This window comes from Desulfovibrio sp. 6_1_46AFAA (assembly GCF_000224635.1).
Lineage (GTDB): Bacteria > Desulfobacterota > Desulfovibrionia > Desulfovibrionales > Desulfovibrionaceae > Desulfovibrio > Desulfovibrio fairfieldensis.
Genome location: NZ_JH114304.1, coordinates 54,112 through 166,100, shown reverse-complemented (window position 1 = coordinate 166,100; position 111,989 = coordinate 54,112). Strand labels below are relative to the sequence as shown.

The 111,989-nt window shown below is 60.9% G+C and carries 106 protein-coding genes, 1 tRNA gene and 3 pseudogenes (1 of these 110 running past the window's edge); 44 read left to right on the top strand and 66 right to left on the bottom strand.

The window, feature by feature from the left end; genetic code table 11:
* On the top strand, positions 1–396 hold the end of the coding sequence (locus HMPREF1022_RS13445; protein WP_009303522.1) for a glycosyltransferase. The gene continues 654 nt to the left of window position 1, outside the view; 396 of the gene's 1,050 nt are visible here — the last part of the coding sequence; its start codon lies off the left edge, out of view; it ends in the stop codon at positions 394–396.
* 37 nt (positions 397–433) lie between these two features.
* Here the strand turns inward: HMPREF1022_RS13445 and HMPREF1022_RS13440 are convergent, their stop codons facing one another.
* Positions 434–799, bottom strand: a complete 366-nt coding sequence (locus tag HMPREF1022_RS13440) for a hypothetical protein (protein ID WP_008685250.1) — start codon at positions 797–799, stop codon at positions 434–436.
* A gap of 107 nt (positions 800–906) precedes the next feature.
* On the opposite strand from HMPREF1022_RS13440, the gene HMPREF1022_RS13435 reads away from it, so the two are divergent.
* The 3 genes and pseudogenes from HMPREF1022_RS13435 to HMPREF1022_RS19195 all read left to right on the top strand — a co-directional run bounded on the left by HMPREF1022_RS13435 (position 907) and on the right by HMPREF1022_RS19195 (position 3,048).
* The gene (locus HMPREF1022_RS13435) at positions 907–2,307 is read left to right on the top strand and encodes a radical SAM protein (protein ID WP_008685249.1); all 1,401 of its coding nucleotides are present in this window, start codon (positions 907–909) and stop codon (positions 2,305–2,307) included.
* A gap of 185 nt (positions 2,308–2,492) precedes the next feature.
* A pseudogene (locus HMPREF1022_RS19200) lies at positions 2,493–2,861 on the top strand (AraC family transcriptional regulator); the annotation flags it as partial.
* A gap of 13 nt (positions 2,862–2,874) precedes the next feature.
* Positions 2,875–3,048 carry a helix-turn-helix domain-containing protein gene (locus HMPREF1022_RS19195; protein ID WP_083823316.1) on the top strand — a complete coding sequence of 58 codons (174 nt, stop codon included), beginning with the start codon at positions 2,875–2,877 and terminating at the stop codon, positions 3,046–3,048.
* Here HMPREF1022_RS19195 and HMPREF1022_RS13425 read toward each other — a convergent pair.
* On the bottom strand, positions 3,032–3,421 hold the full coding sequence (locus HMPREF1022_RS13425; protein ID WP_009303520.1) for a cupin domain-containing protein: 390 nt from the start codon (positions 3,419–3,421) through the stop codon (positions 3,032–3,034). The two genes, HMPREF1022_RS19195 and HMPREF1022_RS13425, sit on opposite strands and share 17 nt — an antisense overlap.
* 210 nt (positions 3,422–3,631) lie before the next feature.
* Between HMPREF1022_RS13425 and HMPREF1022_RS13420 the strand changes: the two genes are divergently transcribed.
* Positions 3,632–4,078 carry a flavodoxin gene (locus tag HMPREF1022_RS13420; RefSeq protein WP_009303519.1) on the top strand — a complete coding sequence of 149 codons (447 nt, stop codon included), beginning with the start codon at positions 3,632–3,634 and terminating at the stop codon, positions 4,076–4,078.
* Positions 4,079–5,216: 1,138 nt separating this feature from the next.
* Positions 5,217–7,163, top strand: coding sequence for a methyl-accepting chemotaxis protein (locus HMPREF1022_RS13410; RefSeq protein WP_009303518.1), 1,947 nt, complete (start codon positions 5,217–5,219; stop codon positions 7,161–7,163).
* An 84-nt stretch (positions 7,164–7,247) separates the two neighbouring features.
* Here the strand turns inward: HMPREF1022_RS13410 and HMPREF1022_RS13405 are convergent, their stop codons facing one another.
* The 5 genes from HMPREF1022_RS13405 to HMPREF1022_RS13385 all read right to left on the bottom strand — a co-directional run bounded on the left by HMPREF1022_RS13405 (position 7,248) and on the right by HMPREF1022_RS13385 (position 11,988).
* Positions 7,248–7,958: an ABC transporter ATP-binding protein gene (locus tag HMPREF1022_RS13405; protein ID WP_008685241.1), complete on the bottom strand. Its 711-nt coding sequence runs from the start codon at positions 7,956–7,958 to the stop codon at positions 7,248–7,250.
* 2 nt (positions 7,959–7,960) lie between these two features.
* Complete coding sequence (locus HMPREF1022_RS13400) at positions 7,961–8,731, bottom strand: ABC transporter ATP-binding protein (RefSeq protein ID WP_008685239.1); 771 nt, start codon at positions 8,729–8,731, stop codon at positions 7,961–7,963.
* Complete coding sequence (locus HMPREF1022_RS13395) at positions 8,728–9,759, bottom strand: branched-chain amino acid ABC transporter permease (protein WP_008685237.1); 1,032 nt, start codon at positions 9,757–9,759, stop codon at positions 8,728–8,730. The genes HMPREF1022_RS13400 and HMPREF1022_RS13395 overlap by 4 nt, the downstream gene beginning before the upstream one ends.
* Positions 9,756–10,661, bottom strand: a complete 906-nt coding sequence (locus tag HMPREF1022_RS13390) for a branched-chain amino acid ABC transporter permease (RefSeq protein WP_008685235.1) — start codon at positions 10,659–10,661, stop codon at positions 9,756–9,758. Before HMPREF1022_RS13390 ends, HMPREF1022_RS13395 begins: the two co-directional genes overlap by 4 nt.
* A 205-nt stretch (positions 10,662–10,866) precedes the next feature.
* Positions 10,867–11,988 (bottom strand): branched-chain amino acid ABC transporter substrate-binding protein, encoded by a 1,122-nt coding sequence (locus HMPREF1022_RS13385; RefSeq protein ID WP_008685232.1) that lies wholly within the window; start codon positions 11,986–11,988, stop codon positions 10,867–10,869.
* Positions 11,989–12,412: 424 nt separating this feature from the next.
* Here HMPREF1022_RS13385 and HMPREF1022_RS13380 point away from each other — a divergent pair, with 424 nt between their 5' ends.
* The 4 genes from HMPREF1022_RS13380 (at position 12,413) to glgP (ending at position 21,717) form a co-directional block, all read left to right on the top strand.
* Positions 12,413–14,533 carry an amylo-alpha-1,6-glucosidase gene (locus tag HMPREF1022_RS13380; RefSeq protein ID WP_008685231.1) on the top strand — a complete coding sequence of 707 codons (2,121 nt, stop codon included), beginning with the start codon at positions 12,413–12,415 and terminating at the stop codon, positions 14,531–14,533.
* A 184-nt stretch (positions 14,534–14,717) separates the two neighbouring features.
* A complete protein-coding gene (locus tag HMPREF1022_RS13375) occupies positions 14,718–16,037 on the top strand; it encodes a glycosyltransferase family 4 protein (protein WP_009303517.1) in 1,320 nt (439 codons plus the stop codon).
* Positions 16,037–17,347: a glycoside hydrolase family 57 protein gene (locus HMPREF1022_RS13370; protein WP_009303516.1), complete on the top strand. Its 1,311-nt coding sequence runs from the start codon at positions 16,037–16,039 to the stop codon at positions 17,345–17,347. The genes HMPREF1022_RS13375 and HMPREF1022_RS13370 overlap by 1 nt, the downstream gene beginning before the upstream one ends.
* A 110-nt stretch (positions 17,348–17,457) precedes the next feature.
* Positions 17,458–21,717: an alpha-glucan family phosphorylase gene (gene glgP, locus HMPREF1022_RS13365; RefSeq protein WP_009303515.1), complete on the top strand. Its 4,260-nt coding sequence runs from the start codon at positions 17,458–17,460 to the stop codon at positions 21,715–21,717.
* Between the two features lie 119 nt (positions 21,718–21,836).
* Here glgP and tnpA (HMPREF1022_RS13360) read toward each other — a convergent pair whose 3' ends face one another.
* The 3 genes from tnpA (HMPREF1022_RS13360) to HMPREF1022_RS13350 all read right to left on the bottom strand — a co-directional run bounded on the left by tnpA (HMPREF1022_RS13360) (position 21,837) and on the right by HMPREF1022_RS13350 (position 24,142).
* Positions 21,837–22,289: an IS200/IS605 family transposase gene (gene tnpA / locus HMPREF1022_RS13360; protein WP_009303514.1), complete on the bottom strand. Its 453-nt coding sequence runs from the start codon at positions 22,287–22,289 to the stop codon at positions 21,837–21,839.
* A gap of 189 nt (positions 22,290–22,478) precedes the next feature.
* Positions 22,479–23,129 carry a hypothetical protein gene (locus HMPREF1022_RS13355; protein ID WP_009303512.1) on the bottom strand — a complete coding sequence of 217 codons (651 nt, stop codon included), beginning with the start codon at positions 23,127–23,129 and terminating at the stop codon, positions 22,479–22,481.
* Positions 23,130–23,344: 215 nt separating this feature from the next.
* Entirely contained in the window at positions 23,345–24,142 is a 798-nt protein-coding gene (locus HMPREF1022_RS13350) for an MBL fold metallo-hydrolase (protein ID WP_009303511.1), read from the bottom strand.
* Between the two features lie 134 nt (positions 24,143–24,276).
* Between HMPREF1022_RS13350 and HMPREF1022_RS13345 the strand changes: the two genes are divergently transcribed.
* Complete coding sequence (locus tag HMPREF1022_RS13345; RefSeq protein WP_009303510.1) at positions 24,277–24,681, top strand: winged helix-turn-helix transcriptional regulator; 405 nt, start codon at positions 24,277–24,279, stop codon at positions 24,679–24,681.
* A 104-nt stretch (positions 24,682–24,785) separates the two neighbouring features.
* On the opposite strand, the gene HMPREF1022_RS13340 is transcribed toward HMPREF1022_RS13345, so the two are convergent.
* Together HMPREF1022_RS13340 and rfaD are read right to left on the bottom strand one after the other, a co-directional pair.
* A complete protein-coding gene (locus HMPREF1022_RS13340; protein WP_009303509.1) occupies positions 24,786–26,876 on the bottom strand; it encodes a methyl-accepting chemotaxis protein in 2,091 nt (696 codons plus the stop codon).
* A 412-nt stretch (positions 26,877–27,288) separates the two neighbouring features.
* Positions 27,289–28,260 (bottom strand): ADP-glyceromanno-heptose 6-epimerase, encoded by a 972-nt coding sequence (gene rfaD / locus HMPREF1022_RS13335; RefSeq protein WP_009303508.1) that lies wholly within the window; start codon positions 28,258–28,260, stop codon positions 27,289–27,291.
* Positions 28,261–28,868: 608 nt separating this feature from the next.
* Between rfaD and HMPREF1022_RS13330 the strand changes: the two genes are divergently transcribed.
* The 5 genes from HMPREF1022_RS13330 to HMPREF1022_RS13310 all read left to right on the top strand — a co-directional run bounded on the left by HMPREF1022_RS13330 (position 28,869) and on the right by HMPREF1022_RS13310 (position 32,658).
* Entirely contained in the window at positions 28,869–29,195 is a 327-nt protein-coding gene (locus HMPREF1022_RS13330) for a hypothetical protein (protein WP_008685213.1), read from the top strand.
* Positions 29,188–29,982, top strand: coding sequence for an ABC transporter ATP-binding protein (locus HMPREF1022_RS13325; RefSeq protein WP_008685211.1), 795 nt, complete (start codon positions 29,188–29,190; stop codon positions 29,980–29,982). The genes HMPREF1022_RS13330 and HMPREF1022_RS13325 overlap by 8 nt, the downstream gene beginning before the upstream one ends.
* A complete protein-coding gene (locus tag HMPREF1022_RS13320) occupies positions 29,979–31,142 on the top strand; it encodes a SufB/SufD family protein (protein ID WP_008685208.1) in 1,164 nt (387 codons plus the stop codon). The genes HMPREF1022_RS13325 and HMPREF1022_RS13320 overlap by 4 nt, the downstream gene beginning before the upstream one ends.
* 79 nt (positions 31,143–31,221) lie before the next feature.
* Positions 31,222–31,297 (top strand) — tRNA-Ile (locus HMPREF1022_RS13315).
* Positions 31,298–31,470: 173 nt separating this feature from the next.
* The gene (locus HMPREF1022_RS13310) at positions 31,471–32,658 is read left to right on the top strand and encodes a tyrosine-type recombinase/integrase (protein ID WP_009303507.1); all 1,188 of its coding nucleotides are present in this window, start codon (positions 31,471–31,473) and stop codon (positions 32,656–32,658) included.
* A 69-nt stretch (positions 32,659–32,727) separates the two neighbouring features.
* Here the strand turns inward: HMPREF1022_RS13310 and HMPREF1022_RS13305 are convergent, their stop codons facing one another.
* Both HMPREF1022_RS13305 and HMPREF1022_RS19130 read right to left on the bottom strand, forming a co-directional pair.
* A complete protein-coding gene (locus HMPREF1022_RS13305) occupies positions 32,728–33,171 on the bottom strand; it encodes a hypothetical protein (protein WP_035061813.1) in 444 nt (147 codons plus the stop codon).
* A gap of 61 nt (positions 33,172–33,232) precedes the next feature.
* Positions 33,233–33,496 (bottom strand): Rha family transcriptional regulator, encoded by a 264-nt coding sequence (locus HMPREF1022_RS19130; protein WP_442852270.1) that lies wholly within the window; start codon positions 33,494–33,496, stop codon positions 33,233–33,235.
* Here HMPREF1022_RS19130 and HMPREF1022_RS13300 point away from each other — a divergent pair.
* The 4 genes and pseudogenes from HMPREF1022_RS13300 to HMPREF1022_RS13290 all read left to right on the top strand — a co-directional run.
* Positions 33,463–33,705, top strand: a pseudogene (locus HMPREF1022_RS13300) (BRO-N domain-containing protein); the annotation flags it as partial. The gene HMPREF1022_RS19130 and the pseudogene HMPREF1022_RS13300 overlap by 34 nt on opposite strands.
* A gap of 57 nt (positions 33,706–33,762) precedes the next feature.
* Positions 33,763–33,864, top strand: a pseudogene (locus tag HMPREF1022_RS19190) (BRO family protein); the annotation flags it as partial.
* 348 nt (positions 33,865–34,212) lie between these two features.
* Positions 34,213–36,318 carry a hypothetical protein gene (locus HMPREF1022_RS13295; protein ID WP_009303504.1) on the top strand — a complete coding sequence of 702 codons (2,106 nt, stop codon included), beginning with the start codon at positions 34,213–34,215 and terminating at the stop codon, positions 36,316–36,318.
* Between the two features lie 125 nt (positions 36,319–36,443).
* Entirely contained in the window at positions 36,444–37,088 is a 645-nt protein-coding gene (locus HMPREF1022_RS13290; RefSeq protein WP_009303502.1) for a hypothetical protein, read from the top strand.
* Between the two features lie 432 nt (positions 37,089–37,520).
* On the opposite strand, the gene HMPREF1022_RS18270 is transcribed toward HMPREF1022_RS13290, so the two are convergent.
* Complete coding sequence (locus HMPREF1022_RS18270; RefSeq protein WP_009303501.1) at positions 37,521–37,754, bottom strand: hypothetical protein; 234 nt, start codon at positions 37,752–37,754, stop codon at positions 37,521–37,523.
* A gap of 323 nt (positions 37,755–38,077) precedes the next feature.
* Here HMPREF1022_RS18270 and HMPREF1022_RS16710 point away from each other — a divergent pair, with 323 nt between their 5' ends.
* Positions 38,078–38,932 carry a BRO-N domain-containing protein gene (locus HMPREF1022_RS16710; protein ID WP_009303500.1) on the top strand — a complete coding sequence of 285 codons (855 nt, stop codon included), beginning with the start codon at positions 38,078–38,080 and terminating at the stop codon, positions 38,930–38,932.
* Positions 38,933–38,974: 42 nt separating this feature from the next.
* Here the strand turns inward: HMPREF1022_RS16710 and HMPREF1022_RS13275 are convergent, their stop codons facing one another.
* The 33 genes from HMPREF1022_RS13275 to HMPREF1022_RS18260 form a co-directional block, all read right to left on the bottom strand.
* Entirely contained in the window at positions 38,975–41,599 is a 2,625-nt protein-coding gene (locus HMPREF1022_RS13275; RefSeq protein ID WP_009303499.1) for a hypothetical protein, read from the bottom strand.
* On the bottom strand, positions 41,599–44,850 hold the full coding sequence (locus HMPREF1022_RS13270) for a hypothetical protein (protein WP_009303498.1): 3,252 nt from the start codon (positions 44,848–44,850) through the stop codon (positions 41,599–41,601). The genes HMPREF1022_RS13275 and HMPREF1022_RS13270 overlap by 1 nt, the downstream gene beginning before the upstream one ends.
* Complete coding sequence (locus tag HMPREF1022_RS13265; RefSeq protein WP_009303497.1) at positions 44,850–47,603, bottom strand: aromatic ring-opening dioxygenase LigA; 2,754 nt, start codon at positions 47,601–47,603, stop codon at positions 44,850–44,852. Before HMPREF1022_RS13265 ends, HMPREF1022_RS13270 begins: the two co-directional genes overlap by 1 nt.
* A gap of 3 nt (positions 47,604–47,606) precedes the next feature.
* Positions 47,607–48,257 carry a virion core protein, T7 gp14 family gene (locus HMPREF1022_RS13260; RefSeq protein ID WP_009303496.1) on the bottom strand — a complete coding sequence of 217 codons (651 nt, stop codon included), beginning with the start codon at positions 48,255–48,257 and terminating at the stop codon, positions 47,607–47,609.
* 1 nt (position 48,258) lies between these two features.
* A complete protein-coding gene (locus HMPREF1022_RS13255) occupies positions 48,259–50,349 on the bottom strand; it encodes a hypothetical protein (protein WP_009303495.1) in 2,091 nt (696 codons plus the stop codon).
* Complete coding sequence (locus tag HMPREF1022_RS16705) at positions 50,349–50,921, bottom strand: hypothetical protein (protein ID WP_009303494.1); 573 nt, start codon at positions 50,919–50,921, stop codon at positions 50,349–50,351. Before HMPREF1022_RS16705 ends, HMPREF1022_RS13255 begins: the two co-directional genes overlap by 1 nt.
* An 8-nt stretch (positions 50,922–50,929) precedes the next feature.
* A complete protein-coding gene (locus HMPREF1022_RS13245) occupies positions 50,930–51,166 on the bottom strand; it encodes a tRNA pseudouridine synthase D (RefSeq protein WP_009303493.1) in 237 nt (78 codons plus the stop codon).
* On the bottom strand, positions 51,166–51,885 hold the full coding sequence (locus tag HMPREF1022_RS18955) for a hypothetical protein (protein WP_009303492.1): 720 nt from the start codon (positions 51,883–51,885) through the stop codon (positions 51,166–51,168). Before HMPREF1022_RS18955 ends, HMPREF1022_RS13245 begins: the two co-directional genes overlap by 1 nt.
* A gap of 10 nt (positions 51,886–51,895) precedes the next feature.
* Positions 51,896–53,053: a hypothetical protein gene (locus HMPREF1022_RS16695; RefSeq protein WP_009303491.1), complete on the bottom strand. Its 1,158-nt coding sequence runs from the start codon at positions 53,051–53,053 to the stop codon at positions 51,896–51,898.
* Between the two features lie 10 nt (positions 53,054–53,063).
* Positions 53,064–53,483: a hypothetical protein gene (locus HMPREF1022_RS13225; RefSeq protein WP_009303490.1), complete on the bottom strand. Its 420-nt coding sequence runs from the start codon at positions 53,481–53,483 to the stop codon at positions 53,064–53,066.
* Positions 53,484–53,507: 24 nt separating this feature from the next.
* Positions 53,508–54,425 carry a major capsid protein gene (locus HMPREF1022_RS13220; protein WP_009303489.1) on the bottom strand — a complete coding sequence of 306 codons (918 nt, stop codon included), beginning with the start codon at positions 54,423–54,425 and terminating at the stop codon, positions 53,508–53,510.
* Positions 54,426–54,436: 11 nt separating this feature from the next.
* On the bottom strand, positions 54,437–55,156 hold the full coding sequence (locus tag HMPREF1022_RS13215; protein ID WP_009303488.1) for a hypothetical protein: 720 nt from the start codon (positions 55,154–55,156) through the stop codon (positions 54,437–54,439).
* Positions 55,149–55,457, bottom strand: coding sequence for a hypothetical protein (locus tag HMPREF1022_RS13210; RefSeq protein WP_009303487.1), 309 nt, complete (start codon positions 55,455–55,457; stop codon positions 55,149–55,151). Before HMPREF1022_RS13210 ends, HMPREF1022_RS13215 begins: the two co-directional genes overlap by 8 nt.
* On the bottom strand, positions 55,454–57,103 hold the full coding sequence (locus tag HMPREF1022_RS13205; RefSeq protein ID WP_009303486.1) for a portal protein: 1,650 nt from the start codon (positions 57,101–57,103) through the stop codon (positions 55,454–55,456). The genes HMPREF1022_RS13210 and HMPREF1022_RS13205 overlap by 4 nt, the downstream gene beginning before the upstream one ends.
* 10 nt (positions 57,104–57,113) lie before the next feature.
* Complete coding sequence (locus HMPREF1022_RS13200) at positions 57,114–57,368, bottom strand: hypothetical protein (RefSeq protein WP_009303485.1); 255 nt, start codon at positions 57,366–57,368, stop codon at positions 57,114–57,116.
* Positions 57,369–57,370: 2 nt separating this feature from the next.
* Complete coding sequence (locus tag HMPREF1022_RS13195; RefSeq protein ID WP_009303484.1) at positions 57,371–57,886, bottom strand: hypothetical protein; 516 nt, start codon at positions 57,884–57,886, stop codon at positions 57,371–57,373.
* A complete protein-coding gene (locus HMPREF1022_RS13190) occupies positions 57,883–59,424 on the bottom strand; it encodes a hypothetical protein (protein WP_009303483.1) in 1,542 nt (513 codons plus the stop codon). The genes HMPREF1022_RS13195 and HMPREF1022_RS13190 overlap by 4 nt, the downstream gene beginning before the upstream one ends.
* A complete protein-coding gene (locus HMPREF1022_RS13185) occupies positions 59,421–59,969 on the bottom strand; it encodes a terminase small subunit (RefSeq protein WP_009303482.1) in 549 nt (182 codons plus the stop codon). Before HMPREF1022_RS13185 ends, HMPREF1022_RS13190 begins: the two co-directional genes overlap by 4 nt.
* On the bottom strand, positions 59,969–60,199 hold the full coding sequence (locus tag HMPREF1022_RS13180) for a hypothetical protein (RefSeq protein ID WP_009303481.1): 231 nt from the start codon (positions 60,197–60,199) through the stop codon (positions 59,969–59,971). The genes HMPREF1022_RS13185 and HMPREF1022_RS13180 overlap by 1 nt, the downstream gene beginning before the upstream one ends.
* Before the next feature lies 1 nt (position 60,200).
* Positions 60,201–60,455: a hypothetical protein gene (locus HMPREF1022_RS13175; RefSeq protein WP_009303480.1), complete on the bottom strand. Its 255-nt coding sequence runs from the start codon at positions 60,453–60,455 to the stop codon at positions 60,201–60,203.
* Positions 60,455–61,087, bottom strand: a complete 633-nt coding sequence (locus HMPREF1022_RS16690; RefSeq protein WP_009303479.1) for a pesticin C-terminus-like muramidase — start codon at positions 61,085–61,087, stop codon at positions 60,455–60,457. Before HMPREF1022_RS16690 ends, HMPREF1022_RS13175 begins: the two co-directional genes overlap by 1 nt.
* Positions 61,088–61,189: 102 nt before the next feature.
* Complete coding sequence (locus tag HMPREF1022_RS13165) at positions 61,190–61,411, bottom strand: MerR family transcriptional regulator (RefSeq protein ID WP_009303478.1); 222 nt, start codon at positions 61,409–61,411, stop codon at positions 61,190–61,192.
* Positions 61,398–61,553, bottom strand: coding sequence for a hypothetical protein (locus HMPREF1022_RS18650; RefSeq protein WP_009303477.1), 156 nt, complete (start codon positions 61,551–61,553; stop codon positions 61,398–61,400). Before HMPREF1022_RS18650 ends, HMPREF1022_RS13165 begins: the two co-directional genes overlap by 14 nt.
* A gap of 294 nt (positions 61,554–61,847) precedes the next feature.
* A complete protein-coding gene (locus HMPREF1022_RS16685; RefSeq protein ID WP_009303476.1) occupies positions 61,848–64,040 on the bottom strand; it encodes an AAA family ATPase in 2,193 nt (730 codons plus the stop codon).
* Between the two features lie 17 nt (positions 64,041–64,057).
* Positions 64,058–65,068 carry an HNH endonuclease gene (locus HMPREF1022_RS13145; protein WP_009303475.1) on the bottom strand — a complete coding sequence of 337 codons (1,011 nt, stop codon included), beginning with the start codon at positions 65,066–65,068 and terminating at the stop codon, positions 64,058–64,060.
* A gap of 6 nt (positions 65,069–65,074) precedes the next feature.
* Positions 65,075–65,341 (bottom strand): hypothetical protein, encoded by a 267-nt coding sequence (locus HMPREF1022_RS13135; RefSeq protein WP_009303474.1) that lies wholly within the window; start codon positions 65,339–65,341, stop codon positions 65,075–65,077.
* A complete protein-coding gene (locus HMPREF1022_RS13130; RefSeq protein WP_009303473.1) occupies positions 65,334–67,007 on the bottom strand; it encodes a DEAD/DEAH box helicase in 1,674 nt (557 codons plus the stop codon). The genes HMPREF1022_RS13135 and HMPREF1022_RS13130 overlap by 8 nt, the downstream gene beginning before the upstream one ends.
* Entirely contained in the window at positions 67,004–67,825 is an 822-nt protein-coding gene (locus tag HMPREF1022_RS13125; RefSeq protein WP_009303472.1) for a hypothetical protein, read from the bottom strand. Before HMPREF1022_RS13125 ends, HMPREF1022_RS13130 begins: the two co-directional genes overlap by 4 nt.
* 84 nt (positions 67,826–67,909) lie before the next feature.
* Positions 67,910–68,596 (bottom strand): hypothetical protein, encoded by a 687-nt coding sequence (locus HMPREF1022_RS13120; RefSeq protein WP_009303471.1) that lies wholly within the window; start codon positions 68,594–68,596, stop codon positions 67,910–67,912.
* 14 nt (positions 68,597–68,610) lie between these two features.
* Positions 68,611–69,453 (bottom strand): ATP-binding protein, encoded by an 843-nt coding sequence (locus tag HMPREF1022_RS13115; protein WP_009303470.1) that lies wholly within the window; start codon positions 69,451–69,453, stop codon positions 68,611–68,613.
* Complete coding sequence (locus HMPREF1022_RS13110; protein WP_009303469.1) at positions 69,450–69,854, bottom strand: hypothetical protein; 405 nt, start codon at positions 69,852–69,854, stop codon at positions 69,450–69,452. Before HMPREF1022_RS13110 ends, HMPREF1022_RS13115 begins: the two co-directional genes overlap by 4 nt.
* A 57-nt stretch (positions 69,855–69,911) precedes the next feature.
* A complete protein-coding gene (locus HMPREF1022_RS13105; protein ID WP_332248528.1) occupies positions 69,912–70,217 on the bottom strand; it encodes a helix-turn-helix transcriptional regulator in 306 nt (101 codons plus the stop codon).
* Between the two features lie 90 nt (positions 70,218–70,307).
* Positions 70,308–70,580 carry a hypothetical protein gene (locus HMPREF1022_RS18260; protein ID WP_232221610.1) on the bottom strand — a complete coding sequence of 91 codons (273 nt, stop codon included), beginning with the start codon at positions 70,578–70,580 and terminating at the stop codon, positions 70,308–70,310.
* A gap of 55 nt (positions 70,581–70,635) precedes the next feature.
* Here HMPREF1022_RS18260 and HMPREF1022_RS13100 point away from each other — a divergent pair, with 55 nt between their 5' ends.
* Positions 70,636–71,370: a LexA family transcriptional regulator gene (locus HMPREF1022_RS13100; protein ID WP_009303466.1), complete on the top strand. Its 735-nt coding sequence runs from the start codon at positions 70,636–70,638 to the stop codon at positions 71,368–71,370.
* A gap of 45 nt (positions 71,371–71,415) precedes the next feature.
* On the top strand, positions 71,416–71,667 hold the full coding sequence (locus tag HMPREF1022_RS13095) for a hypothetical protein (RefSeq protein ID WP_009303465.1): 252 nt from the start codon (positions 71,416–71,418) through the stop codon (positions 71,665–71,667).
* Here HMPREF1022_RS13095 and HMPREF1022_RS18255 read toward each other — a convergent pair.
* A complete protein-coding gene (locus tag HMPREF1022_RS18255; RefSeq protein ID WP_035061803.1) occupies positions 71,658–71,888 on the bottom strand; it encodes a hypothetical protein in 231 nt (76 codons plus the stop codon). The genes HMPREF1022_RS13095 and HMPREF1022_RS18255 overlap by 10 nt on opposite strands.
* Before the next feature lie 410 nt (positions 71,889–72,298).
* Here HMPREF1022_RS18255 and HMPREF1022_RS13085 point away from each other — a divergent pair, with 410 nt between their 5' ends.
* The 7 genes from HMPREF1022_RS13085 to HMPREF1022_RS18950 all read left to right on the top strand — a co-directional run bounded on the left by HMPREF1022_RS13085 (position 72,299) and on the right by HMPREF1022_RS18950 (position 78,276).
* Complete coding sequence (locus HMPREF1022_RS13085) at positions 72,299–72,667, top strand: hypothetical protein (protein WP_009303463.1); 369 nt, start codon at positions 72,299–72,301, stop codon at positions 72,665–72,667.
* Between the two features lie 335 nt (positions 72,668–73,002).
* Positions 73,003–73,767 (top strand): antA/AntB antirepressor family protein, encoded by a 765-nt coding sequence (locus HMPREF1022_RS16680; RefSeq protein ID WP_009303462.1) that lies wholly within the window; start codon positions 73,003–73,005, stop codon positions 73,765–73,767.
* Complete coding sequence (locus HMPREF1022_RS13075) at positions 73,767–74,186, top strand: hypothetical protein (RefSeq protein ID WP_009303461.1); 420 nt, start codon at positions 73,767–73,769, stop codon at positions 74,184–74,186. The genes HMPREF1022_RS16680 and HMPREF1022_RS13075 overlap by 1 nt, the downstream gene beginning before the upstream one ends.
* The gene (locus HMPREF1022_RS13070; RefSeq protein ID WP_009303460.1) at positions 74,183–74,563 is read left to right on the top strand and encodes a hypothetical protein; all 381 of its coding nucleotides are present in this window, start codon (positions 74,183–74,185) and stop codon (positions 74,561–74,563) included. Before HMPREF1022_RS13075 ends, HMPREF1022_RS13070 begins: the two co-directional genes overlap by 4 nt.
* 730 nt (positions 74,564–75,293) lie before the next feature.
* A complete protein-coding gene (locus HMPREF1022_RS13065; RefSeq protein WP_009303459.1) occupies positions 75,294–76,193 on the top strand; it encodes a DMT family transporter in 900 nt (299 codons plus the stop codon).
* A 205-nt stretch (positions 76,194–76,398) separates the two neighbouring features.
* Complete coding sequence (gene ggt, locus HMPREF1022_RS13060) at positions 76,399–78,060, top strand: gamma-glutamyltransferase (protein ID WP_008686269.1); 1,662 nt, start codon at positions 76,399–76,401, stop codon at positions 78,058–78,060.
* A gap of 72 nt (positions 78,061–78,132) precedes the next feature.
* A complete protein-coding gene (locus HMPREF1022_RS18950; protein WP_156802990.1) occupies positions 78,133–78,276 on the top strand; it encodes a hypothetical protein in 144 nt (47 codons plus the stop codon).
* 122 nt (positions 78,277–78,398) lie between these two features.
* Here HMPREF1022_RS18950 and HMPREF1022_RS13055 read toward each other — a convergent pair whose 3' ends face one another.
* The 3 genes from HMPREF1022_RS13055 to HMPREF1022_RS13045 form a co-directional block, all read right to left on the bottom strand.
* Positions 78,399–78,848: a GlcG/HbpS family heme-binding protein gene (locus HMPREF1022_RS13055; protein ID WP_009303458.1), complete on the bottom strand. Its 450-nt coding sequence runs from the start codon at positions 78,846–78,848 to the stop codon at positions 78,399–78,401.
* Positions 78,849–79,060: 212 nt separating this feature from the next.
* The gene (locus HMPREF1022_RS13050) at positions 79,061–80,983 is read right to left on the bottom strand and encodes a TRAP transporter large permease (RefSeq protein ID WP_009303457.1); all 1,923 of its coding nucleotides are present in this window, start codon (positions 80,981–80,983) and stop codon (positions 79,061–79,063) included.
* A gap of 184 nt (positions 80,984–81,167) precedes the next feature.
* Positions 81,168–82,193, bottom strand: a complete 1,026-nt coding sequence (locus HMPREF1022_RS13045) for a TRAP transporter substrate-binding protein (protein ID WP_009303456.1) — start codon at positions 82,191–82,193, stop codon at positions 81,168–81,170.
* 865 nt (positions 82,194–83,058) lie between these two features.
* On the opposite strand from HMPREF1022_RS13045, the gene HMPREF1022_RS13040 reads away from it, so the two are divergent.
* Positions 83,059–84,972, top strand: a complete 1,914-nt coding sequence (locus HMPREF1022_RS13040; protein ID WP_009303455.1) for a sensor domain-containing diguanylate cyclase — start codon at positions 83,059–83,061, stop codon at positions 84,970–84,972.
* A gap of 89 nt (positions 84,973–85,061) precedes the next feature.
* The gene (locus tag HMPREF1022_RS13035; RefSeq protein ID WP_009303454.1) at positions 85,062–86,615 is read left to right on the top strand and encodes a helix-turn-helix transcriptional regulator; all 1,554 of its coding nucleotides are present in this window, start codon (positions 85,062–85,064) and stop codon (positions 86,613–86,615) included.
* Between the two features lie 177 nt (positions 86,616–86,792).
* On the opposite strand, the gene HMPREF1022_RS13030 is transcribed toward HMPREF1022_RS13035, so the two are convergent.
* The 5 genes from HMPREF1022_RS13030 to HMPREF1022_RS13010 all read right to left on the bottom strand — a co-directional run bounded on the left by HMPREF1022_RS13030 (position 86,793) and on the right by HMPREF1022_RS13010 (position 90,660).
* Positions 86,793–87,077 carry a hypothetical protein gene (locus HMPREF1022_RS13030; protein WP_008686281.1) on the bottom strand — a complete coding sequence of 95 codons (285 nt, stop codon included), beginning with the start codon at positions 87,075–87,077 and terminating at the stop codon, positions 86,793–86,795.
* Positions 87,078–87,493: 416 nt separating this feature from the next.
* Positions 87,494–87,727: a hypothetical protein gene (locus tag HMPREF1022_RS13025; protein WP_008686285.1), complete on the bottom strand. Its 234-nt coding sequence runs from the start codon at positions 87,725–87,727 to the stop codon at positions 87,494–87,496.
* 90 nt (positions 87,728–87,817) lie between these two features.
* Entirely contained in the window at positions 87,818–89,350 is a 1,533-nt protein-coding gene (locus HMPREF1022_RS13020; protein ID WP_009303453.1) for a fused MFS/spermidine synthase, read from the bottom strand.
* 138 nt (positions 89,351–89,488) lie between these two features.
* Positions 89,489–89,980 (bottom strand): tRNA adenosine(34) deaminase TadA, encoded by a 492-nt coding sequence (tadA, locus tag HMPREF1022_RS13015; protein ID WP_009303452.1) that lies wholly within the window; start codon positions 89,978–89,980, stop codon positions 89,489–89,491.
* An 11-nt stretch (positions 89,981–89,991) separates the two neighbouring features.
* Entirely contained in the window at positions 89,992–90,660 is a 669-nt protein-coding gene (locus tag HMPREF1022_RS13010) for a TIGR00730 family Rossman fold protein (protein WP_008686290.1), read from the bottom strand.
* Positions 90,661–90,908: 248 nt separating this feature from the next.
* Here HMPREF1022_RS13010 and HMPREF1022_RS13005 point away from each other — a divergent pair, with 248 nt between their 5' ends.
* The 6 genes from HMPREF1022_RS13005 to HMPREF1022_RS12980 are packed head-to-tail and all read left to right on the top strand — an operon-like array spanning position 90,909 to position 95,818.
* Positions 90,909–92,519 (top strand): MBL fold metallo-hydrolase RNA specificity domain-containing protein, encoded by a 1,611-nt coding sequence (locus HMPREF1022_RS13005; RefSeq protein ID WP_008686291.1) that lies wholly within the window; start codon positions 90,909–90,911, stop codon positions 92,517–92,519.
* A gap of 7 nt (positions 92,520–92,526) precedes the next feature.
* The gene (gene rsmD / locus HMPREF1022_RS13000) at positions 92,527–93,078 is read left to right on the top strand and encodes a 16S rRNA (guanine(966)-N(2))-methyltransferase RsmD (RefSeq protein ID WP_008686292.1); all 552 of its coding nucleotides are present in this window, start codon (positions 92,527–92,529) and stop codon (positions 93,076–93,078) included.
* The gene (coaD, locus tag HMPREF1022_RS12995) at positions 93,075–93,614 is read left to right on the top strand and encodes a pantetheine-phosphate adenylyltransferase (RefSeq protein WP_008686293.1); all 540 of its coding nucleotides are present in this window, start codon (positions 93,075–93,077) and stop codon (positions 93,612–93,614) included. Before rsmD ends, coaD begins: the two co-directional genes overlap by 4 nt.
* The gene (miaA, locus tag HMPREF1022_RS12990; protein ID WP_009303451.1) at positions 93,614–94,573 is read left to right on the top strand and encodes a tRNA (adenosine(37)-N6)-dimethylallyltransferase MiaA; all 960 of its coding nucleotides are present in this window, start codon (positions 93,614–93,616) and stop codon (positions 94,571–94,573) included. Before coaD ends, miaA begins: the two co-directional genes overlap by 1 nt.
* 4 nt (positions 94,574–94,577) lie before the next feature.
* Positions 94,578–95,150 carry a GNAT family N-acetyltransferase gene (locus tag HMPREF1022_RS12985; RefSeq protein WP_008686295.1) on the top strand — a complete coding sequence of 191 codons (573 nt, stop codon included), beginning with the start codon at positions 94,578–94,580 and terminating at the stop codon, positions 95,148–95,150.
* Positions 95,147–95,818, top strand: coding sequence for a B3/B4 domain-containing protein (locus tag HMPREF1022_RS12980; protein ID WP_008686296.1), 672 nt, complete (start codon positions 95,147–95,149; stop codon positions 95,816–95,818). Before HMPREF1022_RS12985 ends, HMPREF1022_RS12980 begins: the two co-directional genes overlap by 4 nt.
* 47 nt (positions 95,819–95,865) lie before the next feature.
* Here HMPREF1022_RS12980 and HMPREF1022_RS12975 read toward each other — a convergent pair whose 3' ends face one another.
* From HMPREF1022_RS12975 to HMPREF1022_RS12955, 5 genes are all read right to left on the bottom strand, one after another.
* Positions 95,866–96,915: an ABC transporter substrate-binding protein gene (locus tag HMPREF1022_RS12975; protein WP_009303450.1), complete on the bottom strand. Its 1,050-nt coding sequence runs from the start codon at positions 96,913–96,915 to the stop codon at positions 95,866–95,868.
* 383 nt (positions 96,916–97,298) lie between these two features.
* Positions 97,299–99,683, bottom strand: coding sequence for a glycyl radical protein (locus HMPREF1022_RS12970; protein ID WP_009303449.1), 2,385 nt, complete (start codon positions 99,681–99,683; stop codon positions 97,299–97,301).
* A gap of 249 nt (positions 99,684–99,932) precedes the next feature.
* Positions 99,933–100,853, bottom strand: a complete 921-nt coding sequence (locus HMPREF1022_RS12965; protein WP_009303448.1) for a glycyl-radical enzyme activating protein — start codon at positions 100,851–100,853, stop codon at positions 99,933–99,935.
* Positions 100,854–100,861: 8 nt separating this feature from the next.
* Positions 100,862–101,665, bottom strand: coding sequence for an SDR family oxidoreductase (locus HMPREF1022_RS12960; RefSeq protein ID WP_008686300.1), 804 nt, complete (start codon positions 101,663–101,665; stop codon positions 100,862–100,864).
* Between the two features lie 71 nt (positions 101,666–101,736).
* Positions 101,737–102,096: a cupin domain-containing protein gene (locus HMPREF1022_RS12955; protein WP_008686301.1), complete on the bottom strand. Its 360-nt coding sequence runs from the start codon at positions 102,094–102,096 to the stop codon at positions 101,737–101,739.
* Positions 102,097–102,305: 209 nt separating this feature from the next.
* On the opposite strand from HMPREF1022_RS12955, the gene HMPREF1022_RS12950 reads away from it, so the two are divergent.
* Positions 102,306–103,082 (top strand): IclR family transcriptional regulator, encoded by a 777-nt coding sequence (locus HMPREF1022_RS12950; RefSeq protein WP_008686302.1) that lies wholly within the window; start codon positions 102,306–102,308, stop codon positions 103,080–103,082.
* A 99-nt stretch (positions 103,083–103,181) separates the two neighbouring features.
* On the opposite strand, the gene HMPREF1022_RS12945 is transcribed toward HMPREF1022_RS12950, so the two are convergent.
* The 4 genes from HMPREF1022_RS12945 to HMPREF1022_RS12930 form a co-directional block, all read right to left on the bottom strand.
* Positions 103,182–104,348, bottom strand: coding sequence for a hypothetical protein (locus HMPREF1022_RS12945; RefSeq protein ID WP_009303447.1), 1,167 nt, complete (start codon positions 104,346–104,348; stop codon positions 103,182–103,184).
* A gap of 60 nt (positions 104,349–104,408) precedes the next feature.
* The gene (locus HMPREF1022_RS12940) at positions 104,409–105,692 is read right to left on the bottom strand and encodes a TRAP transporter large permease (protein WP_009303446.1); all 1,284 of its coding nucleotides are present in this window, start codon (positions 105,690–105,692) and stop codon (positions 104,409–104,411) included.
* Between the two features lie 261 nt (positions 105,693–105,953).
* Positions 105,954–106,466 carry a TRAP transporter small permease gene (locus HMPREF1022_RS12935; protein ID WP_009303445.1) on the bottom strand — a complete coding sequence of 171 codons (513 nt, stop codon included), beginning with the start codon at positions 106,464–106,466 and terminating at the stop codon, positions 105,954–105,956.
* A gap of 90 nt (positions 106,467–106,556) precedes the next feature.
* A complete protein-coding gene (locus tag HMPREF1022_RS12930; protein WP_009303444.1) occupies positions 106,557–107,585 on the bottom strand; it encodes a TRAP transporter substrate-binding protein in 1,029 nt (342 codons plus the stop codon).
* Between the two features lie 459 nt (positions 107,586–108,044).
* Here HMPREF1022_RS12930 and HMPREF1022_RS12925 point away from each other — a divergent pair, with 459 nt between their 5' ends.
* From HMPREF1022_RS12925 to tnpA (HMPREF1022_RS17575), 5 genes are all read left to right on the top strand, one after another.
* A complete protein-coding gene (locus HMPREF1022_RS12925; protein WP_008686307.1) occupies positions 108,045–109,028 on the top strand; it encodes a nine-heme cytochrome c in 984 nt (327 codons plus the stop codon).
* A 15-nt stretch (positions 109,029–109,043) separates the two neighbouring features.
* On the top strand, positions 109,044–110,147 hold the full coding sequence (gene hmcB, locus HMPREF1022_RS12920; RefSeq protein WP_008686308.1) for a sulfate respiration complex iron-sulfur protein HmcB: 1,104 nt from the start codon (positions 109,044–109,046) through the stop codon (positions 110,145–110,147).
* Positions 110,148–111,362 (top strand): sulfate respiration complex protein HmcC, encoded by a 1,215-nt coding sequence (gene hmcC / locus HMPREF1022_RS12915; RefSeq protein WP_008686309.1) that lies wholly within the window; start codon positions 110,148–110,150, stop codon positions 111,360–111,362. It begins immediately after the preceding gene.
* 16 nt (positions 111,363–111,378) lie between these two features.
* Positions 111,379–111,525 carry a sulfate respiration complex protein HmcD gene (gene hmcD, locus HMPREF1022_RS18645; protein WP_009303442.1) on the top strand — a complete coding sequence of 49 codons (147 nt, stop codon included), beginning with the start codon at positions 111,379–111,381 and terminating at the stop codon, positions 111,523–111,525.
* 197 nt (positions 111,526–111,722) lie between these two features.
* Positions 111,723–111,989, top strand: a 267-nt coding sequence (tnpA, locus tag HMPREF1022_RS17575) for an IS200/IS605 family transposase (protein WP_156803009.1), incomplete at its 3' end; no start/stop codon positions are given.

Below are 111,989 nucleotides of genomic sequence, written 5' to 3'. Positions count from 1 at the left end.
TTCGTGGACGGCGAACACTTGGTGGGCTACACGCCGGACGATGCGGGAGACGCGCTGTTCCGCATCGAACTTCTGCTCAAGAATCCCGAGCTGGTGACCTATATCGGGGAAACCGCCCTGGCCGAGACTGACGCCAGGCACCGGGCCAGGCACCGGGCACAGGCCTTCACGGACCATCTCTGCGATCTCTGGATGCAGGATGCCGCCGCGCTGATCGCCGCGCGCCAAGCCAGAGCCGAGGCCATCCGCGAGGAATGCCTGAAAATGCCCTATCTGCTCTGGGCCGAGGAGCTGGCGGAACCGGATCTCAAGGCCGCCTATCTGGCCGCGGCCAGAGGAAATTACGGGCTGGCGGGATCAGAGCATTTTCACAATAAGCGAAAATCTCAAGCGTAATTTGTTCTGGCGGATCACAGACATCCGGCGAAACGATTCAGCGGCGGCCCGCAGGGTCGGCGCCCGCGTCCGCAAGCGGATCAAAATGCAGGTCCAGGGCCGGATCAGGGGCGGGATTGTCCTCACGGCCGAACCGATCAGTCCGGGCGGACGGGGCCGGGTCCTCAAAGCTCAGATGCAGCAGGGGATCGCGGGCCGGAAGGGTTTCGGTGGGCCGGGGTTCGGAACCGGCGCTGCCGTCCAAAGCGTCTAGGCGCGATTCCATGGCCCGTAACAGGACGCGCATCTGGGCGTGTTCGTCACGCAGAACCTGGCAGAGGCGTTCCTGGCTGCGCAGCATATAGAACAGCACGGCCAGCATGCCCAGAAAGCAGAGAAAGATAAACAACATGATGGAAAACATGGCGGGCCTCACAAAAGCGCTGTGCGCGCCGGGCGGGCCGGAAAAGCCCGTCCGCGTCGCGCCTTCCCGCTTATATACGTTAGCCCCGGCTTGGGCAAGGAGGATTTATGGCCGCTCCGCGTCTTGAGCCGCATCTGGTCATGGCCGACCAGAGCGGCAACATCTATGACGATCCGCAATTGCTGATGGTCTGTCGCCGGGGTGCCCAGTGGGGCCTGCCGCGTCCCGACGAACTCATGCCCCTGCCCGAGGAAAGCGAGCTTTTTCTTCTGCCGGGCCGCCGGGCCGTGGGCCTGAATCCGGAAAGCGGCGAAACCGAGGTTCTGGACCAGCTGGCAGTGGCCGCCTTTGCCGCGCCCGCGCACACCCTTTCGGCCCACCCGGCCTATGAAAGCGAAACCGGCGCGCCCCTGCTGCCCCTTTTCGCCTACGGCGCGGTGGGCTTCGCGCACGGCCGCTTTTACGTCTGCGCCCGCAAGGTGGACCAGGACCCGCGCCAGCGGTTCCAGCGCATCCCGCGCGTCCGCATTGAGCAGAACGTGCGGCGCCTGTTGCGCGAGCACCCGGACAACCGCTTGGTCCGCCATATTCTGGACAATTGCGTGCTGCGCTACGACTGTCCGGCGGCGCGCAACTTCGCTCTGGGCCGCTATGAAGCGCCGCTGCCCACCTCGCGCGCCTGCAACGCGCGTTGCGTGGGCTGCATTTCGGCCCAGGACAAGGATTCGCCCGTGGCCGTGACGCCCCAGTGCCGTCTGGCCTTCACTCCCGAAGCCGCCGAAATCGTGGAAGTCATGCGCCTGCACCAGAGCCGGGAAACGGCCACGCCCATCTATTCCTTCGGCCAGGGCTGTGAGGGCGACCCCCTGACCAATGCGGACCTGCTGGTGGAAAGCGTGCGCCTGTTCCGCACCGGCGGCGGCCGGGGCACGGTCAACTGCAATACCAATGCCTCCAATCCCGAGGCTGTGGCCCGTCTGGCCGAGGCCGGGCTGACCAGTATGCGGGTGAGCTGCAACAGCGCCCGCGAGGCGCTCTACCGGCGTTACTACCGGCCCGCCGATTACAGCTTCGCCGACGTGCGCGCTTCCATCCGCGAGGCGCGGCAACGCGGCATCTTCGTCTCGCTCAACCTGCTGTTCTTCCCCGGCGTCACGGATACCGAAGAGGAACTGGAGGCCCTGGCCCGCCTGGTGGGCGAAAACGGCGTGAGCATGATCCAGTGGCGCAATCTGAACATCGACCCGGAATGGTATTTCCGGCTGATGAGCGGCCGGGAGGGAAGCACCTCCCCCGCGGTTCCGGACGCCGCGCTGGACACGGCGCCGAGCATGGGCCTGACCGTGTTCATGAAGCGGCTCAAAAAGCTCTGTCCCTGGCTGCGCTACGGCTACTTCAATCCCTATCTGGGCGACAGAGCGGAAATCACGGCCCCCCTGCCCGGCGCGTGGCGCATGCCCGAGCCCGAGGCCAGGAGCGCCCTCGGCGCCGCGGGGGCCGAGGAATAGGCGCTCCGGCAGGGAAGCATGGTCTCTATCACATACCGACATACGGCTTCCGGCAAGGTTGAATTTGTGGCTTCCCGGAATGCCGCGCAAAGGTATCCCTGGCATCTGCATGCGGCGCATTGGGTAAGCGGCGTCGTGCTGTCCGGCGGCCTTGTGCTGGAAACCCGCGCCGAGGCGCGTTACCTGTGGACCGGCGGCTATTTCAGGATTCCCCGGCGTGTGCCCACAGGCTGTTTCTTGAACCCGGAACAACCCTGCTGGCGGCCTGCCTGCCGACGAATTCCTCCATCCTCCCGTATGACGCCCGGCTTGCCGGGCTGGTACGCGAAGCCTGCGTGCCTCTCGCTCTGGGCGCGCGAGCAGAGCACCTGGGCCGATATCTCCTCCACGCGCAACCGCCGGAAGAAAGCACTGCGGAACCACCAATACAAAGCGTGTGCCGCCTGCTGCTGGACGACCCCGCCACGCCCTGGCCCCTCAAGCGACTGGCCGCCCTGGCGGGTTACAGCCCCTGGCATTTTCTCCGTCGTTTCCGCCGGGAGACCGGCCTGACGCCCCACGCCTTTTATCTGCTCTGCCGCCTGCGCCTGGCGCGCCCTGTTGCGGGCGGATACGGCAGCGGCCGAGGCCGCCGTATCCGCCGGTTTTACGGACCAGAGCCATCTGCACAAGCTGTTCAGGCGACAGCACGGCATGACGTCGGAGCAGTTCCGGCGGGCAAGCCTCAGGCTGGAAGCGTGATGAATTTGGCGAACAACCAGAGGCCGTTTTCGCCCGCGCGGACTTCATGCGGCGTCTTGGCGGGCAGGATCGCCATGCTGCCCGGCAGATAGGCGATCTCTCCCTCCGGCGTCAGGCACACGCCTCTTCCCCCGACAACTTCATGCAGTTCCAGGCTCGTGCCGTGGGCGTGCCTGCCGATCCCGCGCCGGGCTTCAATCCTGACCAGGTGGCAGCTCAGCAAGCCCTCCGTCAGCTCAGGCATGACCAGATTTTTCAGAAACACGCCGGGAAAATCCTTATGCTCCTTCCAGGGTTCCACCGCGAGCACCGGTAGCTGACCGGCAACAGTCAAACGCCCCTTGGCAAAGCAGTCAAACAGCTCCTTCTGCATCTCATCCTCCTTGATTGGCTTTGCCCCTTCCATAGGACGAAACGCGGGCCTTTTATTGTAAAAATTTGCCGTACTCCGTGCTGCCGCCCCCGGCAAGAGATGCGCAATTTCCACTTGACGAAACAGGGCTGGGTGGCTATTTCCTTTTTGAACGAATTGAAAAAGAATTTCAATTTTATTCCAATACGTCCGAGCCAGAAGGAGAAGGCCATGAGCAAGATTTTAATCGTTTACGGTTCCAGCACCGGCAATACCGAGAGCATCGCCCACAAGCTGGAGCAACAGCTGGCCGCAGCCGGGCATGAAGTGAAGGTGCTCAACGCCGCCGATGCCTCGGCCGAACACCTGGCCGATGGTTATGACGCCGTATTGTTCGGCGCTTCGGCCTGGGGCGTGGACGACCTGGAACTGCAGGATGATTTTGCGCCGCTGTTCGAAGAATTCGACGTCATGGACCTCAAGGGGCGCAAGCTGGCCGCCTTTGCCTCGGGCGACCGGGATTACGAACACTTCTGCGGCGCCGTGGACGTTATCGAGGCCCGCAGCAAGGAGCTGGGCGCCGAGATCATGACCGACGGCCTGCGCCTGGAAGGCGACGGCGGCTCCGCGCCCGATGAAATCGAATCTTTTGTCCAGGCCGTACTGAAGAAGCTGTAATCCTCCTCATACAGCCCTCCTGAACGCGAACGCCGGTCAGAAACCGGCCAAGCAGCTGCCATGAGAAAGGCCCGGAACCATCGGGGTTCCGGGCCGCTTGCTTGTCAGGGCGTGGGCGCTTCTCCCATATTGCGGGGCCAAGCCGAGCCGTTTCAGCAGCGCCGGAAGAATTTCCGATCCGGTTTGCCCACGGCGACGGCTGTCGGAAATGGCGGCTTGGCGGGCTCCCATCCCCCGGGCCGGTTCCGCTTGTCCCGCGCAGCCGGTGACGTTCAGGATTCGGACACAAGCATCAGAAAAGGCGGCGTCCATTGTCGCTCTCCTTGCTAAAGCAATGGGAGAGGGACGTTCGCCTGTTTTGAACCAAAACTAAAAAACCTCTTGAGGCTGGAGCCTCAAGAGGTTTTTCTGTTGCCGTTCCGGAGCTGTTTGGGGAGTGCCCGGGAACATGCCTGCCTGTGGGGAGGCATATAAACCGAATCATCCACAGATCGTAAGCACGATCGACGGAGACTTCGGGTGGAGAGAGGCAGCCATTCTTCCGAAAGACAGGTTGGAAAGTATGTTTTTGCATGAGCGGCGGGAGGGAAAAAGACATTTAAAAACCTAAAGCAAATTGAGTTCATGCCGATATGGGCGGTAACTGGCGTTAACCTGTCACTTTTGTTCCAGTGGATGACAGCAGTAAGCATACAAAAACTTACGGAAGGATGTATTGCAATAATATTCCGTAATAATAAAAATTAAATAAGCCTATATTTTATTTTATAAAGGTATTATTCTTCATATTTTACATTCTAAATTATGTTTTTATAACCAAATACACATATCATTATAAAAAGAGGGCAACTGCTTTTATAAATTCCTGAGGAGAAAAAAATGAAACACAACTTATGAATATGGTATGTGCCTGTTTCAAACGGCACCGGGAGGCTTCAGGTCAAGGCCACAATCTTTTCTGGAACTCTTCCTCAATTTCATGTGAAACAAATGGCATCATGGAGAAGAATGTCAGAAACTACTGTCAAAGGTTGCTAGGTGAATTATGAAATTGCAGACAAAATTGATTCTTGGCTTTTCATTAGTTCTTTTTATGACTCTGGCGCTGGGATGAGCCTCTTATTACCTGACGGATGAGATGAGCCGGTTTTCCGGCCAGGCAGCGCATATCGAGAACAGTAAAACAGCCCTGCTGAACACACAGGCCGCCTATCTGCGTTATATCGTTTATGGGAGCGACAGCTTTGCCCAGCGTGCCCGGGAACAACTGGCGGAAGCCAAAAAGCAGTTCGAATTGTGTCTCCCCATGGTTGCGAGCCCCGAAAACAGGCAGAAAATGTCGGGTTGCATCAAGCAATTGGAGGCCATTCTGCCGGTTTTACAGAAATGTATTGACGACCAGAAAAAAAGCATACGTCTGCTGGCTCAGGCCGATGAAGCCCGCGTGGGTCTGACAAAGGCCTTTGATGCCATGGAGGCCATGATTCGCGAGGTAATGCTCACTCAGGGCGTTGACGCGACCAGCATCGACAACCAGACAAAGGTGTTGGAACTGCGCATCGAATTCAACCGATTGCGGACCGAGCTTCGCAGCCTCTCCCTCAGGTCCACGCAAGAGGAGCTTAACTCCGTTTCGACCGCCCTGAAAAACATGCGGGATGCCATGGTCGAACAGGCGAACCGGTTTCGGACGCCCAGCAATAAGGCAGCGATGGCGGCCATCATAAGGGAGATGGACAAATACCTTCCCAGCGCGCAGGCCTCTATAGAGTTCATGCACCAGATGGGAGTGGACTTGCGCTCCCTGGCCGGGCTGTTCCGCAACGTTGACCAAAGCGCGACGGAGCTGTCCACCTTCGGCGTTTCGCAGGTGCAGGAAAGCAATAGCGACGCCAATTTCGTCATCCTCGGCTTCTGCGGGGCGGCATTGCTCTGCGGCATCTTCATCACCGTCTTCCTCACCCGTAACGTGAACGCGCAACTGGGCAAAGACCCCGGCCAACTGAGCGTCATTGCCCACCGCGTGGTGGGCGGCGACTACAATGTGGACGACGGCGGCAAAAAGCAGGGCGTGTACGGGGCCATTGTGGAGATGGTGGGCGCTCTGGAAAGGAACATCAAGAAGGCCGAGCTTGAATCCCAAAACGCCCAGGAAGCCACGGTCAAAGCCGAGGAAGCCATGAAAAAGGCTGAAGCGGCCGGCCAGGAGGCCAAAGCCAAGGCTGAAGCCCTGCTGAACGTCGCGGGCAGGCTGGAAGAAGTGGGCAGTGTGGTTTCTTCGGCGTCCACGCAGCTTTCCGCCCAGATCGAACAGTCCGACCGGGGCGCGGGCGAAGCGGCCCAGCGTCTTTCCGAGGCCGCCACGGCCATGAACGAAATGAACGCTACCGTGCAGGAAGTGGCCAGAAACGCCTCAGCCGCTTCAGCCGCTTCCGCCGACACCAAGGACAAAGCCACCGCCGGCGCGCAGGTGGTGGAACGCTCCTTGCGACGCATAGAGTCCGTGCATCAGGTTTCGCTGGAACTCAAGGACGACATGACCCAGCTCAATGAGCACGCCCGTTCCATTGACCAGATCATGGGGGTGATCTCGGACATCGCGGACCAGACCAACCTGCTGGCCCTGAACGCCGCCATTGAGGCCGCCCGCGCGGGCGAGGCCGGACGCGGCTTTGCCGTGGTGGCCGACGAAGTGCGCAAACTGGCCGAAAAGACCATGGCCTCCACCAACGACGTGGGCAATGCCATCAAGGCCATTCAGGAAAGCACGGCCAAGAGCACGGCTTCGGTGGACAATGCCGTGGCCCAGATCGAGGAAGCCACGGACCTGGCCAATGAATCAGGCCGCGCGCTGGAAGAAATCGTGACCACAGCGGAAACCACGGCCGATCAGGTCAACGCCATTGCCACGGCCAGCGAGGAACAATCCGCCGCCAGCGAGGAGATCAACCACTCCATTCTCCTGTGCAACGACATGAGCAGACAGATCGCCGACGCCATGGCCGAGGCTGCCAAGGCCGTGTCCGGTCTGGCCCGGGAGGCTCAGGAGCTTTCGGAACTGATTCATGAAATGAAAGAGGGGTAACCCAACAAGATTGTTACAGCGCTGTTACAGCCGGATCTGGTCATCATCCCTCTGTGCCCATCCGGTTGTGACAGATGCGTCCCGCTATCCGCCCAGATACGCCTCGCGCACGCTGGCGTCGGCCAGCAGGTTTTCCGCGCGGTCTTCCATGACCACTTTGCCCACTTCCAGCACGTAGCCGCGCGCGGCCAGCTTCAGGGCGGCGCGGGCGTTCTGCTCTACCAGCAACACGGTGACGCCGCGCTCGTTGATGGTCCGCACGGTTTCGAAAATGGAGCGTACCAGCAGCGGAGCCAGCCCCAGAGACGGCTCGTCCAGCAGAAGCAGGCGCGGTTCGGCCATCAGGGCCCGGCCGATGGCCAGCATCTGCTGCTCGCCGCCGGAAAGCGTGCCCGCCAGTTGCTCCTTGCGCTCCAGCAGGCGCGGGAAAAGATCAAAAATCCATTCCAGGGTGCGTTCGCTACGGGCCTTGTCCCGGATGCAGAATGCGCCCAGGCGCAGATTTTCCAGCACGCTCATGGCCCCGAAGACCCGGCGGCCCTCCGGGGACTGGGCTATGCCCAAGCCCACCACCTCATGACTGGGCAGGCGCAGCAGGGGCTTGCCCTCAAAGAGAATCTCGCCTTCACAGGGACGCACCAGACCGCTGATGGACAGCAGTGTGGTGCTTTTGCCCGCGCCGTTGGCCCCGAGGATGGTGACGATCTCGCCCTCCTCCACGCGCAGATTGATGCCGTGCAGCACTTCCACGCTGCCGTAGCGCACCCGGATGTCTGAAAGGGTCAGCAGAGACATATTCACCACTTCTCGTCGTCGGCGCCCAGATAGGCTTCAATCACCGCCGGATGGCGGCGCATGGCCTCGGGCGCGCCCTCGGCGATCAAGGTGCCGTGCTCCAGCACCACCAGTTTTTCGCAGATCCGCATGACCAGGCGCATGTCGTGCTCAATAAGCAGCACGGTGATCCCCCGCTCCCGGATGGCGCCGATGATGTCCACCAGAGCCGCGGTTTCCTGGTCGTTCATGCCCCCGGCGGGTTCGTCCAGGACCAGCAGGCGCGGGTCCGAAGCCAGAGCGCGCGCGATTTCCAGCAGCCGTTGATTGCCGTAGGACAGGCCTCCGGCGGCTTCCGCGCGGCGGTCGGCCAGGCCCACGAAGCGCAATTCCTCCATGCAGCGGGCCACGGCGGCCTTTTCCTCGCGGCGCTGGCCCGGCGTGTGCAGCATGCAGGCGAACAGACCGGCCCTCATCCGGCAATGCCGTCCGGCCAGCACGTTTTCCAGCACGGGCAGCTTTCCGAACAGGCGGATGCTCTGAAAGGTACGCGCAATGCCCAGTTCCACCACCCGGTGGGGCTTCAGGCCGGTAATGGGCTCGCCGTCAAAAAAGATCCGGCCCCGCTCCGGCGTGTAATTGCCGGTAATGCAGTTGAAAACCGTGGTCTTGCCCGCGCCGTTGGGCCCGATCAGGCCCACAATGCTGCCCGCATCCACCGAAAAGGAAAGATCGTTGACCGCAATGAGCCCGCCGAAAATCTTGGTCACTTCCTGCAGGGAAAGCAGCTTCATGCGGGCCTCCCCTGTGCCGGGGCGGGCTCAGGCCCGCGCGCGGCATCCTCCGGGAGGCGCGGCGGAAGGCCCGGCGGCACATCCGGCGGCAGGACTGGAATGTCCGGGGGCACGGCGTAGCGGCGCGGACCGGGCGGCAGCAGGCCCTGCGGCCGCCAGATCATCATCACCATCATGGCCAGACCGAAGATCAGCATGCGCGCGGCGGAAAACTCGCGCAGCACTTCCGGCAGGCCGATGAACAGAAAAGCGCTGACCAGCACGCCCAATTGGCTGCCGCCGGAAAGGATGACCACCGCGAAAATGATTACCGATTCCATGAAGTTGAAGGATTCCGGCGCGATGGTGACCATTTTCGCGGCGTAGACCGTGCCCGCCATGCCCGCCCAGAAGGCCCCCAGCACAAAGGCCAGCAGCTTGTAACGGGTGACGTTGACTCCGCAGCCCTCGGCCGCGACGTCGTCTTCCTTGATGTAATTCAGCGCCCGGCCGAAACGCGAGCGCCAGAGCCCGTAAAAGAGCAGCAGGCTCACGCCCACCATGCCCCAGACCAAATAATAGAACTGCACGCTTTTGACGATCTTGTAGCCGAAGAAACGCGGGCGGCTGATGCCGAAAATGCCGTTGGAGCCGCCGGTCAGGCCGAAGACGTCGTTGATCAGGGCGATGCGCACAATCTCCACAATGCCGATGGTCACGATCAGCAGATAGTCGCCGCGCAGATGGATGATGGGCCGGGCCACCAGCAGGGCGAAAAGAGCCGCGGCCGCGCCCGCCAGGGGCATGGTCCAGAAGATGGGCCAGTGGCAGAGGGTGTTCAGGATGGCCGTCACATACGCGCCCACGGCGTAAAAGGCCGCGTGCCCCATGTGAAAGATGCCCGCCTGGCCCAGAATCACGTTCAGCGAAAGGGCCAGCAGGGCGTAGAGGCCGATCATCACGCAGACGTCCAGCCAGTAGGGATTGCAGACCAGGGGCAGCCCGCAGAGCAACGCGCCCATCAGGATGTACAGGGGCACGCGCTTCATAGCTTGTCCGCCGTGCGTTCGCCCAAGATGCCCGTGGGCCGGATGATCAGAATCAGGATCAGCACCAGAAAGGCGATGGCGTCCTTCCAGGCGATGGCAATGTACCCGGCGGCCAGGGCCTCGATGACGCCCAGCAGCAGGCCGCCGATCATGGCGCCGGGAATGTTGCCGATGCCGCCCAGGATGGCGGCGGTAAAGGCCTTGAGCCCGTAGGACCAGCCCATGGTGAAGTCGATCTGGCCGTAGTAGATGCCGACCATCAGACCGGCCGCGCCGCCCAGGCCCGGCCCGATCAGAAAGACCAGGGAAATGATCCTGTCCACGTTGATGCCCATGAGCCGGGCCGCGCCCGGATCAATGGCCACGGCGCGGATGGCCGCGCCCGTGCGGGTGCGCTGGATGAAGGCCGAAAGCCCGAGCATCAGCAGCACGCTGGCCGCGATGACCAGCAGGCGCACGCCCGACACGGCGACGCCGAAGAGATGCACCGTGAAGTCCGGGCGCAGAAAATCAGGATAGACGTAAACGCGCGCGCCGTAGATCAGCATAACCGCGTTCTGGAAAAAGATGGACGCGCCCAAGGCCGAAACCACGGCCGAGAGACGACCGGCATTGCGCAGGGGGCGGTAGGCCGCGCGCTCCAGCAGAAAGCCGAGCAGCGCCACCAGCAGGCCCACCATGATGAAGACCGCCAGCACGGCCAGGGGCAGAGGCAGCATGCCGGAGAGATTACAGCTCACCAGAAGGGTCAGGCCCAGATAGGCGCCGATGGTGAACAGATCGCCGTGCGCGAAGTTGATGAGCTTGAGCACGCCGTAGACCATGGTGTAGCCCAAGGCCACCAGCGCGTAAATGCCGCCCACGGCAAGGCCGTTCAGAAGCTGTTGAAAAAATTGTTCCATATTTCCCGGCGCTCAGAGCAAATCAAGCCGCTGGCGGAGCATGCTGAAAACGCCCCGGAAACTTGCGGCTAAAAAGATGGATTTTGTTCCCTGGCAAGGAAAAAACCGGACGCGGGCCAGGGGTAGTACTCTTTACGTACAGCCCTGGGCCGCGTCCGATTTTTTGACGCGGCCCAGGGGGCAAAAGACGCTTTTTAGCCGCAACTTACTTGGATTGCAGAACAAAAGCCCCTTTCCCATCAACAACATAGGTGCGGTAGAACTCGCCCACGCGGTCGCCCTTGGCGTCAAAGCCCAGGGCCCCGGACAGGCCGGGCATGTCCTTGAGCTGCTTGAGCCAGGCGGCCATCTGCTCGGGTTCGGTCTTGCCCGCGGCCAGCGCGGCCTCAATGACCTTGAAGGCGTCCCCGGCCAGCACGGCCCAGACCGACACGGGCACGCTGTTGTACTTGGCCTTGTAGGCGGTCAGGAAATTGCGGGCTTCCGGCATGTCCATATCCTGGGGCAGGGGCGGGCTGATGAAGAAGTAGCCGGCCGCGGCCTCGGGACCGGCGATCTTGACCAGATCCTGATGGTTGGCAGCGTCGCCGCCCATCATGGGCACGTTCCAGCCCATTTCCTTTTTCTGGCGCAGCAGCATGCCGGTTTCAGGATAATACCCGGTGAAAAAGACCAGATCCGGACCGGCGGCCTTGAGTTTGGTCAGAATGGCGGTGTAGTCCCGCTCGCCGGGAGTCAGGGCGTCGTAGAAGAGCACCTTCACACCGGCTTTTTCCAGGGCGGTGCGGGTTTCCTCGGCCAGACCCTTGGCGTAGGAAGAATTGTCGTGCAGCAGGGCCACGGCCTTGTAGCCGCCCTTGACTATGGCCGCGGCGGCGGATTTGCCCTGGGCGTCGTCACGCGGGCAGGTGCGGAAAAAGAGAGGCAGGCCCTTTTCGGTCAGGCGCACGCTGGTGGAACCCGTGCCGATCTGCACCAGCCCGGCTTCGTCCAGAATATTCTGGCTGGCCTCGGTCACGGCCGAGCCGTAGGTGCCGATGACCGCCACAACTCCGGCCGAGGCCAGCTTCTGCGCGGCCAAGGCCGCCGTGCGGGGATCCCCGGCGTCGTCTTCCACCACCAGTTTGATTTTCTGACCGTTGACGCCGCCCTTGCTGTTGGCTTCATCCACCAGCAGGCTGACGATGTTTTTCATGTCCTGGCCTTCAGAAGCCCATTTCCCCGTGAGCGGGCACATCAGCCCCACCTTGAGGTCGGCGGCCAGGGCCGCCGCGGGCAGAAGCAGAGCAAGAGCCAGCGCGCCCAGCCAAAGATGCAGTCCTTTCATGAAATACCCCCATCCCGGTATGCGAAGTTTCAGCGAGCAAATAGCTTACTCCAAAATGCGAGAAAGCAAAAGCCCCCGCGCGAACCTTTGCGGCGCGGGGCCGGAAGCGGCCCGCCGGCCGGCGATGCGCGCCGCCCGAACAGGCGTTGTTTTGCAAAAGTCATACAATTCTTTCCACTGTAACACAGCCGTAAAACTCGACAGCTAAAAAAATTTCCTATAGAATGTAATATATAAAGCCAGCGGAACAAGAAAGGGGGCAACAGGTTTTCTGCAAACGCGTTTTTCCCGCTTTTGTTCCGCCGCCGGCCGGATCTGTCCGAACCGAATCCACGGGTCTCGCGCTGCCTTTCGCACCTAACCTCTCTGATCTCCAGCAGCACCGCCCGGCCATCATTCTAACCCTATACGCCAAGGAGGCCGTATGAGGTTCAGTTTTGACAAGGCCGCCTGCCAGAACACCCGCAGAGCATTGCGCAAGGAATGGCTGCTGACCAACGGGCTGGGCGACTATGCCGGCAGCAGCATCCTGTGTTGCAATACGCGCAAATACCACGGGTTGCTCACGGTCAACACGCCGCTGGGAAGGCATGTGCTGCTCTCCGCCCTGGAGGAATCGGTCATGGGCGGGGGCAAGGAGTTCTTTCTCTCCACCCGCCAGCATCCCAGGACCCTCTACCCGCACGGGCACGAATATCTGGAAAGTTTCCGCCTGGACCAGTGGCCCGAATTCACCTACCGGGTGGGCGACGTGCGCCTGCGCCGGGAAATGTTTCTGATCCACGGAACAAGCCGCCTGCTGCTGCGCTGGTCCATCCAGGGCCTTTCCAAGCTGCCCCCGCTGACCCTGCGGATCAAGCCCCTGCTGGCCTACAGGCACTTCCATGCCCTGACCAGAGCCAATTCCCATCTGCACGTGCGCACCCAAGACGTGCTGCGGGGCTTCAGCATCACGCCCTATGAAGGCCTGCCCACGCTGTATATGCAGGTGCGCGGCCCCTTCACCTTCCTGCCCTCGCCGGACTGGTTCCACAATGTGGAATACATGCAGGAACGCGAACGCGGCTTCCCCGACAGCGAGGACCTGTTCCAGCCCGGCATTCTGGATATTCCCCTGCCGCCCCTGCCCGAAGGGGGCAGCGTCTACATGGCTGTGGGCACCGAGCCGGTCGCGGAAGACGGGGAGGATCTGGAGGCAATCTGGGAAGCCGAAAGCCGGGCCAGGACCAAAGCCCACCACAACGGCGGCGGCCTCATCGGCCACCTGGCCCAGATGGGGCGGCAGTTCTGCATTGAAACGCCCTCAGGCCGTCCGGCGGTGCTGGCCGGGTACCACTGGTTCGACGCTTGGGGCCGCGACACCCTGATTTCCCTGCCCGGTCTGGCTTTTTACGGCGACCGCACGGAATTCGGCCTGCGCGTACTGAAGCAAGTGGCCGGCAGCCTGAAAAACGGCCTTACGCCCAACTGCTTTGCCGAGGACGGCAACCACGCCTACAACTCGGCGGACGCCTCCCTCTGGTACGCCTTTGCCGTGCAGTGCTACCTCCAGGAAAATCCCGAGGGCCTGAACTGGGTGCGCGAGCATGCCTGGCCCGCGCTCAAGGCCATTGTGAGCGGCTACCGCCAGGGTCCGGGCATGGATATCTTTGTGGACGAGAACGGCCTGCTGCACGCGGGCAACGCCCACACCCAGCTGACCTGGATGGACGCCCAGGCCGACGGCCGCCCGGTGACCCCGCGCCACGGCTGCCCGGTGGAGCTGAACGCCCTCTGGTACAACACCCTGGCCTTTGTGGATTATCTGGCGGGCGTCTTCCGCGAGCCCAAATGGGAGGACGCCAAGGGCCTGCGCGCATTGCGCACAAGCTTTTTCGAGCACTTCTGGGTCACGCGCGGCGGCGGCTATCTGGGCGACGTCTGGCGCGACGGCATGTTGGACCAGAGCGTGCGGCCCAACCAGATTTTGGCCGTCTCCCTGCCCTATCCCGTGCTGGAAGAGCAGCACCAGCCCCAGGTGGTGGAATGCGTGCGCAACAAACTGCTCACGCCCTTCGGCCTGCGCACCCTTTCGCCCGACGATCCGGGCTACCGGGGCCGGTACGAGGGCGGACCGGCCAGCCGCGACGCGGCCTACCATCAGGGCACGGTCTGGCCCTGGTTGCTGGGGCATTACACCGACGCCCTGCTGCGGGTGGCCTGGGATGTGGACGGCGCGGTCCAGGCCCTGCTGGACCGGGTGACCCCGTTGTTCTGCGACCACCTCACGGACGCAGGCCTGGCAAGCATTTCCGAAATTTTCGACGCCTCCCCGCCCTACCGGCCCAACGGCTGCATTGCCCAGGCCTGGAGCGTGGCGGAGTGCCTGCGCATGCTGATCCGGCTCAAGCGGGCCGCCCCCGGCGTATACAAGGCCTGGGAAAAACTGGCGGCCTACCGTCTGGCAAATCCCATTTCCGGGGATACGGCCGGCGTCTGCCGGGTAAGCATGACCCTTGCCGACGATGGCGAACCCATAAACAAAACGGAGTCCCGGCGGGGCTGAGCGGCCCCGCGCTCCTGGAAATATCGGAACGTGCTGATTTATGAAAACGTTTGCTCTCTGCCGGGGAAGCGAATTCCGGGCGAAACAGCGTGTATCAAGACATACATGAGTTTCGCACGGGGGAACCTGACGCAGGCAGAAAACAAAAAAAACGTTAATCAGGGCTTCCAAAGAGGAATCACCAATGCGAGTGCTTATGTTCGGCTGGGAATTTCCGCCGCATATCAGCGGCGGCCTGGGCACGGCCTGCTACGGCATGACCCAGGCTCTGGCCAAAAAAGGCGCACAGATAATCTTTGTGTTGCCGCGTGTCGGCGCGGGCGGCCGGAACGGTTTCCTGCGGCTGGAGTCGGCCTCGGGCACGCCCATCAGCGAAGAGGCGGCGGAGCGCATGACCCGCGCCGGGCAGGACGTCTGGCAGGACAACATCCGTTTCATGGCCGTATCCAGCCCGCTTACCCCATATATCACCCCGCAGGGCTACGCCGAATCCCTGAACTGGCTGACCCGCACGCCCGGCGGCACGGATCTGCGCACCTGGTCCGGCGCGCCCTTCACCTTTCAGCTCAAGGGCGGCTACGGCCCGGACCTGATGAGCGAAGTACGCCGCTTCAGCCGTCTGGCCGCGACCATCGCCATGCGCGAAAGCTACGACGTGATCCACGTCCATGACTGGATGACCTATCCCGCGGGCATGCTGGCCCAAACCCTGACCGGCAAACCCCTGGTGGCCCACATTCACGCCACGGAATACGACCGCAGCGGCGAAAACATCAATGAGCAGGTGGCGGCCATCGAGCGCGCGGGCCTGCTGGCCGCCGACCTGGTGGTGGCCGTGAGCCGCCTGACCCGCAAGACCGTCATCGAACGCTACGGCGTGCCGCCGGAAAAGGTGGTGGTGGTCTACAACGCCGTGGCCCGGCATGAAGTGGAACGCCGCTACGAAATTCCGCCGCGCATCCGCCATGAAAAACGGGTGCTCTTCCTGGGTCGGGTCACGTTCCAGAAGGGGCCGGAATACTTCATGGAGGCGGCCCGCCTGGTGCTGCAAAAAATTCCCAACGCGCGCTTTTTCATGGCCGGCAGCGGCGACATGCTGCCCCAGCTCATCCGCCGCGCGGGACAGTTGCGCATCGGACACCGTTTCCACTTCGCCGGTTTTCTGCGCGGCGAACAAGTGGACCGCATGTTCGCCCTGAGCGATCTCTACGTCATGCCTTCGGTGTCCGAGCCCTTCGGCATCACGCCGCTGGAGGCCATGCTTTACGACGTGCCCGTGCTGCTCTCGCGCCAGTCCGGCGTGTCCGAGGTGCTGGAGCACGCGCTCAAGGCCGATTTCTGGGACACCCGCGACATGGCCGACAAAATCTGCGCGGTTCTGCGTTACCCCTGCCTGGCTGCGGAATTGGTAAAAAACTGCCGGGAAGAAATGAAATCCATCCGCTGGGAAAATGCCGCGGATCAACTGATGGCCGTTTACCGCAACGTATCCGGAGGTAACTGATGCCAGCGCTCTGCCTTTGCTATGAAGTTCACGAACCGTACCGGCTCTGCCGTTACACGGTTTTTGATATGGGACAAAACTCACTTTACGAGGACGACGACCACAACTGCGACGCCCTGCTGCTCACGGCCCGCACCTGCTATCTGCCCATGAACGACCTGCTGCTCAAGCTGATCCGCCGCCACGGCAAGGCCTTCAAGGTGGCTTTTTCCATCTCGGGCACGGCCCTGGACCAGTTCGAGCAGTACGCGCCCGAGGTGGTGGAGAGCTTCCAGGCCCTGGCCGATACCGGCAACGTGGAATTTGTGGCCGAAACAGCGCCTCACTCCCTGGCCTTTCTCTACTCCCGGGATGAATTCGACATCCAGGTCAGGGAACAGTGCGAGCGGATCAAGCGGCTTTTCGGCAAAAAACCCACGACCTTCCGCAATACGGAGTTCGTCTACAACAACGACCTGCCCGTGGCTCTGGAAAAGTTGGGCTTCAAGGCCGTGCTGGCCGAGGGCGCGGACCATGTGCTGGGCTGGCGCAGTCCCAATTATGTCTACAGACCGATTTCCACGCCCCGGATGCGTCTTTTGCTGCGCAACTCGTCCCTGTCCACGGACATCGGCCTGCGCTTCAATGATCAGGGCTGGGACCAATGGCCGCTCACGGCGGAAAAGTACGCCTCCTGGTGCCACAGCTTTGCCGCTTCGTCCGAAATCATCAACATCTTCAACGATTACCATTCCTTCGGCCTGCGCAATCCCCGGGAGTCGGGCATTTTCGACTTTATGGAAGCCCTGCCCGCCGCCCTGCTGGCCCACAAGGATTTCCACTTCGTGACGCCCGCCGAAGCGGTCAGGAAAATCGACGCCGTGGGCGAGGTGGACGTGCCCGAATTCATGTCCTGGGACGACGAGGGGCGCGACCTCACAGCCTGGCTGGGCAACGACATGCAGAAGGACGCCATCCACACGCTCTATGCCCTGGCCCCGCGCGTGCGTAAGGTGGGGGCGCCGGATCTGGTGCGCGACTTTGAGCGCTTGCAAACGTCGGATCATTTCCATTATATCTCAACAAAATGGTTCGCCGACTTCCTGTCCGACCGGCCCAATCCCTTCGACAGTCCGTATGACGCCTACATTACCTATATGAATGTGCTGGCCGACTTTGAGATGCGCCTGACCGCGGCGGAAGAAGCGGCGGCCGAAGCCGGAAAAACAACAAGAAAAACACCCCGGACAACGGCAACGGGAACCGCCGAAAAAAAGAGGGCCGCTCCCGCCGACAAGGCCGGAGGCGCAAAGAAAAAAACATCCGCCTGAAAAGGTTGCCCCTTCCGGGAACTGTCGCCCTCCGCCGTTTTTGAGACGGACGGAGGGCAATGGCCCGTGACGCGGCGCTTTATATGCGGGCGGGCCCACAAGGAGTCTCTATGGATTTCAATAACGCCCCTGTCACGCTGTTTGAAGTAAGCTGGGAAGTTTGCAACAAGGTGGGGGGCATTTATTCCGTGGTCAGCAGCAAGGCGCTGCAGGCCGTGGAAACTTTCGGCGAGGATTACTTCCTGCTGGGCCCTTCCCTGCAACAGAACGCCGGTTTTGAAGAAACAGACGAACATATCTGGGATTCGCTGCGCCTGGCCTTGAGCACCAGAGATCTCAAGTGTCGCCTGGGCCGCTGGAACATACCGGGACGGCCCAAGGCCATTCTGGTGGATTTTTCCCAGCGTTACTCCAGCAACCAGCTGTTGTACGAAATGTGGAAAAATTACGGTGTGGACTCCCTTTCCGGCGGCTGGGACTACATTGAGCCGGTCATGTTCGCCACGGCCTGCGGCGAGGTGATTGCGGCCATCCATGAGAGCTTGGTGCAGCCCTTGGGCGGGCGTTCCGTGGCCCTCTTCCACGAATGGATGTGCGGCGCGGGCCTGCTGACCCTGAAAAAATTGGCTCCGGCCGTGGGCACGGTCTTCACCACCCACGCCACCATGCTGGGCCGCGCTCTGGCCGGAACCGGCCGCGACATTTACAGCAATCTGCGCAGCATCAATCCCGCCACCGAGGCCGCCGCGCAGAACATCACGGCCAAATGGTCCCTGGAAAGCGCCTCAGCGCGCGAGGCCGACGCCTTCACCACGGTCAGCCCGATTACCGGCGAGGAATCCACGGTCTTTCTGGGCCGCCAGCCCGACGTCATCACGGTCAACGGCCTGGATCTGCGGGTGATCCCCGACTTTTCGGAAGAGCGCGAAAAACCGCTGGCCACCCGGGCCAGAATCCTGGAGGCCGCCGACCGTTTCCTGCGCTGCAAGCTGCCGGAAAATACCCGCATCTTCGCCATTTCCGGCCGCTACGAGATGCACAACAAGGGCATCGACATTTTTCTGGAGGCCCTGGCCCGCGCGGATCAGAACCTGGCGGGCACGGACGCCTCGATCCTGGTTCTCTGCCTGGTCATGGGCGGCCACACGGGCATCAACCCGGCGGCCGTCTCCGGCGATCCCAACGCCACGGACAACGGCCAGCCCTTCATCTGCACCCACTACGCCTGGAACGCCCCGCAGGACCCCATCATCAACGCCTGCCGCCGCCTGGGCCTGAACAATGCCTGCGACAAACGCGTCAAGGTCATCTTTGTGCCCGCCATGCTGGACGGCAACGACGGCTTCTTCAACATGCCCTACGAGGACGTCATTTCGGCCTGCGACGTGGGCTTTTTCCCCTCCTGGTACGAGCCCTGGGGCTACACTCCGCAGGAATGCGCGGCCTGGGCCGTGCCCACCCTGACCACGGACCTCTCCGGTTTCGGCATGTGGGCGCGCCAGTTCGCCCAGAAGGAAGCCGAAGCGCGCCCCGGCGTGCACGTGATGCCCCGGCGCGGCACCAACTTTGAACAGGGCGCGGCGGCCCTGCACGAGCGTGTGCTCCAGGCTGCGGCCGCGCCCCAGGAAAATCTGGCCGTCTGGCGCAAAAACGCCCGCGCCCTGGCCGAGCAGACTTCCTGGCGCTATTTCTTCACCCATTATATCGAGGCCTTCCAGCTGGCGCTGGAAAAGGCCGACACGCGCATCTGCCACTCCGGCAACGGGCGGGAAAGCCTGAACCGCATTCTCACGGCCTCGTCTTCGGCCACCCCCTTTCTGCGGCCCATCATGGCCGTGGCCGAAGTGCCCAAGGCCCTGGCGCGCCTGCGCGACCTTTCCACCAATCTCTGGTGGTGCTGGCACGACAAAGCCAAAGCCCTGTTCATGGCCATCAATCCCCAGCTCTGGAGCGAATGCCGCAACCCCATCCGGGTGCTGGAAGAGGCCGATCCGGAACGCCTCAACTACCTCATTTACAATGAGGAATACATGCGCCTCTACGACGAGGTGCTGGCCGAATTCGACGCTTACATGGCCGAGCCCCTGCGCGTGCTCAGCGAGCATGTGACGCCGGAACACCCTGTCGCCTATTTTTCCACGGAATACGGCATCAATGAGTCCGTGCCCATTTATTCCGGGGGCCTGGGCGTGCTGTCCGGCGACCATCTCAAATCCGCCTCGGACATGGCCGTGCCCCTTTTCGGCATCGGCCTGCTCTACAAAAACGGCTACTTCAAACAGGAAATCGACGCCGACGGCCGCCAGGTAGCCCAGTATCCCATGAACAACTTCGCGCAGCTGCCGGTCAAACTGGTCTACGACGACAGCGGGGAACCCGTCTTTGTGCAGCTGGAGCTGCCCGGGCGGATTCTCTTCGCCCGGGTCTGGAAAATGCAGGTGGGACGCGTGGCCCTCTATCTCATGGACACGGACACCCGCCGCAACACCGAGGAAGACCGCAAGATCACGGACCGCCTTTACGAGGCTAACCGCGAGATCCGCCTGCTTCAGGAAATGCTCCTGGGCATCGGCGGCATGCGCTTGATCCGCACTCTGGGCCTTGCTCCCCACGTTTATCACATGAACGAGGGACACTCGGCCTTCATGGTCATCGAACGCCTGCAGGAATGCATGATCATGGGCATGAGCTATGCGGAGGCCACGGTGCGGGTGCGCTCCAATACCGTGTTCACCACGCACACGCCGGTGGCCGCGGGCAACGAGGCCTTTTCCCTGGACCTTATGGGCCGCTATTTCGGCGGCGTCGCCTCCAAGCTCGGCCTTTCCTGGCAGCAGTTCGCCCAACTCGGCCAGATGGAGGGCGGCAACAGCCAGTCCTTTGAAATGACCGTGCTGGCCCTGCGCCTTTCCTCCAAGGCCAACGGCGTGAGCCGCCTGCACGGCGAAGTTTCGCGCCATATGTGGAACAAGCTCTGGAAAAGCCTGCCCCTGGCCGAAACCCCCATCGACTACGTGACCAACGGCGTGCACACGCCCTCCTATGTGGGCATGCACATGCACGAGATCCTCAACCAGTATCTGGGGCCGGACTGGCTCCAGGCCGGGCCGGATTCCCCGATCTGGAACAAGGTGGACGAGATTCCGGACGACGCCTACTGGTCGGCCCGCATGACCCAGAAGGAAGACCTGCTGGACGCCCTGCGCGCGGGCATTCCGGCCTTTGCGCAGAAGTTCAAGCTCGACCGGGGCCAGCGCAAGAGCATGGAAAACCTGCTCAAGCCGCATACCCTGCTCATCGGCTTCGCCCGGCGCTTCGCGCCCTACAAACGGGCCACCCTGCTCTTTGCCGACCCGGACCGGCTGGCGCGCATCCTGAACAATCCCGAACGGCCCGTATGCCTGGTCTTCGCGGGCAAGGCCCATCCGGCGGACGAGGCAGGCATAAACCTGATTCAGGAAGTGCTGCGCATGAGCCGCGATGAGCGCTTTTTGGGCAAGATCTTCTTTATGGAGGATTACAGCCTGGCGGTTTCCCGCCTGCTGGCCCAGGGCTGCGACATCTGGCTGAACACGCCGCGCCGTCCGCACGAGGCCTCGGGCACCAGCGGCATGAAGCTGCCGGTCAACGGCGGCATCAACCTGAGCATTTCCGACGGCTGGTGGTGCGAGGGCTACAACCGCCAGAACGGCTGGACCATCGGGCCGGTGGTCACCACCGAACTGCCCAGCGACGAACAGAACGACTATGCCGACGCCGACGCCCTGTACACCCTGTTGGAAAACGCCGTGCTGCCGCTCTATTTCGACGTGAACAACGCCGGTCTGCCCGCCAACTGGATCGCCATGTCCAAGCGCTCGCTGAAAAGCCTTACGGCCATGTACAGCAGCAACCGCATGCTCAACGACTATATCCGGCTGGCCTATATGCCGGGCGCCAAACGCCGCGACATGCTGGCCGAGGACGACTGGGCGCTCTGCCGCGATCTGGCGGTCTGGCAGCAGGACCTGCCCGCGCGCTTCGGCACGGTGAAGATGGAGGAAATCATCATCAGCGGCGCGGACGGCAACACCATGACCTGCGGCGAGCCAGTCAGCGTGCGCCTGCACATGCATCTGGGCCAGATGAAGCCCGAGGAAATACTGGTGCAACTGGTCATCGGCCGCGCCTACGCCAACGGCAACTTCCGCAACAAGCCCGAGGTGCTGCGCCTTGAGCCCCGCGCCGCGGACCACGGCGAGGACGGCATGAACTATTCCGCCACCTACATTCCCACCCACAACGGGCATTACCGCTACGGCATCCGGGTCATGCCCGTGCACAAGGGTCTGGCTTCGCCCCTGGAAACCGGGCTGGTGCTCTGGGGCTGAGACCGGAATACCTCCAAAATCAGCACCGCCCCTTCAAGGGGCGGTTTGATTTGGCCCTATAAGGGCCTGTTACTCGTCCGCCCCCTGAAGGAGGCCAGACCTGACTTCCGCCGCTATTCCTAGCGACCCATAAATGGGTCTTTATGTTCAAACAAACTACGCTGATCGGCTATTTTGTCTCGTACCTCTTGCTCACGAATATACTTCAAAAGAGTGGCTTCATTCACCCCTACCGTGCTGACAAAATAGCCTTTGCACCAGAAATGACGGTTCCCAAACTTATATTTCAAGTTCGAAAACTGCTCGAATATCATTAACGCGCTTTTTCCCTTCAAGTATCCCATGATTTGTGCCACGCTATACTTGGGAGGTATTTTTATGCACATGTGGACGTGATCAATACATGCATGCGCTTCTAATATTTCAATCTTTTTATACTCACACAATCTCCTTAATATCAGGCCAATTTCTTTCTTGTATTTGCCATAAATAATTTTGCGCCTGAATTTCTGTGCAAACACGATATGATATTTGCAATTCCAACGCGTGTGCTCTAAACTTTGATCATCCATTGTCGCTCTCCTTTGCTACTACGGAAGTCAGGACAACTTTTTTGTAGCAAAGGAGAGCTTCTTTTTGACAGCTATAGGCTTCGCCTTTTTGGAACTCCCCGCTTAGCGGGGAGTTTTCGATCATAAAACAAGGGGGCACGCCGTGCGGCGTGCCCCCTTTTCCTTTGCTTCGCCGCGCGCGGCGCGTTGTCAGAAATCCACTCGGTCCGGAACGCCGTCCGTAATGCGCACGCACAGCGCATCGCATTGAAAATGCTCCTCGCCGGGACGGACTATTTCACGGCTTGCCCATGTCATGAAAAAAATGGAACGCAGATTCCCGTCCTCATCGACCCTAAACGCCGCGAATACCTCCACGGGGCGCCAGAGTCTGCGGAAATCCCCACGCGCGGGCAACGCCACGCTCCCGCGTCCCTTGCGGACGGCCTCGGCGTTGGCCTTGTCCGCCAACGGTCTGAGCACACTGTCGTAATCCTGGTCCAGCAGTTTCAGCAATGCCCGCTCCGCCCCCCGCAACGCTTCATTCATGGCCGGGACATGGGCGGGAACCCTGCGCCCCGATTCCAGGTCCAGCTCGCACTGGAAAGGCAATGTCGCACCCATGAAACGGATCTGCCGTATCCTGCTTTGCAGCCACTCAGGCGGATTATCGCCGCTACGGCTTCCTGCGCACAGGCGCAGGGGGGAACTCAGCCCGTCCAGCGCCAATACAGGCCCCGTGCAGTCCGTGTCCGGTTCCCGCAGCATGGTCTCTTCATCCAAGGAAAGAGGCGCACTCAAGGCCGGAACCGGGATCATGACCCACCCCCACAGCAAAGCAAAAAGCAGACATCTGAGCATTGCCGGTCTCCGCCGGATGAAGGACAGGCCGCAAGGCACACACATATTGTCAATTTTTTTCAAGGATAGCCCATGCGGGTGGCACTGTCATCTCAGGCACGCCGTGCCGGAACAACTCGCGGGATTTACACAGGGAGAGCACTTTCAATGGAACTCCACTGAAGTAAAAAGCGCGGACGGCTTTAACAGTAAAAGAACCAATTGGGAAACAGCCCCTACAACGGACGCTCGTCAAAAGTACAGACCTCCCCGTCCTCGGGAATGCGCACCCGCTCCGAGAGCCCCCTGGCTTTCACAAATTCCCGCAGTCCGGCGCGACCCAACCGGGCATGGTTGACCGCATCCAGATGGCCGGCGATGATCGTAGCCTGGGGTGCGGCCATGGCCACTTCATACAGGCCGTCCGCGCCCATGAGGATGGGCGTCTCGTCATGAAAACGGGCATCGGCGGCGTTGAGCACGACAACATCGGGCCGATAGCGGTCCAGAGCGGCTCGCACGCCCGCATACCAGACGGTATCCCCGGCCGCGTACAGGGTTTTCTCGCCCGGAGCGGCAAAAACCACGCCGCAGGTCTCGGCTGGAATACCCCGCTCCCGGTAATTGCGCGCTGCTGCCTCGCCCTGGCCGTGCAGGGCATCCGTTCTGTGCAGCGTGATCCCCCCAAAGCCGACGCCCGTTTCCGTAAGAGCCGCGACAGCGGTGAAGCCCAGAGCCCGCATGTCCGAGGCCTCTTTTTCGTTCTGGACAAACACGGGCATGTCCCTGGCAACGGCCTTGCGGGCCGCTTCGTCAAAATGGTCGAAGTGGTGCATATGGGTGACCACGACCGCGTCCACAGCCACGATGGCCTCAATGGGCAGCGGCAGGGGCACAAGGGGATTAGGACTTTCATTGTGGGGCGACGGCACGGGTGGAAGCGCGCCCCGGTCCGCCAGAAAGGGGTCCAGCAGAAACTTCTTTCCGGCAAAGGTAATAATGCTTGTGGCGTTACGGATCTGTTGAAAAATCATGCTCTCATCCTCGCTTTTTCATGGCTCATGAACACAATTGCCTTCCGTTTGATTGTGGATAGTTTTAGAACTATACATATATTTAGAGCAAGAACGCACTTTTTTGGTATATAGTACCTGAAAGGATACTGAAGATGGCGCAAGACGACGCGGACAGCCACGGCAGCGGGAAAAAACCGGGAACACCGGTTCCGGTGGAACGGCACTGTCCGGTGGAAGCCACCGTGGATATCATCGGCGGGAAGTATAAATCCCTGATTCTCTACAAGCTCATTACCGGGACGTTGCGCTTTTCACAGTTGCGCAGGGCAATACCGTGCGCAACGCCCAAAATGCTGACCCAGCAACTGCGCGAACTGGAAAGGGACGGTCTGGTGCGACGGGAGGTCTTTCCCGTCGTCCCGCCCAAAGTGGAATATTCGCTGACGGATTTCGGCAGGAGCATGGAACCGGTTCTGAAGGCCATGTCCGCCTGGGGCAAGGGCTACCTGCTGAAGCAGGAGGCGGAAGGCAAAAGCCCACAGGAAAAGAGCGTCTGAGATCGGCCGCGACAAGCGGCGTCAGGCAATGCGAAAGGGGGGAGCGCCAACGGCGCTCCCCCCTTGTCATCCGGCTGAAAAATCGGACGGAACGGTCCGACCGCTCAGCTCTTCTTCATGTTTTCAATCAATCCGCTCAGAGCCCGCGTCTGTTCCGCCAAGTCCGTCACAGCGCCGGCGGCCGCTTGCATGGCTTGGGCGGTGTCGCCTGCGATGGCGTTGACATGGCTGATGGAGCGGCTGATTTCCTCACTGGAGGCGGACTGCTGCTCCGAGGCCGTGGCAATGGTCCGCACCTGGTCGGCCGTGGAATCGGCCATCTCCACAATCTGCTGCAGGGCTTCGCCGGACTTGCCCGCGAACTCCGTGGCCTCGTCGATGATCCGCACGGCAATATCCACCTGTTCCGCGCTCTGACCGGCGCTCTGCTGGATGGCCTTGATGGCGTTGCCCACATCCGTGGTGGAGGCCATGGTCTTTTCGGCCAGCTTGCGTACCTCGTCCGCCACCACGGCGAAGCCGCGCCCGGCATCGCCCGCGCGGGCCGCTTCAATGGCCGCGTTCAGGGCCAGCAGATTGGTCTGGTCCGCAATATCTGAAATCACGCCCATGATCCGGTCAATGGACCGGGCCTGTTCCGCAAGGGCGCGCATGTCGTCCTTGAGCTTCAGGGACTGTTCCCCCACCCGGTGGATGCTGTCCACGGCCCGCGAAACCACTTCCGCCCCGGCCTCGGCCTTCTGCCGGGTAGCCGCAGAGACCTCCGAGGCGGTGCCCGCGTTCCGGGCCACTTCGGTCACGGTAGCGTTCATTTCCTCCATGGCGGTGACGGTTTCCGTCACCCGGGTGGCCTGTTCCGCCGCGCCGCGCTCGGATCGTTCAATCTGGTCGGAGAGCCCGGCGACCACCGAGCCGACCACGCCCACCACGCCTTCCAGCTGCCCGGCGGCGGCCAGCATGCCTTCGCGCCGGGCATTTTCGGCCTTATGGCGGGCCTCTTCCGCCATTTGTACGGCTTCCTGGGCCCTGGCGGTTTCCGTTTTGGCCAGATCCGACTGTTCGCGGGCCTCGGCGATGCGCTGCTTGAGCGTCGCCACCATGTCGCTCAGAACCTCCTGCAATTGGAACAACTCGCCGTAATAGTCTTTGGGGTCAAGCCGCGCGTCCAGATTGCCAGCCGAAATCTCCCTGGAGGTCTCGACGATGCGCGCCAGGGGCCTGCTGACCGAACGGGCGACCCAGACCGCCCCGGCCAGGGCCAGCAGGGCCAGGGTCAGGGTAATCAGGGCCACAGCCCGCACAGTGGCGTTGCTGCGGGCGTAGATGGCCGCATCGCTCTGCACGGAGACCAGCTTCCAGCCGAAAGAGTTGGTGATGACGTTGGCTTGGATGGCCTCGCCGTCCACGGTCAGGCGCACCACGCCCTTGTCGGTGCCAAAGACCCGCAGCATGCCCGCGTCATTGATGTCCTTGCCCAGCACCTTGCCCACCAAAGCCGGATGCGCGGGTTCGCACAGGATCTTGCCGGTGTTTTCGATAAGCACGAAATATCCGTTGTTGCCCTTGCTCAGTTCCGCAAACTTGTCCGCAAGCAGCTTCAAGGTCACATCTATGCCCAGCACGCCCGCCAGCCTGCCCTGCGCGTCCTTTATCTTGTGTGTAATGGCGAAAACCGTTTCCCCGGACATGGAGGTATAGGCTCCGGCCAGCCCCACATCCTCGGCGGCTCCGGCGCGCGTTACATACCAGGGGCGCTTGCTCATATCGAAATGGGCGGGAAACTTCAGGCCGTCCAGGGTCGTGACCAGACTGCCGTCGGCAAAACCGGCGTACACTTCCACGTAGCTGTCGTAATCCTTGTCAAGGCGCGACAGCGGTTCCATCAGGTGCCGCGCCTCCGGGCTCAGATCCGCCACGCGAAAAACGGTTTCAACATCCTTTTCCACGTAACGGGGAAAAATGCCCCCGGCCCCGGCAAATTCGGTATCTTTGGCGGCTATGGCCGCATTATTGATGGCCGTCTTCAGAAATTCCTCAATATAATCGTTCATCAGGCGCAATTCCACGCTGGAGGAGGAAATGTAATAACTTTCCGCGTCGTCGCGCATCTGTACGGCCACATAGCTGATAACCCCGCCGGCAATGAGCAGGATGGTCCCAATAAAAGCCAGCAAAAATCGTGTTCTGATTGTCATACGACTCCCCCGTGTGTGATTTTCGATACTCCAACTTCCCACGGGATAGTCTATTCCCTCCTCATTTTCTCGATCAACCCGAACAGGGCCCGCGTCTGCCCGGCCGGTTCCGTTACGGCGTCCGTGGCCGCTTTGGCCAGTTGCGCGGCGGCGTCGATGTCGGCGTCCAGAGGGGTTCCAAAAGGCGCATGGCCGTCAGAAGGACGGCCGTACAGAACAGGGCCATGGCCACAACCACAAGCGTGATGATTTTCCCCGCAATAAGCAAACACATGCATCTCCATCACTTCTGAAAATCCCGGACTATGGCGGCGCGCCCAATCCGGCGCATAGGGCGCGTTTTTCCGGCACGCGACCGGCTGGCCGCATGTCGGATATTTTCTTCATATATCGGCAGATTTCCCCGATTGGCTTAGAGGTAGGAGCCCTCTTTCTCAAGATAATTGCAGACGTAATCGGCCACGCCTTCTTCCAGGGAAGTGAAACCCAGGGGACAATCCACGCGGGACAGCCAGTCCATTTCGGCACGGGTGTAATTCTGGTATTTGCCGCGCAGAGTTTCAGGCATATCCACGTAGTCGATGCGGCACTCCCGTCCCAGCGCGGCAAATACCGCCCGGCCCAGGTCATTGAAGCTGCGGGCCGCGCCCGTGCCCACATTATGGATGCCGCTGACGTCCTTGCGCTCCAGCAGCCAGGCCAGCAGGGCCGTGCAGTCCTTGACGTAGACGAAGTCGCGCTTCTGCTCGCCGTCGGCCAGGCCCGGCACGTCGGATTTGAACAGGGACAGCCGCCCGTGCTCCCGGATCTGGCGGTGGGCCTTGACCACCACGCTTTGCATGGAGCCCTTGTGATATTCGTTGGGGCCGTAAACATTGAAGAATTTCAGGCTGACCACCTCGCCGCGCAATTTCTCGCGCAACAGCCAGAGGTCGAAGAGCTGCTTGGAGTAGCCGTACATGTTCAGGGGCGCGAGGCGGGGGATCAGGGCCGGATCGTCGCTGAAGCCCAGACTGCCGTCGCCGTAGGTGGCCGCGGAGCTGGCGTTGATGAAGCGCGCGCCCTTGTCCAGGGCGTAGCGGCAGAGATCGCGGCTGTAGTGGAAATTGTTTTCCATCAGAAAGTCCGCGTCGCGCTCGGTGGTGGAGGAACAGGCCCCCAGGTGGACCACGGCCGTGATCTTCCAGGGCAGGGCGTCGCGCCGCATCAGCTCGTAAAAGCGGTCGCGGTGCAGATAATCCATATAGCGGCGTTTGACCAGATTGCGCCATTTCTCGCTGCTGGCCAGATTGTCCACCACCACGATTTCGTCCAGATCCATGCGATTCAACTGCCAGAGCAGGGCGCTGCCGATAAAGCCCGCGCCGCCGGTGATCACATACATAAGAGCCTCCGTGCGACATGCTAGCCCAAAGCCCGCACGAGCCGCAAGCGGGCCGCCGCGCAGGGCAGACGCATCTAATTCCAGGCTTTGCAGGCTTTTTATTTGCCGTGATGACCCGTCAAAACCAGCCTTTTGTGTGCCGGCTGCGTCATCCGGCGCTTTTTTGCTGCTCATGTACTTGAGTACGCTCTGCTCTCGATGCCCGTAAGGCTCGCCCGGCTCGCCAACGGGCACGGCCCTTTGGGCCGCCTTCCGGTCGGTTTCCGCGCAAAAAGTGTCATTTTCCTTGCCGGCACGCAAAAATCTTGCTTCAGCCGTTGCGACGCAGGAGCTTTAGCCGTAGGCGAACTTGTGAGCCGTACGGATCAAGCAAGCCGCTGACGCGGCAACGGCCAGCGCATTTTCCAGGATTCTCCCGGCACCAGCCATCCGCCTGCGCTTCGCTCCGGCGGAGCAAAGGTGGCTTCGCCTCTTTTTTGTTCTGTCCCCGATCTATCGGGGAATAAAGACTTTTTAGATGCGTCTGCCCTGTGCCCGCCGCGCGCCGGACTGGACACGGCGGCCCAAGTTTGCCATCATATATGAATTGCCATTATAAGGGGTAGCGTATGGAAGTGTGCATCGCCAATATGCACGGCAAAGCGGTCATGCTGGAGCTGCGGGAAGGCGTGGTCTTTCTCGACAATGAGCCCCAGCCCATCAAGAACGTCACCGAAGAGGAACTGGCGGCCTTCAGCGAGGCCGTCCGGGCCATTCCCTACAGCACGGATCCGGGCTACGAGGCCCTGGTCAACGCCAAGCGCGCGGCTTTCATCGTCAACCTGCTGGGCAGGGCCGTGGGCGACGAGTGCATCTCCCAACTGACCCATATTCTGGACCATGTGCATTACGACGTACTGGAATACCTTGGGGAAAACGGGGACAGCGATGCTTGAAATCCATAATCTGCACGTTTCGATCAAGGGCACGCCCGTGCTCAAGGGCATCGACCTGAGCATCGAGCCCGGCGAAACCTTTATTCTTTTCGGGCCCAACGGTTCGGGCAAGACCACCCTGCTGATGACCCTGATGGGCGTTTCCGGCTACGAGGTCACCGAGGGCCGGATCATCTTCAAGGGACAGGACATTACCCACGCGCCCATGTACGAACGGGCCCGCCTGGGCATCGGCATGTCCTTCCAGCGCCCGCCCACCATCCACGGTCTGCCCACGGGCAAGCTGGTGGAGCTCTGCGGCCGGGGACGCGAGATGGACATCCCGGCCATGGCCCGCAAGGTGCACTTCGACCAGTTTCTGGACCGCGACGTCAACGCGGGCTTTTCCGGCGGCGAGATCAAGCGCTCGGAACTTTTGCAGCTCATGGCCCAGCGGCCGGATCTGCTGCTCTTCGACGAGCCGGAATCCGGCGTGGACCTGGAAAACATGGCCCTGGTGGGCAACACCGTGCGCCATCTGCTGGACGGCAGGCCCGACGCCTGCAGCGCCACCCTGCGCGAGCGGGAGCGCAGGCGCTCCACCAGCGGGCTGATCATCACCCACACCGGCCACATTCTGGAATACGTCAACGCGCACCGGGGCCAGGTCATGTACCACGGCAAGCTCTGCTGCGAGGCCCGGCCGCGCGAAATTCTCGACCACATCGCCAACCACGGCTATCAGGAATGCCTGCGATGTCTAGCAGGCGACATGTACGGCAAAATCGCGGAGGCGCCCCTCGTATGAGTACCGTGGATCTCTCCCGCTTTTCCTTCAGCGGCGGTGAAAACGCCGCTCCCATCGACGATCTGACCCGTCTGCCGGCCGAGGACCGCGAACGTCTGGTGCTGGCGGGCATCGACGTCAACGACCGCCAGGTCAGCGGCGCGTTCATGCAGCTCAACCACGCGGGCGTGCACTGTGAGACGCGCCGGGACGGCCTGGAGCTCATGGACATCCGCGCGGCCCTCAAGAAGTTCGACGGGTTGCCGCGCTATTACTGGCAGCTGCTCGACCCGGACAAGGACGACTTCACCCGCATGGCCCGCGAGCACCTGAACGGCGGCTATTTCGTGCGGGCGCGCAAGGGCGCCAAAATCAGCGAGCCCGTGCAGTCCTGCATGTTCATCAAGGGACACGGCGCGGGCCAGAGCATCCACAACATCGTGGTGGTGGAGGAAGGCGCGGAACTGCACATTCTGGGCGGCTGCGCCACGGCCCACGAGGCGCGCGACGCCGCCCACCTGGGCATTACGGAATATTATGTGGAAAAAGGCGGCAAGCTGACCTTCACCATGATCCACAACTGGGGCGACAGCACCACGGTGCGTCCCCGCTCCGCCGGGCGGGTGGAAGCCGGAGGCGAGTTTCAGAACAATTACATCCTGCTCAAGCCCGTGGGCGATCTGCAGATGTACCCGCTGATGGAACTGACCGGAAACAATGCGGTGGCCCGCTTCAATTCGGTCATCGTGGCCCCGGCCGGCTCGTACGTGGACTGCGGCAACCGCATTGAACTCAACGCCCCGGACACGCGCGGCGAGGTCATCTCGCGTGTGCTGACCACGGGCGGCACGGTGATCAACCGGGGCTACATCGGCGCGGCGGCGGCCCCGGCCAAGGGGCATTTGGAATGCAAGGGCCTGATCATGGGCGGCGGACGCATCCATGCCATCCCGGAGTTGAACAGCAACCAGGACGGCGTGGAATTGTCGCACGAGGCCGCCGTGGGCAAGATCGCCCAGGAGGAAATCGAATACCTCATGGCGCGCGGCCTGGACGAGGATGAGGCGGCCTCCACCATTGTGCGCGGTTTCCTCAATGTGGAAATCATGGGCCTGCCCGCGCCGCTGAAAAAAGCCATGGACGAACAGATCGCCCTGCTGGAAACCGGCCACGCCATGTAGCGGACGACGCGGGGGCGAGCGGCCTCGCGCCCGATCCGTCTTGACCGGCGCGGTTGCTTCCGGCTATACGAAAGCTCTCGGGCCTATAGCTCAGTTGGTAGAGCCTCCGGCTCATAACCGGCAGGTCCCAGGTTCAAGTCCTGGTGGGCCCACCAATGCAAGTTCCGCCAAAGTCCGCCGAGGTTCGCAAGACCCCGGCGGGCTTTGCTTTTATGGAAAATCACACTCCGCCAGAGTTCGCCAATGCCCGTTGACATCCGTTCTTTTCTTGGGGTAACTTTTAGGGGTAACTGGCTTATCTCAAAAACTGTTACCCCAAGAGCCACCCATGCCTCTTTCTGACACGGCCCTGCGCAACGCCAAGCCCCAAGATAAACCATACAAGCTGTATGACGCCGGGGGACTATTCATCATTGTTACCCCAGGCGGGGGTAAGTGGTGGCGGCTCAAGTACCGGCTTGGGGGTAAGGAAAAATTGCTCTCGCTTGGGACTTACCCCGACACGGGGTTGAAAGAAGCGCGCGTCAAACGTGATGAGGCTAGAAAACTCATTGCCCAGGGCATTGACCCCAGCGCCCAGCGCCAAGCCATCAAGGCCAGCTTCACAAGCGCGGAGGCTGACTCCTTTGAAGTCGTGACGCGGGAATGGTTTGACAAGCATGTGGTGAATCTCGCGCCCAGCTATGCCAAAAAAGTACGATCTCTCTTTGAGCGCCAGATTTTCCCCGTGGTAGGGGCAAAGCCCATTGCGGAGGTCGAACCTACGGACATCTTGAATGCTGCCCGGCGGATTGAGCAGACCGGAGCTATTGAGACGGCCCACCGCCTGATCCAGATTTGTGGTCAGGTCTTTCGCTACGCCATTGCTACGGGGCGGACCAAGTACGATGTTTCAACCGGGCTTCACGCCGCCCTACCCAAGGTCAACGTCAAGCACATGGCCGCCCTCACGGACAAGAAGCGCATCGGCCAACTTCTGCGAGCCATAGACGCATACGGCGGCTTCTTTCCTATGCGCTGCGCCCTCCGCCTTGCCCCCCTGCTCTTTGTGCGCCCTGGCGAGCTGCAGAAAGCCGAATGGGCGGAATTCGACCTCACGGCAAAAGAATGGCGGCTCCCGGCCAGCAAGATGAAGATGCGCCAACGCCATATTGTCCAGCTCTCACGGCAAGCCTTGGGTATCCTGGCGGAGTTACAGCCCTATACCGGCAACGGGCGCTTTCTCTTTCCCTCCATACGCACAGACACGAAACCGATTTCCATTGAATCCATGCTGGTGGCGATCCGCAGCATGGGCTTTACCAAGGATGAAATGACCATGCACGGCTTCCGGGGCATGGCGTCTACCCTGCTCAATGAGATGGGATATAACCGGGACTGGATCGAGCGCCAGCTTGCCCACGGGGAACGCGACCATGTGCGGGCCGCCTACAACTACGCGGAGCATTTGCCGGAGCGCCGCCGCATGATGCAGGAATGGGCGGATTATCTGGATAGTTTGAAAACGGTGGATTGACGAAAGCCTGCCTTGGCGAGTCGGCAATTAAAAAACAAAAGGAGACAACTTGTACAGAAATAGCCTCTGCTACTCTCCCAGAATCCACCGCGCTGTTTCCTTCGAGGGGACAAGCGCATATTCGCCATTTTCAGATTCAAACAACCATAAGTCCTTATCCAGCTTCTTGGCACGCCCGATACTCATTCTTTCAGAGCTACGCGGCACGGCAACAGATACGTCACGCGGCTCCCGCGGCAACGCCTCCCAAAGGTTCTCGAACCCTCGATAGAATGGCAGCCCCTCAAGCCACTTCCCAGACCAGAAGAAATCTCTCGGTATCTGCCCGTTGGACCGCGCTGCTGTACTGAGCATACGGCTGGCATGATCATGTTCAACAATAAGCACAGTCTCACCCGTGGCGTCTCCGAAGACGATATAAGGGCCTGCTTTTATGGCGCCGATGGATAATTCATCCCCAGGAGACGAAAGTTTCAAGCGGGATAATTGTTGAAGAATACGATCAAGGCTCATTCTAGTACCTCCAGAGGACACGGCTCCCTGTATTAAAAAATGAGCTAAACGAATGTTAGTGTCAATAGCCGGTAAAAACGCATACCCCGGTAGTACACTCCCGGCCTTTTTGTTGAAGAATGTTGAAACTGTCCTTGCTCATGACGTACATGGGAAATTCCTTATTCTGTTCGGATAGATAGGAGGATACTCCAAAATTGGATGTTCCAAATCCGTCATCATCGGCTTCAAGAATGGCGCGAATATCCCGCATGACGTGAAAGTGTTCCCTGCCGTTGAGGCGAACCGTGGTTTGTGGCGAAGGATGTTTGCGAGATTCTTGCACTGGAAAACCCGCGCTCAAGCCTTGCTCTTCTGGACGAGGATGAAAAGGGGGTCCATATTATAGACACCCCTGGCGGAGAGCAGGAAATGCTCACCATTTCCGAACAGGGCCTCTACTTCTTCCTTTTGGATGAGGACGAAAAGGCTGAATTCAGCATTTCTGAAGTCAGGTCTGACGGCGTTACGCAGAAGCGCATAATCAGTATCTGAAGTTGCTACGATGAACCCCAACAGTATTGGGGTTACTTCAGGAATTCTGAAGGAACCTCTCCGCAAGGCGGGAATCCTAATTTACTCATCATCTCCGAATCCGGCCTGTATGCTCTGGTATTCCGCAGCCGCAAGCCCGCGCCTTTTCCAAGGGTGTGAATCTATTTCCGCCCCTTGCGTTCTTCGGGGGCGAGCGCTGAATTTCCAGCGTTCCTCCTATCTCAATGGCGTATCACTTCCGCCCGTCCGGGCAACTCCCTTGACTCACTTGAATTAGTAGATTAATCTTTTATCTTTATTTGATAAAATATATTTGAGTTTTTGGATACCGTTAGAAATACCGTCAACTCCCCAAGGTGATGGCCCATGACTCGAATGGACACAGGCTATTCAATAATTAGCTAAATAATTTTTGGCAACCGATAATCCTTGAGTACTACTCATTGTCTCGTTATAATTACTCGTTCCCAGAAGTAAATTTACCAAATATCAGCATATGGATAGGATATGAGCTTAACCACGAATCTACCGGGCAGATTACGCAATACGACCCTCCCACGGACTCATGCATTGTTGCCCCTATTTGAAGCAGTCGTAAATTCTATCCATGCATGTGAAGACTTGCCTGATAAAGCAATTACGGAAGGCAATATTTCTATACAAATCTTGCGCGAATCCAAACCTATGGAGCAAGCAAGTCTTGTCAGTGATGAAAATACGAAAAAGTATGGCCCGGAGGCTTTACCAGAAATTATTGGCTTCAAAATTACCGATAATGGCGTTGGCTTTAATGATGCAAACATGAAATCTTTCAAAGAACTTGATAGCGACTATAAAGAAGAAAAAGGGTGCCGTGGGATAGGCCGTCTTCTTTGGCTGAAAGCTTTTAAGAATGTAAATGTGACAAGTAACTATTTTTCTGTAGATGAGAAAATATTTCAGCGAACATTTGCATTTGATAAACAGCAGGGTGTTAACCCTACAAATCCAGATGGTAAGCCGCTATCTTCAGCTAACAAGCCTCAAACGGTAGTTACTTTATCAGGATTTTTGCCCGGATATCGCAAATACGCTCCTAAAACAGTACATACTATTGCTCATAATATGTTGGAGCATTGTCTTTGGTATTTTATTCGAGAGGGCGGTCGCCCCCAAATAAGCCTAATTGATGAAAAAACAACTGTTCTTTTAGATGATATATTTGATGGTTACACCCTTGGAAATATTGAGCATGAAACATTAAAAATAAAACAATATGATTTTGAGCTGACATATATAAAGGCACGAAATCCTAATCTTAGTAGTCATGAAATATGCTACTGTGCTGCTGACCGTTTGGTAAAAAAAGAAAACATTACGAACAAAATCCCCGGACTTTATAGAAGGATTTCTGACAAATCAGGTTACTTTGCTTACTTATGCTTTGTAGTTTCTCCTTTTTTAAATGAAAGAGTTCGTTCAGAAAGAACAGGGTTTGATATCGAAGAAAATAGAAACAATGTTGATTCAGACCAATCTAGCCTACTAGGTCTGATAGATGAATCAACTGACGATGAAATAGTTTTTGAAGATATCAATAGCGCAGTACTAACCAAAATTGCTGAACGGCTGGACGTAATTCTTGATAAGAATAAAACAACTGGTCGCCAACGTGTGGAGAGCTTTGTCTCAACAACGGCCCCAAAGTATAAACCCATAATGAGGCATTACCCTGAACTGAATGTTGATCCCGACACTTCTGATAAAGAACTAGATATAATTCTTTATAAGAGGCTTTCAGAGCTTGAACTAAACTTGATTTCTAAAGGCCACGATTTAGTTAATCCGCAAAAAGATGAGCCATTTGAGGATTATGAATCAAGGTTGCAGCAGTATCTCTCAATGGCTAGTGACATAAAAATGTCGGATTTGGCGAATTATGTATCGCATAGAAAAGTTGTTTTGGATTTCTTTGAAGAAGTAATAAAACGACATAGGGATGGAAAATATTCTCAAGAAAATGTTGTCCATCAGCTTATTATGCCAATGCAGGTTGAATCGGATGAAATTAAGTTCGAAGATGCAAACCTTTGGCTGATTGATGAACGACTTGCCTTTCACAGTTATCTTGGTTCAGACAAAACTTTATTGGCAATGCCCATAACGGGAGCTACAGAAACTCTTGAGCCTGATATCGCATGTGTAAATGTATACGATAACCCTCTTCTTGTTAATGAAGGGCAGCAATTACCGCTAGCAAGTATTACAGTTGTTGAAATAAAGCGCCCTATGCGTAATGACTTTACTGAGGGGGAAAAAGATAACCCAATAGAGCAGGCGCTACTTTATGTTCAAAAAATTCGTGATGGGCAAGTTAAGACATCTGGCGGTAGAATAATCCCACAATCCGAGTCTATTCCTGCTTTTTGCTATGTGTTAGCCGACCTGACTCCGAAAATGATTGAAAGAGCAAAGCTTGTTGGCTTGAAACCTACAAGCGACTATATGGGGTATTTTGGTTATAACGATAACTATAAAGCATATATCGAAGTAATTGGATTTGACCGGCTGATTAAAGCCGCGAAAGAACGAAACAGAGCTTTCTTTGATCGACTCGGCTTACCTTCGAAGTAATGAAGCGTGAAATTGAGCAGGGTTCGAAGGGCGGCACGCCCCCGCCTCTGCTAATGCTGCTCCTCCGACTCGCCATCACTCCCTATACGATTGTCAAAGCCCCCAAGGCCCTTTACAATTAGGGCATGAAAAAGGTTGTGGGCTGTGCGCTGCTGGCGCTCCTCTTTTTGTGCGTGATTGCGCCGGTGGCTCGAGCGGACGCCTCTGCGCCCTCGCAACAGCCTGGGAATTATATTCAGATGGCCATGTTCGGAAGCGCTTTTAACAAAGTACCGCCCCTGACCCCGCAGGATATGGCTGAAGACCCTATATATGCCGAACGCTTCATGTTTGAAGAAATAGAAAAAGACAAAAAAAAGTTATCCTCCATACGTCATGGCGATTTCTTTTCTAATATTTTTGATTTTATTAATATATTTCTTCATGACATTCGAGAAAATAAAAAAGAAAAAAGATTTGAGTTTATAGTAAAAATTACATTAATTATAATACCCCTGATTATTGTTGATACGATAGTAATAGGCGATTCACGCAAAAAATTAGTAAAAGATATTATTGCAGAACATAGGCCATACATTCAAGAGTTACGTGAAAAACAAATCAAAAAACTCAAAGTGGCACAAGAAGCAAGGGAAAGGGAGGGGAAATACTTATTAACCCAGCCAACGGAAAAGCCTACGCCCCAATATAAGCAGGATAACGACGAACTTCAGAAGATCGAAGACAGAATCAAGGATTTCAAAAGAACCATCGACAGCCTTCTCAACTAGCCTTGACTTTCCTTCGACTTTATGGCGTCCTCTTTTTACGGGCTTCAGAACCCCGTAGGCGGCAACGCCACCCGTCAGCAGGCGCTTTTTTATGCCTCTTTCAAAAGTCAAGATTACTTTTGACTTTTGCTCATGCTACAGAGTATTTGTTGCCGGGTGTGGCCGATATGTCCAAGCGTAAGCTAAAGGCGGCCAGCGGTCCTACGCCGTTCTGAACGCCCGGCGCTTTCTATTTTCCGAGAGGCGCAATTCAGAACACGTAGGTTGCATCATGTCACAGTCTCTTTGCTTCAACGATTTCATCTTCACCCCACGTCACCCACCAGAACAGCCTTTGGATTCGCGCTGTGGAGCTTGCCTGCGTAGGATATTTTGATGATCGTAATTATGGCTTGCGGTGCAACGAAGACGAATTTACGCCGGACATGTTTTTTACTTACATAAATAGTAGATTAAAAGAATTAAAAGAAATGGTAACATCGTTTCAAGACATCCCTCATTTGTGCAATTTTTACTTTCTTCATCGTCAAGACTTAAAAAATAATCGCATACATTAGTATCTTCTGTTTCGCAATGATGCTCTTTGCAATACCCATATTTATAATGTTCACAAAGTCCGCATAGTTGAAACATATTTCTTGCTTTATAAATATCATTTTCAGGCATATGCTCTCCTTATCAGCAAATCCTAATTTTATCTCTACCCTCCTCATTTTCTAGACTCAAGAAAAATCTTGACTTCCTCATAATTTTATGGCGTCTTTTTCCTACGGAGTCCGTAAACTCCACTTGCGTAGGTCGCCAGCACCTCAAGCATGGCTATTTTTATGCCTGTCAAGTTTTTTTTCTTGGCGTTTCTGGCATATGATACGGCCATAACACGGCTGGGAGTGGGGTAGCGGTAACGTCCCCGACCGCACGCAAGCGGTTTACGGCTCCCAGCCTTGTCTATTTTAGATAGGGCCAACGTAAGCACTTGCGAGGTTCCCATGTCACAGGCCCTTTGTTTCAACGATGTCCAGTTCAAAATCATTTCCCGGAATGGGCAGCCGTGGATTACCGCCCGCCAACTTTCCCAAGCTCTTGGCTACGCTCGTGAAGATTCCGTTCTCAAAATTTACGAACGGAATAAGGAAGAATTTTCTTCAATGATGTCAGCCACCGTCAAAATGACGGTGGGCCTGACAGAGGTTGTAGCCCGTATTTTTTCGATGCGTGGATGCCATCTTGTGGGCATACTATCCCGCACCCCGGTAGCCAAGGCGTTTCGCCGCTGGGTGCTGGATGTGCTGGACAGACTGGCGGCGGAAGAGCGGGCCGCCCTGCCTCCGTCCGCAGCCACGCTCGTGCCGCCCAAGCCCTACTGCACCAACACTGAAGTAATCCCGCTGAACGTCGCCATCAATGATTGGTGCAAGCGCGCCGGGATCGTCCGTATCAAGGCTCTGGAACGCATCCGCCATCAGTTCGGATTAAACCGGGTTTTCCCTTGGCCCAAGGAAAAGCTGGATGAAGCAATTGCCTGGGTGCGTGCGCAGTCGCCCGCCCCCAGCGGGCATGCCCATCTTCCCGTCAGCAAAACCGACCTTTGCACACTCCCAGTTCAAGCAAGCCATCTCCCCAAACTCCACACCTTGTTCAAAGACATCCAGCGGGCGGCGGAATGTTTGGCACTGTCCGAGAACTGGACGCATCTGGCGGTTCGCTTTGAACTGGGAGACGCAGCCGCCCCCGCCGCAAAACATGCTGTGGATATGCACGTCAACGCCGCGTGGTATGCCCTGGGCCTGGCCCGTTCATCCCTGCTGGCCGCCGTGGCCGTAGGCAAACCGGCACTGGCGTAGAAAAAAGGGCCGGGCTCAAAAAGGGCTCGGCCCTGCCGCCCCCTATCGAAATCCTCCACCCCGCTGGATGAATTGCGACGGCGGGAAAAGGAACTCCTGCCCGAACTCCTTTTTCATCTTGCGTTCCGTGCGTCGCAGAGTCCCCGGCGACATCATTTCCCGCACATGGTAGAGCAGCATCCAGTCCAGTGCGGCGCGGGTGTACCAGAGGTTGATGAAGGGCGCGTTGCCCATGGCCAGGCGCAACGTGTCCTCTCCGGCATCGGCAATGTCGCCGCGCACAAGCTGGCCGCCTACGGTGGCCACGTCGCCGATGAGCCCGCCCAGAGGCCCTACCGCGGTTTCCGCGAAGCTGTTGCCGAAACGGTTGACCTTGCCGAAAAGGATGTCCCCGAAAATGCCCGCTCCGCCGGACTGCATCGCGGCGGCCAGCCAGGTTTCCCTGTGGGCCAGACTGCGCGGCTTCCGCCCCTTGGCCAAGTCCTTGAGCGTCATGGACGCATAGCCAAAGGCCACTGAACTGAGCACAAAGCCCATGAGCCCGCCCATATCCCGCGTCAGCGCATCCCCGACCGCCCCGGGCAGATTGCGCAGGCCGTAGCGCATGCCTTTTTGCAAATCGCCGCGTACCCAGCGGCGGCCGCCAAGCACGCGTTGCATGTAGGCAATGGGGAAGGATTTAAACTGCATTATGGCCCGCCAGATTTCGCCCGCCCCGGTTCCGGGCCGTGTCCCTTGGCGCATGATGGCGCGGGTGGCGTCGTCCGGCTCAATGATGGCAAAGGCGGTTTCATCGGCCAGCATGGCCATGCTGTCAAAACGCAGGCTGTCGCGCAGCTTCGCCAGCTCCCGCGCGCGTCCGGCTTCGTCCAGACCTTGCGCAAACGCGGGCAACAGCGGAGCAAGATCCGCGTCAGTCAATTCGGCCGCATGCTCCGGGCAGAAGTAGGTTTTGCCGTCCTCGGCCTGGCGGCTCATTTTGCGCATGACTTCCCAGCGGGGGGCGTCAATGCCGTGATATTGCAGCATGGCCCGGCGCGGGCCGTCCAACTGGTCAAAGGCCTTGCCGGACGCTTCTCCCAGATGTTCCGACAGCCAGAGCGTATAACCCGCCTTGCCGCGCTCGGTGATCCAGTTCAAACCGCTCCAGCGGAAGAGCTTGTCCTGCAGGTCGGCCAGCACTCCAGGCATGCCGCCGGCATCGTCCCAGCGGGCGACAATGTCGCCGCGCACGTGATCCAGAAAGGCTCCGCACTGCCGGGCAACGTCCTTTTCCTTGCCGCTGAATCCCTGGATATACTGGGCAAGGCTTTTCCCTATCGCCCCGGGCCATGTCTCGCCGTTGACGCGCATGGACGCCGCCTTGGTGAATACGTCGGCAATGGCCGAAAGGGACGCGCCGCCCAGCTTGGAAAGATTTTGCGACGCGCGCAGCACGGCCCCGACTCTGGCCAGCGTGGGATGCGCCGCCCAGTTGGTTTCTCCTGTCAGCTCCGCCAGCCATGCGGAAACCCTGCCCTGGCGGATGATGCCGCCGGAAAAGGCATTGTCCAACTCCCGCATCTGCCGCGCTTTTTCTTCGGGAGTCAGGACGGCGTTGTCCTTGAGCGCGCGCTTTTCATGAGCGAGAAGCCTTTCCAGCGTGTACTGGGGATTTGGCCCCAGCCGTTCCATGAGGGCCAGGGCCCGCGCGTCTTGCTCCAGATGCCGGAGCATAGCGTCGAAAATGTTGCCGCGTCCGTAGGCGTCATGATACTCCAGCGCGCCTTGTGCGTCTTTGAAATGGAGCACGCGGCTCTTGCCCATGCCGGACGCCAGATTACGCGGGCCGGAGGCGGAAGCGCCGTCGCCCGTGAAGTCGCCGAGCATGTGCGGATTCCTGCCCAAGGTCAAGGTATCGTACACGCCGCTAAGCAACTCGCGGGCACGGTTTGCGTCCACCAGGCCCACGCCGTCGAAAGTGCGCTCCAGATCAAGACGGGGCAGCATGAAATCAATCCATTTCGCGCGCCCGGCCTCGCCGCCCGCCATAAGCTTATAGGGATCATGGGTCTGCGGCGTCCACCCGTCCAGTTTGCCGATGTCCGCTCCGGCGGCATTGAGCCGGACGCGGCTCTGCTCCGTGTAGCGGCTGAAGATGTCGGCAATGGCGCGAGCGTTTTTGTCGCCTGTGCTGTCCGGTTCGCGCATTTCGCGGAATACGCTGTCATGAAAAGCCTTGTCTTCGCGCATGAGGCGCAGAGCCGCGCCGTTGTCAACGGCCTCCAGTTCGCTCAGCATGGGTGATGCCCAGGATTTGAAGATGCCCTGCCGCAAGGCGGATACGGAGCGCCGCGCCCCGTCCAACCGTCGGGAAACGCCCACCATCAGGGCCTGAATGCCTTCCATTGCCGAAGCTCCCTGGGCCTTGACGGAATCAACGAAGCTCGCCGCATCGCGGAACTTGACCAGCCCGAGGGCGGTACGGCGGCGCTGTATCGCCCGCTGGCGCGCCAGACCTTCGGCGGTGGCGCTCCAGGCGCGGGAAAGATTTTGCGGCGTCAGATCGCCGGAGGCTTTCAGCCGGGCTTTTTGCTCCAGCAGCATGTCCACAATGTCCAGGGCTTCCAGTTCAGACGCCCCGGCCTGCTTGACGGCGGCAATGCAATCCTTTTTATTCAAAGCCATTATGCAATCCCCCACACGCATTCGAGTACGGCCTGTCCCCATTCGTCATAGTTTGCGGCGCGGGCCTGCCGGTCAGCGGCTTCCGCCAGATGGGCCGCATCTTCGGCGTCCAGCTTGCCCTGCGCCTCAAGATCGCCAAGTCGCGCTTCAACGTCGGCATCGACGGCGGCCTGGTTCAGCGCGTCCGCGCTTTCCGCCGCTTCGCCACGCGCCCGCTCCGGCGCTGGCGGAAAATCGTCGGCTGCCTCCACGGCATAGTTGACGGCAGAGCCGTTGATTTCCGATGCCGGTTGCCCATCAAGGGGAAAATCACGCATCAGATTTCCGGCCTTGTTCAGCGCCTGCGACTCCCGCAGCACCGGCCCCACGTCCACGGGACGCCCGGCGCTCATATCCGCCAGAGCCTTTTCCTGCGCGCGCATGATGTCGCGCTTTTCCCGTCCGGCCAGACCGGCCCGCAGCAGATCGGCGTCGTCATTGCGGGCCGAGTCCACACGACGGTTGATTTCCCTGGCGCGCAAATCGTCCTCGGAAGCCAGCATCCGGTCCATGATCCGCGCTACTTCCGGCGAAACGCCTTCCAGATCGCCCTTCCGCGCCAACGCCCGGTAAATCCGCGTCAGCCAGCGCGCGAACCGTTGAAATATAGTGGTCAATATGGGGGTGGGAGCTTCGCCGCGCCGAAAGTAGTCCACGCTCATGCACGCGAATTTTTCATGTGCATCCACAGGCACGGTCTTGGCTGCGTCAGCGTCCGCGCCAATGGCCTTGGCTACATCCCGCCAGCCATCGCGCACCCATGCCGGAGCATTGGATTGTTGCGCCGCATCGCGTAGATTTTCCAGAAAGAAATGCCCGGCCCCCTCGTGAATGACTGTGGAAATGTCCCGCTTGCCTTTGAACAGGGCAATGAGCGCCTGGCCGTCCTCAGGCTTGAAGATGATGGCCCCGCGGGCGTTGGCCGTATCGCCGTCCGCGGCGTGGAACAGAATCCGTCCGCTTCCGTCGTTGACGCCCAGCTTTTCCCGGAGTATATTCATCACATCACCCCGGTTCGCGAGAAGTTCAGGCGGGCCGGATGGTGTGTTCTGATCGGTCCGGAGTTCTCCAGTCGCTTCTCGCTGCTTTACCGGTGCGAGCCGATCAGAATCAATGATCTCCGTTAGCTCGTGATCATAGAACCGATTTCCGTTTCCATCCTCCCTCAGCACAAAACCCACCACATAATCCTTGCCGTCCAGTTTGATCTTGTTCGCAAAGACATGTGACATGAGCCGGGAAGTTTTTGGGATGCTGTCAACATGAATACCGCCTTCCACTATCTGCGGAATGAACGGCACGGAGCGCGCCAGCAAATCGTCAAAGCCGTGTGAAAGCGAATTCTCTATGCCCTTGGCCGTCACCTGGACCTGCCAGCCCGTATCGGCATTAGAAACGGCTGTGTCTTTTGAGAAGCGCTTTTTTGCCCACGTCTTAACAGCATCACGCAGAGTCTTCCGTTGTCCGGCATCTTCGCTTTTGCCGGGAACGGGTATCTCCTTCCCTTTGCCGAACCATTGCGAACTGTCAGCCTCTAGGGTGGGCATCTCCGCAAAGCGCAGGGAGAGGGGGCGCGTCATGTTGGCGGCCTTTTGACCTTCCGGCATGAACAGCGCCCGCCCGTTGTCCATGCCTTCGCCATAAGCCAGATGGTTCACCATATCGTCCAGGGTTACGCCTTCCGGTAAAAGGCCGCGCCGGGCAAGCTCCGAAGCCAGGCTGTCATTGCTCAGGGTCGCGCGGTCCTTGGCCCTCCCGCCGCTGGTCCTGGCAAACACGCCGTGCCCGTAACGCTCCTCAATGGCCCGCACCACGTCCTGGCCATAACCCTCGCGGATGGCCGCGCGGTCAAGCTGGCCCCAGACGGCGTCGGCAATGGGGTTCGCGCGCCGTCCTTCGCCAGCGGCTTGCCGCAAGTCCGCCGCTTCGCGCCCGGGCGCGTCGTATAAAAAACCCTCGCGCACTGCGGCAAATTCTTCCGGGCTCATCTGCCGGAAGCCCGCAAGCCTGTGCTCCAGCCACTGTCCCGGTTCCATGCCGTACATGGGGGCCATGACCTCGGCGTGCGCGCCCAGTACGTCACTGAATGCTTCCGCCTTCTGAGAAGAGAACCCGGCACCTTCGAGCTGCTTCTGAAACTCGGCTGTCCAGATGCGCCAGCGATCACGCCGGGCGATGTCCAGATCAACATCATCAAGGAGACCGAAAAAAGTCTCGGCACGTGTCGCCAACGGCGCGCCGGGCCCGCCCTCGCGTCCGGTCCGGCTCAGAAAGAAGTCGTCCGAGTTGTCCTCAAAGGCATGCCAGCCGGAATTGAGGAAATCATTGTCCGGCGCGCCGAACTCCGTTGTCACGGCCAAAGCCGCTTTTTCCCGTGCATCGGCCTCACGCAGCAGTTCCGCGTGCCGAAGCAGCGCCCGCTCCGCCAAAAACGCCTGGGCCTGGGCTCGGCGTTTGCCCAGATAACCGCCGATGCCGCCGCCCAAGGCTCCCAGCCCACCGCCCAGGGAAGCGCCGAAGGCAGTGTCCAGCATCACGTCGACAAAACCCACGTCTTCGCCCCGGGCCGCCAGATCGGGCAGGGTCAGTGCATCGGAGAGCAGCGCGCCTGCCGCGCCCTCCACAATGCCCGCCTTGGCCCCGGCTCCGATGGCCGCTTTCAACCCGGCCTTGCCCACCAAGGAAGCGGCCCGCACGCCACCGCCCAGGGGCAGAACATTGACCGGGTCCGGCAGGCTGCCCAGCAACATGGCCCCGAAAGCCGCCGCTTTCATGCCCGGGCCATAGGCAGCGTCGCCGTTGGCCACAATCATTTCCCGGAGGCGACGTTCATCGTAATTTTCCGACAAGATGCGGGCCCGCGTGGCGGTCATGTCCGGACGATATTGCACCCCCTTGCGATAGTAAGGAGACGCCTTCCACTCATCTTCCGGTATAGCGTGCGCATGACGCAGTTCCGGCATATCCGGAAAGGAACCAAACATGTCACGGGCTTCCCGCTGCGGCAGATAGTCAGGATCATACGTGCCCTCGGCCTTTTCGGCATCCAGAATGGCCTGCTCTTCCACCACGCGGCCCGGCAGCGTGCGGTCAAAAGCCTGGGCCACATGTGTGGAAAGGTATTCTCCGCTGGCGGGAGTCGCCAGAAACGGAGCCTCGGAAAGTTCCTGCGGGGTCACGGGCGGCACTTTGGCAAAGGCGCTTCCGAACATTACCACATCCTCCCGTTTTCCATGTACTCGCGCGCCAAGAGCGCCGGATCGTTCCGGTCATTCCGGTCATAGCTTTTCAGAAGTTCGGCCAAGTCAAAAAGGATGGGCGTACCATCGGCATAGACAGCCGGTTTACTTCTCTGAAAATCCACCAGAAAGGCTTTACGCCCGGTATCATCGGTAAGGAATGTACCTTCGCGGACAACCCCCCTGATATTGGCAGCCTGCTCTCGCGCCTTCGACGGACCGTCAACCTTGGGCGCTTCACGTAGTAGTCGCCTTTCTATTTCTCCGCGCTTTGCGTTGAGGGCCTCCACGGCATCGGAAGGATCAATGCGCTCAGACGCGGGAATCACCAGAATACAATCACTATCGTCAGCAACTGCAAATTCTCTGTCCAGTGCACCGGGCTCCATGCCCAGCAGGAAAGCGTTTGTCATGGTCTCTTTCATGCCCTTAGCCTTGCCCCATAACGCCGTATTGGTGGGGTATTTCTGTGCCGCAGCATAAAGCGCCCGCATCACTGTCGAATCCGCCACGGCGTCGTCGGCGTTTTTTCTGACGTCCGCGTCAACGTTGGGTATGTCCCCCGGTTTGGCCGCAGCCGCCGTAAGCCAGAGGCCCGCATTTTTGTCCGATACGTCCCGAAGCACCGGGGCCACGGCAACAACAGCATCCGGCATTTTCATTTCCGTGAGCACATCCTGAAAATAGCCGCCGCTTTCCCGTTGGCGGTCAAGCATCCATTTGACACGAGCCTCAGCGGTCGGCAGATTGTCATAGGCCGCGCGCATACGCTTGGCTCCATCGACAGACAGCACGCGCGGCGCAAAGCCAAGCCCCTTGCCCACTTTTTCCTGCAGGGCGAGAGAGCGCCGCGCTCTTTCCTGAAAATCCATTTCTCCCTGCATGGCGGGCAGGACCGCCACATATCCGGCCGGATCCTTGAGAAAAGCGTTTTTTCTTTTCTCCATCACGGAATCCACTTTCTCGCGCATAGCCACGACATCTTTAGCGTTGCCCGGCATTATCAGGGCATCCAAATCTTTCTTGGCGGCAGCCGCCTGTTCCAGCAACGGCAAGCCTTGCGTCCCGTCCAGAGCCGTGCGGGCCTGTTTGGAGACGGCAAGTTTTTCGGACAGCTCTCCGGCTTGCTTATGCGCGCCCATGCCTCCCAGTTTGGCGACGGTGGCTTCAGCGGCCGAAAAATCACCTTTGTCCATGCCGTAGGCGATTTGATTCTCAAAAGCAGATGCGGTAAGCCCCGCTTCCAGCATCAGTTCCCAGCGCGCCGTCCTGATTTTGCCCTGATACTTCAGGCGGTCGGCAGGCGTGAGTCCGGCCAGGCCGGGAGCCTGCCGATCTTGCGGGACATACAGGCGTTCCTGGTCCTCATGCAGGGTTTTGGCGTAGGCGGTGGCGTGTTCCGGGCTGTCGAAGATGCCCAGATGCTTGCCGGTCTTCCGGTACTGCTCCACGGCCTCTTCGTTGGAAAGGATTTTGCCGTCGTCGCTGACCGTGGGGAGCAGGACTTCCTTGCCGTCAAAGTTGGCGGACATGCTGCGCACGGTGCTGATGCTGCCGTCGGGGTTCTTGACCACGGGGCGGTTGAACAGATCAATGTTCCCAGCTTCCAACTGGCCGGGAGCAAGAGGGTCTTTTCCAGTAGACAGCATCTTTGCAATGTCGTCTTCCGAAAACCGCTTGCCTACCGGCGACTCAGCCAGGGCCATACCCTTCATAAGTCTGGCCGCCTGCCCCGGATCGTTCACGTCTATTTCGGCGTCCGGGTCCAGACCCACGGACCGCAGTGCCGCGACGTATTTGTTCTGGTCATTGCCGTCCGAAACAGGAGCCCATTTGGCCGCCATCCGGCGCGGCGTGGTCAGGCCGTCGCGCGACTGGTATATTTTCAGCTGATCCCATGCCGCGCCGAAGCCTTCCGCATAGCTGCCGAACTGGCGAAAATCGTCCCGTGTGCCGGTATTGGCGCCCGCCTTCTTGAGGTTCAGCGGATTACGAAACGTCTCCGCAATGGTACCGCCGCTTCCGGTTCCGCCGCCCAGCAGCCGTTCGGCTTCATCATAGCGCCCGTCAGCCAGCATGCCGTCCAGACGCCCCTTGGCCGTCAAGGAATCCAGATGCTGAAACATCTCCCGGTTGTCCAGACCGGGACGCATAGTCTCAATGCGCTGCCGCAAGGCCTGCAGGTTGAAATTGATCCATTCGGGATTGTTGTAGTTCCGCGCTACCTGTGTCCCAAACTCCGCAAGCTGACCTTTGAGCACGGAGCCTTCCCAGGCTTCCTTCTGCTGTCGGCCGTAGGCCTGCCCTTGCTCGGTGAAGTGCAGGCCGGTAGCCACGGCTTGCCGCGCGAACATCTGGCGGAAGCGGCCGGAGAATTGTCCGTCCTCCAAGTGCCGCTGCATGGCTTCGTCGGCGAAACTCCTGAAATGCTCTCCCGCGTTGATGGCGTTCTGCCCCTGGCTTTCCGCCATATATCGGTCGCGCTCGGCGCTCAGCTCGCCTTGCATACGCAAAAGCGACTGCGACACCCGCGTGGTTTCCTGGCTGACATACTCCCTGATGCCCGTTTCGGTAAGCTGCATGCCCGCCTTGAGCATGGCGTCGGTCAGATCTGCGTCGGCGGAGCGCCCGGCGTCGCGGATCAGGGGCTGGGAGAAGCCGGGATCAACGCCCCCGGCCTGGATGCGCCGGGGCGGCGTATTGTACTGCTGAATGCGGATGGCCATGACTTACCCTCTGATTGTTTTGAGGCCATTGCGGAAAATATTCCCGGCCTGAAGATTTCGCAGTACGCTTTGACTGCCGCTTACAAAGCCTTTGCCGGCCTGGGTCACATCGCCCCCGCCGCCGAATCCACCGGCCAGGCTGTAGGCGCTGATGCCGGAGGCCAGGCCGGATATCCCGGCGGTGAGTAGCGACTGGCCCAGGTTCTTGACCGTGGAGCCGTACCAGGAGGCCGCGTTCTCGTAATTTTGGGCATTGGCCTGTTGGGCCTTGACGTTCTCGCGGGTTTCCCATTCTCCCACGGCCTTCTGGTAGCGGTTGGCCCCATAGTCCGCAGCGAAACGGTTGGCATTGCCCTCCAGGGCGGCGGCCGCGCTGCCGCTGGACATGTCCACGCCCAGCGCGCCGAGGTTGGCCACGTTTCCGGCCTGTACATCGGCGTATTCCCGGCGCAGGGCCGAACGCTCGCGGTCCAGGTTTTCCGCTTCGATACGGCCTTTCTCCGCCGTGATCTTGGCCTGATTGCGCGCGGCCGCCGCATTGGCCTCCATCTGGGCCTGTTGGTATCTGGCCTGACGGTTGGCCTGACTGGCCTGCGACAGGCTGGAAATGGCGGAAAGTCCGCCCATGGTCAGCGCAAGCGCGGTGGCGCCCATGTCAAAATCCTCCCTTGCCCGAATACGGAGAAACATCCACGGCCGTGGAGATGGCCAGAACAGTCAGCGGCGTAGGGCTGGTCACCTCCACGATCAGAGGGGATTCGTCCGCCCAGCCGCCGCAGACGTTCAGGGCCAGATCCGTGCCTTCGCTGAAAAATGGTTGCGTCCGGAACGCTCCGGCGCGGATATGTCTGTCCGCGATGGGAGTAAGGTTGCCCTCCAGTCCGGCCAGAAAGGACATGCTGCGATAGGTCCGGAGGCGCACGGCGGCAATTTTGCGGTTGTGCATCATGCTGGAACCCTGCCGGGTCTGAATTTCCGGCAGGTTGGGCACAAGGCGCGAGGTGTACGGCAGGCCCACATGCACGCTGGACGCGGGCCGGGGCAGGGTCAGGCCGCCGTCCGCATCCACGGCCAGGCCGTCCACGGTGCCGCCGTCGGCGAAAACCTGAACCTCACGGCCCGCCAGATGATCAAGCCCGTTGAAGCGCGTGGCGGCCGGGCCCTGGTAATTGAGCGCGCTGTCCAGAAAATAGGCTTCCGCCAGATCGTCGGCGTCAAAGAAGCTGTCCAGCCGTTCCACGCAAAGCCCGCAATCCCGCCGCACCAGAAACCAGGTCTGATCGTCGGGCGTGCCGGGCATGGCGGCCACGTCCTCAAAGCGCCCGTCCGTGTCGTGGCGGTGCCAGCCCATGACTTCCTGCTCCGGCATGTAGGTGAGCCCGGCCAGGGTGCCGTCGGACAGCGCGCACCAGATCACGGAGCAGGGTTCCTGCTGATAAGCCCAGACCGTTACGGCGGCGTCGCGCAGCATGTGCCGGGCCAGAAGGGTCACGTCCTGGCCGAGATATTTGTCCGCGCTGTAGTTGTAGGCGAACTGGCGCACGGCCTTGCCGCCGCGCTGGAGGTAGAGCACGCCGCCGCCCACGGAAATGGCCGGGGCCGCGTTGTCGCCGCCGTTGGCGGTCTGCATTTCAAAGCTGATATTGGAGGGGGTCAGGGCCACGCCCTCGCCGGCGGAAAGCGTCCACTCGCTGCCCTCGGTGCCGAAGGTCAGGGACTGGCGGTCTGGTTGCAGCCAGACGATGCGGTTGGCCTGAGTGGCGGCCAGGGTGGCCTCGATGGCGTCATCATCCTTGGGCGGCGTGGACGCGGCCATGATCTCGAAATCCCCGGTGCGCGAAAGCCAGACGGTAATGGGCCGGTTGGCGGTGGCGGCCCAGCCCAGGCGTTGCTGGTGAAAGAAGACCTGCGAAGGCCAGTCGCCTTCCTTTTCAAACGGATTCTTGTGCTCGGGCGGGGTGTCTTCGGTGTCCGCGCCGATATTTTCATCGTCAAAGGAGCATTCCGCGCCGGACCTGCCGATATAGCCGAACACGCCGTATTTCTTCTTGTAGACGCGGTAATAGGCGGCGCCCTCAACCTTCGGCCAGGTGGCGCGGATGATGTAGCTCACGGAATTGAGGGCCTTGGCCGTGATGCCGACCTCGGCGCCGACGCCGGATTCCTGCCCGGTTTCCCCGTCCACGGCCGTGACGGCGTAGGTATAGACGCGCGTGGCGTTATCGCCGTCATAGCCCCGATCCACAATCTGCAAACTGACGTCGCCGGGCGCGGCGATGGCCGGAACAAAGCTCAACACGCTCCAGCGCCAGTCGTCATCGGCATGGCGGGAAAGTTTGCGCGGGGCGTAGCCCTGATGAGCGAAATAGATCACGTCCGCGGACTGGGCGAAGCGCAGCGAGCGCAGGTCGGCGGCGGCATAGGGGGATTCGAAAACCTTGGGCGCGCCGTTTTCATCAGCCACCAGACGCCCGTCGGGCAGCCAGACGCGCATGGACTTGTCCCCGAACTCCAGCATGCGGCCCTGGGTAGCGGAAAAAACAAAGGAGATCAGACGGGCCGCGTCATTGTGGGCCATGCCCAGAAAACGCGTGCCGGATCTGCGGGTGACGCCGCCCTGGGGCATGGGCACGAAGTTGCGCATCTCCCGCGCGCCCGTGCCGTAGCGAGGCTGATCCACCCTCCCGCGCATCAGGGGGGTGATCTCGCCGCCGTTAAGGACATTTTGAATATGGTAGAGGGGCATCAGAAAACCATCCGTTCTTTGAGGAAGGAGGACCGGCAGACGCGTTCGGGCCGCTGCCGGACGTCATTTTCCACCTTGGCCCGGTCCAGGGCGCGCTCGAACATTTCCAGATAGTCGCGGACATTGCCGCCGCCCTGCTCGACATAGGGCGCGATTTCCAGGGCCACGCGCCAGGCCAGGACATCGGCGAAGGCGTCCGGGAAAGCGGCGGCCTCGGAACTGATGTAGCTGACGGTGACGGCGCCGCTGTCCGTCTGCAGGGCATCCCCGGACAGCGCATACCGGACATGCCGCTCTCCGCCGTCCGCCGCGGCATTCACCACCCGCAGGCAGTCGGCGGGCAGGGGCCAGGCGTAACGCCAACCCGGCGCCGGGCTTTCCGTGCCTCGGGCCAGGGCAGCGTGCTTCAGGGCGAAACTCCACGGATGCAGAGACAGACAATAGGCCACGGCCCGGTCATAAGCGGCGGCCGCTGTCTGAGCTGAAGGCGAATCCTGAAACGCGGCGGTGACGCCTTGGCCCCCTACGCGCATGAGGGCCGTATTGATGATGCTGGTGCGGTTATGACGCATGCCTCCTCCTATCGCAGTTCCGGCGGCAACTGCCGCCCCAGGCGCTCAGATTCGAACGATTCCCGGCAGTGGTCGCGGTCGCCCAAGATCAAGGCCAAGCCGTCAATGAGCTTGCGCGGCCAAGAACGCGTTCCGGACAGTTCCCAACGCCAGGCCCTGCTTGAAATGGTTTCATCCGGCCACCCGCCGCAGAGCGCGTTAAGGAGCTGGTCCAGGGCTATGAGCAAAGTCTTGCCGTAGCCCATCAGGACGCGCTCCCATCAGCGCCGGGCAGAGCGCTGCTGTCGCCATCCGTAGCTTCCTGCGTCGCAACGGCTGCCGCGCTGTAACTGACCGTGATGTCCTCGATCTGTGCCGTGGTCGCGTCCGGGCCGAGCGATTCCAGAGCATCCTCATACCACTGCCGCTGACCGATGAGCGCGCCCGAGGCCAGAGCAAAAGCGTCGGCCTTGGCAATGATCTTTTGCGCCAGCTCTTCCACCGGAATGCCCCGCCCCTGGGCGATGGCCGTGATATGAGCCACATCCGTCGCGCTGTCCCCTGCCAGCAAAGCGCGGGCTTCGCGTTCCTGGCGCTCAAAGGTCAGCAGTTCGCGGTCGGGATAGGTGGCGGTGAGGGCTGCTAGGGCCGCCTGACATCCTTCATTGATCTCAGCGTATTTGCGGATGCGGGCGTTTTCCGGCTTGTTATACTCGGCCAGGCGCTCGGCTTCGGCTGCGGCTTCCTCGGCTTCCAATCGAGCCTTTTCCTGTTCCCAAAGGGCGATGTAGGGGGCCACCCTCGTGTCATAGTCGGCTTCGCTCAAAGCAAAGTTTGGCCTGCCGTCCGTGTACTCCAGGTGGCCCGCGCCGTTGTGCCATTGCATGGCGTGCAGCCTTGTGGGTGAGGCAAATTCGAAGTACAGGGCTCGGCCATCAACCATAATCAAATTGTCTTCCGGAATGACAGTAAGATGCTTAACCATTGATATCCTCCTAAATTTTCATAATGTAAGCTAAGACATAATAGGGTGGTAATACATCACCTTCTGCTGTTAATGTTGCGGCATGAGTATGAGGCATGTTTCCGCCAGCTTCACTAGTAGTGACTGTGGCCGGGTTCGCTCCAGAATTATTTACACCATTTGTTACTCCAACTTGAGAACCAGTATTTGAATAAATACTGTGGCTATGTTTTGGCATTTGAGAAGATATTATTGTAGTCGAACCAACTGTGCCAGATACAGTAATGTTTGTGCTACCACCAGTATCTCCAATATTATATGTAGACCCAGCGCCTAAAACGAATTTATCTTGCAAATTCGGGGTTCCGTTTTTCCCATCGCAGAGCGCCCAACCCCTGGGAATGGCGTTCGCCGCACCCGACCAGAAGATGATTCCTCCAACCGGGAAAGTACTTGCGGAAAGTACTCCCTCTTTACTAAGCTCAAGACCTTCGCCCACCTGAAAGATGCCAGATTGAATGGAGATGAGGCCGGTTTCGTCAACGCTGATGCCCTGTCCGATCCGCACAAAGCCGAGCCGCTCGCTCGTGGCCGGTCCGACTTCGGTCAGGGATTGCGCCAGGTCAGCGGACGCAGCGGCGTCGGCCGCGCTTGCGGCGGCCTCCTGTTCGCTGTGCGCGGCGGCAAGCGCGCTTTGTCCGGCTTCAGCCGCGTTTCGGGCCGCGTCCGTCGCGGAATCGGCGGCTGCGTCGCGGGCGGCGTACACGCTTTGCACGACCTCCTCCGGCGTATCCTCGGAAGCCGCCGGAACCTTGACCGCCCGATCAAGCTCGGCCTCCAGTTGCTGGATCATCTGCACTTGGCGGTCGAGCTGGGTTTCCAGGGCTCTGGTGTCCACGTCCGTGGTGGCGGAAAAGTCCGCCTCCTGGGTTGCCGGAATGGCGGAAGCCACGGCCAGTACCGCCCCTGCGGGAACAATCCCGGCAGAGTTCAACGTGACAGTCCCGCCGCCGGAGGACAGTACGGTCACCGTGTAGTCCGCGCCCAGAACCAGCGCCGTTTCCGTTCTGCCGTCCGTGGAAAAGGTTACGCGCACGTCCTTTTCACTGTAGATGGGAAAGGAAACGGCGTAGGACAAGACCCCGGCGGTTACGATGTAGCGGACAACGACGCTGGTCTGGGCAATCATGGGAATGCTCCTAGCGGGCCGGATAGTTGAGGAAGACGTCCACCTTGCCGGTGGCCGCGCCGTCCGTGGTCAGCTTGATTCTGGCGTAATCCGCCATATCCGGCAGCACCAGCTTGCCGATGACTTCGCCGTCGGCAAAGACCGCGGCCGCATCGGCTCCGCCGCTGACGCTCATTTCCGGCGCGCTCGCCACGTCGGCAAATACGCCGTTCTCTGTGCCGCTTCCCTGTACGGTGACGGTCAGCTTTTTGGCCGCGGGAATGCTCACCGCGCCGTCCGCAACCAGCGTGACGGCAAGCGCCCCGTGATGTTGCCCCACGGCCAGGGCGTTGGCGCACACGACGCCGGCGGAATCGGGCAGCGTAACGCCCTTTTCAAAGTATTGGTCATGCCAGCGGTTTTCCGCGCCGTATTCAAAATGCTTGCTCATATGCTTTCTCCTGTCCGTGCCGCGCTAAACGGCGGCTTCCGTGCCGTCGGGCAGATTGTAGGAACCCACCAGCTTCACGCCGTTGATGTCGCCGATGACGGTCTTCATGGAGCCGTCGTTGACGGTCATCTGCAGGTATTCCTTCTTGATGGCGCTCATGGTCTTCTGCAGGATTTTGTGATGGCCGAAGATGTAGGTGTTTTCCGCCGTGCCGCGCACAGCGGCAATGGCGTCCTCCAACTGGCCCAGGCTGGGCAGGTTGTCGGCGTTGACGTTGACGACGGCGTGCACCGCGCGTTCGGGCGCGAGGTTCTGCCAGCCGAAACGGCCGCGGTATTCAACGCCGTAGCCCAGCACGCCTTCCTGGCTGCGCAGGTGATAGAGGCTGCCGCCGTTGATGGGCGTGATGTCCACCAGTCGGCCCTGGTTAAATCCCGTGGGATCATAGATGCCGATATTGATTTCCTTGTCGAAACGCACCACCAGGACGGTGTAGGCGTTGCCCGTGGCCTGGCCCTTGCTGACGAGTTTCTTGGCCAGAGCGGCCTTGCGCCAATGGTCGCGCCAGATGGCCAGCTCGGTGTCGCTGCCCGCCTTTTTAAGGATGGCGGATTCGCGCCGGGCGAAGTACTTGGGCGCGCCGCCGAACTGGTCGGCCTTGTCCTTGCTCACTTCCATTTCGCCGCCCAGCACGGAGACGTAGGTCTGGCGCAAATTGGTGTCGGCCTTCATGCTGGGCAGGGGCGCTCCCAGTTCGCCGAAGGCCGGGCCCTGCACGTTGGCCAGCACTTCTTCCACGTTCCAGAGGCCGTGCGTGGCCGGAATCCATTTGAGCATGGCCAGAATGGGGGCTTCCTCGGTGAGATAGTCCACCAGCTCCGGGCGCTTTTTCGCCTTGTCCAGGGCGATTTCCTTGAGAGTCTGCGGGATCATGTCGGGCATGGTTGGTCACCTCACTTATTGAACATGCCGTTGTAGGTTTCTTCCGCCGTTTCCGCTTTGTCCGGAGCCGGGGCGGCCCGGCCGCCGGAAAGGGCGTCCGTGGAAATAAGCGTGCCGATGGCGTGAAAAGCCTCCACCAGCACGGGGTTGTTGTTCATGCCGTTGAAAGCCATGGTTTTGGAAAGCCGCCCGCCCATGCGCTTGTCCAGGGCCACCACGGCCTTGAGGGCCTTGGCGCTGTTCTCTTCAAAACGGCTGCCCCAGAGCTTTTGCAGCTCGGCCTTGCCTTTTGCCATGACCGCGTCCGTGATTTCCTTGTTGGCGGCCAGTTGCCAGTCCAGCAGCGCCTGGGCCTGGACCGGGGTGATGCCCTTGTCCACGCAGAACCGGCAAAAATTGTCGCGCACGCCCTCGTCCACCTGGATGCCGTCGGGATATTTCAGCTCCACATCCTCGGGTTTGAGCGCGGGCGTGTAGGACAGGCCGCGCTCAAGGGCCTTGACGGCATCCTCTTCGCCCGCCACGTCCTTGAGCTTGTCGGCCCAGGCGGCGGGAAGGGAGCTTCGCCAATCTTCAGGATGATGCTCGGCGGCGCGTCCCTGCGCCGCACTCGCTCTCGCTTCGCCGGAAAGCGTGGTTTCCGGCTCGCTCCGCTGCGCGGCCGCCGCGCTTCCCTGCGCGGATTCTCCGCCTTCCGGGGGCGTCGCGCCGGGGGTGATGTCTTCAGGCATGGGTTTCCTCCTCGGTTTGCAAAAGTTCAGCGCCGCCGATGCCGCGCAGCCGGGCCATAAGCCGCACGCAGGCCGCCGGATGGGCGGCGGCAATGTCATTCAATATGAGCTGGGCCGCGTTGTGCCAGTTCACGTCAGCCGCATCTCTCAACTGTTCATTGACCTTCAGCGTGTTCAGCAGGCGCATGAAGACGCGCTGTCCGGCTTCGGTCTGCAAGACCTCTCGCAGATCAATACGCGCCTGCCGCTCTTCCTGTTTTCTGGCCTGCCGTTCAGCGGCCAATTCCTCGGGCCTCTTCATGCGGACTCTCCTCCCTGTACTGTTCCCAACACCTCGCCGGCCACGGTGCCCTGGGTTTTCACATTGCCCAGGGCCGCCACTTGTTGCAGCATCTGCGCTTCCGCCGTCTGTTGCCGCTGCGCGGCCTGCGCTTCGGCCCGCTGCCGCCGCATGGCGGCCACGGTTTCATCGGAGCGGATCACCGTGGCGGGCACGCCCAGACGCTGGGCCAGCTCGTCAATGGCCTGCTCAAAGTCGATCTTGTCCGCCAGATCCGGCGCGGCCTGCAGCATGGGCGCGGCCAGCTCGAAAAGGCTCTGGATGGCCACGGCCCCGCTCTGTTCAAGCATCTGAGCCATGGGCGACTGATAGGAGACATTGAGCGAGGCGAAGGGCGAGAGGCCGTCCGGCGGCCGGGGCAGCAGGCCGTATTCCTCCAGCAGGCCGAAAGTGTTCTCCAGCACGGGGGAGAGAATGCGCGGCTCATAGCTGGACACAGTGGGGCCCATGAGCTCGGCGCTGCGTCTGCGGCGGTCCATGTACTCGGTCATGGTCATGCCCGCCGGGCGCGTCTCCAGACTCATGTTGGCGAAGATGTTGGCCATCATCACGTCTTCCAGACGCAGGGAAATCTGGTTGATCTCTTCCTGCACATGCTGGACGGCCGGGCCGAAATTGACTTCATAGAGCGGTTTGAGGCTGTCCGCGCCGAAACCGCCGGAGGGGATGACGGCCCCCGGCGAGGTGTCCACATAGGCCTTGAGCGGCCCTTGCGAAACAAGCACCGGGTCGATCATCTTTTCCACGCCCACGGCCTTGCGCAATTCCCAGCCTTCGATGCCTTTCTGGTCGGCCAGGGCCTCGTCGCCGGGCCCGGTGCCGTACACGCCACGCGCTTCCTCCCAGACTGTGAAAAAGAAGGGCATGGCACGGAAGCCGCCCACGTCCAGAAAATCGCTCGCGCCGCCCTCCTCATACCACCAGGAGCCCCAGGGCATGTTGCTCCGGTCCATGCGTTCCGGATCGCGCGCCGCCCGGCGCTGGACCACATGGCGCACGGGCACGGGATCATACGAATCCTTTTTCAACTTCTGGCGGCTTATGTCGGAAAGACGGTCCTCGCCGAAGCGCCGGGCCAGCTCGCGCGGGGTCATCAGCAGGCGGCGGGCCACGGCGTCAAGATCGCCGTCCTCGTCCAGGGCCACGCAGTACGTGCCGCAGGTCTGGCAGAAATAGCGGGCCACCGTGCGCGGGCTTTCCTCGCAGCCCAAAAGAGCGCAACCGAAGCCCAGCAGCTCCTTGTTGAAAGAATGGATGGCCCGATAGAAGCCCCCGGCGGAAAGCACGGTGCGCAGCAGATTGTCAACCGCGTCCACATACTCGTTCCCGCCCGTGGCCTCGCGGTCCTCGCGCAGCAGAAAGGCGTGCTTGAACCAGGGATTGCCGGCCGGAGTAATGGCCTGGGTCATGCCCGCGGCCGCCTTGCGCAAGGCGCGGTTGGCCGCCGGATTGAACAGGTTGGACTCGCGCAGGCTTTCCGCGTCCTCGCCCTGGAACAGCCCGCGCGAAGGCAGGATCAGCCGCCCCAATTCGCGCTGTTGGGCCAGACGCCTGGCGCGCAGGCTTTCCAGATGGCCGACGAGTTGCTTGACGTCTTTCAAATCCATTCCGCAGCCCTCAACCGTTCAGGCCGGAGCGCCCCAGCAGGGACGTGCCCGTGCTGTTGGCGCCGCCGGCAACGCCCAGGGGCGACGTGAGCAGCGTGCCGCCCATCTGCCGCCGCTGGCGCAGTTTGCGCTTTTCCTCGTCGCGCACATTGGAGGCTTCGGCCTCCTGCTCCGCCTCGCGCGGCGCGGCCTCGGCCTCATAGACCACGGGAGCCGGAGCGCTGCTCTGGCCGCCGCCGAAAATGGATGAAATCACGCCGCCCATAGTTATGCCTCCAGGTTGAAATTCTTCCGTTGCAGCACGGCCATGAGACCGTCGCGGCAACGCGCGGGCTTGTGTATGCCGGGCATGTGGCAGGCTTTGGGCAGCAGCGCCGGCTTGCCGAAGCCCCAATGCTTTGCGGCTCTGGTCACATAACGGTAGTGCGCGGGCCAGACGGCCAGCAGCCCGGCCAGCGGACGCGCCTGAAACAGATGCGCTATGGCCTGACGCCCGAGGTTTTTCCAGTCCGGCCGCGCCGCCTTGAAGATGCAGAAATGCACACAGCCGCACAGGCCCATGACAGGGTTGAGCCAGACGGTTCCCGCAAGGGCATTATTCCGGTCATGGGCCAGCCAGCAGACCGCATATTGGGGATTGACGCACTCCAGCCAGTCCAGCAGGCAGGGATCGACACGGTTCCAGATCACGGCCCGCGCGATGCCTTCGGACTCCATCCGCTCAAAGGGCAGACGGCGCAGCGCGGGCGTGTCGGCCAGGGCAAAACGATACTTGATGCTCATATGACCCCCGGCCCGCCGTAGCCGTACTTGAGGCCGTGCTTGTCGCCGCTCAGCAGTCTGCTGGTTTCGCGCATGCGGTCCAGCTCCTTTTCAACGGCGCTGCGTCCATCCGCGGCATCAGGGAAAGGCACGCTCACATCCGGGTCCACGGCTCGGGACAGACAGTCGAGCATGTCGTCATGGACGCAGACCGGGAAGCTTTCGTATTCCTCCTCCACAAATTCCCTGGTAAAATTGCGGATGCGGCCCTCTCCATCCCTGAAGCTGGCCTGCGCCGGAAGAAAAAATCGTCCCTGCTCGAACCACGGAATCAGCCGCCTGATGCGGTCGATCTTGGCTGTCTTGCCGCCAAGAGGACGGATGGCGAAATGGTAGTTGAGCCGGTCCATTTCGCCCTGGATATGCTCGATGTCCGATTGCAGGCCGTACTGCTCATAGCCCACAAAGAGCGGATCGAACTCCCGCGCCAGACGGAACACCGTTGCTGTGCGCTCAGTGAGATTCAATCGGGAGCGCTCGGCGTGAATGAGATACAGCCCCTTGTCCACGTTCCAGCCGACAACGCAGAATACGGAGTAGTCGCTGGCCTTTTTCTTGCTTCCTGCGGGGTCCACGAGGATGACGCGGTTCATGGGACGCCAGAGATTTTCAGCGGGCCGCCAGTAGCGCAGCCATTCCGTGCGGAAGCCGTCCGCCTTGTCGGCCAGCGGGTTCTGCAGCATTTGGCAGGCAAAGACGTAGGGCCCCATGTCCCGACGCTTTTCATCAAGCACCTCGCGCGACAGCAATACCGGTTCACCCTCAAACGTGCCGTCGCTGGTGGCCGGGTGCAGCCGCACTGACACGGAGCCGGACTTGATAAGCTCGGCATAGGTGTCGTTGGCATGGTAGCGGGTGCCGATCATGCGCCGCGCTCCGCCGCGCGCTCCCAGGTTGAGCGACAGACGCCAGGCCTCGGTGGTTTTGGCGATCTGCTCCGGCGTGCTCACGCTTTCCAGCGTCACCACATCGTCATAGATCAGCAGATCAAAATGTTTGCCTGTGGGTTGACCATCCACCAGGCCCCAGGCTTCCACGGTGTTTTCCTTGGGATTGTTCTCCCGCCGCACCACAATGCCGTTGTCCTCGCTCCAGGTGCGGAATTCGCCCTTGGCCTGGGGACAGATATGCGGAAAAAGCTCTTGCAAAAGCCGGTTCGTCTCGAACTCGCGCTTGATCTGACGCAAAAAGGCCTTGGCGATGGGCCGGGTATGGCTGAAAATTCCTACAGTCAGGCCGGGATTGTTCAGAATATTCTGAATGGTCAGGCCCACGGTGATAATCGTGGACTTGTAGTGCTCGCGCGCCCAGAGATCCAGACAGCCGTCCGGCACGGCCTGCACCTCGCGGCAGCGGGCGAAACAAAAATCGTTGTCCATGTCCGCCCGGCCCATGCCGTGAACCAGCAGGAAAAAGAGGTCTCCGGCGCACAGGGCGCGCAGATCGTCGGCGTGGCTCGCCTGGGCGTAGGCGGCTCGGGCCTGCTCGCGTTCCGTCATGCCTGACCTTCCTTTTCTTTCCCCAGCCGATCCAAAAGCCCGGCCACCACAGGCGTGACCTCATGGTGCAGGGCCATGCCGCCGGAGATTTCGTTTTCCACTTTGTCCTTGAACATGCCCATGTGCCGCCCCAGCAGTTCCAGCGCTTTCACCTTGTCGTGTTTCTTGAGTTTGAGGCTGCCGCCGTCCTTGGTGGTGGTTTCGCTTACTTCGGCCACGCTGGCGGCCTGTTCTTCAGTCAGGTCCGCACTGGCCTTGAGCTTTACGCCGTCGGGTCCCCACTCCATGAGGTCGCGCGGGTCCGCAAAAGCGATCTTCGCCAGTTCGGCCACCACGCGGTCGGCGGTGATCTCTACCCGCTGCGCACGCTTGGCCTGGCCTGCGGCGATAGCTTCTGCGACTGAAGTTTTCTGAAGTAGCTCAGCGCCGATACGGTAGGCCGTCCGCTCGCTGTACCCCGCACGGATAGCCGCCTGCGTGGCATTGAGGTCCACCAGGTATTCCGCCACAAAGGCGGCTTGCTTATCCGTGAGTTTGCGCGCCATCACATGCCACCCAGAACTTTCAGCAACCATGTCAGCCCGGCCCCGATACTCACACCGACCGCCCCGGCTCCTGCAATCCATCCGCCTATCCAGACCTGCCGTCGCTCCAGCACGGCCAGGCGCTTGCCGTGATCTTTGAGCTGCGTGATCACCACCTCGTCCAGGCGCTGGTTGAGCCCGGCGAGCTGGGCCTCGATGCGGGCCAGGCGCTCTTCGGCCGTGGCGCTCATCTCAGAAGCCCAGACTCAACAGGCCGCTCAGCAGCCCCGCGTCGATGGGCGGAAAACCCACCTCGGGGAAAAAATAATTGAGCACGGGCCAGAGGATGAAGTGCCAGACAACCATGAAACCAAACACATAAGCCATGGCTTTCGTGGATTTTCGCGCCTTGCGCCGCGTGACCCGCGCGCCGTCCGGTTCCATGGTGGTGACCTTCTTGACGAACAGACCGGCCAGTCCCCCGGCCAAGGTGGAAAGCACGCCCATTACGCGATCTCCTCAAGCAGTTCGCCTTCCTGACGGCGGCGTTTCTGATAGCCGCTCCATAGCCTGCCGTTCTTGAGACGAGCGGTGGCGTCCTGCCAGTCCTGATTGACGAAAGCCTTCCAGGTGTTGGGATATTTGCGCGGGCTGTTGACCCCGCGCTGATACTGGATGCTGACGATGACGGCCTGGGCCTGCCAGGGCAGAGTTGCGAACCGGCCCGGCAGACCGACGGCCCGGTCATAATAGTCGGCAATTTTTGTGATGTGATGGTTGAGCATGGCCGCATCCAGCTCGTCGGCCACGGCCTGGCTGATCGTCAGCGGCAGACGGTGCAGCGCGTCCACGGCGGCGGCCTTGCTCCGGCTCAGATAGGGGCGGAGTTGATTAACAATGCCGGGACTCACGCCCATGCCGTTGAGCGTCTCGGCGTCCGTCTGGCCCAGGTTCACGCCCGTGCCGATGGTCACGCCGCTGATGCCCATGGGAATGTACCGCTCCGGGTTCGGGCCGCCGTAATAGTTGGCTGTGCCGCCTGTGGTCAGATCGCAGGGAATATAACCCCGCAACTGCTGCGGCCCCTCGAAGCCGGGACGGCGAAGGACGCTGTGGATCTTGTCGGTGAAGATGGGCATGGGCTACGCTCCTGCTTTTGGCAAAAGCGTAACATGGGTTTTGAGGTGACAGGCTGAATTTAAAGCTGGTGATAAGCTGACGAAGGCTGGTGATAAGCAATTTTAGCTTGACAGCTTTTCCCGCCATAACTGAAGGTGTACCGTTTCAGCGCTATAGCGTCTTTTGGCCCCCATGCCCTCAATGGCGATAGGCGCTCCCATGCTTACCCATTTCCGGACGACATGACTGCTTACCCCCATCTCCTCGCAAATCTCGGCCATGTTCCGCAGAATCTTGGGCGTATAGCTCACCACCACGGGCCGCGCGCTGTTATTCTCCGTCATGCCGCACCTCCTCCACGGATTCCGCCTTCCCCTTTTCCGGCAGGCCGTTTTCCTCGGCCCGCTGTTCCGGCTCCCACCACCGCCGACCGTGTATGCCGGGATTGTCCGCCGCCACGGTTTCGGGGTATTCGTAATCACACATCGCGCCGCTCCTTTGTTCCCGCACCCCTGCACCCCCTCCTCGGGGAGGGGAGATATATAGCTCTACGAGCTATATATATCTCCCCGTCGTCGGGGGTGCAAATTTTTCTTTTAATTTCAATATGTTATAAAAGACATTTCCAATTTCCAGACGTTTCCACAGGTAGCATGGAAATCCGGAAATCTCTCAAAACTTCCGGAAACGCTTTTCCGGAAATGGCTGGAAATCATACATAACCCATTGTTTTTGCTAAGTCTGCATGGAAATACTTTCTTGGAAACGCCGGAAACGGTGTTACGAATCATTTTCCTTATCCTCCGTCGCGCCGGTGGCGAACTGCCCCATGCCCAGGGCAAAGTCGCCGTCCGGCACGTCCAGCCATTTCTTGCTGGTGCTGCCCTTGGCGATGCAGAGCACCAGGCGTTTTGCTTCCAGAAGCCGCTGGGCATAGGTTTCCAGGGGGTGCCGCGCCAGGGACCGCAATTCGGCGGGCAATTCCTGCCGCCGCGTGAACAGGCCGTTGGCCCCGGTTTTGGTAAAGGGCTGTCCCCGTTGCGCGGCTTCGGCGCAGGCCGCCGCAAGGCTGTCCAGAAGCGCCGGCGTGCGCTCCCTGGCGGCGCTGCGCAACTGCTCGTTGCGCACCTCCAGCAGGCCCGCTTCGTTGCGTATCCAGGTCTTGATCTCCCGGTCGCCCGGCCCGTTGCTTTTGACCAGGCAGCCCTTCATGACACGGTTGCGCGCCCAGTCCACGCCCAGCGCGGCGCAGGCAGTCCTGCCCGCCTTTTCCTCCACGTTCCAGAGCACATAGGCCGCCCTGGCGTTGTCCACGATGGCCGAGGTGCCCCGGATCAGGGCGCGGGCCTCTTCCGGCGTGGCCACGTTGGCCTTGCTCTTGGCCAGATGGTGCACCAGCACCACGGCCGCGTCGGTTTCCTGCGCCAGTTGCGCCATGTGCCCCATGGTGAAGGCTCCCACGGCGGGATCGGCGTTGATGTCCGCCATGACGAAACTGGCCAGCGGGTCAATGACGATGAGCGCGGGCCGCAGTTCCACAAGCTGGGCGCGCAGTTCCAGCCAGTCGGCGGACAGCTCCGGGCCGTGCTTGCCGGGCACGATGACCGGCAGCGGCCCCCCGGCGTTGGGCAGCGGCAGCACATACATCTCCCGCGCCCGGCCCACGCCGATGCTCTGAAGACGGCGATGCACTTCGTCGGCACTGTCTTCGGCGGAAATAACCGCCACCGGCCCCTGCCGCAAAATCCGGTTGCCGAAGGCCGCCAGATCCGGATTGAAATCCTGCGCATCATCCCCGCCGTTCTCGCGTAGAGCAACCTTGCCCGCGACTTTGAGTCCCAGGTCCAGGGTCAGCAGACCCTTGCCGGCGTCGCCCATGGCGGCCAGCACAAACACCGCGCCGCAGGGCATGATGTTCTCCACAAGCCAGCGTCGCTCCGGGGCTTTTCCGGCAAAGCGATCAAGGCCCCATGACCGGATGTCCCGCCGCCGCTGCTCCGCACCGGCCAGCAGTTGCCGCTTCACCTCCTCCAGCCCTTCACGCTGGTGCAAATCATTCCAGTCCGTGGGCCTGCCCTCATCCGCCGCAAAGGACGGAAAGAGCGCAACGCCTCCAACCTCTTTGGCGCAGGCCTCGGCCTTGGCGCGCCCCACGTTGCCCGTGGACGTCCAGCGGTCGTCGTCGCCGCAGATGACCAGGCGGCAGCCGGGATGGACGTCGCGCCAGGCCCGCGCCACAGGCAGCAGATTGCCCGCGTTGAAAGCCGTCAGCACGGTCCAGCCCGTGGCTCTGTGAATGCTCGCCGCCGTGGCGTAGCCCTCGGCCACGGCCACAACGTCGTCTGTACCGGGAATGCGGTGAAAGCATCCGGCGATGGCGCCGCCGAAGAGAAATTTTTTGTTCCCGTCGGCGTCGATGAATTGCAGGGAGCGCAGTGCCCCCGCCGAGTCCATGACCGGCACCAGCAGTTTCCCGGCCGCCATTTTGAGACCGTAGGCACTCACGTCCTTTTGGCTCAGATAGGGATGGGCGCCGCATCTAACGGCGCGCGTCCACTCCTTTTCAGCCCGCGCGGCGGCCTCAGCGGCAAGCCGCGCGCGCTCTTGCTCCCGCATCCTGCGGGCGCGCTCCAGATGCGCCTGTGCGATTTTCGACTCCTCAAAGCTGAGCGAGTCTTTTTCTTTTGCGCACCACGTCCAGCTTTCGCCGGTTCTCCAGTCGCCCGCCTCTCCGGCGGGCAGATCGTCCACATAAAACACATACCAGCCGGACGTGCGGCCGGGCTTGTCGCCGTCCGCCGGACATCGTTGCACCCGGTCTCCAGTCGGGGCGACGCTGCCGCCGGGGTGCAATCCCTTGGACAGCAGGAACTCACGGAACGCTTCAGCGGGATTCACAACGCCGCGGACCCGGTTGCGAACGGGCCGGGCATCCTGCCGCGTGGCCGTGTTGAAGTCGAAGACAGCATTCATGTTCGCTCGCTTTGACTTCAAATTTCTTGGCTGGACCAGCAGCGTTGCCGCCAGTCGCAAAACTTGCATTCAAACCAGGTCTCGTCAGTGGCACAACGCGGCAGCAACTGCCCGGCCTCGCAGGCCCGCACCAGATTAACGGCCTTGTCGGAAAGCTCCTGCGCCGTCGCCGCGTCAAAAGGCACGTCCAGAGCGCAGATTTCCATGCTGTCGGCATTGAGCGCCGTGAACAGCGCGGGCGCGTCGGTCAGTTCAAAATAGGCCATATAGAGCTGTACCTGCCCGTAATAAACGGGATAGGCCTTTTTGAGCCCGTCGCGCCCGATCTTGTTCCAGCCCTTGGCGCCGAGAACTTTGTTCTCCCAGAGGCGCGGATACGGACCGCACTCTTCCGGACCGGAGCGCACTACGCCGTCGGCGTAACCCAGAATCTTGCCGTCCAGAGCACGGAAGCATATTTGCTGGCCGTCGGCATTGTGCGTGTACAGCTCAAAACCGGCCTGACGCAGCCATTGGGCCATCCAGTTTTCACCCTCGTGCCCCCGGTGAAAAATGCGCAGAGCCTTGCCCGTAAACGGCTTATCCTTGGGCGCTTTGAAAAATTCATATTGCAGCTTGCGCAGGCAGGATTCGCCCAGCCGGGACGCCCCGATGCGCGGCGTGCGCGCGGCCAGCCGTTCAGTGTCAGCCGCCTCCTGCGCGCGCAGCATAGCCGTATCCACCAGATGCGCCACGCGGCCGCCGGTATTGCGCATATTAAAATCCTGCATGTCTTCTTCTCCTCTGTAGCCATGCCGCCTGCCGTGACAGTCACGGCATAACACCAGCAAATCCTCGTCCCGCTCCTGGAACAGCCGCGCGTAAGTCAGATGGTGCACTTCCAGCGGCCCGCCTTTTCCGCATTCCCGGCAGCGCCCCCCGGCCCGCTCCAGGGCCATCTCCCGCCGCTGCCGCCAGTGGTCCGTTTTCAGATAGTCCTGATAGAGCGCCTTGCGCTCCCGGCCGGACAGCCGTCTCCGCAGCACCATGAGCGCTTAGAACGGCGGCTCGTCAGTGACAAGCGTGCAAAAGCTGTCCCTGTCGATGCCATGCCCGCCGATGCGGCATTTGCCGATCCACCACGGGGACTCAGGCGCCTTTTCCCACTGGTCGCAGTGGATGCAACGTTTTTTCGTCGCCTGATCCATGCAACCCGCCACGCCGCGCACCTCGTCCGCGCTCATGGCGGCAAAGTTCTTGTCCACAAGGCCCGCTTCGGTCAGCAGGCGGCCCAGCAGTTTCAGATCCAACGGCTCAGACATGGAGCACCTCCCGTTCGATAAGTCCCCTGTTCCAGAAAAAATTGAGCGTGCAGGCCGCGCTGTACTTGGTGAAGGCCAGCATGGAGCCCTGCCCGTATCCCAGGCGTTGCAAATGCCCCCATTGTTTTTCCGTGCAGGCGTCGTTGAGCCAGCGGCGATTCTTCTTGGCCGCATCGTCGCTTTCGTTCATGCGCAAAAAGTCGTCCGCCGCGGCCAGAGCCGGGATACGTTCGCCTACGGCCAGACGCCGCAACGTCCCTTCCCCCTTGAGTTTGCCCAGGGCCAGCCAGTTTTCGCCGTCGGCCGAGCACACGGCGCTCCAGGCTTCAAAACCGCTGGCCAGCATGACCTTGCCGGAACCGAAAAGATCACACCAGCGGAACGGCGAGGCATTGAGCAGATCAACTTCCTCCATGGCCACGTTGCTCACGGCTTCGGGCCCGTCCTCGCCGTCGGGATCGCCGCCCGCGCCCCGTGCCGGCGCTTTGAAGGCATGGCCGCAGATGGGGCATTCCATGACTCCGCGAGGAATCTCCGCTCCGCATTCGGGACAGGTTTTCGGCTTGTCGTCCAGGCGCACCTTGCTTTCCAGATCGCCGTGCGTGACCAGGGAACGCCCGAAATCCAGCACGATGCAGTCTTTCTTGACCACGCCGGGATACAGCGCCGGGTCCACAACGCGCAGGCCCCGTCCGATCATCTGCAGCATGGTGGACTTCTGGGAGCAGGGCCGCAGCAGCACCACGCAGCTCACCGGCTGGCTGTCGTAGCCTTCGGTCAGCACGGCCACGTTGACCAGCACCTGCACGCCGTTGGCCGCGTCCACTTTGTCGAAGCGCTCCAACAGGGCCTTGCGCTCCCCGGCGGGCATCTCCCCCGTGACCAGAGCGGCGCGCACGCCTTGGGCCAGAAAGGCTTCCAGCACATGGCGGGCATGCTCCACAGTGGAGCAAAAAACGATGGTTTTGCGGTCTCCTGCCAGCTTGCGCCATTCGCGCACCACAGCCTCGTTATGCACGGCCAGGTCCAGCACCTCGGCGGCCTCGTGCATGTCGTACTCGCCGGAACGGGTCTTGCGCAGGGACGCCAGCTTTTCGTCCGTGCCGCCCAGGGTACAGACGAAAGTACGCGGCCGGACCAGAAAGCCCATGCTGATCAGGCTGTGCAGGCTGATTTGGGCGCAGCAGTTGTCGAACACCGCGCGCAGCCCCTTGCCGTCGCCGCGTGCGGGCGTGGCCGTGACGCCCGCTATCATGCAGTCCGGGTTTTTATCCTTCACGGCTTCCACAATTTTGAGATAACCAGGGGCCACTATGTGGTGGCACTCATCCACGAGCAGCATGTCCAGCTTGGGGATGGAGGAGAGATTGCGGGCCAGAGTCTGGGCCATGGCGAAAGTAACGTCGCCGCGCCAGCTTTTGGCCTCGGCGGTGTATAAGCTCATGTGGAGACCAGGAATCACGTCCCGGAATTTACGCATATTCTGTTTTACAAGCTCGATACTGGACTGGAGCACTGCTATTTTACCGCCCACCTTTTGCACCAATCTGGCCATTATGTAGGTTTTACCACCGCCGGTTGGACACACGCCAGCAGTGTTCCCTTTTTCTAAGAGAGCGTTATACATATTGTCTACAAACAGAGTCTGATATGTACGATCTATCATGCCTTTCTCACATCGTAATCTTTCATCACTACGCCATTTTCCGCCTTGCCTCTTGCATAGGGCTGCCACCAAAAACGCCCTGTAACACGGCCGAACAGTGGTTTGTCTTCGGTATACTCTTTGAAATGCCCACGGCAGAGATGGACAGGCATAATGCCGAACTGCCTCTGTGACGTTGAGTCAACCACCTTTTGCGCCTTATTAAGATCAACCGTCAGAATATGGTATCGATAGAGTGGATTCTTCCCTTTTTTGGCACGTACGCGGTTGAGCCGTTCCGGCGGCTCGACAGGTGAAAGTTGGACATTCTTGCAGTTGAGGACGTTCAGTATAAAAGCGACAGCACTTAGATGTCTTTGAGACAATGCCCTGGACGAAACGAGGTCAAGGCGCGTTTCAAGTTCCGTTTCTGGATAAAGCGCTCCATAATGATGCAGCGTTTCACTTTTTAAATGAAACAAAGAGAAATAGGCGTCTGGCAACCAGCAATTGCTATCTTTGTCAAAAAGGAATCCCCAAGAAAACAGCGTATCGTAGCCTTCTAATTCTCCAATATGTACAGCATGCTTTGTTTCTTCTTGGTACATAAACAATGTATTTGAAAACGGCAGATGAAAAAATTCCCTTGCCATCTCTTTGTCGATAAACTGTTGACTCGCTTTTTCTATCGACAAGATATCACCGGCAAAAACGCCTATGGATTCCTCAAGCTGAGAGATCATTTGCGGCAACCGTTCTTGCCAAATCGGGAGCCTTTGTGCTTGCAGAGCACCTGCATATAAAAACTGCAACTCGGCTAAAATCTGATGCTTCCACATGACGCTCTTCTCCTCAAAAATCGCGCCCGCCGTATTCAGACCCCGGCGGGCAAGGGGCTTGCGAGGGTGTATGAGGAGAAGATTTTACCGCGCCCAAGCGGGCACGGGCGCGGCCTGCGCGGGCGGTATCTGGCCCGGCGCCGCCGCTTCCGAAGGTTGGACAGGAGCTTGTGCCGGAGCCGGAGCGGGAGAAGCCACCGGGGCCGAAGCGCCCCAGGCCGGGGCAGGCGCGGGCGCGGCGCTGGAGGAGCCGCCCGGATGCCCGGCCGGAGCCTCGCTCATTTTGCCGTAGTCCTTCATGTCCGGCGTCAGCACGCAGGCGATCTTGTTTTTGTCGGAGTACTGGCCGGTCTTGTCCTTTTCCACGCCCAGCCGGGCCCAGAACGTAATCCCGCAGAAATCCTGCCAACCGTTGATGCAGCGTGCGGTGCGCGCCGCGTCACTCATGTCGTCGGGCTCGATATTGCGCGCGCTTTCCAGGATGGCCCGCAATGCGGCGCGGCTGATATTGCCGCCAATGGACTCGCCCTTTTCATTCAGCTTGCCGCCGGTCAGGGTGAACATCTGCCATATCTTGCGCTTGGCGTAGGGGCCGGACTCCACCGTAAATTCGCAGTCCAGCATCTGCGCGTCGGAAGACTGCGAGTCGCGCAGCCAGCCGCCTTCGCCCGCGCCGCCGGGGCGGATGGTCATGACCAGGGGCAACACTGTGCCCGACGGGATGAGGTCGAAACCGTTCTGCTGGCGGTCCGCGGTATTAAAATCATGCATGGCTCTTCTCCTCATTATTGGATGTGATAGGTATAGTCCGCCGCAGCGGGCCGCCGCCCGTCGCGTATCTTGTCCATGAGCCGCCCCAGGTGCGGCGCTTCCACCTGATCAAGTTTGCCGCTGCGATCCCCGGCCGGATAGCCCCAGGGATTGGGCCGGGAACAGATGAAAGCCCGGTACGGCTGGGCGTTCTCGCCTTCCGGCTTCAGTTCCGTCATGGTGACAACCTCGTCCACAATGCCGGGCAATTCCAAGCCGGTCTTGCTGCCTTCGATCTGCGGCTCGTAATAGGAGCGGTTGAAGTCGTCGCGCTTCTCGTCCAGCAGGCCCACAAACCACACGTTGCGGCTGCCGATGTGCTGCAACTGCGTCACCCAGCCGATCATCTCCTGCCCCAGCAGGCCATAGGCCCCACGCATGTCCGGCTTTCCGGTGCGCTCGCTGAAAGCCTCGGGCTGCCCCTTGGCCCACTGCAGGGCCAGGCGCGAAGCCACGGTGATGGAGTCCACAAAAATAGTCTGGTACTTGCCCATCGCCGCCGGGTCGCCATACTCCTTGAGCACATAGTCATAATGCGCCTGACTGTAGGTCTGATCCGGGCGTCGGGCAGGGTTGGGGCCGCCCAGGAAGCACGCGATGTTGCGCGCGCTGTCCCAGTCGCGCACCGCGATGGAGTCCCCGCCCCAGCCCTGCACGGAGAGACCGCCCGCCTCCAGGTCCACAAAAAGAGTGCTTGCCGGGTCCAGGGTCCAGAGCAGGGACGTCTTGCCGATTTTGGCCAGGCCGAAGATCACGCCCTTGATGCCGCCCTGTTCGGCCATGCGCTGATCCGCGCTGATGATCTTGAGCCCGCTCATGGCGCCACCGCCTCAAGTTTGACGGCGGGCTTTCCCGCGCTGGTGGTGCAGGCGTTAATAAGCAGGGCCTTGAGCGAACCGTCGGAATTGCCGTGCATGAAGACGTTGAGGGACCGGCGGTCAGGCTCGTACTTCTGGCGGAAAAGCGTAAAAAAAACATTGTCCGTGAGTTTTTCCCGCGCCGCCGCCAGCTTGTGCTGATCCCACTTTTCATTGATGCGGCGGGTCACGCTTACCCGGTAGCCCGCTGCTTCCAGCTTGCCGGTGTCCGATCCGGGCCTGAATTTCGCCAATGTCTGCATCTCTTCGGCCAACTCCGCGTTGCGCGCCGTGAGACGGTCTGCCTCGGCCTTGTTGCGGGCGTATTCGGCGACGATACTTTCAACATGCTCCATGTTCATTGCGTCGTGCTCCTTTGAAATATCTTTTCCTTGTAAACCGACTAAGTTCCGGTCGCCTCACCCGCTCTGCCCCAAGCGTTCAATCAGGGCACGGATGTCCTGAGCGCGATAGGCGGCGGTACGCGGGCCCAACTTGACCGGAGCAGGATAGCGCCCATCTTTGACGCCGCTGTACCAAGCCGTTTTTCCGACCGGGATAAGCCGCAAAACCTGGTTCAGCCGTAAAAAGCCTGTAGCCGGGATCGCTGTCGTATTGTCTGTTTGCATTTGCTCCTCCATGGCGAGGGCGCGAGGGTTCAACCCCTGCCCGCTTTGCCCTGATGTCTTTTGTCGCGCCTTCTCTGATATTGCTTCCTTCTCCATTCCCGCCACCGCTCTCCCAGCCACCAGGCTGCGGCCAGAGTGCTCAGGAAGAACAGCAAAGCGGCGGCCCAGATGCAGGGTTCAAACAGGCTATTCATCACCGCCTCCTCCGTCTTCGCGCATCGTGGATGCCGGCGAAAATTCACAACCGTACACAAAAGGCCAGAGCTTTATGATGCTTTTAAAGCTCAGCCCCATTTTTTTTGAGGCAAATCGGGAAAGCGCCGCCTGCTGCACTCCATACACGGCACTGATCCGGCTCTGCCCCATGCCTGTTTCAGCCTGCTTCGCTAAAAAATCTGAACGGAAATTCTCAATGTCCATGGATTGCAGTTTATGATAAAAAACATTATTTGACAACATCTATGCAAACAATCATAATGACAAACGTCATATTTTTGGGTAAAGGGAAAAAATCATGAAAGATTTTTTTGAAATATTGCGGACGAAACTTAAAGCAACCGGCATAGCGCAATCGCAGATTGCGCGCGCCGCCGGCATTCAGCAGGCATCGCTTTCGCGCTTTATAAGCGGTGCGCAGGAAACCGTTGGCGGCGACGCCCTTGTACGGCTTGTGGAGTGGCTTGGGGGTGAAATCCGACTGACGAAATCTGAGGATGGGCCCACTGAAGTTGATAGAGACATCTGCTTCGTCAACACCAAGGTTGTCCCTGCTGGCGAATACGCATCGCCGCCCGTGGCGGAAGATTACATTGCTGCGCCCTTGGTGGGTGAGGTGGGAGCTGGGCCAGGCTATTTGCCTGAGGATGATATCAAGAGCTGGTTCCTGGTATACAAACGCCTAGAAGCCATCCGGTACCGCCGCAACCTGATCGCCGTTGAAATCGGCCGCACATCCTACTCTATGCAACCCACTCTGAACCCCGGCGATATCGTACTAGTTGACCGTGACGACAGGGATGTAAGCAGGCCGGGCCATATGATGCTGGTGATGGAGCCGGATAGCTCCGGTATGGTTAAACGCGTAAGCGTCCAGGAAAAAGATGATGATTTCAGCATCACCTATTACAGCGACAACGCAGCAAAATATCCGCCGGTGATCTACAGCCTGAAGAATGATTTCTGCGATGACTGGGACAAAGCCATTGTGGGCCGCGTCATCTGGGCGTGGGCGGACGTGAGGGAGAAGTAACAGAACCACTGGTCCTAGTGGTGTAACATTAAATGGAGAAGCGCTATGAACCAGAAAAATCATTTCTCTTCTATAGATAATGAAAAAATTCTTCAAAAATATATCAATGAAGAGAAAAGCATATGGATTACAGATAGCAAGTGGGGAAAAAGAAAAGTGATCCCCAAGGAAATAATCAGTGATCTTATTAGTGGCAAAAATCTTTCCTGCTACGTTTTGTTGGTTGAGAAACTTGGAGATCACGGCAATAGGATGGACACCGTTCCTTTGCATTCTATTCAGAACATTCAAGAATGATTGATTTGTTTTTCTGCCTCCTGCCAAGTCTGATCATTTTGCTCTTCACGGTCCATGAGGCCTGCATAGTTGTGCCTATGATATCTTTCAACCATTCCATACACACATTCAACAGCAGTGCGCAACGCCCCAAACGGTGTCATGCCGTTTTGTTCAAGAAATTCTGCCAACTCCTGAACTTCCTCAACCCGCATTGATACAGCTTTTTCTAATTTCTTCATAAAGTTTTCCTTTCCTCCGGCCCCTCACTGAGGGGCTTTTTTGTGCCCGCTGGCCAGATCGCCATCACGCCGCGAATTCCGGCGTGATTTTTTATACCCCGCATAATGATTCTTATCAATCCAAACTTGATTTTTTATGATTTAAATCATATTCTGATTTTGCCAACGGGGAACAAGGCTCGTCACAGCGCCACAGGCAGAGTGCCAAGCTCAACCCCGGCGGCAACCCGCCAGGAGCAGGATTCCAGAGCCCCGAACGACGCGAAGCCCTATACGGAGGACGCGGACCAGTAGGAAGGCGTGAGAGAAGCTCAAGACGGCGGGATTATCAAGGGAGAAAAATAAAAGCGCCCGGCGGTGCTGGAACACCAACCGGGCAAACCATCAACCACACTAGCGAGGCGCGAATAATGGCTACGGCAAGTTCCCACACCCCTGCGGAATCGTCAATTCCCCCTTCCCTGCTGAAGGCTCACGAGCGCATCCGACAGCTTGAATCGGAAAACCTCCGCCTCCGGCATTTGCTGGATACTCGCCGCGAGCAGATCGAAGGGCTTGCCCCCGGCTATTACAATCTGACCGATGACGGCGACTTCAACGGCCCGGCCCGCAGCCTGGACGAGATTGAGAGCTGCGTCACCGATTACACCAACGACGGCGACGCCTGTACTGTGGTCCAGGTTATACGCCGCTATATGCCCGAGGCGGAGGAAGATGATTACGGCGTAGCTGCCGGGATCGACTTTCCCGTTACGCTGTTTGCCGCGGCCGGCTGGTAGGGAGGGCACTATGAGACATCATTGCGCACAACACATGAGGAGGGTCGTAAAACTCACGACCCTCAGCGCCCGGACGGCCCCCTTGACAGCCTCGACGGCTGAAGGCATGCTGGACTTCCCTAATTATCGAAGGCGTAGCCGTCGCCTTTGCGTTGCCCCACAGCGTGAAAAGAGCGGTCTTTCTTGTTTCTGCCACCAAAGCACCTCAACGGGTGTTGGTTACATATTGGCGGAACAACGTCCGGGTGTCCGAGAGGCCCCGGCGGCCTTCGATAAGCCGGGGAGCGTTGTTCTGCCTTTTTTGTTTCCAACCCCTAAAATTGTCGAGGTGCATCATGCTTAATCACGATCTTATTCCAATCAGACCGGATTCCATTGGCAGCGTTCGACAACTCACCGTTGACGCCCGACGTTTGCATACGTCTCTGCAAGTCAAAAGGGAGTTTTCACATTGGATTAAGGCGCGGATTGACAAATATGGATTTGTCGAGGGAGAGGACTTTGAAAAAAGTTCAATAATTTCATGCTCGCCAAAAAAGACGAGCGGAGATTTCAAGGGGTTACAGCAACCCATTGAATACACGCTTTCCCTGAACATGGGCAAAGAGTTGGCGATGATCGAAAACAACGAAATCGGTCGCATGGCGCGGCGCTACTTTATCGCATGCGAACGCAAGGCAATGGAGGCCCTTCGCGCTCCCCAACCCGTCGCCGCCCTCGCGCCCTTCCTTCCGCCGCCCCGCTACCTCTCCCCCGCTTCCCGGCGTCGGCTCACCAGCTTGGTGGACGCAAAAATCGCGGACGTTCCCTCGCATCATGTCTGGCGGGCACGGATGCGGGTATGGATTTCCTTAAAACGACGATTTTCTATCCCGCAATATCGTCTTTTGCCGGAAGAACGGCTGCCCGACGCCATCGCGTTTCTCTCTTCTCTGGAAATCGGCCCGCACGGAAAGGTTGTCACAGACGATCAGCAGGCTTTGCCCATGCGCTCCACTGACGACATGCGACAGGTCGCCTCTGCTCTGACGCACCTTATCGCACAGGCTAAAACTCTGCTCCCCCTGCTTCAAACCGCTACGCCGGAGGTGTGCGCATAATGGACACCGGAAAGACAGCTTCTGAGCGCACCCCGTACAGCGAGGACGCACGAGTCTCCATCGCCATCGACGCTATCGAGTCCACCAACCCCACTCCCGCCGAAATAGAGCGAAACAGAGCCATTGCCAAAGCCGAAGATGAAGCCCGCGCCGACATGGCGACAAGCATAGATGAAAAGATCATCAACCCCTTTGGCTTGCTGGCCGGGCTGCTGGCCACTGTCCACGATGAAGATGAAGGCTCCTTCGGCACGGGAGACGCGCAATCGTATCGGAATATCGGCAGCCTCCTCGGTCTGCTGGTGCATGGCGCGCGCAAGGAACTGGAGGTCCAAAAGGTAGGCGGCTATGGTGCTTACGCACTCATGAAGTTCTTGGAAGGTCATCATCCCGAAGCTACAGAGGAGTGCGAGCAATGAGCGGAACGAAAGAATATCTCCATCTTCAAGCCATTATGGATTTTGCTGAAAGCGAGTTTCAAAAGGAAAAAACAGAGCTTTTAGAATCTGACGCTTCGAAAAACTTTATTCCCGGTGATGCCACAACATTCAACATCGCCGGACTGATTGGCGGAGAGATCCGCCGACGCATGGAGGATGATAAAAAATCGCTCCCCTGCGACATCGACAGGGAAACTATGGCAAAAGCTCTGGACCCGTTTTACGCCCTCACCGCTATCCTGAGCAGATCCAGTGCCGACGATATTGATGCCGACGATATGGCGAAAGTGCTCGGCGCGCTGGTGCACAGCGCTTGGGTGCGCACCGGCTACCCGAGATTGGGCGACGCTTTGTGAGGCAGTCGATTGCCTAAAGCCAATGACAGGAGATGTAACCGAGCTCCTTCGCCCACAGAAGTAAGCTGGTCACCAGCACCACAAGGCCCCTGCCCACGCGGCGGGGGCTTTCGCATTTGATGTTTGAAAATGTTTGAAAGGATGCCCTTGCGTTTGCCTTCTGTCACCCCCGATTCTCTTATCTGCCGGGGGCTTTCGGCCCTCAGACTCTTGCGTTTGGTCGATCTTAGCCACGTCCATGGGGTTACTTTCAAAAGGATCAGGAGGGAGTGACCCCGCACAGTGGGCACCGGAATATAATCAGGGGTAACTTTGGGGGTAACTAATTTTTGTTAAATATTTATCATTATTTATTTCAATATGATATTATAAATATTCAATAGGTGGTGGGCCACCAATGCACATTCCGCCAAAGCCCGTCGAGGTTCGCAAAACCCCGGCGGGCTTTGCTTTTGGGGGAATCAGTCTCCGGCACTGCTCATAACGCTCATTGACAGCCGAAAATTTTCCGGGCTATTGCCCAAGGGGCTGGCTGCGTTCACATCCCTGACGCCAGAGGCCCTGCCCCGCTGGAATGCCGCCCCGTGCGACAAGAGCCACGGGACAACAGCTCATATGCGTCCGCACGTCGGCGGCGCTCCGCTGCCGCACCGACGAGGAGCCCCCTTTCTTCCCCCACCTCCGAAAACATGCTTGCCAAGCCCCCGACGGCAAAACGACGGGAGACTACATGGGTTTTTTCTACAGCCTGCTGGCTGCGGCCACCTTCGGCCTGACGCCCTTTTTCAGCATCCCGCTGATGCGCAGCGGCCTCAGCCCGCAATCCGTGCTGTTCTACCGTTTTCTGACGGCCACCGTCATCATGGCTCTCATCCTCCTGCCCCGCCGCCGTCTTCTCCCGCCCTGCCGCAGCGACATCGCCAAGCTGGCCGGGGTGAGCCTCATGTACATGCTGGCGGCCCTGACCTTTTTCTGGAGTTTCGCCTATCTGCCCAGCGGCGTTGCGGCCACCATCCATTTTCTCTATCCGGTCATAGTCATGCTTTTCATGGTGTTCTTCTTCGGCGAGCGCTTTTCCCCATCCACCGCGCTGGGCGTGCTCCTGGCCCTGGGTGGAGTCTTTCTGCTGGGCAACGCCTCCCCGGACAACAGGGGCATCACGGATACGGGGCTGCTTCTGGCCCTGCTCTCGGCCCTGTGCAACGCGCTCTACATCACCGGCATCTTTGCCGCGCGCCTGCGCTGCAAAGACGGCCTGATCATCACCTTCTGGCTGTTGCTCTTCAGCACCCTGACCTCGCTGGGCAACGCCCTGGTCACGGACAACCTGCAATGGCTGGAAAGCCGCTGGCAGGTGGAACAAATCTGTCTCCAGGCCCTGGTGACGGCCGTCATTTCCAATCTGGCCCTGGTTCTGGCCGTGCAGCGCATCGGCTCCACCCTGGCCTCGGTGCTGGGCGCCACGGAACCGCTCACCGCCGTGCTGGTGGGCATCCTGGTCTTTGAGGAAGCCTCCACCCTGACGGTCTGGTGCGGCGTGGCTCTGGTCTGCCTTTCCGTGGCCGTGGTCATGCTCGGTCCACAGTGGCTGCGGCGGTCCCCGGCCCCGGACGGCGGGGCTCAGTCCTGAACCGGAATGCCGTCGTAACGGACAGCGGGCGCCCGCGCAACGCACCGGCCCGGAGATGCGGGTCAACGCCTTTACTGAGCCGGACGGATGAGCTATAGAAACGGGATATCTTCACAACCGGCCGCAATGGTTGAAAAATCGTCCTTCGAGGGCCTCCGGCCCACCAGAAGGCGTAAAACGCGGCGCAAGACCGCCTGAGGTGCGCATGAACACCACCGTCCGCTACTCCGCCACAATTCCCTCCGGCATCAATCCTCTGGGGCGCAAAGGCATGGTCAGCACGCCCCACTATCTGGCTTCCCAGGCTGGGCTGGACGCCCTGCGCCGGGGCGGCACGGCGGTGGACGCGGCCATTGCCGCTTCAGCCGTGCTGTCCGTGGTCTACCCGCACATGTGCGGGCTGGGCGGCGACAGTTTCTGGCTGATTTACGACGCCGCGCGCGGCGAACTCAAAGCCCTGAACGCCAGCGGCCGGGCGGCCGCCTCGGCCAGTCCGGAATTTTACGCGGCCAGGGGATTCAAAGCCGTGCCCGCGCGCGGCTATATGGCGGCCTGCACCGTGCCCGGCGCGGTGTCCGGCTGGGATGAGGCCTTCAAACTGAGCAAGACAAGCATGGGTTCGCCCCTGTCCTGGGCGGAGCTGCTGGACCCGGCGCGCGGCTACGCGGAAGACGGCTTTCCCGTGGGTCATTCCCTGGCCCACTGGCTGGCGGTGGACACCAGCGGGCAGGGCGCGGGGCGCGGCCTGCATCAGTTCCCGGCCTTTCTGGACGTTTTCTGCAAGGAAAACGGCCGTCCCTACACCCTAGGCGAGACCCTGCGCCAGCCCGATCTGGCCGACAGCCTGGCCCGTCTGGCCCAACACGGCGCGGACGAATTCTACCACGGCTCGATTGCCCGCGCTATTGCGGACAGCATGATGCTGCACAGCGGCCTGCTGACCGTGGGAGACATGGACGATCACCAGGCCGACTGGGCCGAACCCCTGCGCGTGCCCTACCGCGACCTGACGGCCTGCAGCGCGCCGCCCAACAGTCAGGGCATGGCCGCGCTGGAGATTCTGAACATCTGCAACAATCTGGATCTGGCCGCGCTGGGCGAAGGCAGCGCCGACTACTATCAGGCCATGGTGGAAGCCGTGCGCCTGGCCTTTCAGGACCGGGACCGCTGGCTTTCGGACCCGGCCTTTGGGGATATTCCCCTGGACCGGCTGCTCTCGCCGGAATACGGCCGGGAGCAGGCCAAGCGCATCCGTCTGGAACAAAGCTCCGGCCCCCTGCCGCCCCTGGCTCCGGGCGGGGATACGGTCTGGCTGGGCGCGGTGGACGCGGCCGGCAACGCGGTTTCCATGCTCCAGAGCATTTATCACGAATTCGGCTCGGGCATGGTGGCCACGGGCACCGGCATTCTGTTGCAGAACCGGGGCTGCGCCTTCTCGCTGGACCCGGCGCACGTCAACTGCCTGGAACCGGGCAAGCGCACCATGCACACCCTGACCCCGGCCATGCTGCTCAAGGACGGCAGGCCCCGGCTGGTCTACGGCAGCATGGGCGGCGAGGGCCAGCCCCAGACTCTGGCGGCCCTGACCACCCGCATTGTGGATTTCGGCCTGGCCCCGCAGGACGCGGTCAATGCCCCGCGCTGGCTTCTGGGCCGGAGCTGGGGCGCGCCCGACAACGACCTCAAGCTGGAAGGCCGCGTTCCCGAAAGCGTGGCCGAGGAACTGCGCCGTCGCGGCCAGCCCGTGCTCATGGTCGAGGACTATACGGAAATCATGGGCCACGCCGGGGCCATTCTCTGCGACGAGGACGGCCTGCTGCAGGGAGCGTCGGACCCGCGCGGCGACGGCCAGGCCGTGGCGCTGTAAGCCCGCATACGGCAAAAGAAGCCTGGAGGCGTGCGACCTCCAGGCTTCTTTCAGACTGATGACGAATCCCGCTTGCGCGATATGCGCGCCGCCATCGGCTCGTTTTCAGAAAAAACTCGCCGGGCGGAAAGGCACAAAAATCAGTCGGCCACGGCACGGCAAAGCCGTGACCTGCTTCTGATTTTTGGTCGCGTTGACAACATCAACGCTCTGTAAAGGAGCCTGGAGGCGTGCGGCCTCCAGGCTCCTTTTTTATGCGCGCCGCCAGGAATCCGGCGCGGATGGAAAGCGGGACATCGCCCGGATCAGCATCTTCCCGCCTTTCGTGCAGGGGGATTTCAGTCTCTTGCTGTTGGATTGCCCTCTCCCAGCAGCGCGGCTGCCAGCCGCCCGGCCAGCACCTCGTCCTCCGCAGGCTTGCGGCCGCTGACGCCCACGCCGCCCACAGTCCGGCCCTCCAGGCACAAAGGCACGCCGCCCGCCAGACTGGTCAGCCGGTGTTGGGGGCCGTCGCAAAAATCCGCCAGGCTCAGATGCTCGCGCTCCAGACGGGCGTGCAGGGCACTGGTGGGCGTCTCCAGCACGGCGGCGGTATAGGCCTTAGCCAACGCGATGGGCGTGCCGCGCCGTTTGGCCCCGGCCATGCGCGTGTAGTGCAGCAGATCCCCCACCGCGTCGCAGACCGCGATACAGAGAGGCGCCTGGCCGTCTCCTTCCGCCTCAGCGGCCAGATCGGCCACGGCGCGCAGGATGCGGGCATGATGCAGCATATCGGGCTGTCCGGACATATCGGATTCTCCTTCAGGCAATGAGGATGCCCGCCATTAAGTGGGAATCAAGCGTAGTACGCTCCAGGGTCTGTTAACACTATAGAATAGAATTTTTGTTCGCCTGCAAGGAAGATAAATCTGCTTTGAGGGAGTGTACTCTTCTGGTACTCGACCGAAAAAGCAGGTGAAATCTAACGCAGCAGGCGGGCAAAAAGGCATAGTGTTACCCCTTACAGGAGGAAGAGCGACAGGCTCGGCCAATACGTCACCAGCAGCAGGATGACCAACATGGTCAGAATAAAGGGCACGGCCGCCCGCGAAACCAGCTCGATCTTCTGCTTGGTGATGCCGCAGGCCACGAAGAGGTTCACGCCCACCGGCGGCGTCACGAAACCGATGGCCAGGTTGACCACCATGATCACGCCGAAATGGATGGGATCCACGCCCACCTTGGTCACCAGGGGCAGCAGGATGGGCGTGAGAATCACGATGGCCGCCAGGGCCTCCATGAAGGTGCCCACCCAGAGCAACAGCACGTTGATCAGCAGCAAAATGGCGATCTTGTTGCTGGTCAGGTCCAGGATGGCCGCCGCGATGCGTTCGGGCACCTGCTCCAGGGTCATCACATTGCCGAAAATGGTCGCCATGGCCATCAGCATGATAATGACCGCCGAGGTCTGGGCCGACTCCACGCAGCACTTCCAGAGCGAGGCCAGGGACAGCTCCCTGTAGACGAAGAGGCCCACCAGCAGGCCGTACATGGCGGCAATGGCCGCCGCTTCGGTGGGGGTCATCAGGCCGCCGTAGATGCCGCCCAGCACGATGACCGGCACCAGCAAGGCCCATTTGGCTTCCCACACGGCGCGGCCGACGGTCTTCAGGCTGCGGGGGCGGGCCTCGCCGCGCCAGCCATTTTTACGGGCAATGACATACGCCGTGGCCATCAGGGCCAGGCCGGTGAGAATGCCCGGAGTGATGCCCGCCAGAAAGAGCTTGCCCACCGAGGCCTGACCGGCCACGCCGTAAACCACGAAGGGATTGCTGGGCGGGATCATCACGCCGATGGCCCCGGCGGCGGCCACCACGGCGGCGGCAAAGAGCTTGTCGTAACCGCGCTGGACCATGGCCGGGATGGTCAGGGTGCCGATGGCCGCCACCGTGGCCGGGCCGGAACCGCTGATGGCCGCGAAGAACATGCAGGTGGCGATGCTGGCGAGGGCCATGCCGCCGGCAAGGCCGCCCACCAGTTCATCGGCCAGGGACAGCAGGCGGCGGGAAAGGCCGCCCGCACCCATGAACACCCCGGCGGCGATGAAGAAGGGGATCGCCATGATGGGGAAGTTGTCGATGGAGGTGAAGGCCACGCTGGCGATGTAGCTCACGGGCAGGGTGCCCGCGCCCACCACGGTCATCAGGGCCGCGATGCCCAGGGAGAAGGCGATGGGCACGCCGATCAGCAGCAGAACCACGAAATAGCCGAAGAGCAGCGCAATGGCGTTCAGATCGTCAAACAGCAGCACCGGCGCGAAAAGCAGGGCCGTGAAGGCCGCGCCCGCCAGCGCGTCCCGCCAGGAAGAGGCCCGCAGTTGGCGGACCAGGTCCTCCAGGGCGCGCAGGGTCATCAGGCCGAAGCCCAGAGGCAGGATCAGATAGGGAACGGCATAGGGAATGCGCAGGGCCGCCGTCACCTGGGGCATGGCGAGCTGCATGCTGATGTGTTCCACGCCCTCCGTAAAGACGAACGCGCTCAGGATCAGCAGACAGAGATCCACCACGATCCAGCTCAGGCCCTGAACGCGGGGCGGCAGCCGGTCGTAGATGATGTCCACCCGGATGTTGCTGCGCTGGCGGATGGCCAGGGGAATGGCCAGATAGGAGATCCAGATGAAGATGTAGCGGGACAGTTCCTCGGACCAGACCGACAGGCCCACATAGTGGGAAACGGTTTCGCGTATCCTGCCCACCGGCAGGAAACTTCCCAGCCAGGCGCTGAAACGGGGGCCGTCCAGCAGGGCCAGCAGCTCGGTGATGGAATAGCGGTAGACGGTCTGGTAGGTGATGATCCCGATCATCAGGAGCATGCCCACGACCAGAAAGGGTTTTTCCAGATTGGCGTCAAGCAGACGCAGAAATTTACGGGCGGATGAGGACATGGGATACTCCGTACGGCAAACAGCCGGGAAGAACGCGCCGGATCGCCGGAAGAGCCGGTCGGTGTGAGCAGGCCCGCTCCGCCGCGCCGTGCGGACGGATCAGGAAATCAGGCAACATCATCAGAGGACCGCCGGGCCGGGTCCGAAAGCGCGGCCGCGCTCCCGGACCCGGCGGCACGGATGTTTACTTCTGGGTTTCGAGCACCATTTCCACCAGTTCGGGCGGGAACTTGTCCTGGAACTTGTCCCAGACCGGACGGGTGGCCTTGCGGAAGGCGTCAAGCTGTTCGTCGGTCAGATCCACGATCTTGATGCCGGCCTTGATGAAGCCTTCGCGGGCCTCAGCCTCGTTCTTGGGGTAGAGCGTGGCACGCTGATAGGCCAGGGCTTCGGCAGCGGCCTCGCGGATGACCTTCTGGGCTTCGGGGGGCAGCTTGTCCCACCAGGCCTTGTTGGCCATCATGACCTGCATGCCGTAGTTGTGGGCCGTGGTCACGGCGTACTTCAGCACTTCGTGGTGCTTGGCGCCGTACATATGGGGGAAGGTGTTGCCCTCGCCGTCCACGGTACCCTGCTGCAGGGCCGTGTAGGTTTCGCCCCAGGCCACGGGCGTGGGATTCATTTTCAGAATCTTGGCCACTTCCACTTCCACGGCGGAATCCGTGGTGCGCATCTTCAGACCGGCCAGGTCTTCCACCTTGGACACCGGGCGGTTGATGGTCACGAAGTTGCGGTAGCCGTATTCGGCGTACATGATCGGCTCCAGGCCGATGCTGTTGGCGACCTTTGTGAAGTACTCGCCCAGCTTGCCCGAATCGATGGCTTTATACAGCTTTTCCTGATTCTTGGGGCTGGTGATGTACGGCAGGTCAAAGACCTGATAGAGAGGAGAGAAATTGGCCATATTGGGAGTGGAACTCACGGCCATTTCCAGGCTGCCCTTCTGGGCGCCCTCCATCAGCACGCGGTCGCTGCCCAGAATGGCGTTGGGGAAGACCTGGACTTTGATCTTGCCGCCGCTCTTCTGCTCCACCAGTTCCTTGAACTTTTCAAAAGCCAGGGTGATGTGATTGCCCGGAGGCGTGGTATGGGCCACCCGGAATTTGATTTTGGGACCGTTGTAATCGGCGGCATGGGCCGTAATGGCCGGTCCCGCCATCAGGGACAACGCGGCCGCGAAGCCCGCTGCGAGGGAAAACATCCTGTTCATGGCAACCTCCTGCCTTTGTTCAGGTTATGGCGTGCGATAACGCCCAGGGCCGTATTCTCAAGCGCATGCGGCGGCGCGTCGCAAGGACGTGTTCCGGTCCTCCGGCGCGCGGCCCCCGGCCCGGAGGCCGACGCCGCACGGCTCGCCGACGCTTCCGGCGCCGGTTTTTCCGAGCGTGTTCTTTTCAGCACAAAGCCCGGAAGCCAACAATCGTTCAGGGAAGTAATTTACGGCAAAAAGACGGAAATCCTTTTTGCGCGTAGCCCGCAAACAGCCTCATACCTAAAAGGATGACATGGATATCTCATTGAATTTCAAACAAAAACCAACTACTGTATGATCACGACGCCTGCGCGCCCTGTTCAGCGCCGAACGCGCAAGCTGAAAAATTCCGGCCCAGGCCAGGGGGCGGCATGCTGCTCGCAGCGCCGGAAAAACATCCGAGGAAAAGCAACGGAAAGCGTCGGCAGTCCCGCGCCGCCGGACCCGCGGAAGTGAGGCCGCGGCAAGGGCCTTCCCATTTCCTAGTGTCTTCCTCAGGATTTGAGCCGTGCCCGCGTGATTCACGGCAGCCGGGCGCCGTGCTATCAGGATGTGGAAGACATGATGAACTGCTTGCGCGCCTGCGCGCAGCAGAGCATGGTCCGCGTATTTTCCGGGCTTTGTGCAATTTATCGCGAGAAGGGGTCCACTCGCCCGCTGCCGCCGCTACGCGGCATGGATGTTCCGCGCCGGGCCGCGGACATGCCCACCGGCTTTGCCGGGTCCGGTCCAGGGTCAGTTGCTGTTCAGAATTCCGGATGGAGATGCGGACCGCTTTTCCGGCCGACAGTGCCGGGTGGAAGCGGCGGGAGGGAAAAAAATATTGAAAAACGACTACCTGCTGAAGATCAATTTCAACATCACGCTGGTTCTGGTCATCGGATTCACGCTGACCGCCATACTCAGCTATCGGGCCAATTACCAGGCGTCTCTGGACAATATCGAACAGGTCTCCTCCCTGACCGCCGAGGGCATCTACTATCGGCTGACCACAAAGTTCACCAAGCCGGTCAACATTTCACTGACCATGTCCCACGACAATCTGCTGGCCAGGCATCTCTCCGAGGAAATGGAGCATCTGAAGGACAAGGCCTACACGGAAACCACGCGAGACTACCTGGAAACCTACCGGGAAAAATACGGTTTTGCTTCCGTCTTCCTGGTCTCAACGGCCACGCGGCGCTATTACACCTTTCAGGGCATCGACCGCATTCTGGACAGGGACAATCCGGAAAACGCATGGTACTTCCGCCTGATGGACAGCCCCCAGGACTATGCCTTGCACGTGGACAACGATGAGGTGTGCGGCGCGGACAATGAAATCACGGTGTTCGTCAATTGTAAGATCAAAAATCTGGATGACAAGGTGCTCGGCATAGTGGGCGTCGGCATCCGCATCGATTCCCTGAAAGAACTGCTCAGGGGCTATGAAGAAAAATACCATGTAACGGCAAGCCTCATCAGCGAGAGCGGCGAGGTCGAAATCTCCACCAGCCACAGCGGGTATGAAAAAAAAGACTGGTTCGAGCTCCACCATCAGGAGGACATCCGGCGGGAACTCCTGAACTGGCGGGAAGATGCTTCGAGCCTGGAGCTCTGGACGCCCTCCGCGCCCCAGAGCGGAGAAAAAAGCTTCATCGTCGCCCGCTATATCCCGGAATTGTCGTGGTATCTGATAGTGGCGCAAAACACCGGGCTGCTGATCAGGGAAATGCAGACCCAGCTCTATCAGACCTGCGCGGTTCTCGTTGCCGTCATCCTTGGCGTGCTGCTCATCATCACCACCGTCATCCGCAATTTCAACAGGCAGATCACGCAATTGATGGAAGAACGGCAGGCTTTGTTCCAAAAGGCCACGGAACAGCAGTATGACAATATCTGCGAGTTCAATATCACCGGCAACCGCCCGGAAGGACGGCGGACCGAGGAATATTTCGCGCGCCACGGCGCCGGGGGTCTTCCCTATGACCAGGGAATGCGTATTCTTGCGGAGAAATATATTCTCAAGGAACATCAGGCGGAGTTTCTGGCAATCTTTGCATCCCGCAATGTTCTTCGGGAATATGAGGCCGGAAACAATCACCTTCGCTATGAGTTCATGATGCGCCGGGACGAGACCCCCTGCAGCTGGATGCGGATCGACGCGCATATTTTTTATTCGGCGGAAGATGCCTCCGTCCACATGTTCACCTACAGGAAAAATATCGACGGGGAAAAGAAAAACGAATGGCGGGCAGTGACGGATGAAATGACCGGCTTTTACACCAGGAAGGCCGGCGAGCGCATCATCGACGGCATGCTTTCCGAAAAACCGGATGCCGGATATGCCTTTTTCATCCTTGATATCGACAATTTCAAGCAGGCCAACGACCGCTTCGGCCATGTGTTCGGCGACCATTGCATCAGAACCTTCACGGCGATCATCAGACGGCATTTCACGGACAAGGCTGTGCTCGGCCGGATCGGCGGGGACGAGTTCATGGCCTTTGCTCCCGGCCCGGACAGGAAATGGGCCGAAGCCAGGGCCGGGGCGCTGTCTGAAGCGCTGCGCACGGTCTGCACGGACGGCACGGCGCGCTGGGACATGTCCGCGAGCATCGGCGTGGCCCTGGCTCCGCAGGACGGCACGGATTTCAACAGCCTGTATCAAAACGCCGACGCCGCCCTGTACCAGACCAAGAAAAAGGGGAAAAACGGCTTTTCCATGTACGACGGCCGCAAGGACGGACCGCATTGAGGCCCGCGGCGCGCGGACCCGTCCCCTGCGGCGGCCGCTCCCCGCAAAGAACGGCGGGACGTGGAACTTAACTCTGCCCGAGGTACGCCTTGAAAGAGCTTCGCTATATCCTGGGCGCGGGCTGCCTGAATGCCTGGCTCTGGCTGGTCTTCCGCAGCTACGGCGACCCGGAGCCGTTCCTTTTCAATGACGAATTCGGGCGGCTGTTCGCCGTGCTGCCCTGCGCCGCGCTGTTCCTGCTGCTGTTCGGCCTGTGGCGGGAACGCCTGCGCGCCGACGGCATGCTGGCCCGGCTCTGGATCGCGGGCTGCGCGGGCCTGATCAGCCCGCTGCTGCTGAGCCTGGATCTCGCCCTGTTCGACAATGCCCCGGCGGGCGCGATGATCAGCGCGCTGGCGGGTTTCGGCTTTGCCGTGGGCTTCACGGTGCTGGGCATGGGGGTGGCTTCGCTCTCGCGCGCGGGCATTCTGGTGGTGGTCAGCGGCGGCATCATCGCCAGCCGCGCCCTGATCCACGGCCTGCTGAGCCTGCGGCCGGAGAGCCTGCTGCTTCTGCCCGTGGTCTTCGCCCTGGCGGCCAAACTGCTGCTTGAGCCGCCCCCGGCTCCGCCCGCGCCGCCGGAAGCGGCGGACAACCCCGCCCAAGGCGACCGGAGCGGCGCGCCGGAATCCGCCGCAATGCCCGCTCCGCCAGGCCTGACGGGCCCGGCGGGCCTGGCGCCGATCTACGCCGTCTACGCCCTGACCGGCCTCAGTCACGGCCTGTACTACAGCCTGCTGGCCGTCATGGAGCCCCTGCTGCCCCGTCCCAAGCCGCACCTGCTGCTCATTGTGGTGCTGAGCTGCCTGATCTCCCCGCTCTGCATCCACCTGGCGCGCCGGGCCTCCCTCTGGCGCACCATCCTGCTCATGGGCCCGCTGCTGGTGGTGGGCTATACGGCCTGGCCGCTGCTGCACCGCGAATCCCCGGCCCTCTCCCTGGACAGCCTGCACTTCGCCTATACCCTGCTGGGCGTCTACAGCTACACCACGCTGTTTTACGCGGCCTCCTGGCTCAACGCGCGCCGCCGGGGCAACGGCATCCGGCTGATCGGCTTCGGCGGGGCCACGCTGCTTCTCAGCCTGCTGCTGGGCACATACGCCCTGCCCGCCATCCGCGCCAGCCTTTCCCACGGCACCACGGTCAACTACCTTTTCGCCCTGCTGGCCGTCACCATTCTGCTTTCCAGTTCCGCTTACGTCTTCCTGCTGGAGCAGATGGGATTCTGGGAGGCCGCGCCGCCCGGCCGCCCGACCCGCCCCACCCGGCCCCTGCCGGGCGCGTTCTCGCCCGTGATCCAGATCGAGACAGCGGCGCAGGGCTCGCAGGAGGCACAGGAGGACGGCCCGCTTCCGCCGGAGGCCCTGAATCAGGAAGACTGCGAACGGCTTTTCCGCCAGCTCGGGCTGACCCGCCAGCAGGCCTGCATCGCGGCCATGCTGGCCCGGAAGCGCCATGACGCCGATATCTGCGCCAGCCTGAACATTTCGCCCAGCACGCTGAAAACCCATATCCGCAATATCCTGCGACGGCTGAACATCAACAGTCGTCACGAACTGCCCTGGCTGGCCTGCCGCGCGGCGGGCGGCCAGGGCGAAGAGTGAACGGGGAGGAAGGGACGACGCGACCGCGCCTCCCCTCGCCCGCCTGACGGAATGTACCACGGAAGACGGCGGAGCGCCCCTTCCCCGAACGGGAAAAGGGGCGCTCCCTGAAGCGGATCACTCTCGCCCCGGCCGGGTGGGCCGTCGCGCAGCCCCACCGAAGACAAGGGGAAAAGCTTATTTTTCGATCCAGGACAGCAGGGCGTCCACGATCTTGCGGGCCTGCTCGGCGCTGGAAATGGTGAATTTGGACTGCTGGCGGTATTCGCCGCCCGATTTTTTATAGCGCCGGATCACATATTTATCCGGGCCGTAATCGTCGGTTTCCGGCCGCCACTGCTGATAGCGGAACAGGATGGTGGTCCAGGCGCCCTTGCTCAGCACCACCTTGTCCAGTTCGTTGATCAGAACCTGGCCGTTTTCCTCATACTGTACGGTAAGATCGTCGATGGATTCGTTCAAAACATCCTCGCAATGGGCGCGGCGGGACCGCCTGTCCCCGCTCCGCGCTGTTTAAACCCATTTGAAATGCTCTGACGAGGCTGCGGGAGCAGCCCCGCGCTCTCAAGCCGTAAGCGCATTATTTGCTCTTTTGCCTCTCCCGCCGGCGAGCCTTCACGCTTTGCGGCGAGGACGGCACAGCGGCGTGCCGCGAAGACCGACCCGACGGGCGGCCCATAGGGCCGTGCCTGTAGCCCAAAGGGCGTACAGGCATCGAGAGCAACGCGGCGTGGATTCCGGCGAAACGACCGAAGGCAGCCCCAGGGGCTGTCATCGTTGGCGACAACGGAACCATACGGGGATCGACAGCAACGATAACCACGTTTTTCGCCGGAATGCCGACTTTGAAATTTGTAAAATTTCAAAGGTAATCCGCTCTAGACGCCGGTAAAGTTCGCCAGCACGCCCTTCACGGTTTCGGGCAGCTCGGGCTGCTGCACCACCATGTCCGCCGGGCCGGGGCCGTAACGGTTGGAGGTGGTCTGCGCCGTGGCGGTCATGGCCATCAGCCGTTCGGACATGGTCAGATCCCGTCCGCTGCTCATTTTCCGCCCCAGCATGGTCAGCACGTTTTCCGTGATGTCCACGGGTTTGACGTTGTTGTGTTCCATAGCACGGCCTCCTTCTGTGAATGCTAAACTACAGATTTCATCGGCATACCGCAAGACGGCTTTTGGGACGCCGGGGGAAAGCGCCCCGGCTCACTGCCGCAGTAGCATCAGGGCGTAGCGCTCCACCGGCGCGAAGTCGTCGGTAAGCGCGGGAATGTCCGCCGGTATGACCCCGGCGTAGCGCACGGCCAGCATGGCGTCCGTTTCCGGGGCCGGGGGGTCTGTCGCCCCAGCCGCTGCGTCCGCCGCCGGGGGCGCGGCATCGGGAACGGCTTCCGGAAACGCCAGCAGCATCAGGTTCTGCACCTCGCCGGGCCGGTCAGGTCTGCCCACGCAGTACACGCGCACCTCGGCAAAGGCGGCGGCCAGCGCGTGGCAAATGCCCCGGAACAAGCGCCCGTCCGGCCCCTCCACCGCCGAAATCACATTCATCAGCAGGGCTCCCCCCGGAGCCACGGCACGGCGCAGAGCCCGGGCGGCCTCCACGGTACCCATCTGGAAGGGTACGGAATAGTGCGAATTGAAGACATCCACGAAAACCAGATCATAGCGCTCGTTCTGCCGGTTGAGAAAGGCGCGGGCGTCCTCGTGCCGCACCGTGAGGCGGGGATCGTCCCTCAGGCCGAACCAGCGCCGGGAACTTGCGGTCATGGCCGGGTCCAGCTCCACCACGGTCAGGCGCAGACGCGCGGCGTCCAGCCCGCTTTTGCCCGACAACAGCCACTTGGGCACGGAATAGCCCCCGCCGCCGAGCATCAGCACCTTGCGCGCGCCCGGCACATGGCGCGGCCCCAGGGCGTAAAAACGGGTATAGTCGAAATACAGTTCGTCCGGGGCGTCCAGCAGCATGCCCGACTGGCTGTAGCCGGGATCCGTGGCCATCAGGCGCACGGCCCGGCCGTCCCGGGCGCGGTCCACGCCTTCCATGATCCGGATGCTGTTGTACGGGCTCTCCACCAGGCGCACGCCGCCCTTTTCCGCCAGCCATTGCCCGTAAAGCCCGTCCTGCCAGGCCAGCAGGATACAGAGGATCAGCAGCAGGAGACGCGGCCAGGGCCGGGCCGGGGCGTTGCAGAGGGAAAGCAGCAGCATGCAGAGGGCCACGCCCCAGAGAATGACCGTGCTGCCGAAAAAGGAAATCAGCACAAAGCCGCCCAGAAAGGTGCCCAGAATGCTGCCCGCCGTGGACAGGGCATAGAGCCGTCCCACCGTGGCCCCGGCGGTGTCCACGTCCGCGATGCGCAGGCGGATTACATAGGGGGTGATCATGCCGAAGAAAAAGGCGGGCAGGGCGAAAATGCCCAAGGCGGCGGCCACGGCGGCCAGATACAGGTTGCCCACGGCCTGGGTCACGCCCGCTCCCAGCGCCGTATGGCAAAAAGCCGTAAGCGCGCAGCCCAGTCCGGCCCCGGCCAGGGCCTGGCCCAGCCCCCGGCGGGAGAGAGTCTTGTCCGCGAAGCGGCCCCCGGCCCAGGCGCCCAGCGCCAGACAGGCCAGCACCACGCCGATGAGGCTGGTCCAGACAATGGCCGAGGTGCCCACGTGCGGGGCCAGCACCCGTCCACCCACCATTTCCAGCACCATGACCAGCGCGCCGCTCAAAAAAACCGTCAGTTCCAGCATACCCGGTCCTTTTTCCGGCGGGGGGCGTTCAATCAGGAGAATACGCCGCCCGCCGCGCTCCGGAAACGCCGATTACCGGCCTTTTTGTCCTCCGCCCGCGGTTCGCCGTCCTTGGCGGGGAACAAAAACCTTTATTACTCAGCGTTTCCTTTCGAAAAAATCACGCAGCAGGGCCGCGCAGGCCTCGGCCCGCACCCCGCCCATATGCCAGACCCGATGATTGCAGAAGGGAGCGTCCAGATATTCGGCGCGGGAAATCACGGCTCCGGCCAGATCGTCGGCCGCGCCGTAAACCACTCCGGCCAGACGCGCATGCACCAGGGCCGCCGCGCACATGGCGCAGGGCTCCAGGGTGACCGCCAGCACGCAGCCGGCCAGGCGGTAATTGCCCAGGGCCGCGCCCCCGGCGCGCAGGGCCAGGATTTCGGCGTGGGCCGTGGGATCGTGCCGCCGCACGGGCGCGTTGCCGGTCCGCGCCAGGATATGCCCGCCGGGCCCGGCCAGAACCGCGCCCACCGGCACTTCCCCGGCCTCGGCCGCCAGCCGGGCCTGATCCAGGGCCTGATCCATCAGCCCTTCCCAGCTCAGTCCCGGCGGCGGGTCGGGCACGGGCCCGGCGGGCGCGAACACGCGCGGGGCCGCTACAAAATAATGATCTTGCACAAGTGATTGACCACTTCCTCGGGCGTGTCGCAGACCGTGACCAGCTTGTCGATCTCCGTCTCATGGATGAAGCCGCCGGCCGCCATGCTTTTGCGCAGCCACTCCAGCAAGCCGCTCCAGAAACGCGAATCGTACAGAATGATGGGGAATGGCCGGGTGCGGCCGGTCTGGGCCAGCACAAAGGCCTCGGAAAGCTCGTCGATGGTGCCCATGCCGCCGGGCATGACCACATAGGCCATGGCGTATTTCACGAACATAAACTTGCGGATGAAAAAATAACGGAAATTGCAGCGGGTTTTCACATACTTGTTGCAACCCTGCTCGTGCGGCAGTTCGATATGCAGGCCCACGGACTCGCCCCCGGCCTCGAAGGCCCCCTTGTTGGCCGCCTCCATGATGCCGGGGCCGCCGCCGGTAATGACGCCGAAGCCCGCGTCCACCAGCATGCGGGCGATTTTTTCGGCATCCTGGTATTCCTGCATGTCCGGCGTGCAGCGGGCCGAACCGAAAATGGAGATGCAGTTGACCTTCAGGGCATTGAGCTCGTCCAGAGCGTGCACCATTTCCGACATGATCCGGAAAGTGCGCCAGGATTCGGTGGTCACGGAGCTCAGGTCATCCACTATGTTCTGTCGTAGTTCTGGCATGGTTGTTCCTTACTGGAGATTAGGGCATTTCACATTGAAAATGTGTAACTGCTTTGGCGGTAGCGTGAGCTGGCGCCCGCGCGTAAAACCGGTTTCACTATATGTGAGCCGGGGCGCGGCGGCAAGAGCGCGGCGAACCGGCGTCAGTTTGACACGGCGACGGGCTTGCGGCTATGTGAAGCATTGCCGCAATGCCGTGCCGACGCACGCTGCGGCCTCTGCCCATCCACCACCCATTCGGAGTGCATATGAAAGTACAGTTTCTGGGCGCGGCCAAGACAGTCACCGGTTCCTGCTACATGATCGAGGCCTGCGGCAAGCGCTTCTGCGTGGACTGCGGCATGCACCAGGGCAACAAGGCCATTGAGCAGCGCAACCGCGACATCAAGCCTTATCTGCCCGGCAATATTGATTTCATCCTGATCACCCATGCCCACATCGACCACTCGGGCCTGCTGCCCCTGCTGGTCAGGGACGGCTTTGACAAGCCGGTCTACTGTACCAAGGCCACCAGCGACCTGCTGGAAATCATGCTTCAGGACAGCGCCCACATCCAGGAAATGGAAGCCCAGTGGGAAGCCAAAAAATACGACCGACGGGGCCTGAAAAATCCCCCGGCCGCGCTCTACACGGTGGAGGACGCCCAGAAGGCGGCCACCCTTTTCCAGCCCGTGGACTACCACAAGTCCTTCGAGCCCGCGCCGGGCATCCGGGTGACGTATTACGACGCCGGGCATATCCTGGGTTCCGGCTCCCTGCGCCTGGAAGCCGAGGAAAACGGCAAGACCACCAGCATGATCTTTTCCGGCGATATCGGCCGTCCCCAGTCCCTGATCGTCCGTGATCCGGAAAGTCCGCCCAGGGCCGACTACGTGTTCATGGAATCCACCTACGGCGACCGCAACCACAAGAACGAGAGCACCAGCGCCGAGGAACTGGCCGATGCCGTGGCCTACAGCTACGCCAAGGGCGAAAAGGTCATCATTCCGGCCTTTGCCGTGGAGCGCACCCAGGAAGTGCTCTACTGTCTGCACATGCTCAACAGCCAGGGGAAGTTGCCGGAAAACATGCCGGTTTTCGTGGACAGCCCCCTGGCCATCCGGGCCACGGAAATTTTTGAGCGCAACCGCGAACTTTTCGACGAGGACGCCAAGGCCCTGCTGGGCAACGGCGACGATCCCTTCTCCCTGCCCAACCTGCACTACACGTTGAGCACCGCGGAATCCCAGGCCATCAACGAGTTCAGCGGCCCGGCCATCGTCATTTCGGCCAGCGGCATGTGCAATGCCGGGCGCATCAAGCACCACCTCAAGCACAACATCTGGAAGCCCGGAGCCAGCGTGGTCTTCGTGGGCTACCAGGCCGTGGGCACGCCGGGCCGCAAGCTGGTGGAGCACGCCAAAAAGATCACCCTTTTCGGCGAAGACATAGAAGTGGCGGCGCGCATTTTCACCATCAACGGCTTTTCCGGCCACGCGGGCCAGAGCCAGCTGCTGGACTGGCTGGCCCCGCTCGCCGGCGACGGCACGCAGGTGGTGCTGGTGCACGGCGAAAATTCCGCCCAGACCACGCTGGCCGGATTGATCCGGGAGCGCTTCAAGGTCACGCCGCTGATCCCCGGCTACCTGGAAGAACTGGTCCTGGAAGGCGGGCGCGTGGCCCAGACCGTGCTGCACGAGCGCGAGGCCCATCCCAAGGTGGACTGGGATTTCCTCACCGGCGAAGTGGAGCGCAAGTGGGACATGTTCAAGGGCAAGCTAGCCGATGTGGAACGCCGCCCCTGGGTGGAACAGACCGAATTGCAGGAGGCCCTGGCCAAGATGGATTACGCCATGACCCGCCTGCTTTCGCGCATGTAGGCGCTGTATGCGGATCATTGCCGGCGGCCTGGGCGGCCGCGTGCTGAAAACAGTGGAAGGCGAGGGCTACCGCCCGGCCATGGGCCGCACCCGCGAGGCCCTCTTCTCCATGCTGGCCGCGCGCGGTCTGGTCTGGAGCGAGGCCCGCGTGCTGGACCTGTTCGCGGGCAGCGGCAGCCTGGCCTTCGAGGCCTTGAGCCGGGGCGCGCCCAATGCCCTGCTGGTGGAAAACGCGGCCCCGGCCATGCGCTGTCTCCAGGAAAACGTGGCGGCCCTGGGCCTGGAAGGGCGGGCCCGCCTGTCCAAGGAGGATGTGCTGCGCTTTCTCAAACGCCAGCCGCCCGAAGGCTTTGACCTCGTCTTCATGGACCCGCCCTACCGCAAAAATCTGGCGGAACCGGCCCTGCGCGCCCTGGCGGACAGGGGCTGGCTCGCGCCCGGAGCCTTTGTCACGGCGGAAATAGAAAAGGACGTCGCGCTCACGCCGCCCGCTTCCTTCAACCTTCTGGCCGAGCGCCTTTTCGGCCAGACGCGCATCTGCATCTGGACGGCATCATGAAAACAGCCCTCTATCCCGGCACCTTCGACCCGCTGACCAACGGCCATCTCAGCCTGATCCGGCGCGGCTGCGACGTCTTTGACCGGATCATCGTGGCCGTGGCCGACAATACCCCCAAATTCCCGCTGTTCAGCCATGAGGAACGGGTGGAAATGGCCCGCGAGGCCCTCAAGAACGAATCGCGCGTGGTGGTGGAGCCCTTTTCGGGCCTGACCGTTGAATACGCGGCCCAGCGCGGGGTCTGCGCCCTGTTGCGCGGCCTGCGCGCGGTGTCGGACTTCGAGTATGAATTTCAGCTGGCCCTGATGAACCGCCGTCTTCAGCGCCATATCCAGACCGTGTTCATGATGACCGACTATCAGTGGCTGTTCATCAGCTCGACCATCGTCAAGGCGGCGGCCAGCCACGGCGCGGACGTCAAAGGCCTGGTGCCCGAAAACGTGCGCCGCAAGCTGCTGGAAAAATACGCCAACGGCGAAGTGCGCCGGGCCACGCCCTGTCTGGCCGCGCCGCACGGGGGCTTCCGCGTTTCGTAATGGCCGGGGAATCCACGCCGCCCTTTGCCGCGCCGGTCATTTGTCTGGCCGGTCCCACGGGTTCGGGCAAAACCGCCGCGGCCCTGGCCCTGGCCCGCGAGATGGACGGGGAAGTGATCAATGCCGACTCGCGCCAGGTGTACGCCGACTTTCCGCTGATCACGGCCCAGCCCTCGCCGGAAGAACGCGCCTGTTGTCCGCATCACCTCTATGGTTTTCTGCCCGCGCGGCAGAAAATCAGCGCCGGGCAGTGGGCTGAGCAGGCGGCGGCCAAGGCCCGCGAACTGCTGGCGCGCGGCAAGACTCCGTTGCTGGTGGGCGGCACGGGCCTGTATTTTCAGACCCTGCTGCGCGGCATTGCCGACATCCCGCCCCTGGACCCGGCCATCGGCGCGCGCCTGGAAGCCCGCCTGGACGCTGAAGGCGCGCCCGCCCTGCATGCCGAACTGCGCAAGGCGGACCCGGCCTATGCGGCGCGCATCCACCCCAACGACCGCCAGCGCATCGCCCGCGCCCTGGAAGTCCGGGAAGGCACGGGCCGTCCTTTCAGCTGGTGGCATGAAAACGCCATGGCCGCCCCGCTCTGCCGGGGGCCGCTGCTGGTGCTCAACGCCGACCTGGCCTGGCTGGAGCCGCGTCTGGCCCGCCGTCTGGACCTGATGCTGGCCGCCGGGGCCCTGGAGGAGGCGGAAAAGGCGCGCGCTCTCTGCGACGACCCGGCCGCGCCGGGCTGGTCGGGCATCGGCGCGGCCGAAGCCCTGGCCCATTTGCAGGGCCGGATCAGCCTTGAGGAATGCCGCCGCCTCTGGCTGCGCAATACCCGCGCCTATGCAAAACGCCAACTGACATGGTTCCGGGCCCGGCCCGAAGCAATCTTTCTGCCGCCCGACGATGTGGCGTCCATCGTGGAGCAGGCGTGCCGCAGCCGGGCCGGCAATTCCGCCCTGTGCGTATCATAATCGTATGAACGCGCGTCTGATTCTGGAAACGCCGCGCCTGATCCTGCGGGAAATGACGCCGGACGACTTCCCCGCGCTCTGCGCCATGCTGCGCGACCCTGAGGTGATGTACGCCTACGCCCACGCCTTCAGCGAGGCCGAGGCCCGGCAATGGCTGGACAGGCAGTTGCAACGCTACCGTGAAGACGGCTTCGGCCTCTGGGCCGTGACGCTCAAAACGGAAGGCGGCCTGCCCGGCGAAATGATCGGCCAGTGCGGCCTGACCCGGCAGGACTGCCCGCCCGTCTCGCGGGAGCGCGTCCTGGAAGTGGGCTATCTGTTCCGGAAAAGCCGCTGGCACCAGGGCTATGCCACGGAGGCCGCCCGGGCCTGCCGGGATTACGCCTTCACGGTTCTGGACGCCGGGGAAGTCTTTTCCATCATCCGGGACAACAACGCCGCTTCCCAGGCCGTGGCCCGCAGAAACGGCATGAGGCCCGGCGCGCGCTTCATCAAGCGCTATTACGGCCTGGACATGCCGCATGTGGTTTTTTCCGTCACTCGCTCCCACCGGCGGGAACTAAAGGAAGGCAGATGATCTCTCCCCAAATCCGCATCGACCCCGCTCTCAAGGCTCTCTGGCCCGAGGCCCGTCTGGCTTGTCTGACCTGGCGCACCCTGCCCGCTCCGGAAAATCCGGCGCTCTGGAGCTTTTTTACTCAGGAAATCCTGCCCGGCCTGAACGCGACGCTTCAGGACACGCCCCTGGCCGAACTGCCCAACCTGGGGGCATCCCGCCGGGCGTACAAGGCCTTCGGCCGCGACCCGGGACGCACGCGCGTCTCCTCCGAAGCCCTTTACCGCCGCATCCGCCAGGGCAAGGACCTCTACCGCATCAACAGCGTGGTGGACGCCAACAACCTGGTTTCGCTGGAAACCGGCTTTTCCCTGGGCTCCTACGACCTGGCCCGCCTGGAGGGCGGCCTGCTCTTCCGCCTAGGCGAAGCCGGGGAAATGTACGCGGGCATCGGCAAGGACGGCATCGACCTGGCCCGCCTGCCCCTGCTGGCCGACGCGCGCGGCCCCTTCGGCAGCCCCAGCAGCGATTCGCAGCGGGCCATGATCTCGTTGGAAAGCCGGGATATTCTGACCGTCATTTACGGCTTTTCCGGACAGGAGGAAGTTGAGGCCGCCCTGGCCCTGGCGCGGAAACGCCTGACGGATTTCGCCGAGGCCGAGAACTGCGCTGTTTCCACGGTTTGCTGAGCAAAGCCCCCCGCGCGAACCGGCCGGGAGGGCCTGTGGGAACATCGTCAGGGTAAAAAACGGGGCGTTACGAGGGGCAGGCTTTCCAGCTCTCCGGCCTCCCTGCTGCTGAGCGCTCCGGTTTTTTTGTGAAAGGCGATCACGTCTTTCAGCCAGTCCCGCAACGTCCCTTCAGGCCGCGCGGCGTCGGCCTCCACGCCGCCCAAAAGCGCCTTCTGCTTTTCCAGGGGGAAAAGCAGGTGCGTTTCCAGCTCCCGGCGGGCGTTGGCGGCGGACAGGGCCTTACCGGCAAACTCCCGCTGGAAGCGCTGGTACAGAAGCGCGAGTTCTTCCACGGGCATCTTCCCGAAGCTCTCGACGGCTTGCAGATAGCTGCGCAGATAGGCCGTGATTCGTTCCGGGTGCTTATCGGCATAGCCGCGCTCCGCGAGCAGCAGCACGGGCTGCGCGATGCCGCTTTTCCGCCCGTCCGTGATCCTGAACAGACCGAGCTCTTCCGCCGCATAGGTCGCCGGAGCCCAGAGGGCCGCCGCTTCGCCCAGGCCCTTGGCCAGGGCCCGCACAGCCTCGTCGGGCTCGGCGTCCACAATGGTCACATCCGTGTCCCGCAGGCCCATGCCGTCCAGCCAGGCCAGCAAAAGCTGGTGCGCGCTGGTGCCCAGGGGACAGAGCACTGTTTTGCCGCGCAAATAGCGCGCCGCCCCGCCGCCGTTCAGCCGCGCCAGGGGACTGGATGCGCGCGCGTACACGGCGTTGAACGCGGCCTCCTCCGTGCCGACGCCCACCACATAGACATCCTTGCGCAGCAGGGCGCGCAGGGCGGGCACGCCGCCGCAGGCCCCCAGATTCCAGCCGTAGGCGTGCATATTGTCCACCAGCAGCCTGCCGGTGGGAAAAGGACGGAGTTCCACGGACGGGTTATTTTCCCGGTCCCATTGGCGGTCATGGGCGTACCAGGCCGCAAAAGCCTCGAATTCAGCCAGCCAGGCGGTGCGCAGAGGCGCGGGCCGCGCATGATCCGCGGATTGCGCGGGCGCCGCGGAAATCAGGAGACAGGAAATCGCCAGACAGGCCCACAGCGGGCGGACAAACTGCATGATCTTTCTCTCCTGCGGTCCGCCTCCTGCCGGAAACGGACCGCGAAAAACATATGGTCGCGAGATTCTATAGTATTAACAGTCTCTTGGAGCTGTTTCTAAATTAGGATTTTCGCTCTCTGCCAAGGGCGCTAGCCGTTGCCGCGCCGGCGGCTTGCTTGAGCCGTTCACGGCGAAACCGTGTTACAGATTAAGACTGCATCGCTACGGATAGTGACAGCAATTTCCCTGGATCACATTTTGCGTAACCAATTGCTGTCATTATCCGTAGCTTCCTTCGTCGCAACGGCTAAAGCAAGGCGAGCCCTGGGCGGAGGGAGTATATTCAAACATATTCGGCCTTCGCACGGGGCGAGCCCGAAAGGACAATTTAGAAACAGCTCCTAAAGTTCGTGCGCGGTACGGCTCAAGATATCCTCCTGGATCTCGCGGCTCAACTCCACGAAATAGGCGCTGTACCCGGCCACGCGCACCAGCAGGCTCTTGTAGTCCTCGGGCCGGGCCTGGGCGCAGCGCAAGACCTCATGGCTGACCACATTGAACTGCACGTGGAAGATGTCCAGGTCCAGAAAGGTCTTCAAAAAGGCGGAAAGACGCTTCCTGCCCTCCGGACCGGCCAGCACCTGCGGCGTGAGCCTGATGTTCAGCAGCGTGCCGCCGTCAATGCTTTCGTGCGGCATTTTGCCCAGGGACTGCAAGATGGCCGTGGGGCCCAGACGATCCTGCCCCTGGGAGGGAGAGCAGCCGTCGGCCAGGGGCCGCCCGGCCCTGCGTCCCGAGGGCAGGGCCGCCACGGCCATGCCCTGCGGCACATTGGAGGAAACCGGATACAGGGCAGGCAGCTTGTGATTGCCGAGCTTGCCCCGGTAGGAATCAATCTCGTTGATGATGACGCCGCACAGTTCGATCATCACGGCATCGGCTTCGTCGTCGTTGTTGCCCCACTTGGGCGCGTCCTCCTCCAGGATGCGCCGAATGCCCTCATAGCCCTGGAAGTCGGCCTTGACGGCCGCCACCAGTTCGGCCATGCCGAAACGCTGTTCCTCAAAGACGATCTTTTTCACCGCGGCCACGGAATCCACGAAATCGCCCACGCCGTTGCCGTTCATGCCCGGCCCGGTGTTGAATTCCGCGCCGCCGTGGGTGAGATCCCGCCCGCTTTCCAGGCAGCCCAGGGTGAACATGGAAGCCACAGGATTGGGCAGGTACTGATAGTGCAGCTCCTCCAGCACGTTCTGGGAGATGGAGAACCGGCGCAGCAAATGACGCAGTTGGGCATAGAGAGCGGACCTGAATTCCTCGTAGGTCTCGAATTCCGCCGCGTCGCCCGTTTCCAGACCGAGCCGCTTGCCGCTTTTCAGATGCACGCCGTTGGTCAGGGTGAACTCCACGGCGCTGCCCAGGTTGTAGTGTCCCGCCGAACTCCACTGGTAATGCCGCCCGGCCAGTTGCGCCTCCACGCAGCCGATGGGGGCCCAATCCCGCGCCAGGTGGGCGGGAATGCCCTTCTTGAGCAACATCTTGTAGCCCACGTCGTCGCTGAAGACCGCCGGAAAGCCGGAGCCCGTCTGTACCAGTTCGGCCACTTTCAGAAAGAATTCTTCCGGATTCTTCTTGCTGATGCGCACGGACAGGGAGGGTTGGACCATCCGGGCGTCGATGCTCGCCTGAAGCATGAGATAGGTCAGCGTATTGACCGCGTCCCGGCCGTGGGTGTCCAGGCCGCCCAACGCGATGTTCTGGAAGGCGCAGAAGCCGGAATAATGCTTGGCGGCGGGCTCGTTCCAGTACCAGATCTGCTCGCCCATCTTGACCCACAGGCATTCGATGATTTCCAGGGCTTCCTCGTCGCAGAGGCCCCGCTGCCGGTCTTTTTCATAGAAAGGCAGCAGATATTGGTCCAGCAGGCCGGGGGAATACCCGCCCGCGTTGCCCTCGATGAACAGGCCCACAAAGACGAAATAGACCATTTGCAGCGCCTGATGCAGGGTTTCCGGCGGGTTGTGGGCCAGGTGCGCGCAGACCCGCGCGATGCGCTCAAGATCCGCACGGCGTTTTGGCCCGGCTCCGGACATCCGCGCTTGGGCTTCCCGGGCGTGGCGCTCGCAAAGAATGGAAAAGCCTTCGCAGCAGATAATCACCGAACGCCAGAAATCCCGCCGGGAGAAATTTTCGATCGTATTGAAGTCCAGTTCGGCCAGCTTTTCCTCGGCCCGGCGTCTGATGCCGTCAAAACCCAGGGGCAGGATCAGCTGCGGCAGGGCGGGTACCATGTCCCCCGGCACGCATTCGATCTTGACGTCATTATCGCACACGCCGCCCACGGCCACCATTTCGCGCACGTCCTCCGGGGCCCTGGCGTTCCAGAAATCCCGCAGGGTCTTGCCCCGCCAGTAGGGGTACACCTCCTCCCGGTAGCATTTTTTCTGCTCCTCGCTGATCTGGTAAGGATCCTGAGGACGGGTGCTCATGGTGTCCAGTTCATCGTAAAACCAGTTGTTGGACAACTCCGGATTGACGTGGATGCTCCGCGCCACGGCCCCGGCATTGCCCACAATGAGTTCGTCGGGCTGGATGGTGATGGTTTTTGTGGCACAGTGCTCCTTGAAGGCCACGGCTCTGCGGATGATCATGGGTTCGCTTTCCGTGGCCTTGAAAATCCGCGTCTTGGACAGGGCCCCTTCAATGCAGACGCCGGGCCTGTGGGAGAAAAACTGGCTCTTGAGCCGCCCGATCCGTTCCAAGCGTGCTTCCTTGGTGAGTGACATGGCCGATCCTCCTTAGAGCATTTCAACTTTGAGAATGCGCATTCTCAAAGTTTTTAAGACGCCCACTCCAGCACTTAACCGCGCAAATAAATTGCGCTTACGCCTATCTCTGCTGTCGTCATCCGTAAGGCGGCATAGCCGCCAACGGCTGCCGCTCGTAGCGGGCGTCTGCTTACACAGCCGCCAGGGCAATTTCAAAGTGAAATTGCCCTAACGGAAGAAAAATGCAGGGCGCGCCGCCCCCGAATATCAGGCGGCGCAAAAAATCTTCAATCCCCCGGCGCGGCCGCGCAGCCGCCGCACGGCCGCCTCCGCCTCGTCACGGGGCATGGGCGGCGTATCCCCGAGGCCGTACTCCCGGCCGAGCATGGCATATTTGTCCTTGCCCAGGCGGTGGTAGGGCAAGACCTCCAGATCCACCGTTTCCGGGCCGCCGGGCAGGCCGCCCAGATACGCGCCGTAGGCTTCGAGATGCGCGGCATCGTCGTTCAGGCCCGGCACCAGGGGCAGGCGGACATGCACCGGCTTGCCCGTCTCGTCCAGAAAACGCGCCAGATTCTCCAGGATCAGGCGGTTGTCCTGCCCGGTGAGCCGCCTGTGCCGCACGGGGTCCAGATGCTTGATGTCGTAAAAAATCACGTCCGCGGCCAGGGCCAGGGCCCTGAAATGCTCATAGGGAGCGAAACCCGAGGTCTCGATGGCCGTATGGATGCCCAGAGCGGCGCAGCGGCCGCACAGTTCCACGGCAAACGCGTGCTGCGACAGGACCTCCCCGCCGGAAAGGGTGACCCCGCCGCCGGAATTGCGGTAAAAAAGCATATCCTTCTTGATGCGCACAAGGACCTCGTCCAGGCTGTATTCGCGCCCGGCCATAAGCAGGGCTTTGCCGGGACAGGCTCCGGCGCATCGGCCGCAGGCGTCGCACAGGGCCCGGTCGAGAAGCGCCGGGCCGGACTCCGCGCGTATGGCCCCGCGCGGGCAGAGATCCGCGCAGCGGCCGCAGCCCAGGCAATCGTTTCTCTTTTGCAGCAGCTCCCGCCCAGGATTCTGGGTGGTGGGATTGGAGCACCAGCGGCAACGCAGGGGGCAGCCCTTGAAAAAAACAGTGGTCCGGATGCCCGGCCCGTCATGCAGGCTGTAGTGCTGGATATTTTCAATCAGGGCTTTCATGGCCGCGCCTACAGAACAAGGTTGTCGAACTCTTCCCGGTGCCGGTCCCGCAGGGCATACAGCTTGGCCAGTTCCACGCTGGCCCGGCGCTCCACGTCCCCGGCGCACTCCAGAAGCACGTCCATGACCCGCACGGAAGCCCCCAGGGAAAGCAGCCAGCGCACGGTGCAGGCGATGTCCTCGGGCTGAATCATCTTTTCCGGCGCCAGGGAGGCGCCCTCGCCTGCGGCCATATCCGTATTGACCCAGCCGGGGCAGATGGTAGTCACGCTTATGCCCCCGGCCGAAAGCTCCCGGTAGGCGGACTCTCCCAGGCCCATGAGCCCGAACTTGGAGGCCGAATAGCCCCCCAGCCCGGCCACGGCCACCTTGCCGTTGCGCGAGGCCACATTGATGATCCGCCCTTGTCCCTGCCTGAGCATCACGGGGATGATCTCGCGCATGAACAGAAAGGGCGCGCGCAGATTGACCGCCAGAAGTCGGCTGAAAACGGCCTCGTCCAGATCAAAGCTGCCGGGGATGCTGATGCCCGCCCCGTTGAAGAGCAGATCCACACGGCCGTGCCGGGCGACAATGGCCGCGGCGGCGAGACGCACGGCTTCGGCGTCGGCCAGGTCCACGGCCTCAATGTCCGGCAGGTGCGCCCCGGCCAGGAAGCGTTGCGCGGCCAGTTCCGCGCGGGCCGCTTCCAGGTTTTCCCGGCTGCGCGCCACAAGCACCAGCCGATATCCCCAGCCCGCGAGCTCGCGGGCCACAGCCTTGCCTATTCCCCGGCTCCCTCCGGTCACCACGGCTACAGGAGTTTCTTTCATATCCGCCTCCACGTTGCTGCATGCTGAAATTTTTTCGCCGCGCTCACGCCCGTCCTCGGAATTGATCCTCTTCAGGACCGCGCGGGCACGGCACAGACAAAGGCTTTTTTGACATAGTTCGCCACATGCCAGATTGTGCGCGTGCCGTAGGGGATGAGAAAGCTGTCGCCGGGGCGCACCGTGACCCGCGTGCCGTCGGCATGTTCAATGACCGCCTCGCCCTCCAGAATGCTGCACATCTCGTCCGTGGCATGGGAAGGAATGGCGAAACTGCCCTTTGAGCAGTCCCATATGCCGGCCGCAAGCGTGCCGTCAGGCCGCGCGAAACAACGCCAGACGTTGGCGCGGGGCTTTCCGTCCACAGGATTGGGCGCGGGCCCTTCCGAATGCCCGGCCGGCGCGCTTTGATCAAAAAGAATAATGGTGCTCACGGCGGCATCCTTTGTTCATATATTATCAACTTTTTTCTATTATTATATACTACTTTTCCCTTTGTCAAACCCTGAATCAAGAAAAAGTCGACGCCGGGAAAAAAATAGAGTAACCTTAATCAAGCTGAGATTCAGCCCCAAAGACCCTGGTTTGCGGCACGGCCGCCCGGCGTGGATTTTCCGCGTCCAACTTTGCTTGTGAGAAGAGTATGGCCCAGAACAGCAACGCTTTTGTCCAGACGTTTGAAAAAGGCCTGCAAATACTTGAATATCTGGTGGAGGAAAAAACCGTTTCCGTGACCGGCGTGGCAAAACGCATGGGCATTCAGAAAAGCGCCAGCTATCGTTTTCTCAACACGCTCCGGCTCCACGGCTATGTGGACAAGGATCAGCACAACAGCTACCGCCTCACGGACAGATTGAGCAAATTGGGCAAGGGCATGGTGCCCAAGCGGGAATTTTACAATATCGTCGCGCAGTTTCTGGACAACCTGGCAAAGAAGAACAAAGAGAACAACGGCATCTGCAATCTGGGCATGTGGAACGGCAAGGAAATCGTCTACATGGTCCAGAGCGCCAACGACAAATATATGCTCCTGACCGTGGGAAGCACGGTTCCGGCCTACTGTTCCGCGCTGGGCAAGGCCGTATTGGCCTATCTGCCCGACGAGGCCTTGGAAAATTATATCCAGCGCACCGAATTCGTCACCTTCACGGAAAGCACGGTGAACAGCGCCGAACGCCTGCGCGCGGATCTCCAGGCCGTGCGCGAAAAGGGCTATGCCCTTATGGACGACGAGCTCTACCCCGGCCTCAAAGGCCTGGCCATGCCGGTCATCAACGGCAGCGCGCCGGTCCGCTACGCGGTCAGCGTCACCCAGACCATCTACGGTCCCGCGGGCCAGCTGGTGGAGCAAATGCTCAAGCCCCTGCAGGAAACAGTGCAGGACATCGTGGCCTGCATGGAGATCCATGCAGGCCAATAGCGCATTGCACGTATTTCAAAGGCGAATTGTCCAGGGCCTGTCCGTTGCGGGATCAGAGCAGGAGCGCCCCACGCGCGGGACCGTTGAGGCGCTCCGGGTTCAGTGCGTTGCGATCCCTTTTCTTTCCAGCAGGGCCGCGAAAGCGTCAGTGATCTCCCTGAAGGCCTCAAGCATGGTGTCGGGTCTGAACTCCTTGTAGCGCCAGTTGATGCCGAAAACCTCCTCCACCACGCGGATGCAATGCTCCGTGGCTCTGGCCGCGCCGTCCGCTCCCGTGGGCTCAAAGCCCTCGCAACGGTTGGCCCCGTACATGATTTCCAGCATGCCCTCCCGGCTCAGATCCGGCGGAGTCACGGCCCGCGCGCCGGCAGCGTCCACCCATACGGGGCAGCCCGCCGGAAGCCCTTCGGGCCCCGGCGCGTGCAGCAGCGCGCCCGCGTCGTAGAGCATGGCCTTGATCACCTGCATGGCCGAGGCCGCCACGCACTGCTGGTTGACTTCGGAAAGCAGGGGCATGCGTTCGGGCACGCGGGCCCAGAGGTCCTTATCCACATCCAGTTCGGCGGTAATGTCCCTTTTGTTCTCCTCGACCTTCAGATAATAGGGGATGCCGGGAGCCAGCGCTCCCTCCTGGAAAATCTGCATGCACATGCAGTGATGCCCCACCAGGGTGATGTCCACGGCTTCGGGCCGCGTACCGCGCTTTTCGGCCACAACGGCCTTGAGCATGGGTTCGAAAAGCGAGACGTTGCCCACGCCCACTGTGGGGGCCAGGCCCACCTTGCCCAGAATCTCGTGCAGATAGTCCGGGCCGGACACGTTGACCACATGCGCGCCGGGCAGAACCTGTTTGACCGTCTTCATAAGATTATAGAGCAGCACGCCGTGCCCCGGCGCCCAGGGCCGAAGGCCCGAGCCCTCCGGCGCGCCGTAGTAAATCCGCCGCGCCAGGTCATGGGGCAGGCGGTGCAGATGCCACCAGGAAAGCAAGGTGGTGGCATTGAAGATCACGTCCGGCCGGTAGCGTTCCAGGGCCTCGGCAATGGCCTCCGTATCCAGCATGTCGATGCCGAAGCCGGCCACGTCGGGAAACCGCCTGTATTCCTGCAGAAAATAACTGTCCGCGATCAGGCTGTTGGCGACCCGGCGGGCGTGGTCCGCGCGAATGTCCCCAACCGCCACCCGGACGCCGGGCAGCCTGCCCGCCAGATGGGCCGCGTAGGTGCCGACCCCGCCCAGCCCCAGAATCATCAGCGTCTTGTCCATGAAAAACCTCCTCGCCCAGCACGGGTCGGAACTCTCATCCTTATGGGAACAAACAAGCCCCTAGCGGACAAAATGCACCAGAAAAAGCGATATCTGCGGGAAAAACGTGACCAGGATCAGGGCCAGTACCTGCACGCCGAGAAAGGCCCAGGCCTCGCGCATGATGTTGCCGATTTTCTCCTTGCAGATGGGCGCGGCGATCCAGAGCTGCGGGCCCATGGGCGGCGTCACCTCGCCGATGATGGAACAGAACACGGCCAGCGCGCCGTACAGGGCGGGGTCGATGCCCAGGCTCATCACGCTGGGCAGAAAGAGCGGCAGCACGATGACCACCATGGGGAAGCTGGAGAAGAAAAAGCCCATGACCAGAAGCATGGCCTGCACGGCAAGCAGAAAGCCGGTGGGCCCGAGCTCCAGGTCGATGACCCACTGGCTGATCATCTGCGGCAGGCCCACATAGCCCAGCACCCGGCCGAAAAGCTCGCCGCCGATGACCAGGAAGTAAATCATGCTGCTCAGGCGCACGGTCTCCACCAGGGAGTCCATGAAGACCTGCCGGGTGATGCCCTTGTAGACGAGCGTCCCCAGGGCCAGTGAATAGATGCAGGCCACTGCCGCCGCCTGGGTGGGGCTGAATATGCCGGAGTAAATGCCGCCGAGCACGATGAGCGGCATGAGCAGAATGGGGAATGCCTTGCGGAAGGCCTCCAGGCGCGCCGCCGGACCGGCTTTTTCTCCGCCCCGGTAGCCCCGTTTGATGGAAAGGTACACGGTGAGCAGGCACATCAGGACCGCGGCCAGCAGGCCCGGCCCCACCCCGGCCGCGAACAGGTCGGCGATGGAAATGCGGTTGCTGGCCCCGAAAATGATCATGAACACGCTGGGCGGGATGACGGCCCCCAGCCCGGCGGAGGTCACGGCCAGGCCCGAGGCGAAGGCGCGCGGATAGCCCGAGGCCGCCATCATGGGCACGAAAATGGTGCCGATGATGGCCAGACAGGCCGTGGCAGAACCGGAAATGGAGCCCAGGAAAGCCGCGAAGATGCAGATGGCCACGGCCATGCCGCCGGGCAGATGCCCCACCAGGCGGTTGATGCAGTCCCGCAGATGCCCCATGCCGCCGCTGGAAAGAATCAGATTGCCCGCAAAGATGAAAAAGGGCATGGCCAGCATGGGATAGCCGCTGATGGTGGTGAAGAAGATCTGGGAAATGTTGCCTACCGGGAAATCCATGACGTGGATCATGATGGCTATGGAGCCGATGCTGAACGTCACGCACAGCGGTGTTCCCAAGAGGAAAAGGATGACAATGGCCAGCAGGGCGAAGTAGACGAAAGTGTCCATGCCGTTCTCCTAGAGCATTTCAACTTTGAGAATGCACATTCTCAAAGTTTTTAAGACGCTCACTCCGGCGCTTAACCGCGCAAATAAATTGCGCTTACGCCTTCGTGGCGTGCGTCTGCTTACGCAGGATCGTCAGCGGAAAAACGTGGTTTTCGCTGAGCCCCGGCGTCTGCGCCGCCGCAACACCTTACGTTTTTTGTGTGTCTATTTTTTTAAATTAGACACCGGATTGAAACGGATAGCGGGCGGGGATTGCGGGTTTTATTCCCCCGGCTCTTTTTCTTCAGGCGCGTATTTGCCGCGGACCACGACCCAGAGCCGGTACACGGCGAATACGGTGAACATGGCCATGCCCAGGCCCACGCAGCTTTCCACCAGCCAGCGCGGTACGGGCACGCAACGGACAATATTCATATTGAATTCAATGCATTGGGAAATGAAGACAAAGCCGCTCCAGCTGATGACCACGCCGAACGCGATGGTGGCGAAGCAGCTGATGATATCGCAGGCCTTGCGGGCGGGCCCGGGCAGGGCGTTGCGGAGCATGTCCACTGAAACGTGGTCTCCGTCGGGCAGAATGGGCCCGGCCACCATCATGACGGCCCAGATGGTCAGCCAGACAGGCAGGTCGTACATGAGGTCGATGGAAAAATGGAAAAGGGTGCGGCAGACGATTTCCGCGAAATTGACAAGAATGCCCGCAAAGAAGACCAGACCCCAGAATTCGATCCAGCGGCGCTTGAGTTTGGCCCCGGCATGGCTGTGTTGTGACATGGCTCTTCCCCTTTCCGCCGCATTGCGGCGGACGGGCCGGGCGCGGCCGGTACGGGCATGCCGTCCCCGCCGCGCCCGGCCGTAAACGGGTTATCCGGCGGTGGTCCTGATGGCCTCCAGCAAGGCGGGGTCCACGCCCCTGACGAATTCGTCCGTGGCCTGCCGCAGGACGGCTTCCCACTCGGCGCGGGCCTCGGGGATCATCTTCACCAGGATGGTGTCCGGATTTTCATCCCACCACTTGAGGATGCGCTGCTCCTCGTCCTCGAAATACTGGTGCACGTCCGTGGCCGCGATGACGAATTCCAGGGCCTTGCGTTCGCTTTCGGGCAGGGAATCCCACCACTTGCGGTTCACCACCAGAGCCTGCGGGCAGAAGCCCAGGGGCACGGGAAGCATGTACCTGGTCTGGCGGGGCAGATCATAATAGGTGTAGCCGAAGATATCGTTGGTCAGGCCCTCGATCATGTTGGTCTGCAGGGCGGAAACCACCTCGGTATACGGCAGGGCCACGCCCACCAGGCCGAGGGCCTTGAAGGCATTGGCGTAGGACTGCTGGCCGGAATAGCGGATCTTCTGATTCTTCATGGCCGCCAGAGAGTCCGCCGGGCCGTTCTTGGTCCAGATCCAGAAGTGGCCGATGGAATTGGTCCACTTGAGAATCCTGAAGCCCTTGGTTTCAGCCAGGCTTTCCTGCTTGGCCTTCCAGGCCGGGGTGTCCATGGCCCGCAGGAAGTGGGCCATGTCCTTGAAGACGCCCGGCGCGGTGATCACCCGCCAGTCCGGGTCGAACTGCTCGATGAACTGGGGCAAGGTGTAGGTGAACTGCCCCGCGCCCGTGGCCACGGCGTTGATCGCGTCGGCCGGGGACTTCACCACGTCGCCCACCCAGCGCATCTTGTATTTGCCGCGCAGGGCGGGGTGATTCTGCATATTGAAATCAAGCGCGCCGTAATAGATGCCCACGGCCTGCCCTTCGGCATAGGAAGAGGCGGAGCTGTAGGGCTCGGGAAAAAGCAGTTTCACCTCCTTGGCCGCGGTCGAGGCCGGGCGGGCGGATCCACACAGGGTCAGGGCGCACAGCGCCAGCATGCAGGCCATGGTTTGCAACAACTTCATCGCACTCTCTCCTTGATATGGTCACTGCCGGTTATGGGGACTCCGCCCCGTGAAGCACATCGGTATCACTTGGAAAGGAGGCTGCCGGGCAGGGCCGGAATGGTTGTGGATTGCGGTTCATGACAGGGCGCATTATGGGCTTTGTTATTTTTAAAGTAAAACAATTCATTTATTATGAATAATAGGCCAAGCCGAACCGGGTGTCAAACCAGCTTCCCGGCCCGTTTCCTGCCTGCGCGGGGAAATGCGGTTTTTTTGCGAAAACTTTCTCAAAGCCTTGCCTTTCAGGCGCGAGAAGCCTTCCCAATGCGCGCCCCCTCCTTGACGTATCTCCCGCCCTGAGCTAGCTTTGCCGCAATCTAAGTGTTTGTCCCCCGCTGGAGGGCGGGGGCCGGAGGTGACCCGCGCGCTTGCCGCGCCGGGAATTGGGGTAATGTCTGTATGCAAAAGGACAAGCACATGAGGAATGGCACAACACTGCTTCTGCTGGCGGCTATGGCCCTGGCTGGCGCGGCGTGTCTGACGTCCTGGGGGGCGGGGTCTGCGTCCGCGGCTTCCCTGGAACCCACGGACAGCGGCGCGCCGTCGGCCATGGTCATCTTTCCGGTCGGCGAAAAGCCCAATCCCAAGGGCGCGGCCATGAAACCCGTGGTTTTCAACCATCTCGTCCATGAGAAAAAAGTCGAAAACTGCGAGTCCTGTCACCACACGGGCGATACCGTGGCCTGTACCACCTGTCATACGGTGGAAGGCAAAGCCGAGGGCAACTTCATCACCCTTGAGCGGGCCATGCACGCCCCCAAGATCGCCAAGCGCGCCAAGGGCAACACGCCCCAAAGCTGTGTGAGCTGTCACGAGCAGCAGCTCAAGCGGCGTGAATGCGCAGGCTGTCACGTGCTGGTCAAGCCCGTGCGCAACGACGCCTGGTGCGCCGTCTGCCATACGGTGGCTCCGTCCATGACCAAGGAGCAGATGCAGCAGGGCATCGCCGGGGATCTGCCCGCCGAACAGAACGAGGAACTGGCCGCCGAAACCGTGCTGGCCAAGAAGCCCGTGCCCTATCTCTCGCCCATGATGGCCCCCTACAAAGTGGTCATCGACGCCCTGGCCAAAAAATACGAGCCCAGCGTCTTTACCCACCGCCGCCATGTGAACTCGCTCATGGAGCGCATCAAGGACGACAAGCTGGCCCAGGCCTTCCACACCAAGCCGGAAACGCTCTGCTCCGCCTGTCACCACAACAGCCCGCTGTCGGCCACGCCGCCCAAGTGCAGCAGCTGCCACACCACGAGCATTGATCCCAAGAATCCGGACCGTCCCCGGCTCAAGGCCGCCTATCATCTGCAGTGCATGGGTTGCCACAAGGCCATGAAGGTGGGCCGTCCGAAAAATACCGACTGCACCACCTGCCATAAGCAACGCGCCCCGCAGCGCGCCGACTAGTACGGAGAAACGCATATGAATCGCAGAAAATTCCTGACCATTCTGGGCAGCGCGGGCGTGGTTTCGGCATTGGGCACGGCGAAGGTGGCCGAAGCCAGCGTGCACACCTTCCCCTACTATGACGACAGCTACGGGGTGCTGCACGACACTACCCGCTGCATCGGCTGCCGCCGCTGCGAAGCGGCCTGCAACGAGGTGAACCACCTGCGCAAGCCGGCCAAACCGTTCAGCGACCTTTCGGTTACCGACACCCGCCGCCGCACCTCGGCTTACGAGTGGACCGTGGTCAACAAATACGAGATGAACGGCAAGCCGGTGTTCCGCAAACTGCAGTGCTTCCACTGCAACGACCCGGCCTGCGCCTCGGCCTGCTTCGCCAAGTGCTTCCAGAAACTGCCCGACGGCACCGTGGCCTATGACGGCTCGCAGTGCGTGGGCTGCCGCTACTGCATGGTGGCCTGTCCCTTCTATGTGCCCGGCTTCCAGTATGACGAGGCCTTTGACCCGCTGGTGCAGAAGTGCACCTTCTGCGAGCCCCGCCTCAAGGAAGGCAAACTGCCCGGCTGCGTGGAAGCCTGTCCCGTGGACGCGCTGACCTTCGGCAGGCGCAGCGACCTGATCAAGGTGGCCCGCGCCCGCATCGCGGACAATCCCGGCAAGTACGTCAACTACATCTACGGCGAATTCGACGCCGGCGGCACCGCCTGGATGGTGCTGGCCCCGGCCGCCGAGGGAGCGCCCGTGCCGCCGGATGACCCGACACTGGCCAGCCCGGATCTGAAACAGCTCGGTCTGGACACCCACCTGGGCAACCGGCCCATGGGCGAACTGACCTACGGGGCGCTGGGCGCCGTGCCCATGATCGTGGCTTTCTGGCCCGTGCTCTTCGGCGGGGCCTACGCCATGACCAAGCGTCGCGAGGCCATGAGCAAGCTGGAACAGGACAAAATGGCGAAGGAGGCCAAGGAAGACGTGGCCGCCGCCGTGGACGCCGCCGTGCGCAAGATTGAGGAAACCGAAGGCGAAGGCGCGGCCGAGCGTGCCCGCCGGGCCATGACCGAGGCCCTGAAGGCCCGGGAAGCCGAGGCGGCGTGCTCCAAGCACGGGGAGGATAAGTAGATGGAAAACCACAGCATCGTCATTCCCACCAAGGACAAACTGTTCAATCTTGATCCGCTGCTGCGGCGGACTCCGGGCAATATCCTGACGTGGATCATCCTCACTGTGGGCCTGATCATCACCATCATCCGCTTCACCCAGGGCATCGGCTCGGTGACCAACCTGGACGACAACCAGCCTTGGGGCCTGTGGATCGGCTTTGACCTGCTCTGCGGCGTGTGCCTGGCCGCCGGCGGCTACTTCACCACCGTGGCCTGCTACGTCATGGGCATGAAGCATTTCCACTCGGCGGTGCGCCCGGCCGTGACCACGGCCTTCCTGGGCTACGCCTTTGTGGTGGTGGCCCTGCTGTACGACCTGGGCCATCCGTTGCGTCTGCCCTACATGTTCTTCTTCCCCGGCACCACCTCCGTGCTCTTTGAAGTGGGCCTGTGCGTGGCCACCTACGTCACGGTGCTCTTCATCGAATTCTCCGTGGCGCCCATGGAATGGCTGGCCCAGAAGTTCCCCTGGCTGATCAAGTGGCGCAAGCTGGTCATCCGCTGCACCATCCTGCTGACCATCTTCGGCGTGACCCTCTCCACCCTGCACCAGTCCTCACTGGGCTCGCTCTACCTCATCGCGCCTGAAAAGCTGCATCCGCTCTGGTACTCGCCCTTCATGCCCATGTTCTTCTTTGTCAGCTCCATGGCGGCCGGCGCCTCCATGGTCATCTTTGAAGGCATGTTCGCGCACAAGGGCGTGCATCAATACATGGACGCCACCCACCTGCGCGAGGCCGACGGCGTGGTGCTGAGCTTCTCGCGGGCCGCGTCCTTCATCCTCTTCGCCTACTTCATGCTCAAGCTCATCGACATGCTGGTGCAGGCCAATCTTCCCTATCTCTTCACGGGATACGGGGTCTGGTGGCTGGTGGAGATGCTCTTCTTCGTGCTGATGCCCGCCCTGCTCTACGCCAAGGGTGCGCGCGACGGCAACGTCAGCCTCTGCCGCTTCGCCTCGGCCAATGCGATCATCGGCATCGTGCTCAACCGCTTCAATGTCTCCATGATCGCCTTCAACTACAACCTGCCTCCGGCGGAACGGTACTTCCCAAGCATCTGGGAAATCTGCATCTCCATCTTCGTGGTGACCATGATCGTGACCGCATACCGCTTTATCGTCTACAATATGCCCGTGCTCTACGAACATCCCGACTTCAAGGATGCCCACTAGACACAAGGAGAAGACCATGGAATTCCACACCTTTTATGACTACTTCCTGTACACCAAGAGTTGGGCTTACGTCATGATGTTCGTCGTGCTGCCTCTCTACGTGCTGTACTGGAACTTCGTGCTCTTCCCGGACAAGAAGAAAGGCAACAACAGTCCCAAGTAGCAGGGCGCAAGCAAGGCGGGGCCGCAAGGCCCCGCCTTTTTTCATAAGGGGCTTTAGCCAGTTGAGCGAGCGTTTGCGAGCGAAACAGAAATCCACCCGCTATGCGGGTGGAAATAATTTGTTATACAAAAAACACCTTTCCCATACGATAGAGTTGTTCAAGCCCATCGTAATTTTTAAGGGAAAGGTGTTTTTATATGGGAACTCGAGTTCAAAGTTTAGCCCACACAAAATGGTTGTGCAAGTATCACATTGTCTTTTCTCCAAAATACAGGCGGAAAATAATATTTGCCAACATTCGAGAAAGTATCGGAGAAATTCTTAAGGACTTATGCAAATATAAAGGTGTTGAAATTATCGAGGGCCATCTCATGCCGGATCATGTGCACATGCTGGTGAGTATTCCTCCAAAAATCAGTGTATCAAGTTTCATGGGGTACCTGAAAGGAAAAAGCTCATTGATG

Coding starts and splice junctions, on each gene's coding strand:
- HMPREF1022_RS13440 (WP_008685250.1), bottom strand. CDS start 799: ATGTTTTCCATCATGTTGTTTATCTTTCTCTGCTTTCTGGGCATGCTG.
- HMPREF1022_RS13435 (WP_008685249.1), top strand. CDS start 907: ATGGCCGCTCCGCGTCTTGAGCCGCATCTGGTCATGGCCGACCAGAGC.
- HMPREF1022_RS13425 (WP_009303520.1), bottom strand. CDS start 3,421: ATGCAGAAGGAGCTGTTTGACTGCTTTGCCAAGGGGCGTTTGACTGTT.
- HMPREF1022_RS13420 (WP_009303519.1), top strand. CDS start 3,632: ATGAGCAAGATTTTAATCGTTTACGGTTCCAGCACCGGCAATACCGAG.
- HMPREF1022_RS13410 (WP_009303518.1), top strand. CDS start 5,217: ATGAGCCGGTTTTCCGGCCAGGCAGCGCATATCGAGAACAGTAAAACA.
- HMPREF1022_RS13405 (WP_008685241.1), bottom strand. CDS start 7,958: ATGTCTCTGCTGACCCTTTCAGACATCCGGGTGCGCTACGGCAGCGTG.
- HMPREF1022_RS13400 (WP_008685239.1), bottom strand. CDS start 8,731: ATGAAGCTGCTTTCCCTGCAGGAAGTGACCAAGATTTTCGGCGGGCTC.
- HMPREF1022_RS13395 (WP_008685237.1), bottom strand. CDS start 9,759: ATGAAGCGCGTGCCCCTGTACATCCTGATGGGCGCGTTGCTCTGCGGG.
- HMPREF1022_RS13390 (WP_008685235.1), bottom strand. CDS start 10,661: ATGGAACAATTTTTTCAACAGCTTCTGAACGGCCTTGCCGTGGGCGGC.
- HMPREF1022_RS13385 (WP_008685232.1), bottom strand. CDS start 11,988: ATGAAAGGACTGCATCTTTGGCTGGGCGCGCTGGCTCTTGCTCTGCTT.
- HMPREF1022_RS13380 (WP_008685231.1), top strand. CDS start 12,413: ATGAGGTTCAGTTTTGACAAGGCCGCCTGCCAGAACACCCGCAGAGCA.
- HMPREF1022_RS13375 (WP_009303517.1), top strand. CDS start 14,718: ATGCGAGTGCTTATGTTCGGCTGGGAATTTCCGCCGCATATCAGCGGC.
- HMPREF1022_RS13370 (WP_009303516.1), top strand. CDS start 16,037: ATGCCAGCGCTCTGCCTTTGCTATGAAGTTCACGAACCGTACCGGCTC.
- glgP (WP_009303515.1), top strand. CDS start 17,458: ATGGATTTCAATAACGCCCCTGTCACGCTGTTTGAAGTAAGCTGGGAA.
- tnpA (WP_009303514.1), bottom strand. CDS start 22,289: ATGGATGATCAAAGTTTAGAGCACACGCGTTGGAATTGCAAATATCAT.
- HMPREF1022_RS13355 (WP_009303512.1), bottom strand. CDS start 23,129: ATGCTCAGATGTCTGCTTTTTGCTTTGCTGTGGGGGTGGGTCATGATC.
- HMPREF1022_RS13350 (WP_009303511.1), bottom strand. CDS start 24,142: ATGATTTTTCAACAGATCCGTAACGCCACAAGCATTATTACCTTTGCC.
- HMPREF1022_RS13345 (WP_009303510.1), top strand. CDS start 24,277: ATGGCGCAAGACGACGCGGACAGCCACGGCAGCGGGAAAAAACCGGGA.
- HMPREF1022_RS13340 (WP_009303509.1), bottom strand. CDS start 26,876: ATGACAATCAGAACACGATTTTTGCTGGCTTTTATTGGGACCATCCTG.
- rfaD (WP_009303508.1), bottom strand. CDS start 28,260: ATGTATGTGATCACCGGCGGCGCGGGCTTTATCGGCAGCGCCCTGCTC.
- HMPREF1022_RS13330 (WP_008685213.1), top strand. CDS start 28,869: ATGGAAGTGTGCATCGCCAATATGCACGGCAAAGCGGTCATGCTGGAG.
- HMPREF1022_RS13325 (WP_008685211.1), top strand. CDS start 29,188: ATGCTTGAAATCCATAATCTGCACGTTTCGATCAAGGGCACGCCCGTG.
- HMPREF1022_RS13320 (WP_008685208.1), top strand. CDS start 29,979: ATGAGTACCGTGGATCTCTCCCGCTTTTCCTTCAGCGGCGGTGAAAAC.
- HMPREF1022_RS13310 (WP_009303507.1), top strand. CDS start 31,471: ATGCCTCTTTCTGACACGGCCCTGCGCAACGCCAAGCCCCAAGATAAA.
- HMPREF1022_RS13305 (WP_035061813.1), bottom strand. CDS start 33,171: ATGAGCCTTGATCGTATTCTTCAACAATTATCCCGCTTGAAACTTTCG.
- HMPREF1022_RS13295 (WP_009303504.1), top strand. CDS start 34,213: ATGAGCTTAACCACGAATCTACCGGGCAGATTACGCAATACGACCCTC.
- HMPREF1022_RS13290 (WP_009303502.1), top strand. CDS start 36,444: ATGAAAAAGGTTGTGGGCTGTGCGCTGCTGGCGCTCCTCTTTTTGTGC.
- HMPREF1022_RS18270 (WP_009303501.1), bottom strand. CDS start 37,754: ATGCCTGAAAATGATATTTATAAAGCAAGAAATATGTTTCAACTATGC.
- HMPREF1022_RS16710 (WP_009303500.1), top strand. CDS start 38,078: ATGTCACAGGCCCTTTGTTTCAACGATGTCCAGTTCAAAATCATTTCC.
- HMPREF1022_RS13275 (WP_009303499.1), bottom strand. CDS start 41,599: ATGGCTTTGAATAAAAAGGATTGCATTGCCGCCGTCAAGCAGGCCGGG.
- HMPREF1022_RS13270 (WP_009303498.1), bottom strand. CDS start 44,850: ATGTTCGGAAGCGCCTTTGCCAAAGTGCCGCCCGTGACCCCGCAGGAA.
- HMPREF1022_RS13265 (WP_009303497.1), bottom strand. CDS start 47,603: ATGGCCATCCGCATTCAGCAGTACAATACGCCGCCCCGGCGCATCCAG.
- HMPREF1022_RS13260 (WP_009303496.1), bottom strand. CDS start 48,257: ATGGGCGCCACCGCGCTTGCGCTGACCATGGGCGGACTTTCCGCCATT.
- HMPREF1022_RS13255 (WP_009303495.1), bottom strand. CDS start 50,349: ATGCCCCTCTACCATATTCAAAATGTCCTTAACGGCGGCGAGATCACC.
- HMPREF1022_RS16705 (WP_009303494.1), bottom strand. CDS start 50,921: ATGCGTCATAACCGCACCAGCATCATCAATACGGCCCTCATGCGCGTA.
- HMPREF1022_RS13245 (WP_009303493.1), bottom strand. CDS start 51,166: ATGGGCTACGGCAAGACTTTGCTCATAGCCCTGGACCAGCTCCTTAAC.
- HMPREF1022_RS18955 (WP_009303492.1), bottom strand. CDS start 51,885: ATGGTTAAGCATCTTACTGTCATTCCGGAAGACAATTTGATTATGGTT.
- HMPREF1022_RS16695 (WP_009303491.1), bottom strand. CDS start 53,053: ATGATTGCCCAGACCAGCGTCGTTGTCCGCTACATCGTAACCGCCGGG.
- HMPREF1022_RS13225 (WP_009303490.1), bottom strand. CDS start 53,483: ATGAGCAAGCATTTTGAATACGGCGCGGAAAACCGCTGGCATGACCAA.
- HMPREF1022_RS13220 (WP_009303489.1), bottom strand. CDS start 54,425: ATGCCCGACATGATCCCGCAGACTCTCAAGGAAATCGCCCTGGACAAG.
- HMPREF1022_RS13215 (WP_009303488.1), bottom strand. CDS start 55,156: ATGCCTGAAGACATCACCCCCGGCGCGACGCCCCCGGAAGGCGGAGAA.
- HMPREF1022_RS13210 (WP_009303487.1), bottom strand. CDS start 55,457: ATGAAGAGGCCCGAGGAATTGGCCGCTGAACGGCAGGCCAGAAAACAG.
- HMPREF1022_RS13205 (WP_009303486.1), bottom strand. CDS start 57,103: ATGGATTTGAAAGACGTCAAGCAACTCGTCGGCCATCTGGAAAGCCTG.
- HMPREF1022_RS13200 (WP_009303485.1), bottom strand. CDS start 57,368: ATGGGCGGCGTGATTTCATCCATTTTCGGCGGCGGCCAGAGCAGCGCT.
- HMPREF1022_RS13195 (WP_009303484.1), bottom strand. CDS start 57,886: ATGAGCATCAAGTATCGTTTTGCCCTGGCCGACACGCCCGCGCTGCGC.
- HMPREF1022_RS13190 (WP_009303483.1), bottom strand. CDS start 59,424: ATGACGGAACGCGAGCAGGCCCGAGCCGCCTACGCCCAGGCGAGCCAC.
- HMPREF1022_RS13185 (WP_009303482.1), bottom strand. CDS start 59,969: ATGGCGCGCAAACTCACGGATAAGCAAGCCGCCTTTGTGGCGGAATAC.
- HMPREF1022_RS13180 (WP_009303481.1), bottom strand. CDS start 60,199: ATGAGCGCCACGGCCGAAGAGCGCCTGGCCCGCATCGAGGCCCAGCTC.
- HMPREF1022_RS13175 (WP_009303480.1), bottom strand. CDS start 60,455: ATGGGCGTGCTTTCCACCTTGGCCGGGGGACTGGCCGGTCTGTTCGTC.
- HMPREF1022_RS16690 (WP_009303479.1), bottom strand. CDS start 61,087: ATGCCCATCTTCACCGACAAGATCCACAGCGTCCTTCGCCGTCCCGGC.
- HMPREF1022_RS13165 (WP_009303478.1), bottom strand. CDS start 61,411: ATGACGGAGAATAACAGCGCGCGGCCCGTGGTGGTGAGCTATACGCCC.
- HMPREF1022_RS18650 (WP_009303477.1), bottom strand. CDS start 61,553: ATGTGTGATTACGAATACCCCGAAACCGTGGCGGCGGACAATCCCGGC.
- HMPREF1022_RS16685 (WP_009303476.1), bottom strand. CDS start 64,040: ATGAATGCTGTCTTCGACTTCAACACGGCCACGCGGCAGGATGCCCGG.
- HMPREF1022_RS13145 (WP_009303475.1), bottom strand. CDS start 65,068: ATGGTGCTGCGGAGACGGCTGTCCGGCCGGGAGCGCAAGGCGCTCTAT.
- HMPREF1022_RS13135 (WP_009303474.1), bottom strand. CDS start 65,341: ATGTCTGAGCCGTTGGATCTGAAACTGCTGGGCCGCCTGCTGACCGAA.
- HMPREF1022_RS13130 (WP_009303473.1), bottom strand. CDS start 67,007: ATGATAGATCGTACATATCAGACTCTGTTTGTAGACAATATGTATAAC.
- HMPREF1022_RS13125 (WP_009303472.1), bottom strand. CDS start 67,825: ATGTGGAAGCATCAGATTTTAGCCGAGTTGCAGTTTTTATATGCAGGT.
- HMPREF1022_RS13120 (WP_009303471.1), bottom strand. CDS start 68,596: ATGCATGATTTTAATACCGCGGACCGCCAGCAGAACGGTTTCGACCTC.
- HMPREF1022_RS13115 (WP_009303470.1), bottom strand. CDS start 69,453: ATGAGCGGGCTCAAGATCATCAGCGCGGATCAGCGCATGGCCGAACAG.
- HMPREF1022_RS13110 (WP_009303469.1), bottom strand. CDS start 69,854: ATGAACATGGAGCATGTTGAAAGTATCGTCGCCGAATACGCCCGCAAC.
- HMPREF1022_RS13105 (WP_332248528.1), bottom strand. CDS start 70,217: ATGGAGAAGGAAGCAATATCAGAGAAGGCGCGACAAAAGACATCAGGG.
- HMPREF1022_RS18260 (WP_232221610.1), bottom strand. CDS start 70,580: ATGTTGTCAAATAATGTTTTTTATCATAAACTGCAATCCATGGACATT.
- HMPREF1022_RS13100 (WP_009303466.1), top strand. CDS start 70,636: ATGAAAGATTTTTTTGAAATATTGCGGACGAAACTTAAAGCAACCGGC.
- HMPREF1022_RS13095 (WP_009303465.1), top strand. CDS start 71,416: ATGAACCAGAAAAATCATTTCTCTTCTATAGATAATGAAAAAATTCTT.
- HMPREF1022_RS18255 (WP_035061803.1), bottom strand. CDS start 71,888: ATGAAGAAATTAGAAAAAGCTGTATCAATGCGGGTTGAGGAAGTTCAG.
- HMPREF1022_RS13085 (WP_009303463.1), top strand. CDS start 72,299: ATGGCTACGGCAAGTTCCCACACCCCTGCGGAATCGTCAATTCCCCCT.
- HMPREF1022_RS16680 (WP_009303462.1), top strand. CDS start 73,003: ATGCTTAATCACGATCTTATTCCAATCAGACCGGATTCCATTGGCAGC.
- HMPREF1022_RS13075 (WP_009303461.1), top strand. CDS start 73,767: ATGGACACCGGAAAGACAGCTTCTGAGCGCACCCCGTACAGCGAGGAC.
- HMPREF1022_RS13070 (WP_009303460.1), top strand. CDS start 74,183: ATGAGCGGAACGAAAGAATATCTCCATCTTCAAGCCATTATGGATTTT.
- HMPREF1022_RS13065 (WP_009303459.1), top strand. CDS start 75,294: ATGGGTTTTTTCTACAGCCTGCTGGCTGCGGCCACCTTCGGCCTGACG.
- ggt (WP_008686269.1), top strand. CDS start 76,399: ATGAACACCACCGTCCGCTACTCCGCCACAATTCCCTCCGGCATCAAT.
- HMPREF1022_RS13055 (WP_009303458.1), bottom strand. CDS start 78,848: ATGTCCGGACAGCCCGATATGCTGCATCATGCCCGCATCCTGCGCGCC.
- HMPREF1022_RS13050 (WP_009303457.1), bottom strand. CDS start 80,983: ATGTCCTCATCCGCCCGTAAATTTCTGCGTCTGCTTGACGCCAATCTG.
- HMPREF1022_RS13045 (WP_009303456.1), bottom strand. CDS start 82,193: ATGAACAGGATGTTTTCCCTCGCAGCGGGCTTCGCGGCCGCGTTGTCC.
- HMPREF1022_RS13025 (WP_008686285.1), bottom strand. CDS start 87,727: ATGGAACACAACAACGTCAAACCCGTGGACATCACGGAAAACGTGCTG.
- HMPREF1022_RS13020 (WP_009303453.1), bottom strand. CDS start 89,350: ATGCTGGAACTGACGGTTTTTTTGAGCGGCGCGCTGGTCATGGTGCTG.
- HMPREF1022_RS13010 (WP_008686290.1), bottom strand. CDS start 90,660: ATGCCAGAACTACGACAGAACATAGTGGATGACCTGAGCTCCGTGACC.
- HMPREF1022_RS13005 (WP_008686291.1), top strand. CDS start 90,909: ATGAAAGTACAGTTTCTGGGCGCGGCCAAGACAGTCACCGGTTCCTGC.
- rsmD (WP_008686292.1), top strand. CDS start 92,527: ATGCGGATCATTGCCGGCGGCCTGGGCGGCCGCGTGCTGAAAACAGTG.
- coaD (WP_008686293.1), top strand. CDS start 93,075: ATGAAAACAGCCCTCTATCCCGGCACCTTCGACCCGCTGACCAACGGC.
- miaA (WP_009303451.1), top strand. CDS start 93,614: ATGGCCGGGGAATCCACGCCGCCCTTTGCCGCGCCGGTCATTTGTCTG.
- HMPREF1022_RS12985 (WP_008686295.1), top strand. CDS start 94,578: ATGAACGCGCGTCTGATTCTGGAAACGCCGCGCCTGATCCTGCGGGAA.
- HMPREF1022_RS12980 (WP_008686296.1), top strand. CDS start 95,147: ATGATCTCTCCCCAAATCCGCATCGACCCCGCTCTCAAGGCTCTCTGG.
- HMPREF1022_RS12975 (WP_009303450.1), bottom strand. CDS start 96,915: ATGCAGTTTGTCCGCCCGCTGTGGGCCTGTCTGGCGATTTCCTGTCTC.
- HMPREF1022_RS12970 (WP_009303449.1), bottom strand. CDS start 99,683: ATGTCACTCACCAAGGAAGCACGCTTGGAACGGATCGGGCGGCTCAAG.
- HMPREF1022_RS12965 (WP_009303448.1), bottom strand. CDS start 100,853: ATGAAAGCCCTGATTGAAAATATCCAGCACTACAGCCTGCATGACGGG.
- HMPREF1022_RS12960 (WP_008686300.1), bottom strand. CDS start 101,665: ATGAAAGAAACTCCTGTAGCCGTGGTGACCGGAGGGAGCCGGGGAATA.
- HMPREF1022_RS12950 (WP_008686302.1), top strand. CDS start 102,306: ATGGCCCAGAACAGCAACGCTTTTGTCCAGACGTTTGAAAAAGGCCTG.
- HMPREF1022_RS12945 (WP_009303447.1), bottom strand. CDS start 104,348: ATGGACAAGACGCTGATGATTCTGGGGCTGGGCGGGGTCGGCACCTAC.
- HMPREF1022_RS12940 (WP_009303446.1), bottom strand. CDS start 105,692: ATGGACACTTTCGTCTACTTCGCCCTGCTGGCCATTGTCATCCTTTTC.
- HMPREF1022_RS12935 (WP_009303445.1), bottom strand. CDS start 106,466: ATGTCACAACACAGCCATGCCGGGGCCAAACTCAAGCGCCGCTGGATC.
- HMPREF1022_RS12930 (WP_009303444.1), bottom strand. CDS start 107,585: ATGAAGTTGTTGCAAACCATGGCCTGCATGCTGGCGCTGTGCGCCCTG.
- HMPREF1022_RS12925 (WP_008686307.1), top strand. CDS start 108,045: ATGAGGAATGGCACAACACTGCTTCTGCTGGCGGCTATGGCCCTGGCT.
- hmcB (WP_008686308.1), top strand. CDS start 109,044: ATGAATCGCAGAAAATTCCTGACCATTCTGGGCAGCGCGGGCGTGGTT.
- hmcC (WP_008686309.1), top strand. CDS start 110,148: ATGGAAAACCACAGCATCGTCATTCCCACCAAGGACAAACTGTTCAAT.
- hmcD (WP_009303442.1), top strand. CDS start 111,379: ATGGAATTCCACACCTTTTATGACTACTTCCTGTACACCAAGAGTTGG.